This window comes from Thalassotalea coralli, assembly GCF_055786205.1.
The window spans coordinates 173015-288357 of the sequence record NZ_JBVVBK010000006.1 but is presented as its reverse complement, the minus strand read 5'-3'; the positions used below and the strand labels follow the sequence as shown (position 1 = coordinate 288357).

General features: G+C 40.3%; 98 protein-coding genes and 1 other RNA gene (2 of these 99 running past the window's edge). 47 read left to right on the top strand and 52 right to left on the bottom strand.

The window, feature by feature from the left end:
- From ACOB80_RS16180 to fadA, 3 genes are all read left to right on the top strand, one after another.
- Window positions 1-237, top strand: the 3' end of a protein-coding gene (locus tag ACOB80_RS16180; protein ID WP_473166893.1) for a lysoplasmalogenase. Its footprint begins 444 nt before the window's first position; only the last 237 of its 681 coding nucleotides appear in the window; its start codon lies off the left edge, out of view; the stop codon is at window positions 235-237.
- 358 nt (window positions 238-595) lie between these two features.
- A complete protein-coding gene (gene fadB, locus ACOB80_RS16175; protein WP_473166892.1) occupies window positions 596-2767 on the top strand; it encodes a fatty acid oxidation complex subunit alpha FadB in 2172 nt (723 codons plus the stop codon).
- Between the two features lie 9 nt (window positions 2768-2776).
- Complete coding sequence (gene fadA / locus ACOB80_RS16170) at window positions 2777-3943, top strand: acetyl-CoA C-acyltransferase FadA (RefSeq protein WP_473166891.1); 1167 nt, start codon at window positions 2777-2779, stop codon at window positions 3941-3943.
- A 77-nt stretch (window positions 3944-4020) separates the two neighbouring features.
- Here fadA and ACOB80_RS16165 read toward each other — a convergent pair whose 3' ends face one another.
- Window positions 4021-4503, bottom strand: a complete 483-nt coding sequence (locus tag ACOB80_RS16165) for a hypothetical protein (protein WP_473166890.1) — start codon at window positions 4501-4503, stop codon at window positions 4021-4023.
- Between the two features lie 170 nt (window positions 4504-4673).
- Here ACOB80_RS16165 and ACOB80_RS16160 point away from each other — a divergent pair, with 170 nt between their 5' ends.
- On the top strand, window positions 4674-6758 hold the full coding sequence (locus tag ACOB80_RS16160; RefSeq protein ID WP_473166889.1) for a S9 family peptidase: 2085 nt from the start codon (window positions 4674-4676) through the stop codon (window positions 6756-6758).
- An 80-nt stretch (window positions 6759-6838) separates the two neighbouring features.
- Here the strand turns inward: ACOB80_RS16160 and ACOB80_RS16155 are convergent, their stop codons facing one another.
- From ACOB80_RS16155 to ACOB80_RS16125, 7 genes are all read right to left on the bottom strand, one after another.
- The gene (locus ACOB80_RS16155) at window positions 6839-8044 is read right to left on the bottom strand and encodes an ABC transporter permease (RefSeq protein WP_473166888.1); all 1206 of its coding nucleotides are present in this window, start codon (window positions 8042-8044) and stop codon (window positions 6839-6841) included.
- A complete protein-coding gene (locus ACOB80_RS16150; protein ID WP_473166887.1) occupies window positions 8031-8963 on the bottom strand; it encodes an ABC transporter ATP-binding protein in 933 nt (310 codons plus the stop codon). The genes ACOB80_RS16155 and ACOB80_RS16150 overlap by 14 nt, the downstream gene beginning before the upstream one ends.
- Window positions 8964-9047: 84 nt before the next feature.
- Window positions 9048-9596 (bottom strand): GNAT family N-acetyltransferase, encoded by a 549-nt coding sequence (locus ACOB80_RS16145; RefSeq protein WP_473166886.1) that lies wholly within the window; start codon window positions 9594-9596, stop codon window positions 9048-9050.
- Window positions 9597-9687: 91 nt separating this feature from the next.
- The gene (locus ACOB80_RS16140; RefSeq protein ID WP_473166885.1) at window positions 9688-10608 is read right to left on the bottom strand and encodes a manganese-dependent inorganic pyrophosphatase; all 921 of its coding nucleotides are present in this window, start codon (window positions 10606-10608) and stop codon (window positions 9688-9690) included.
- A gap of 118 nt (window positions 10609-10726) precedes the next feature.
- Complete coding sequence (locus ACOB80_RS16135) at window positions 10727-12520, bottom strand: hypothetical protein (RefSeq protein ID WP_473166884.1); 1794 nt, start codon at window positions 12518-12520, stop codon at window positions 10727-10729.
- A gap of 139 nt (window positions 12521-12659) precedes the next feature.
- The gene (locus tag ACOB80_RS16130; RefSeq protein WP_473166883.1) at window positions 12660-13394 is read right to left on the bottom strand and encodes a DUF1194 domain-containing protein; all 735 of its coding nucleotides are present in this window, start codon (window positions 13392-13394) and stop codon (window positions 12660-12662) included.
- A gap of 241 nt (window positions 13395-13635) precedes the next feature.
- Window positions 13636-14604: a class 1 fructose-bisphosphatase gene (locus tag ACOB80_RS16125; protein ID WP_473166882.1), complete on the bottom strand. Its 969-nt coding sequence runs from the start codon at window positions 14602-14604 to the stop codon at window positions 13636-13638.
- A 245-nt stretch (window positions 14605-14849) separates the two neighbouring features.
- Here ACOB80_RS16125 and ACOB80_RS16120 point away from each other — a divergent pair, with 245 nt between their 5' ends.
- Entirely contained in the window at window positions 14850-17264 is a 2415-nt protein-coding gene (locus ACOB80_RS16120; protein ID WP_473166881.1) for a zinc-dependent metalloprotease, read from the top strand.
- A gap of 121 nt (window positions 17265-17385) precedes the next feature.
- On the opposite strand, the gene ACOB80_RS16115 is transcribed toward ACOB80_RS16120, so the two are convergent.
- A complete protein-coding gene (locus ACOB80_RS16115) occupies window positions 17386-18345 on the bottom strand; it encodes a DMT family transporter (protein ID WP_473166880.1) in 960 nt (319 codons plus the stop codon).
- A 109-nt stretch (window positions 18346-18454) separates the two neighbouring features.
- Between ACOB80_RS16115 and ACOB80_RS16110 the strand changes: the two genes are divergently transcribed.
- From ACOB80_RS16110 to elbB, 3 genes are read left to right on the top strand one after another with little or no spacing between them, the layout of a single operon-like run.
- Window positions 18455-19909, top strand: coding sequence for an aminotransferase-like domain-containing protein (locus ACOB80_RS16110; RefSeq protein WP_473166879.1), 1455 nt, complete (start codon window positions 18455-18457; stop codon window positions 19907-19909).
- Complete coding sequence (locus ACOB80_RS16105; protein WP_473166878.1) at window positions 19909-21102, top strand: multidrug effflux MFS transporter; 1194 nt, start codon at window positions 19909-19911, stop codon at window positions 21100-21102. The genes ACOB80_RS16110 and ACOB80_RS16105 overlap by 1 nt, the downstream gene beginning before the upstream one ends.
- Window positions 21099-21746, top strand: a complete 648-nt coding sequence (gene elbB, locus ACOB80_RS16100) for an isoprenoid biosynthesis glyoxalase ElbB (protein WP_473166877.1) — start codon at window positions 21099-21101, stop codon at window positions 21744-21746. The genes ACOB80_RS16105 and elbB overlap by 4 nt, the downstream gene beginning before the upstream one ends.
- Before the next feature lies 1 nt (window position 21747).
- On the opposite strand, the gene ACOB80_RS16095 is transcribed toward elbB, so the two are convergent.
- Window positions 21748-21909, bottom strand: a complete 162-nt coding sequence (locus ACOB80_RS16095) for a hypothetical protein (protein ID WP_473166876.1) — start codon at window positions 21907-21909, stop codon at window positions 21748-21750.
- Window positions 21910-22054: 145 nt separating this feature from the next.
- Window positions 22055-22948 (bottom strand): hydrogen peroxide-inducible genes activator, encoded by an 894-nt coding sequence (locus ACOB80_RS16090; protein WP_473166875.1) that lies wholly within the window; start codon window positions 22946-22948, stop codon window positions 22055-22057.
- A 237-nt stretch (window positions 22949-23185) separates the two neighbouring features.
- Here ACOB80_RS16090 and ahpC point away from each other — a divergent pair, with 237 nt between their 5' ends.
- The 3 genes from ahpC (at window position 23186) to ACOB80_RS16075 (ending at window position 28242) form a co-directional block, all read left to right on the top strand.
- Window positions 23186-23749: an alkyl hydroperoxide reductase subunit C gene (ahpC, locus tag ACOB80_RS16085; protein WP_473166874.1), complete on the top strand. Its 564-nt coding sequence runs from the start codon at window positions 23186-23188 to the stop codon at window positions 23747-23749.
- Between the two features lie 109 nt (window positions 23750-23858).
- Window positions 23859-25406, top strand: a complete 1548-nt coding sequence (gene ahpF, locus ACOB80_RS16080; protein ID WP_473166873.1) for an alkyl hydroperoxide reductase subunit F — start codon at window positions 23859-23861, stop codon at window positions 25404-25406.
- A 163-nt stretch (window positions 25407-25569) separates the two neighbouring features.
- Window positions 25570-28242: a DUF748 domain-containing protein gene (locus ACOB80_RS16075; protein ID WP_473166872.1), complete on the top strand. Its 2673-nt coding sequence runs from the start codon at window positions 25570-25572 to the stop codon at window positions 28240-28242.
- Window positions 28243-28268: 26 nt separating this feature from the next.
- Here ACOB80_RS16075 and ACOB80_RS16070 read toward each other — a convergent pair whose 3' ends face one another.
- On the bottom strand, window positions 28269-28466 hold the full coding sequence (locus tag ACOB80_RS16070) for an oxidoreductase-like domain-containing protein (protein WP_473166871.1): 198 nt from the start codon (window positions 28464-28466) through the stop codon (window positions 28269-28271).
- A 136-nt stretch (window positions 28467-28602) separates the two neighbouring features.
- Between ACOB80_RS16070 and ACOB80_RS16065 the strand changes: the two genes are divergently transcribed.
- Complete coding sequence (locus tag ACOB80_RS16065) at window positions 28603-29406, top strand: hypothetical protein (RefSeq protein ID WP_473166870.1); 804 nt, start codon at window positions 28603-28605, stop codon at window positions 29404-29406.
- A gap of 73 nt (window positions 29407-29479) precedes the next feature.
- On the opposite strand, the gene accC is transcribed toward ACOB80_RS16065, so the two are convergent.
- From accC to aroQ, 3 genes are read right to left on the bottom strand one after another with little or no spacing between them, the layout of a single operon-like run.
- The gene (accC, locus tag ACOB80_RS16060; protein ID WP_473166869.1) at window positions 29480-30826 is read right to left on the bottom strand and encodes an acetyl-CoA carboxylase biotin carboxylase subunit; all 1347 of its coding nucleotides are present in this window, start codon (window positions 30824-30826) and stop codon (window positions 29480-29482) included.
- 21 nt (window positions 30827-30847) lie between these two features.
- Complete coding sequence (gene accB / locus ACOB80_RS16055; RefSeq protein WP_473166868.1) at window positions 30848-31306, bottom strand: acetyl-CoA carboxylase biotin carboxyl carrier protein; 459 nt, start codon at window positions 31304-31306, stop codon at window positions 30848-30850.
- Between the two features lie 48 nt (window positions 31307-31354).
- Window positions 31355-31804 carry a type II 3-dehydroquinate dehydratase gene (gene aroQ, locus ACOB80_RS16050; protein WP_473166867.1) on the bottom strand — a complete coding sequence of 150 codons (450 nt, stop codon included), beginning with the start codon at window positions 31802-31804 and terminating at the stop codon, window positions 31355-31357.
- Between the two features lie 347 nt (window positions 31805-32151).
- Here aroQ and ACOB80_RS16045 point away from each other — a divergent pair, with 347 nt between their 5' ends.
- From ACOB80_RS16045 to ung, 4 genes are read left to right on the top strand one after another with little or no spacing between them, the layout of a single operon-like run.
- Entirely contained in the window at window positions 32152-32541 is a 390-nt protein-coding gene (locus ACOB80_RS16045) for a substrate-binding domain-containing protein (protein WP_473166866.1), read from the top strand.
- Window positions 32516-33739, top strand: coding sequence for a hypothetical protein (locus tag ACOB80_RS16040; protein WP_473166865.1), 1224 nt, complete (start codon window positions 32516-32518; stop codon window positions 33737-33739). The genes ACOB80_RS16045 and ACOB80_RS16040 overlap by 26 nt, the downstream gene beginning before the upstream one ends.
- Window positions 33740-33741: 2 nt before the next feature.
- A complete protein-coding gene (locus tag ACOB80_RS16035) occupies window positions 33742-36171 on the top strand; it encodes a bifunctional diguanylate cyclase/phosphodiesterase (protein ID WP_473166864.1) in 2430 nt (809 codons plus the stop codon).
- Window positions 36172-36206: 35 nt separating this feature from the next.
- Entirely contained in the window at window positions 36207-36866 is a 660-nt protein-coding gene (gene ung / locus ACOB80_RS16030; RefSeq protein ID WP_473166863.1) for a uracil-DNA glycosylase, read from the top strand.
- An 84-nt stretch (window positions 36867-36950) separates the two neighbouring features.
- Here the strand turns inward: ung and ACOB80_RS16025 are convergent, their stop codons facing one another.
- From ACOB80_RS16025 to cutA, 3 genes are all read right to left on the bottom strand, one after another.
- Complete coding sequence (locus ACOB80_RS16025) at window positions 36951-37766, bottom strand: hypothetical protein (RefSeq protein WP_473166862.1); 816 nt, start codon at window positions 37764-37766, stop codon at window positions 36951-36953.
- 200 nt (window positions 37767-37966) lie between these two features.
- Window positions 37967-39784 (bottom strand): protein-disulfide reductase DsbD, encoded by a 1818-nt coding sequence (locus ACOB80_RS16020; protein WP_473166979.1) that lies wholly within the window; start codon window positions 39782-39784, stop codon window positions 37967-37969.
- Window positions 39784-40098: a divalent-cation tolerance protein CutA gene (cutA, locus tag ACOB80_RS16015; RefSeq protein ID WP_473166861.1), complete on the bottom strand. Its 315-nt coding sequence runs from the start codon at window positions 40096-40098 to the stop codon at window positions 39784-39786. Before cutA ends, ACOB80_RS16020 begins: the two co-directional genes overlap by 1 nt.
- A 127-nt stretch (window positions 40099-40225) precedes the next feature.
- Here cutA and ACOB80_RS16010 point away from each other — a divergent pair, with 127 nt between their 5' ends.
- The 3 genes from ACOB80_RS16010 (at window position 40226) to groL (ending at window position 43047) form a co-directional block, all read left to right on the top strand.
- Window positions 40226-40735: an FxsA family protein gene (locus tag ACOB80_RS16010; protein WP_473166860.1), complete on the top strand. Its 510-nt coding sequence runs from the start codon at window positions 40226-40228 to the stop codon at window positions 40733-40735.
- Window positions 40736-40832: 97 nt separating this feature from the next.
- Window positions 40833-41123 (top strand): co-chaperone GroES, encoded by a 291-nt coding sequence (locus ACOB80_RS16005; protein WP_473166859.1) that lies wholly within the window; start codon window positions 40833-40835, stop codon window positions 41121-41123.
- Between the two features lie 274 nt (window positions 41124-41397).
- Window positions 41398-43047, top strand: a complete 1650-nt coding sequence (gene groL / locus ACOB80_RS16000) for a chaperonin GroEL (protein WP_473166858.1) — start codon at window positions 41398-41400, stop codon at window positions 43045-43047.
- A gap of 566 nt (window positions 43048-43613) precedes the next feature.
- On the opposite strand, the gene ACOB80_RS15995 is transcribed toward groL, so the two are convergent.
- Window positions 43614-44507, bottom strand: a complete 894-nt coding sequence (locus ACOB80_RS15995; protein WP_473166857.1) for a GGDEF domain-containing protein — start codon at window positions 44505-44507, stop codon at window positions 43614-43616.
- A gap of 547 nt (window positions 44508-45054) precedes the next feature.
- On the opposite strand from ACOB80_RS15995, the gene ACOB80_RS15990 reads away from it, so the two are divergent.
- The 4 genes from ACOB80_RS15990 (at window position 45055) to ACOB80_RS15975 (ending at window position 48578) form a co-directional block, all read left to right on the top strand.
- Window positions 45055-45615 carry a DUF4136 domain-containing protein gene (locus ACOB80_RS15990; RefSeq protein WP_473166856.1) on the top strand — a complete coding sequence of 187 codons (561 nt, stop codon included), beginning with the start codon at window positions 45055-45057 and terminating at the stop codon, window positions 45613-45615.
- 73 nt (window positions 45616-45688) lie between these two features.
- Window positions 45689-46165 carry a DUF3016 domain-containing protein gene (locus ACOB80_RS15985; protein ID WP_473166855.1) on the top strand — a complete coding sequence of 159 codons (477 nt, stop codon included), beginning with the start codon at window positions 45689-45691 and terminating at the stop codon, window positions 46163-46165.
- A 237-nt stretch (window positions 46166-46402) separates the two neighbouring features.
- Window positions 46403-47596 carry an alginate export family protein gene (locus ACOB80_RS15980; protein WP_473166854.1) on the top strand — a complete coding sequence of 398 codons (1194 nt, stop codon included), beginning with the start codon at window positions 46403-46405 and terminating at the stop codon, window positions 47594-47596.
- 262 nt (window positions 47597-47858) lie between these two features.
- Window positions 47859-48578, top strand: a complete 720-nt coding sequence (locus ACOB80_RS15975; RefSeq protein ID WP_473166853.1) for a hypothetical protein — start codon at window positions 47859-47861, stop codon at window positions 48576-48578.
- A 61-nt stretch (window positions 48579-48639) separates the two neighbouring features.
- Here the strand turns inward: ACOB80_RS15975 and ACOB80_RS15970 are convergent, their stop codons facing one another.
- Window positions 48640-48945: a hypothetical protein gene (locus ACOB80_RS15970; protein ID WP_473166852.1), complete on the bottom strand. Its 306-nt coding sequence runs from the start codon at window positions 48943-48945 to the stop codon at window positions 48640-48642.
- A gap of 169 nt (window positions 48946-49114) precedes the next feature.
- Between ACOB80_RS15970 and ACOB80_RS15965 the strand changes: the two genes are divergently transcribed.
- On the top strand, window positions 49115-50761 hold the full coding sequence (locus tag ACOB80_RS15965) for a mechanosensitive ion channel family protein (RefSeq protein WP_473166851.1): 1647 nt from the start codon (window positions 49115-49117) through the stop codon (window positions 50759-50761).
- Between the two features lie 6 nt (window positions 50762-50767).
- Here ACOB80_RS15965 and epmB read toward each other — a convergent pair whose 3' ends face one another.
- Window positions 50768-51787, bottom strand: a complete 1020-nt coding sequence (epmB, locus tag ACOB80_RS15960; RefSeq protein WP_473166850.1) for an EF-P beta-lysylation protein EpmB — start codon at window positions 51785-51787, stop codon at window positions 50768-50770.
- Window positions 51788-51826: 39 nt separating this feature from the next.
- On the opposite strand from epmB, the gene efp reads away from it, so the two are divergent.
- Window positions 51827-52396, top strand: a complete 570-nt coding sequence (efp, locus tag ACOB80_RS15955; protein WP_473166849.1) for an elongation factor P — start codon at window positions 51827-51829, stop codon at window positions 52394-52396.
- Between the two features lie 70 nt (window positions 52397-52466).
- Here efp and ACOB80_RS15950 read toward each other — a convergent pair whose 3' ends face one another.
- On the bottom strand, window positions 52467-52778 hold the full coding sequence (locus ACOB80_RS15950; protein WP_473166848.1) for a DUF4389 domain-containing protein: 312 nt from the start codon (window positions 52776-52778) through the stop codon (window positions 52467-52469).
- Window positions 52779-52984: 206 nt separating this feature from the next.
- Window positions 52985-55318, bottom strand: coding sequence for a S9 family peptidase (locus ACOB80_RS15945; protein WP_473166847.1), 2334 nt, complete (start codon window positions 55316-55318; stop codon window positions 52985-52987).
- Between the two features lie 168 nt (window positions 55319-55486).
- Here ACOB80_RS15945 and ACOB80_RS15940 point away from each other — a divergent pair, with 168 nt between their 5' ends.
- The 5 genes from ACOB80_RS15940 to ACOB80_RS15920 all read left to right on the top strand — a co-directional run bounded on the left by ACOB80_RS15940 (window position 55487) and on the right by ACOB80_RS15920 (window position 60257).
- Window positions 55487-56404 (top strand): ABC transporter ATP-binding protein, encoded by a 918-nt coding sequence (locus ACOB80_RS15940; RefSeq protein WP_473166846.1) that lies wholly within the window; start codon window positions 55487-55489, stop codon window positions 56402-56404.
- Between the two features lie 18 nt (window positions 56405-56422).
- On the top strand, window positions 56423-57199 hold the full coding sequence (locus tag ACOB80_RS15935) for an ABC transporter permease (protein ID WP_473166978.1): 777 nt from the start codon (window positions 56423-56425) through the stop codon (window positions 57197-57199).
- Entirely contained in the window at window positions 57199-57882 is a 684-nt protein-coding gene (gene trmB / locus ACOB80_RS15930; protein WP_473166845.1) for a tRNA (guanine(46)-N(7))-methyltransferase TrmB, read from the top strand. The genes ACOB80_RS15935 and trmB overlap by 1 nt, the downstream gene beginning before the upstream one ends.
- A gap of 433 nt (window positions 57883-58315) precedes the next feature.
- The gene (gene panP, locus ACOB80_RS15925; protein WP_473166844.1) at window positions 58316-59953 is read left to right on the top strand and encodes a pyridoxal-dependent aspartate 1-decarboxylase PanP; all 1638 of its coding nucleotides are present in this window, start codon (window positions 58316-58318) and stop codon (window positions 59951-59953) included.
- A 178-nt stretch (window positions 59954-60131) separates the two neighbouring features.
- Window positions 60132-60257, top strand: a complete 126-nt coding sequence (locus ACOB80_RS15920; protein ID WP_473166843.1) for a hypothetical protein — start codon at window positions 60132-60134, stop codon at window positions 60255-60257.
- 84 nt (window positions 60258-60341) lie between these two features.
- Here the strand turns inward: ACOB80_RS15920 and panC are convergent, their stop codons facing one another.
- The 7 genes from panC to sfsA form a co-directional block, all read right to left on the bottom strand.
- Window positions 60342-61190 (bottom strand): pantoate--beta-alanine ligase, encoded by an 849-nt coding sequence (gene panC / locus ACOB80_RS15915; RefSeq protein WP_473166842.1) that lies wholly within the window; start codon window positions 61188-61190, stop codon window positions 60342-60344.
- An 8-nt stretch (window positions 61191-61198) separates the two neighbouring features.
- Entirely contained in the window at window positions 61199-61993 is a 795-nt protein-coding gene (panB, locus tag ACOB80_RS15910; RefSeq protein WP_473166841.1) for a 3-methyl-2-oxobutanoate hydroxymethyltransferase, read from the bottom strand.
- 44 nt (window positions 61994-62037) lie between these two features.
- On the bottom strand, window positions 62038-62538 hold the full coding sequence (gene folK / locus ACOB80_RS15905) for a 2-amino-4-hydroxy-6-hydroxymethyldihydropteridine diphosphokinase (RefSeq protein ID WP_473166977.1): 501 nt from the start codon (window positions 62536-62538) through the stop codon (window positions 62038-62040).
- A gap of 5 nt (window positions 62539-62543) precedes the next feature.
- Complete coding sequence (gene pcnB / locus ACOB80_RS15900; protein WP_473166976.1) at window positions 62544-63866, bottom strand: polynucleotide adenylyltransferase PcnB; 1323 nt, start codon at window positions 63864-63866, stop codon at window positions 62544-62546.
- 224 nt (window positions 63867-64090) lie between these two features.
- Complete coding sequence (gene gluQRS / locus ACOB80_RS15895; RefSeq protein ID WP_473166840.1) at window positions 64091-64990, bottom strand: tRNA glutamyl-Q(34) synthetase GluQRS; 900 nt, start codon at window positions 64988-64990, stop codon at window positions 64091-64093.
- Window positions 64990-65430, bottom strand: coding sequence for an RNA polymerase-binding protein DksA (gene dksA, locus ACOB80_RS15890; RefSeq protein ID WP_473166839.1), 441 nt, complete (start codon window positions 65428-65430; stop codon window positions 64990-64992). Before dksA ends, gluQRS begins: the two co-directional genes overlap by 1 nt.
- A 290-nt stretch (window positions 65431-65720) precedes the next feature.
- Window positions 65721-66407, bottom strand: a complete 687-nt coding sequence (sfsA, locus tag ACOB80_RS15885; RefSeq protein ID WP_473166838.1) for a DNA/RNA nuclease SfsA — start codon at window positions 66405-66407, stop codon at window positions 65721-65723.
- Window positions 66408-66702: 295 nt separating this feature from the next.
- Between sfsA and ACOB80_RS15880 the strand changes: the two genes are divergently transcribed.
- Entirely contained in the window at window positions 66703-67668 is a 966-nt protein-coding gene (locus ACOB80_RS15880) for a sensor domain-containing diguanylate cyclase (RefSeq protein ID WP_473166837.1), read from the top strand.
- Window positions 67669-67766: 98 nt separating this feature from the next.
- Window positions 67767-69065, top strand: coding sequence for an aminopeptidase PepB (pepB, locus tag ACOB80_RS15875; RefSeq protein ID WP_473166836.1), 1299 nt, complete (start codon window positions 67767-67769; stop codon window positions 69063-69065).
- 94 nt (window positions 69066-69159) lie between these two features.
- Here pepB and ACOB80_RS15870 read toward each other — a convergent pair whose 3' ends face one another.
- From ACOB80_RS15870 to ACOB80_RS15860, 3 genes are all read right to left on the bottom strand, one after another.
- Entirely contained in the window at window positions 69160-69588 is a 429-nt protein-coding gene (locus ACOB80_RS15870; protein ID WP_473166835.1) for a hypothetical protein, read from the bottom strand.
- A gap of 113 nt (window positions 69589-69701) precedes the next feature.
- Window positions 69702-70289: an RNA 2',3'-cyclic phosphodiesterase gene (gene thpR / locus ACOB80_RS15865; RefSeq protein WP_473166834.1), complete on the bottom strand. Its 588-nt coding sequence runs from the start codon at window positions 70287-70289 to the stop codon at window positions 69702-69704.
- A gap of 154 nt (window positions 70290-70443) precedes the next feature.
- Window positions 70444-72264, bottom strand: a complete 1821-nt coding sequence (locus ACOB80_RS15860) for a choice-of-anchor I family protein (RefSeq protein WP_473166833.1) — start codon at window positions 72262-72264, stop codon at window positions 70444-70446.
- A gap of 206 nt (window positions 72265-72470) precedes the next feature.
- Between ACOB80_RS15860 and hrpB the strand changes: the two genes are divergently transcribed.
- A complete protein-coding gene (hrpB, locus tag ACOB80_RS15855; RefSeq protein ID WP_473166832.1) occupies window positions 72471-74990 on the top strand; it encodes an ATP-dependent helicase HrpB in 2520 nt (839 codons plus the stop codon).
- A gap of 95 nt (window positions 74991-75085) precedes the next feature.
- Here hrpB and ACOB80_RS15850 read toward each other — a convergent pair whose 3' ends face one another.
- Window positions 75086-76267 (bottom strand): serine hydrolase domain-containing protein, encoded by a 1182-nt coding sequence (locus ACOB80_RS15850; RefSeq protein ID WP_473166831.1) that lies wholly within the window; start codon window positions 76265-76267, stop codon window positions 75086-75088.
- 290 nt (window positions 76268-76557) lie between these two features.
- On the opposite strand from ACOB80_RS15850, the gene ACOB80_RS15845 reads away from it, so the two are divergent.
- The 8 genes from ACOB80_RS15845 (at window position 76558) to ACOB80_RS15810 (ending at window position 86555) form a co-directional block, all read left to right on the top strand.
- The gene (locus ACOB80_RS15845; RefSeq protein WP_473166830.1) at window positions 76558-78846 is read left to right on the top strand and encodes a winged helix-turn-helix domain-containing protein; all 2289 of its coding nucleotides are present in this window, start codon (window positions 76558-76560) and stop codon (window positions 78844-78846) included.
- A gap of 243 nt (window positions 78847-79089) precedes the next feature.
- On the top strand, window positions 79090-80145 hold the full coding sequence (locus tag ACOB80_RS15840; protein ID WP_473166829.1) for a CNNM domain-containing protein: 1056 nt from the start codon (window positions 79090-79092) through the stop codon (window positions 80143-80145).
- Window positions 80146-80170: 25 nt separating this feature from the next.
- Complete coding sequence (gene mrcB / locus ACOB80_RS15835; protein WP_473166828.1) at window positions 80171-82513, top strand: penicillin-binding protein 1B; 2343 nt, start codon at window positions 80171-80173, stop codon at window positions 82511-82513.
- A 295-nt stretch (window positions 82514-82808) separates the two neighbouring features.
- Window positions 82809-83399 carry a ubiquinol-cytochrome c reductase iron-sulfur subunit gene (gene petA, locus ACOB80_RS15830; protein ID WP_473166827.1) on the top strand — a complete coding sequence of 197 codons (591 nt, stop codon included), beginning with the start codon at window positions 82809-82811 and terminating at the stop codon, window positions 83397-83399.
- The gene (locus ACOB80_RS15825) at window positions 83399-84661 is read left to right on the top strand and encodes a cytochrome b (RefSeq protein ID WP_473166826.1); all 1263 of its coding nucleotides are present in this window, start codon (window positions 83399-83401) and stop codon (window positions 84659-84661) included. Before petA ends, ACOB80_RS15825 begins: the two co-directional genes overlap by 1 nt.
- Window positions 84658-85359 carry a cytochrome c1 gene (locus ACOB80_RS15820; RefSeq protein WP_473166975.1) on the top strand — a complete coding sequence of 234 codons (702 nt, stop codon included), beginning with the start codon at window positions 84658-84660 and terminating at the stop codon, window positions 85357-85359. Before ACOB80_RS15825 ends, ACOB80_RS15820 begins: the two co-directional genes overlap by 4 nt.
- 87 nt (window positions 85360-85446) lie before the next feature.
- Entirely contained in the window at window positions 85447-86088 is a 642-nt protein-coding gene (gene sspA, locus ACOB80_RS15815; RefSeq protein ID WP_473166825.1) for a stringent starvation protein SspA, read from the top strand.
- A gap of 11 nt (window positions 86089-86099) precedes the next feature.
- Window positions 86100-86555: a ClpXP protease specificity-enhancing factor gene (locus tag ACOB80_RS15810; protein WP_473166824.1), complete on the top strand. Its 456-nt coding sequence runs from the start codon at window positions 86100-86102 to the stop codon at window positions 86553-86555.
- Between the two features lie 133 nt (window positions 86556-86688).
- On the opposite strand, the gene ACOB80_RS15805 is transcribed toward ACOB80_RS15810, so the two are convergent.
- The 5 genes from ACOB80_RS15805 to ACOB80_RS15785 form a co-directional block, all read right to left on the bottom strand.
- On the bottom strand, window positions 86689-87030 hold the full coding sequence (locus ACOB80_RS15805; RefSeq protein WP_473166823.1) for an ester cyclase: 342 nt from the start codon (window positions 87028-87030) through the stop codon (window positions 86689-86691).
- 168 nt (window positions 87031-87198) lie between these two features.
- The gene (gene dolP / locus ACOB80_RS15800) at window positions 87199-87771 is read right to left on the bottom strand and encodes a division/outer membrane stress-associated lipid-binding lipoprotein (protein WP_473166822.1); all 573 of its coding nucleotides are present in this window, start codon (window positions 87769-87771) and stop codon (window positions 87199-87201) included.
- A 3-nt stretch (window positions 87772-87774) separates the two neighbouring features.
- Entirely contained in the window at window positions 87775-88365 is a 591-nt protein-coding gene (locus tag ACOB80_RS15795; protein WP_473166974.1) for a phosphoheptose isomerase, read from the bottom strand.
- A 23-nt stretch (window positions 88366-88388) separates the two neighbouring features.
- On the bottom strand, window positions 88389-88736 hold the full coding sequence (locus ACOB80_RS15790; protein ID WP_473166821.1) for a YraN family protein: 348 nt from the start codon (window positions 88734-88736) through the stop codon (window positions 88389-88391).
- Window positions 88737-88775: 39 nt separating this feature from the next.
- Window positions 88776-90611 (bottom strand): penicillin-binding protein activator, encoded by a 1836-nt coding sequence (locus ACOB80_RS15785; RefSeq protein WP_473166820.1) that lies wholly within the window; start codon window positions 90609-90611, stop codon window positions 88776-88778.
- 94 nt (window positions 90612-90705) lie between these two features.
- Between ACOB80_RS15785 and rsmI the strand changes: the two genes are divergently transcribed.
- The 3 genes from rsmI (at window position 90706) to ACOB80_RS15770 (ending at window position 93435) form a co-directional block, all read left to right on the top strand.
- Complete coding sequence (gene rsmI, locus ACOB80_RS15780; protein ID WP_473166819.1) at window positions 90706-91551, top strand: 16S rRNA (cytidine(1402)-2'-O)-methyltransferase; 846 nt, start codon at window positions 90706-90708, stop codon at window positions 91549-91551.
- 90 nt (window positions 91552-91641) lie between these two features.
- Window positions 91642-92775: a DUF481 domain-containing protein gene (locus tag ACOB80_RS15775; RefSeq protein ID WP_473166818.1), complete on the top strand. Its 1134-nt coding sequence runs from the start codon at window positions 91642-91644 to the stop codon at window positions 92773-92775.
- Between the two features lie 120 nt (window positions 92776-92895).
- The gene (locus ACOB80_RS15770) at window positions 92896-93435 is read left to right on the top strand and encodes a type II secretion system protein (protein ID WP_473166817.1); all 540 of its coding nucleotides are present in this window, start codon (window positions 92896-92898) and stop codon (window positions 93433-93435) included.
- Between the two features lie 94 nt (window positions 93436-93529).
- Here the strand turns inward: ACOB80_RS15770 and ACOB80_RS15765 are convergent, their stop codons facing one another.
- The 4 genes from ACOB80_RS15765 to ACOB80_RS15750 all read right to left on the bottom strand — a co-directional run bounded on the left by ACOB80_RS15765 (window position 93530) and on the right by ACOB80_RS15750 (window position 102230).
- Window positions 93530-96625, bottom strand: coding sequence for an efflux RND transporter permease subunit (locus tag ACOB80_RS15765; RefSeq protein WP_473166816.1), 3096 nt, complete (start codon window positions 96623-96625; stop codon window positions 93530-93532).
- Window positions 96626-96627: 2 nt separating this feature from the next.
- Window positions 96628-97749 (bottom strand): efflux RND transporter periplasmic adaptor subunit, encoded by a 1122-nt coding sequence (locus ACOB80_RS15760; protein ID WP_473166815.1) that lies wholly within the window; start codon window positions 97747-97749, stop codon window positions 96628-96630.
- Between the two features lie 51 nt (window positions 97750-97800).
- The gene (locus ACOB80_RS15755) at window positions 97801-98529 is read right to left on the bottom strand and encodes a TetR/AcrR family transcriptional regulator (RefSeq protein WP_473166814.1); all 729 of its coding nucleotides are present in this window, start codon (window positions 98527-98529) and stop codon (window positions 97801-97803) included.
- Window positions 98530-99053: 524 nt separating this feature from the next.
- Window positions 99054-102230 (bottom strand): diguanylate cyclase, encoded by a 3177-nt coding sequence (locus ACOB80_RS15750; RefSeq protein ID WP_473166813.1) that lies wholly within the window; start codon window positions 102228-102230, stop codon window positions 99054-99056.
- Between the two features lie 214 nt (window positions 102231-102444).
- On the opposite strand from ACOB80_RS15750, the gene rnpB reads away from it, so the two are divergent.
- Window positions 102445-102850: RNase P RNA component class A (gene rnpB / locus ACOB80_RS15745), an RNA gene on the top strand.
- 864 nt (window positions 102851-103714) lie between these two features.
- On the opposite strand, the gene ACOB80_RS15740 is transcribed toward rnpB, so the two are convergent.
- From ACOB80_RS15740 to ACOB80_RS15720, 5 genes are all read right to left on the bottom strand, one after another.
- Window positions 103715-104341 carry a peptidoglycan recognition protein family protein gene (locus ACOB80_RS15740; protein ID WP_473166812.1) on the bottom strand — a complete coding sequence of 209 codons (627 nt, stop codon included), beginning with the start codon at window positions 104339-104341 and terminating at the stop codon, window positions 103715-103717.
- A gap of 95 nt (window positions 104342-104436) precedes the next feature.
- Window positions 104437-104871: a hypothetical protein gene (locus ACOB80_RS15735; RefSeq protein ID WP_473166811.1), complete on the bottom strand. Its 435-nt coding sequence runs from the start codon at window positions 104869-104871 to the stop codon at window positions 104437-104439.
- A 29-nt stretch (window positions 104872-104900) separates the two neighbouring features.
- Window positions 104901-105944: a hypothetical protein gene (locus ACOB80_RS15730; protein WP_473166810.1), complete on the bottom strand. Its 1044-nt coding sequence runs from the start codon at window positions 105942-105944 to the stop codon at window positions 104901-104903.
- A gap of 14 nt (window positions 105945-105958) precedes the next feature.
- Window positions 105959-107233 (bottom strand): hypothetical protein, encoded by a 1275-nt coding sequence (locus ACOB80_RS15725; RefSeq protein WP_473166809.1) that lies wholly within the window; start codon window positions 107231-107233, stop codon window positions 105959-105961.
- A gap of 145 nt (window positions 107234-107378) precedes the next feature.
- A complete protein-coding gene (locus ACOB80_RS15720; RefSeq protein WP_473166808.1) occupies window positions 107379-108005 on the bottom strand; it encodes a PEP-CTERM sorting domain-containing protein in 627 nt (208 codons plus the stop codon).
- Window positions 108006-108201: 196 nt separating this feature from the next.
- On the opposite strand from ACOB80_RS15720, the gene ACOB80_RS15715 reads away from it, so the two are divergent.
- Window positions 108202-110067, top strand: a complete 1866-nt coding sequence (locus ACOB80_RS15715; protein WP_473166807.1) for an SLC13 family permease — start codon at window positions 108202-108204, stop codon at window positions 110065-110067.
- A gap of 77 nt (window positions 110068-110144) precedes the next feature.
- Window positions 110145-110561 (top strand): hypothetical protein, encoded by a 417-nt coding sequence (locus ACOB80_RS15710; protein WP_473166806.1) that lies wholly within the window; start codon window positions 110145-110147, stop codon window positions 110559-110561.
- 42 nt (window positions 110562-110603) lie between these two features.
- Here ACOB80_RS15710 and ACOB80_RS15705 read toward each other — a convergent pair whose 3' ends face one another.
- The 4 genes from ACOB80_RS15705 to ACOB80_RS15690 form a co-directional block, all read right to left on the bottom strand.
- Window positions 110604-111323, bottom strand: a complete 720-nt coding sequence (locus ACOB80_RS15705) for a pseudouridine synthase (protein ID WP_473166805.1) — start codon at window positions 111321-111323, stop codon at window positions 110604-110606.
- Window positions 111324-111373: 50 nt separating this feature from the next.
- Window positions 111374-112759: an ATP-dependent RNA helicase DbpA gene (dbpA, locus tag ACOB80_RS15700; RefSeq protein ID WP_473166804.1), complete on the bottom strand. Its 1386-nt coding sequence runs from the start codon at window positions 112757-112759 to the stop codon at window positions 111374-111376.
- 176 nt (window positions 112760-112935) lie between these two features.
- Window positions 112936-114414, bottom strand: coding sequence for an efflux transporter outer membrane subunit (locus ACOB80_RS15695; protein WP_473166803.1), 1479 nt, complete (start codon window positions 114412-114414; stop codon window positions 112936-112938).
- A protein-coding gene (locus ACOB80_RS15690; protein WP_473166802.1) for an efflux RND transporter permease subunit crosses the window boundary here: on the bottom strand, window positions 114414-115343 show its 3' portion. The gene runs 2211 nt beyond the window's last position; only the last 930 of its 3141 coding nucleotides appear in the window; its start codon lies beyond the right edge, outside the window — the gene reads right to left on this strand; the stop codon is at window positions 114414-114416. Before ACOB80_RS15690 ends, ACOB80_RS15695 begins: the two co-directional genes overlap by 1 nt.

The following is a 115343-nucleotide window of genomic DNA, read 5'->3' as shown; positions in this document are numbered from 1 at the left end:
GTCGTTTTCTATTTTGTCGTGTTAACAACAATGGGCATTTTTGCTTTTAGTTCATCTAATTTTTTTATCAGATTAGGTGCTCTTAGCTTTGTGGTATCTGACACGATATTGGCGTTCGAAACCTTCCTTCAGCCACCAGCGTATTCCGAATATTTAATAATGACTAGCTATTACACAGCTCAATTATTGCTATCACTAGGCATAATTAGTCACTGCACAAAGTCTGAAACAGGTTAACCACTTTCGTTTGTTTAGCTGAGGTAAATAGCAGGCTCACTGCGGATTCTATTAGCTTTGTTCAAAAGCGAAAGTGTCTATTTATTAGAATTTATACGCTCAATTAAAACAGGCGTTTAAAAAATTTGCTTTTCAATTTCTTTCAAGGCACACTCAATCAACTATTATTAGAAAAGATGTGTTCGCGCACTTAGGGGCTAATAAACTTTTCAGCTTACTTTTGTAGTAATTTCTTAGTATTTAGAAGGGAATATTCCTACATAAATACGTATTTAAGTGTCGTTTAACCTAACAAAAGTAAAGAAAATAAGCATATTAATCCCTTGTAACTACTTAACTATACGTGAGGAGATCAGGCATGTTATTTCAAGGCAAAAGCCTTTCTGCCGAACTGCTGGATAAAGGCATCGTCGAATTCAAATTTGATGCTGAAGGTTCAGTGAATAAGTTTGATCAGGAAACTTTTAAAGAGTTTATTGCTGTTATCGATGCAATAAACAATTGTGCTGAAGCTAAAGGGGTATTGGTAACTTCAGGCAAATCAAATTTTATCGTTGGTGCAGATATTACCGAGTTTTTAGAGACGTTTAAAAAGCCGGTTGATGAACTTATTCCTTGGATCAAAAATGGCTCAGACGTTTTTGATGCTTTTGAAGATTTAGACATGCCAACTGTTGTAGCGCTTAATGGCTTTGCTTTAGGTGGTGGTTGTGAAATGTCGCTAGCTTGTGATTACCGTGTAGCTGATACCACGGTATCTATTGGCCTTCCTGAAGTAAAATTAGGATTAATGCCTGGCTTTGGTGGTACGGTAAGACTTCCACGTGTTATCGGTGCAGATAATGCAATCGAATGGATGGCGACAGGTAAAGCTCACAAGCCAGATCAAGCATTAGCTGTTGGTGTATTAGATGCCGTCGTTGCACCTGAACATTTACGTGAAGCGGCTATGAGCACGTTAGAGCAGGCTATTAATGGTGATTTAGATTGGCGTGCTAAACGTCAGCCTAAGCTAGAAGCATTGAAGCTTTCGCCTACTGAAAATGTAATGACCTTTAATACCTGCAAGGGCATGGTAGGCGCTAAGGCTGGTAAACACTACCCAGCACCTATGGCAACTATTAATGTTATTGAAGCAGCTGCTGGATTAGATCGTACTGGCGCGATGGCGCTTGAGAACGAAGGTTTTGCAAAACTTGCTAAAACTGAAGCGGCAACTGCACAAATAGGTTTGTTCTTGGCTGACCAAGTTGTTAAAGGTAAAGCGAAGAAAGCAGGCAAAATGGCTACTAAGCAAGTAGAGCGTGCTGCTGTATTAGGTGCAGGCATTATGGGTGGTGGTATCGCATATCAATCAGCCTATAAAGGCACGCCAATTGTGATGAAAGACATTAACAATGAAGCGCTTGATTTAGGCCTAACAACTGCGGCGGGTATTTTGTCAAAGCTTGCCGATCGTGGTCGAATCAACGCGAAGAAAATGGCAGGTGTGCTAAACAATATCACGCCAACATTGTCATACGACGCCGTTAAAGACGCAGATGTTATTGTTGAAGCTGTGGTAGAGAATCCAAAAGTTAAAGGAATTGTGTTAGCGGAAGTGGAAAAAGCAGTGGCAGAAGATGCTATTGTCACTTCGAATACATCAACTATTTCTATTGATTTACTAGCACAAAGCGTTGAACGTAAAGATAAATTCTGTGGTATGCATTTCTTCAACCCTGTGCATAAAATGCCATTAGTAGAAGTTATTCGCGGTAAAGAAACGTCGGATGAAACTATTGCCGCAGTTGTCGCTTACGCCGCTAAGATGGGTAAATCACCTATCGTTGTGAATGATTGCCCGGGCTTTTACATCAACCGTGTATTGTTCCCATACTTTGCAGGTTTTAGTCAGTTAGTACTTGAAGGTGCTGATTTTACTCAAGTCGATAAAGTGATGGAGAAAGAGTTTGGCTGGCCTATGGGTCCTGCTTACTTGCTTGACGTTGTAGGCATCGATACTGCCGATCACTGTACAGGTGTGATGTCTGAAGGATTCCCTACTCGTATGGCGAAGATTGAAAACGATCCTGTGAGCAAGCTTTACCACGATAATCGTTTAGGTCAGAAAAACGGGGGGGGTTTCTACGATTACGGTAAAGATAAGCGTGGAAGGCCAACGAAAGAAGCGTCAGCAAAAGCTTACGAACTATTTAGTGTTGAAAACAAAGCTTTCGAAAAAGACGAAATTATTGCTCGCTTGATGATCCCTATGGTGAATGAAGTCGTGCGCTGTCTTGAAGAAGGTGTTGTTGATTCGGCTGCAGAAGCTGATATGGGCTTAATTTACGGTCTTGGCTTCCCTCCATTTAGAGGTGGCCCTATTCGTTACCTAGAAACTCTTGGATTAGATAACTTTATTGCTATGGCTGATAAATACGCTCATTTAGGTGAAATTTACCAAGTGACTGATGGTATGAGAACGATGGCCGCTGAAGGTAAATCTTATTTCTTTACTGACGTTAAAACTGCCTCAAGCGCACAATAGGAGAAGACCATGAAAGAAGTCGTAATTGTCGATTGTATTCGCACGCCTATGGGTCGCTCCAAGGCTGGCGTATTTAGAAACGTTAGAGCAGAAGCGTTATCTGCTCATTTGATGCAACAGCTACTTGTTCGCAACCCTAACTTAGATCCAAATGAAATCGAAGATATTATTTGGGGTAACGTTAAACAAACCAAAGAGCAGGGCTTTAATATTGCGCGCAATGCTCAACTATTAACAGACATTCCAAAACATGTTGGTGCGGTAACAGTTAACCGTTTATGTGGCTCTTCGATGCAAGCATTACACGATGCAGCTACTAGCATTATGGCTGATCAAGGTGATGTTTTCATTATTGGTGGTGTTGAGCATATGGGTCATGTGCCTATGATGTACGATGTTGATTTTGACCCTGCACTAAGTAAATACATTTCTCGTGCAGCAGGTAATATGGGCCTTACGGCTGAATTACTTGGTCGCCAACACGGTGTTACACGCGAACAGCAAGATGCATTTGGTGCTCGCTCTCATCAACGTGCACACGAAGCAACGTTGGCTGGTCGTTGGAATAATGAAATTGTTGCGACACAAGGCCATGATTCAGTAACTGGTGCGTTAACCATGATTAAGCATGATGAAGTTATTCGCCCTGAAACAACGGTGGATACTTTATCTGGTTTACGTCCAGTATTTGACCCTGCCAACGGTACAGTCACCGCAGGTACTTCATCTGCGTTATCTGATGGTGCGTCAGCGATGCTAGTAATGTCTGCTGAAAAAGCGGCTGCAATGGGCTTAACACCACGTGTTAAAATTCGCGGTATGGGTGTTGCTGGCTGCGATCCTTCTACTATGGGATATGGACCAGTGCCTGCTACGAAAAAAGCGCTTAAGCGCGCTGGCTTGTCTCTAGACGATATTCAGTTGGCAGAATTTAATGAAGCGTTTGCTGCTCAAGCGTTATCTTGTGTTCGTGCTCTTGGCCTAGAAGACAAGATGGATGACATGATCAACTTAAACGGTGGTGCTATTGCTTTAGGTCACCCACTAGGTTGTTCTGGTGCGCGTATTTCAACGACGTTAATTAACTTGATGGAAGGCAATGACGTTGACCTTGGTTTAGCTACTATGTGTATTGGTTTAGGCCAAGGTATTGCAACGGTATTTGAACGCGTTTAATCGAAAGCTTACACACGTTAAAAGCTCACAAATGTAGGTGTTTGTGAGCTTTTTTTTACTTAGAAAGAGTGTGATTTTTAAAATGATTTAGACAGGGTAATACCTGCTACTGTTGCCATTTCATCACCTATTTTTTCAAATGCTATCGTTGGCACCACTTTAAAATGTGTAAATTCAATGTCATAAGCTGCTGAAACACGATACAAGTGCTCTGTATAGCCATGTTCACCTAACACTTCTTCGCGGCCATAACCAACGCCAAGCCAAATTTTTTCTACTGGGCTATATAACAAATTTGCTGTGCGAGTTCTCGTTCCTGCGCCATGATGTGCGCCATCTGTATCCTCAATTATCGCGCTAACCGCCCAATTATGATCAAATTCAAACATGTATTCCAAACCATAGCTAAAGTCGGAACTACCACCTAAGTGGGTATAACCGGTAAATACGCCAATAGAGTGTTTGTTCTCTTCGTGATGTTGAGCATGGGATACGTCTTCAGCAAAAGTAGCATGAGAGAACAATAGAGAGGAAAGTAATAGTAATAAAGCTCTTTTCAAACCAAAAATCTCTTTTTAAAAAGCGGATGAGAATGATAAAAATAGGCAAGGTTAAAAAGTAGCCTAGTTATGTTTCTTGTTGTGAATCAATTTGCTTTGAAGAACAGTTGTATTTAGTGCTCGATGACCTACAATGTCAGACGATTAAACTACAAAAATAAGAGTAAACTATGCGTAAATTACTTACTTCTCTAACGGCGGTTTCTACGTTGTTAGCTTCAAGTGGTTTTGCTTCTGCTGCAGATAATGGCGGCATTACCATTGAAGACATCCCCAAGATTAAATCTGTTATTCAAACGGCTGTAAGTCCAAGTGGAGACTTTGTAGCGTTTACCCGCTCTATTCCTCGTACCCTGTATGTTGATAAAGATGGCCGTAATTATTCAAATTTATTTATTGTTGACGCAAAAGGAAATGAGCGTCCGTTTATTTCAGGCAAAGTCAATGTTGGCAGTATTCAGTGGTCAGCAGACGGTAAATTTATTTATTTTACAGCTAAATTTAAAGGCGATAAGTTCACTAAGCTTTACCGTATCCCTACCGATGGTGGTGAGCGCCAAGAAGTGATGTCGTTAAAAGACACATCAATTGCACGTTACCAACTAAGCCCATCAGGAACAAAGGTAGCGCTTTTAGCAAACCCAGCTAAAGATAAGTCTGAGAAAAAGCTGAAAGAACTTGGTTTTAAAGCTGAAGTGTATGAAATGGGTTTAAAGAATCGTCAGTTATTTATCACTGATTTAGCGGTTAGCTCTAAGCCGCTTAAGTTAGATGCTGTAGAAATTGACGCTTATGTAAGCCAAATGAACTGGTCAGAAGATGATGATCAACTCCTTGTGAAAACGCAACCAACCGCGCTGATAGACGATAGTTATACGAAGTCTCAATGGCATTTACTTGACGTGAAAAGCGGTGATGTGAAACTTTCATTTGCGACCGAGGGCAAGCTTGGTACCGCAGAGTTTTCTCCAAATGGTAAACATATCGCTATTATTGGTGCAGAAGACAAGCATGATCCTGCTACAGGTCGTTTATTCTTAGCCGATGCTAAATCTGGCAAGATTGAAGAGTGGCTGCCTAATTTTAAAGGCCATGTGTCTGATATCGAATGGTCTAATAAATCAAACGTGCTTAACTTCACTGCTAACATTGGTACAGAAACCGTTGTTGCAACGATTAAGCCTGGCTCTAACAAGTACAAGACTACGGTTAAAGCGGGTAAGTTTATCGCAGGTAACCTATCAATCTCTGATTCAGACAAAACCATTGCCTTAAGAGCGAATACTGCGAAACATCCAAATGAGGTATACATTGTTCGCGGTAAGAATAAAACGACACGTCTTACTGATTCAAACCCTTGGTTAGCGGATAAGAAGTTTGCTAAACAAGAAACCATTTCTTTCAACGCGCCAGATGGTACTGAGCTAGACGGTGTATTAATTTATCCGCTAGATTACAAAAAAGGAAAACGTTACCCACTTATTATGTCGGTACATGGTGGTCCTGAAAGTCATGACAAAAATGGTTGGTTAACTAACTACTCTCGTCCAGGTCAAATGGGTGCTGCGCGTGGTTATGCGGTATTTTATCCAAACTACCGTGGCTCAACAGGTAAAGGTGTTGATTACTCTAAACTTGGTCAAAATGATTACGCGGGTAAAGAGTTCGATGACTTAGTGACCTTCAAGAAACACTTAGTGGATATGGGCTTAGTTGATACTAACCGTGTTGGTATGACAGGTGGCTCTTACGGTGGTTATGCTTCAGCTTGGGCGGCGACTAAACTAACAGAGCATTTTGCAACAAGTGTTATGTTTGTTGGTATTTCTAACCAACTGTCAAAATTTGGTACTACAGATATTTCCAATGAAATGCACTTAGTACATGCGCGTTCATACCCGTGGGAAAAGTGGCAGTATTACTTAGAGCGCAGCCCAATTTACTGGGTAGGTCAATCTAAAACACCATTACTTATCATGCACGGTAAGAGTGACCCTCGCGTACACCCTGCGCAATCAATGGAAATGTACCGTTACATGAAAGTGCAAGGCAAAGATGTCCGCTTAGTATATTACCCAGGTGAAGGTCATGGTAACCGCAAAGTTGCTGCACAATATGACTACAGCTTACGCTTAATGCGTTGGATGGATAACTACTTAATTGACGGTAACAAAGAAATGCCTGATTACGAGTTAAACCACAAAGACAAGCTAAAAAAAGCCAAAGCAAAAACTAAAGAAAAAGCAGAAAAGTAAGTCTTTTTCTTTAGATAGATACGTACAAAAAGACCAGCATTTGCTGGTCTTTTTCATTTAATCGTTTCGATTACTAATATTTATCGATGCTTTGGCTCAGTGATCATCCATGCCATCATAGTGGCAAAGTCAGGCTCTTTTCCATACATCACCATGCCCATCTTAAACATGCGCGCAGCGCCTTGTCGTAACCATAAAGCAAACACCAAACACGAAGTAAATGCGATAAGTACTTGCCACCAAGGAACGTCCACTAATGACATTTTAACTGGCATGGCAATAAACGCAGTAAAAGGAAGGTAGCTTAATAACGTCATCGCCCAGCCACTTGGTTCGCTAATCGTCATAAAGGTTAACACTAGCGGTAGCATTGGGATAAGTGTCATACCGGTTTTACCACTGTGATTCGGATCGTCAATCGCGGCAGCAATTGCGGCAATAAACGCTGTACTAATGTAAATACCGACTAATGAGAAGATTAATAGCGGAGGAACAAAACTCCAGTCGACTTGTGACAAATCAATAGAGCCGCCATCAATAATAACGACGATAAAAGCATAGCCAATAAAGCCACTAATAGCCGTGGTAAACATGGCTTTTACTGCGTGAAGCATTTGACCGAAGATCTTGCCATCAATCCAGGTTTGAGCGCTAATACAAGAATAAAGCTGCTCTGTAACCCTTTGTTGCTTTTCGCCTGTGATACTGGCAAATAGCTGACCAAAAGACGTAAAGATTCCCATGGCCATAATAAAGACTGTGATAAAGGCAAGCATTTCACTCGACTCATCTTCCGACTTGATGGCTTCATTTAAATAGCTTTGCCCAAGTTCTATAGGATCTTGAAGCAATGCTAACTGGTTTTTTTCTAGGTTAAATTGTTCAGCAACTTGCAGCCGATACTGCTCATTTAACTCGGTAAATAGCGCTAACTGCCACTCTTGCTTGTCAAACGAAGTCAGCTCAAGTTCAATTTTATCATCACTGGTTTTTTTATGTTCCAGCACGGCGTCAAATTCACTCTCTTCACCAACCAATAGACTTTTGTCTTGGATATCCATTGGAACAAAAGTAAATTTACTGGTGCTTTTAAGTTGAATTTCTTGACCGAAAACCGCCACTTTATAGACATCGATACTGTCGGTTTTAAAGTGTTGCCACGCAAAAATCACCCCGATAATACCGAACATGATTAATTTCGAAATGATTTCTTGCTTCCATTTAAAGAAGTGCATGAATTCCCATTTAGTGACTAGCCAAACTTGCTGTTTGTTATGCTGCTTCATCAACACTTCCTCCATGGCCTTCGATTGCTTGAATATAAATTTGATGCAGATCTAACTGTTCTGATTGTAAGGAAGCTAATTGCCCTAACTGGGTGAGCTTCTGAGATAACGCATTTAAATCACTAGCGCCTTCGCCGACGATCTTGACCGTTGTCTCATTAACTAAGCTAAACTCTAGGTCTGTTAAGCTTATGCTCAATGCTTCTGGTGAAATCGCCGAGTGATAACTTGCCACCACTTGTTGAGCATTACTTTGCGCCTTTATCTCACTTAATGTGCCGTAAAAGACTTGCTGTCCATGATTGAGTAAAAGTATGTGATCGGCAATTTTTTCTACCATTGCCATTTGGTGAGCACTGAGAATAACTGTCATGCCGAGTGCTTTTAATTCTTGAAGAAACTGCACTACTTTTTCTTGGTTAACAGGGTCTAATCCTGAAAATGGTTCATCTAAAATGACCCACTTTGGCGAGTGTATAACCGCGGTGATCAGTTGTACTTTTTGTTGATTACCTTTAGATAGCGATTTCAATAAGTCCGCTTCTCTATCCTGTAAATCAAACTTTTCTAACCAAACTTTTGCTTGCTCTGTAGCGTCTTTTTTTGACATACCGTTGAGTTGCGCAAAATAAACGATGTTATCAAGTATGGTTTTTTGTGGGTATAAACCGCGATCTTCTGGAAGGTAGCCAAGTGCCCAGCTAGGAATATGATTAAAGCACTCTTGTTCGATTGATACTTTAATAGCACCATCATCGGGCTCGGTAAATCCCGTGAGCATTTTTACTAAAGATGATTTACCTGCGCCATTAGGACCTAATAACGCAAATATTTCCCCGGTTTCAACGGTAAAAGACAGATTGTTCACTGCTTTTACTTTGGTATAACTTTTGGTTACCCCTTGAACCTCAAGTTCCATAGTCTTCCCTTAATCTGATAGTTGTCACTTTATTGTTAATTCAACTAGTCAGATTAAGGTCAGATTCATTACAAGAAATTTACATTACGCGCGATCTAATTCGATTTTATATAAATCAACATCGCAATCTAATACGGCATCCTTGTAGTGATAGCTTTTAACAAAAGCCATATCAAGCTTTTTCATAATGGCAATTGAGCCTAAATTATCGGTATCGGCAATAGCGCTGAACGCTTTGATACTGGTATCTTGTTGGCTAATTGTTTCAAGGATATGTTTTGCGGCTTCCGTTGCGTAGCCTTTTCCCCAGCTTTTTTGAAAGAAGCGCCAACCAATTTCTAAATTATCAAGCTCAGGTGCGTCGGTGAAAAACTCCATCGGGCGAATGAGAATCCAGCCGAGATATTCGTTAGCTTCTGTTGAGCTTACTTGCCATAACCCCCAGCCTTTGTCGGGGTTGCGATAGCTTTCCATTCTCGGTACAAAAACATCATCGATCGTTTCACGCGAGTTTGGCGTACCGCCGTTAATGTATTTCATCACCTCAGGATCTTGGTCTAATGCGAACAATAAATCTGCATCGTTACTGTCCATTAAGCGAAAACTTAAGCGATTACTGTTTGATATATTCATTTTTTCTCCTTTTTAGTGATGTGATTGATAGTGTTGTATAGACAAAAAAAGCCCAGCGCGATGCTGAGCTTTTTTAATATAAAATAATGGGTTAGCTAAATGATTCTTGTAATGGCGGTACAACTTGTTTCTTACGAGATAATACGCCGTCTAACCAAACGCGACCATTTTCTGATGCTTTACCGTAAGCGCGCTCAGTTAAGTCATCGCTATCGCTTACCACTAATACTTCTGAGCCTTCTTTCATAATATCAGTTAATAGTAACATCACTGAATGACGGTTACCTTCGGCTTTTAATGCCGCGATATCTGCTTCAAGTTCTTCTTTGATATTATCGAAAATAGCTAAGTCGATAACTTCTAATTGACCGATACCGACTAAATTACCGTTCATATCAAAGTCTTTAAAGTCACGTAACACTAAGTCGCGAATTGGTGTGCCTTCAACCGCTGATTTAACTTTGAACATTTCCATGCCAAGCGCTTGAGGATCTTCAATACCAGCAATTTCAGCTAAGGCTTCAACGCACTTAATATCAGCTGTTGTACACGTTGGTGATTTAAAGATAACAGTATCAGATAAGATAGCGCACATCATAGCGCCAGCAATATTCTTTGGAATTTCGACATTGTGGAAGTCATACATCATTTTGATGATAGTATTTGTACAACCAACTGGACGGATCCAACACTCAAGTGGTGTAGACGTTGTAATATCACCAAGTTTGTGGTGATCGATAATGCCTAGAATTGTTGCATCATCGATGTCGTCAGGACCTTGGGTGCGCTCTGAGTGGTCAACGATATATAAACTTTCACCAGCATAGCTCATCTTAAGCTCAGGTTGTTCGAAACCGAATTTATCTAAGATGAACATAGTTTCAGGTGACAACTCACCTAAACGTGCCGGAACGGTTTCTTCCCCTAACGTGGTTTTTAGGTACGATAATGCAATAGCTGAACAGATAGAATCTGAATCTGGGATCTTGTGACCCACTACATAATTAGGCATAAAAAATCTCTATCGAGTGTGATTGATTTGAAAACTGGCGCTATTTTAACAAAAAGATCAGCACAAAAAAAAGCCGCTTATGGTGATAAGCGACTTTAATTAGTTATATAAGTAAAAACTAATCAATGTAAAGGCGCCAACTGTTTGAATTTGAGGACTTAACTGGGTGTTCATACCCAGGGTACACGGCATACATTGTGGAACCACTTACCTTAATTTTATTGGTGATTGAATAATTTAAACTACTATTTACTTGTAAATAAGCAGCTTCTTTTAGGTCGTTAGGAAGAGCACTATATCCGCGAGCCATCATAAAAGTCAGATCAGATTGTGAAGTGGATAACAGCCCTACCGGATTAAACAGTCTCACTTTGTCGTATTGGGTAAGTTTCCAGTCGCTCGAATAAGAAGTAATGCTAAATGCTGGATCAAAAGCATCATCAAATGAAATTTCAGAGCGACCTACGTAACACACATCGTTTTCATCCATTTCAAGTATAGGGAAAGTATAGGATAGCTCAGCTGTCAGGCTCCTACGTTGAACATCACCTTGCTGAACAGGTGAACCAAAGGTAAACGCAAGTTGTTCGCCATCGTATTGCTCGCTGATTACTTCATCGTCACACGAAGGGTCGGTCAGGGTAAAATTAAAAGAGTTTGCTTCTAATGTTAACGTTATTGCACTAGGTGAAGAGTAAACCGGCTCTTCCAAGTAAAACGTTTTTTGCTCGCCACTCCAAGTTATGTCGTCTCCGCTAACAAATATAGGTGTGAATGTGTTTACTGCGTTATTGTCAAATAGGCTGTTCGGTGACGACGATAGAAGGCTTAAAGGTAAATAAACATACGCTTGGTTACTCTCATCAATATAAGAAACGGCAAATTTAACTTGCTCATACAACTCTTGGTCATTTTGGTGCATGATGAATTCGTATTTTTGGTTCAAGTAAACACGAAAATCATCTTGATTTGTTGTTATGGAGAAGCCAAAGAGTTGGCCATTATTGTATAGCGTTTCCATCGTTGATCTGAATTGAAACAACATCACTAACGTCGGATCATCTGCACCAACGCCTTCGACAAATGCTTTTACAAACTCTACATCGCCATTGGCGCTTTCATAAATCGGGTCAATACCTAAATAAATTTCATGATTAGCTGGTTGATTGATTTCTACGTCACCGACTGGATTGGGGCGATATATCTGCTTTTCAACATAACTACTTGAATCAGCTACTTGATAAAGTTGTACTTTTTCTTTTCGTTCTTGTCTTTCATAGTTGTAGTTCACTGTTGCATTAAAACCGATAACAGGTGCTGGAGCGCTGATGGCGTCAAGGGAACCTTTAAGGTGGCTAATAGCGCTCTCAGCCGAAACTAGCGTTCGGTTTAATTGAGAGAGTATGCCCGCTGCTGATGGGTCAGTTTCAAAATCCTCAATTGATAATGCAAAACTAAGGTCGTCTTTGAAGCTAGAAATAATATTAATTGTGTCTTCAGAGAGGGTAATGCCGTTATTGACGTCCTGGTCTTCATCTACTGACTGAACAAATCGCGCGAAATTAATGACGCTATGTGAGTGAATGTTTGAGATATCCATTAAATCCATCGGCGTGATGAATGCTTTGCCTTCGACTTTAGCTAGTTCGAATTCGCCAATAGAAAAAGTAATCGTTTCACCAGTTCGGTAACTAAATTCTCCGTTAGCGTCAGTGACGCCACTAAAGCTGTTAGCCGTATAGGATATTCCCTCGATAGGACTATCAATAACAACACCTTTAGACTCAGTTACAGTCGGTGTTGTAGGTGAGGAATTTCCGCCAGAAGGAGAGCTAGAGCTACTGCTACTTCCTCCTCCTCCACAGCCAAATAACACGAGTGATATTAAACTACCTAATATATATGGTTTCATTTTAATTCCTTTTATTAAGGCAAAGAGGAGTCTGCGATTACTCTACAAAGCATAGATTTGATTTTATATTTGTCCAATAAAAAGCCGCTTATCGAAATAAACGGCTTGATGATTAGCATTGATTTACTTGGGGTTATTCTTAGCTGCGCTTTCTTAATGATAAAGCGGCTAGTGCAAGACCAAATAAAGCGATAGTTGCTGGTGTAGGTACTGAGCGGATTTCTTTAATTAGCTTTCTTTCAATACCTGCTTCAAAATCAGCAAATGTATCAGCATGTAGGTGGAATGCACCGACTCCGCCGATTACATTGTTTTGATAAAATGCCTGTAAACCTGATGCGGTTCCTATAGTGATGCCATTAATGGTATCGATACCGTTTGCTAACGCGTTGTCTCTTGCTACTGATGTAGCAATGCCTCTATTTGACTCACCGTCTCCAGAAATATCCATTACTTGGCGAGTTGATTCGAAACCATTATTGGCAAATTGGGCTGCACCAAATTCTATAGCGGCGCCAATACCTGTCCAACCTTCAAATGCTCTTGAAAGGTTAGTTAGTGTGTCTGCAAAATCTAAAGCAGCTTGTGCGCTATCAATCAGAGTCCAATTAATTTGAATCTCCTGCTGATATTCATATGCCCACTCAATATATTGCACCGCAATCTGTCCATTGTTTCCTGCTAAGATCGTATTAATTACGTCTTGTGAACGAAATGCATTTGCATAGCCTTCTAACTGTAAAGCATATTCACTATCATCTACACTTCCTGAAACATCAGCAAGTAACTGTAGTTCTACATCAACGATAATATTAGCTTTTGCCGTGATAGAAGCAGTTGCAAGAACTGCAACCATAAGAAGTTTTTTCAACATTTCCATATATTCCTTGTTAGTAAAATTAGCGCTTTTTATAGCAAATCGCTATTAGCAAGTTTTTTGCCAATCTAAAAAATTCATTAAAAACAAAAGGTAGTAAGGCTTATGAACAGAAAGAATTAATAAGTGTAAAAATCGCTGACACTTATACATAAGATGAATAAGTAGTAGCACCAGTTACTTAGATATCCGCTGCACGAAGCAGGAAAGTAACTGATGCGAAATAACAAAGGGTGAGCTATTTGTAATAACTCAAGCAGGCTTCTACTTCGTTTTTAGAGCCCATTATAACTTCAACGCGTTGATGAATATCATTTGGTTCAATATCCATAATGCGACCTTGAGAAGTCATGGCTAAGCCACCCGCTTGCTCAATAAGGAAACTCATTGGGTTTGCTTCATACATTAAGCGAAGCTTGTACGGCTTTTCTGGATTTTTGTTATCTGCAGGGTAGGTGAAAATCCCCCCTCGAGTTAGTACACGGTGAATATCGCCTACCATAGCTGCAATCCAACGCATATTAAAGTTCTTGCCGCGAGGGCCAGTTTCACCAGCAACTAAATCAGCAATGTAATTTTGCATTGGCTCTTGCCAAAAGCGCTGGTTTGACATATTAATCGCAAACTCTTTAGTGTCAACAGGCACTTGTACGTTTCGTTCAACTAACAAATAACCACCGTGGGTACGATCTAATACATAAAAGTGAGTACCTTGACCTGTGGTCATCACTAACATTGTTGATGGACCATAAAGCACATAGCCTGCACACACTTGTTTATGACCTGGTTGTTGGAACTGCGCTGGGTCTTCAGCATCCATGCCTGGAATAGCTTCATGGATAGAGAAAATAGTACCGATTAATGAGTTGATATCGATGTTTGAGCTGCCATCTAATGGATCAAAAGACACAACAAACTTGCCATCAGGATCACCTGCTACTGAGCTTTCTTCTTCTTCAGAAGAAATTGCTTTTACAAACCCCGATTCTAATAAGATATCTTTAATGAGCTCATTGGCGACAACATCAAGTTTCTTTTGAATCTCGCCTTGGATATTTTCGTCTAAAGTTGAACCCATTAATCCGCCAAGGTGTGCTTGGCTAACACGAAATGAAATTTCCTTTGTCGCCGCTAAAATGGTTTTTATTAGGGAAATTAAATCTAAAGGAACATTATCTTCACGTAAAGCTGGGGCGAGTCGTTGCATTGTCGTACCTAATTTTTTAGAGTATGGCTGTTAGTTTTGTTTATATATCGTACTTAGTCTTAAAAAATGAAAACTAAGCACGGGTGCGTAAATTATTGAGCTAGCAAGGTTTTAATGAATTACCTGATAAAAGGTAAAAATTAAAACGTTTCAGCATAACTTTCAGCTGAATTATAACAATAATTCATCAAGCTTTAGTAGTTATAAAGCTATTAATTTCACAGCCTTGGTGTTATTTAGAAGGAATGAGAATGAAATTCTTAACGCGAGTATCCTTACTCATATTTTGTAGTATTTTTTCACTTAGTGCTCTGGCAGACTATCAATCGTTTATTAAAGATAAGCAGCATCAAGCTGGTTTTTATAGCTTTTATTTTGATCAAGAAACAGGCAAGGTTTATTTAGAAATAGATAAATTTGATCAAGAGTTTATTTTTCTAAGCTCCATGCCTAAAGGCGTCGGCTCTAATGACATTGGCTTAGACCGAGGCCAACTGGGCAACACCCGTGTGGTAAAGTTCGAGCGTGTAGGTAAAAAGGTGTTGTTGCGTCAGTTAAATACTTATTACCGTGCCGATAGTGACAACGAATTAGAAAAACAAGCAATGGATGAAGCGTTTGCCAGCTCTATCATCTGGGGTTTTACCGTTGTTGAAGACGGCGGAAATAAGGTACTTGTCGATTACACTAACTTCTTACTTTCAGATATTCATGGTCTTGCTTCGACGTTAAAAAGAACCAAGCAGGGTAACTTTTCCGTTGATAAATCCAGAAGTGCTGTGTATTTAAAGCGCACTAAAGCGTTTCCTAAAAATACTGAATTAGAAGCAACGGTGACTTTTAAAGGTTCTGGTGCCGGTCGTTACTTACGCTCGGTAACCCCAGATAGTTCAGCGGTTACCGTTAATTTCCATCATTCACTAATCGAGTTACCTGACGATAACTACACGCCACGCAAATTCCACCCATATAGTGGCTTTATGGTATCAAGTTATGCCGATTATGCGACGGAAATTGATGAGCAATTAGTTCAGCGAGTTATTCCTCGTCACCGTTTAGCAAAAAAAGACCCTAGTGCTAAGGTAAGTGAAGCAGTGGAGCCTATTGTCTATTACTTAGATGCTGGCGTTCCGGAGCCTGTTAAAAGTGCGTTATTAGAAGGCGCTCGTTGGTGGGAGCAAGCATTCGAAGCTATTGGCTATAAAAATGCGTATCAAGTAAAAATGTTGCCTGCAGACGCTGATCCTATGGATGTTAGGTACAATGTTATCCAGTGGGTTCATCGTGCAACTCGCGGTTGGTCTTATGGCTCTTCTGTAGTGGATCCGCGTACCGGTGAGATCATTAAAGGTCATGTAACACTCGGTTCTTTGCGTGTTCGCCAAGACTACTTAATCGCATTAGGCCTAACTTCACCGTTTAAAACGCCTGAAACTGATACGTCTAAAATGAAGGAAATGGCATTAGCGCGTATTCGCCAGTTGTCTGCTCATGAAGTGGGCCATACCTTAGGTATCGCTCATAACTTCTCTGCTAGTGTTAACAATCGTGCATCTGTAATGGACTATCCTCACCCATATATTGAACTGAAAGACGGCGAAGTCGATTTATCAAATGCATACGACGATAAAATCGGCGAGTGGGATAAACATGTAGTCGCTTACGGCTATCAAGATGTTACTGAAAATGAAGAAGCCTATTTAGCATCTGTCATTAAGGCAGGCCAAGCGAAAGGTTTGCTGTATATGTCGGATCCGGATGCCCGCCCACAATCGGGTGCAGATAACCATGGTCATTTATGGGATAACGGAAGCGATGCCAGCCAAGAGCTGTTACGTGTTCTAAAAGTACGTGAAAAAGCATTAAGCGATTTTGGTATCAACAGCATTCCTCATGGCACACCAATGTCTGAAATCGAAAAGGTACTAGTGCCTATTTATAACTTCCATCGTTATCAAGTAGAAGCGGCAGCTAAAGCGATATCGGGTATTGAATATACCTATCAAATAAAAGGTGAGGGTGAAGAAAACTACACAGTTGTTTCTGCTAAAGAGCAAAAATCTGCATTAAATGCATTGCTAAAAACATTATCAACAGATGTTCTGACTCTACCGCAAGATATTATTCGCTTAATTCCACCCAAAGCATATGGTTACTATCGAGATCGTGAAAGTTCACCAAGCAAAACGGGTTTAACTTTTGATCCAGTTACTGCAGCTGAAGCGAGTGCAAAACACACCATTAAACTGTTGTTAAATAGTGGTCGCTTGTCGCGTTTAGCGCAGCAGTCTGTGATAAATGGTGATATTCCTTCGGTAAATACCGTGATTGACAATTTGCTCAAGGCGACCATTTATCATCAGCCAGAAAAGGGGCTGGCGTTATTGGTACAACAAAGAGTAAATCAGCAAGTTGTTGAGCATTTACTCGCGCTATGGCATCAAAAAGGATTGGCTAGTGAAGTAAGAGCCGAGGTGTTTGTCGCCTTAAAAGACTTAAGTGACTGGTTGGAAGATAAGGCTGATAGTAAAAAGTATCGCCAACTTGCAGCCCATTACTCGCTTCTTGAAAGCCAAATTGAGTTTAGCCTAGAACAGGGTAAACAAGTGACTCCTGTGTCAGAAGTGAAACTTCCACCGGGTTCACCAATTGGTAGCTAGGCTAACCGTTGAGTTAAGTGTTTTCTAATAACACAAGAAAAAACGATCTGCGGGGAAGGAACCGCAGATCGTAACCCCTACCTAGACTTCAACAGGTAGAGAAAAGGTTTGCGCGAGCAAATTATTCTGTCACCAACTCCCTTGTTTGTTTTTCTGTTTCTTTCTTCGTTTCTTTCTTCTTTTCTTCTACAAGAAGTTTATCTTTGACTTTTTTAGGTTTAATGAGCAGAACCATATTGCCAAGCATAATGGCGGTAAATCCGAGAATTGTGTAGGTTGTCCATTCAAATCCTTCAAAAAATGTTGAAATGACCACAGCAACTGCAGGAAACAAAATATTGCTATAGGACGCTTTATGGGCGCCAATTTGGGTAAGTAAGCTCAAGTAACAAGCAAACGCGATCACTGAGCCAAACACCGATAAATAAAACAATGATGCTAGGTAATCAAAGCTCCAATCAAAGTTAAAGGTCTTGCCTTGAATGAATAGCAGTATCGTCATAAACAACGAGCCATAACCCATAGCCCAAGCGTTTGCAGGCATGATAGCGAAACCATCTTGTTGGTTTTTTATAGAAAGCATATTGCCAAACGAAGCCGACAAGGTACCCAGTAAGCATAATACAAAGCCAAACACTGTTGCATCTGACAGCGATAGACTTGTCGCTTGAGGCCAGAACAAGGTGATAATGCCTATGAGTCCCAATGCGCCACCTACATAGACCGCAGGTAATACCTTAGTGCCAAAGAAAAGACGCGCGTTGACAATATTCATAATAAGTAAGGTTGAAAAAGCGATACAAGATAGCGCCGAATTAATATGAGATTGCGCGTTGTACAGTAAAAAATAGTTAGTACCAAACAAACAAATACCAAATAACGCCAGTTGTCCGTGCTGCTTAAGTGAAAAGCGTAAAGATTGTTTTCGCGCTAAACAATAAATAAACACAATGAGAGAAGCTAATACGAATCGATAAACCACAGAGGCTTCTGGTGCAACAGTACCTAATTGAAAATTAATAGCAAACCAGGTTGAGCCCCAGATTAATACGGTAGCGGCATATAAGCCTATTACTCTCATCAATTTTTCCTATTTGTTTATCGGTTGTTGTTGATCCTTTGATAGACAGTGTAGCGATTCTTTGTTTTAATAACATATACAAAAAAATGAAAATGGAACTTATACAGTTTTGCGCTTACTTGATAAATCTGCTCCTGAATTTTTGTATCAACAAGTTATCGACTATGTGGAAAAGCAGGCAAAAAGCGGTGCTTTAAAGCCCGGAGATAAATTGCCTAGCCTTCGTAAGCTTAGCAGCCAATTTGGTATTAGTGTGCCAACGGTAAAACAGGCTTATGTTGAACTTGAGCGACAAGGCAGTGTCTCTGCTCGCCCGCAATCGGGTTATTACTTAAAAGCGCAAAATGCCAGAACTCTGCTGCCGATGAAGGCAAAGTGGGCTAGGTGTCAGCCGGTAGAAGTTTCATGTAGAAGTTTGATTGAACAGGTTTACGATGCGCTACACATTCCTGATACCGTTGCCTTAGGTATTTCTAATCCGGTTAATGCTCATCCACCCGATAAAACTCTGGCGAGGCTAATGCGCTCGGTAATCAGCCGGGTTTCTGAGAAAGCGGTCAGTTATGGTCCTGTAAATGGCGACGCTAAGTTAAGACTTACTATTGCGCTGAGATACCAAGAAATGGGAGTTGATGTCAATCATCATGACATGGTGATCACCAATGGCGCCCAAGAAGCAATTGCGATTGCGCTGCAATGTGTTGCCAAGCGTGGCGATGTTATTGCGGTAGAATCACCATGCTATTTTGGCTTGATCGAACTTATTGAAAGCTTGGGGATGAAGGCACTTGAAGTGTACACCTGTACTGAAGATGGCATTTGCTTAACTGAACTTGAGAATATGTTAGAGCAACATCAGGTGACAGCCTGCTTATTCTCAACTGCGGTAAACAATCCACTAGGTTCGGTTATGCCAAATGAAAAGCGTCAGGCGTTAGTGAAGCTGCTAGAGTCTAGAGATATCCCTTTAATAGAAGATGACGTTTATAGTGATCTGTATTTTACCGAATCTAGACCCATTCCTGCTCAGCTTTATTCGGAAAAAGGCTTGGTGATGACCTGTTCGTCTTTTTCGAAAACTGCCGCGCCAGGTTATCGATTGGGTTGGCTAATTCCTGGGAAATTTGAAGAAGCAGCAAAACGCATTAAACGAGCGCAATCGTGCTCTACGGCAATGTTACAGCAATGGACTTTAACCGATTACTTACTTTCAGGAGATTACGATCGCCACTTAAGCGTGTTACGCAAAACCTTACGCTATAATAGAGAGCGAATGATCGGCCTAATTGCAAAACACTTTCCTGAAGACGTATGTGTCTCTAGGCCACAAGGAGGCAGTGTGCTTTGGGTTAGATGCCGTTCTTATATCAATACCAGTGATATTTTTCATCAAGCGATTGAGCAAGGCGTGAGCTTTGCACCAGGACAAATTTTTTCACCGTCGGGTAAATACAAGAACTATATGCGAATAAGTTTTGGCGTGAAATGGCATGATGGTGTTGATCAGGCAGTAGAAACCTTGGGCAAGTTAGTTCACCAATACCCTAAACCACAAGGACGGTAATGAGTATTCAACCACTTCACGCGAATAAAACGATTCCTTTAAAGTTTTTATTGCCTTTGTTAGCGTCAATTATTGCGGTTTCGCCTTTGGCTATCGACATGTACTTACCTGCGATGCCAATACTGGTAACCGATTTCGACACCACAATGCCGACGGTGCAAAATACGCTTAGTATTTATTTAATCGGGTTTTCACTTGGCCTATTTTTTAGCGGACCTCTGTCAGATAAATTTGCCCGTCGCACCATGGTCATGGTGGGATTATCTGGCTTTACCTTGTTTAGCTGTTTGTTGGCGTTTACGACCAGTGTCGAAGAGTTTCTGGCGTTAAGATTTTGTCAGGCATTTATTAGTAGTGCCGCAACAGTGACAGTACCGGCAACCATTCGTGAGCGTTATCAACAAGACACGGCCAAGGGGTTTTCTTATGTGTCGATGATCATGATGTTGGCACCTATGGTCGCACCTGCCATAGGTAGTGTTATTTTGCTACATAGCTGGCAAGCGATTTTTCTGTCGTTAGCGGGTTATAGCTTGTTAATTTTATTGCTCACTTGGCGGTTTTTACCGAGTGAAATGATTGAAAAAGAAACGACTTCACTAGAATTCCTTAAACGTTATAAAGTCGTGTTAGGGCATAAAGCAGCGCGCTTAGATTTACTTAGCTCGATGCTGGTTTCTTTGGCGTTTTTTGCTTTTATTACGGCTATCCCGTTCGTATACATGACTGTGTATCAGGTGTCGGAATTTACTTTTAGTTTGTTGTTTGGCTTAACGGTTTTTGGTTTGATGACGGCGCATTTTACTAATACGCGCTGGGTAACTAAGCTAGGCTCAAGGCGCATGTTATCTATTGGTTTACTGGTAGGCACTTTATGCAGTAGTGGCCTATTGTTGGTGAATGCTTTTTCCTTGCCTCTGATATTTACGGTAATATTTTTGTTACCCCTGATGGGTAGTATTTCAATCATGGCGGTTAACGCCGATGCGTTAGTATTACTGGAATTTTCTAAAGAAGTTGGTACCGCAACAGCCGTTATTGGCATGCTTAGGTTTGGTATAGGATCTTTTGCAGGGCCAATTCTCGCGTATTTCTATGACGGTACAAGTGTGCCTTTTGCCGCGCTAATGTGGTCGTCGATAATGTTAGTTTTATTAATACAATTAAGTCATTTAGTTAGGAAGAAATCATGAAAAAAGTAGCGGTTATTTTATCTGGCTGCGGCGTCTTTGATGGCGCGGAAATAAACGAAGCAGTATTAACCTTGTTACATATCACAAAAGCGGGTGCTAGCTATCAGTGTTTCGCACCAAATATACAGCAAATGCACACCTTAAATCATCTAACTGGTGAAGAAGTGGCAACACCGCGCAATGTCTTAGAAGAGTCCGCTCGTATTGCTCGCGGTGAAGTAAAAGCGCTTGAAGAGCTAGAAGTTGAAGATTTCGATGCACTTATTCTTCCTGGTGGTTTTGGTGCCGCTAAAAACTTGTCTGACTTTGCGGTAAAAGGCGCTGAGGCAAGTGTTCAATCACAGGTATTAACCGCTTGTCAGGCATTTGCTCAAGCAGGTAAAGCGGCAGGATATATGTGTATTGCCCCTGCTATGATGCCAGCGGTATACGGCAAAGGTGTTAAGGTCACTATTGGTAATGACACTGATACAGCCGAAGCTATCTCTGCATTAGGCGGTGAGCATGTCGAATGTGCAGTAGATGATATTGTCGTTGATGATGAACGCAAGGTGGTAAGTACACCAGCTTACATGCTTGCCACTAACTTAGTGGAAGCAGAAGCTGGAATTAGTAAGCTAGTGGCTAAAGTGCTAGCCCTTTAAATTACTTGGCCTTATCAGACTGACACACTTGATCGCCGTAGTAATTGTTGGCGTAATTACAGTGACTTTGATGACTATCTATTAGGTTGCTGTTTTTAGTGTTTACGTCAGTCTGACGCTTGTCTTGATTAGCATTTACGATTTGTTGGAACCAATTTAACATTTCTTCTCTCCTCATTTGTTGTGCCTTTATACTCTTGCTTATCTAGCGACAGGAATACATTCCAAAAAATAGAAGATAGCTATCAGGTAATTAGAAGATAGCTTTTTGTTTGGGTGATGGTTACGTTGATTTCTTATTGATAAGCTTAGTTGGCTAGCTGCTTTTTCATTATCTTCATTAAAATATCTATGTCGTTAGTTCGCACATAGTTTGGTCGAATAATGAAAGCGATAGAGCGGTGCGGTCCTGGTTCGTTTAAGTGCAATGCACTCAGCTCGCTGTTGTGGTTAACGAGTTGCTCCAATGCCATTTCAGGCACTAGTGTCGTTCCTAGTTTTCCGGCAACCATTTGGATCAATGTATATAAACTGGTTGAATCGACATCTGTGGTGGTATCTTTTGTTGTTAAGTGACAGGCTGCTAAAGCGTGATCTTTTAAACAATGACCATCTTTTAACAGCATTAGGTTATCTGTCGCCATTTCTTTGGTGGTAATTTCCGTTAAGCTCGAAGGACATTGGTCTTTGTGCGCAATCCAGTAAAAGTCCTCTTGCCAAAACGGAAAACTGATCAAGTTTTCTAGCGGGTAGGGTAATGCCAAAATGGCGGCGTCAATTTCACCTTCTCTGACTTTTTCTACTAGCACGTGTGATTGATCTTCGACAATTCTCAGCGAAAAATCAGGGTAGGCTTGCCTCACGCTAGGTAGTACTTTCGGGAGCAAGTATGGGCCTATGGTGGGAATAACACCTATGGACATGGGTGCAGAAAGCGGTGCTTTTGACAACTGCGCTATTTGGTAAATATCATCAATGGCGACACTAATGTCTTTCGCTTTAGCAAGAAACAGCTCGCCTTCTCTTGTGATCAGCACTTGCTTATTGTTTCGTTCAAACAGAGTAACCCCTAAATGTTTTTCCAATTCGCTTATGGCTGTACTTAAAGCAGATTGCGACACGTGACACATATCGGCTGCCTTTTTGAAGTGAAGCGTTTTGGCAACAGCGGTGGCATATTTGATCTGTTTAATAGAAATCATGACTGAACCTGCATTCTTTGATTTAGGTCGGGTTTATGTTTGCTTCAACGCTTGGCTAAAGCTTACGTTCAATTTTATAGAACATAATAATCGATTTGTTTAAATTTTCTAGAACTAATTTTATCTCTACTATAGGTTCCAAGTTGAGCGGGACACTGTTTGTAAGGCAAGTACTTATAAGTAATTGCGCAGTCCTACTTTCAAATTTAAAAAACCTAAAATATGAGGATAGTTAAAATGGCTTTAATCGGTAAATCAATTCCAGAATTTTCAGCAACGGCTTTTCACAATGGTGAATTCACAGAAGTTACGTCTGAATCAGTAAAAGGTAAGTGGTCAATTTTCTTATTCTACCCTGCGGACTTCACGTTCGTATGTCCAACAGAATTAGAAGATATGGCGAATCAATACGAAGAGTTACAACAGTTAGGTGTTGAAGTATATGCCGTATCAACTGACACGCATTTCTCTCACAAAGCTTGGCACGACTCAAGTGACGCGATTGGTAAAATTAAATTCCCAATGCTAGGTGACCAAACTGGTCACATTACTCGCGGCTTTGACGTGATGATTGAAGAAGACCACATGGCACATCGCGGTACATTCCTAGCAGACCCTGATGGCGTAATCCAAGTCGCTGAAATTCACGCTGGTGGTATTGGCCGAAGTGCAAAAGACATGGTTCGCAAAGTAAAAGCAGCACAATATGTGCGTGAAAACGACGGCGAAGTTTGTCCAGCGGCATGGGAACAAGGTGAAGAAACGTTAACGCCTAGCTTAGACCTAGTAGGCAAAATCTAAGTCTCTGCCTACGTAAACTCGTAAAAGCAAAGCAAGTAAAAGAGGGAGCTAGCTCCCTCTTATTTTCCAGGCAATAGCCATTCATTCAAATTTTTCAAAAGGTTACGTCATGTTAAACAAAGACATTCTTTCTGCAATTTCCGAATATACCCGTAAGATGACTTCTGATGTCACCTTAGTGCTTCAACCGGGTGAGCACGCCAAACGCCAAGAACTGGTAGATTTTCTTACGCAATTAGTGTCAGCTTCCGATAGACTTTCATTCGTAGAAGCAGATCGCCAACTAGCCAGCGGTATTTCGTTTACGCTAGAAAGCAATAACGAACCTACAGGTGTTATTTTTTCCGGTATTCCAGGTGGTCACGAGTTTAATTCTCTCATCTTGGCGGTGTTACAAGCTGGTGGCACAGGAAACAAGTTAGACGCAGGCATTACTCAATTAATTGCTAGCGTTAAAGACAAACTGCATTTTGAGGTGTTTGTTTCTCTTAGTTGTCACAATTGTCCAGATGTGGTGCAAGCGTTAAATCAATTTGCGCTAATTAACTCTAATATTTCTTCGGAAATGATCGATGGTGGTTTATTTCCTGAACTAATTGAAGAGCGCAGCATTCAAGGTGTACCAAGTGTTTACTTAAACGGTGAGCTTTTCGCAAATGGTAAAATCGATGCCGCGCAATTGTTAGCTAAATTACAAGATTCTTATCAGTTAAAGGCTGATGCAAGTAATGTTGAAAAACTTCCACAACAGGATGTTACTGTTATCGGCGGCGGCCCAGCTGGTGTTGCTGCAGCGATATATAGCGCTCGTAAAGGTTTAAAAGTAACTATGGTTGCCGACAGACTTGGTGGTCAGGTAAAAGATACCGTGGGAATTGAAAACTTGATTTCGGTTAGCCAAACAACGGGTAGTCAATTAACGGGTAATATGCAGCAGCACTTAAGTGATTATGATATTACTATCAAGGAGCATGTATCTGTTGCCAATATTGAAAAAGGTGATACTAAGCACATTACTTTATCTTCGGGTGAAGAGATAGATTCTCGTACGGTCATTGTTGCCACTGGTGCCAAGTGGAGAGAATTAGGCGTACCGGGTGAAAAAGAAAACATTGGTAATGGTGTGGCTTACTGTCCGCATTGTGATGGCCCATTCTTTAAAGGTAAAGATGTTGCTGTTATTGGTGGTGGTAACTCAGGCATTGAAGCTGCCCTTGATTTGGCGGGTATGGTCAATCACGTCACTGTGTTTGAATTTTTAACCGAACTTAAAGCGGATCAGCTGCTAGTTGAAAAAGCACAAGCCAATGACAAAATTACCATTATTACCAATGCGCAAACCAAAGAGATTATTGCTGACAATGGTAAGGTGGTAGCGATTGATTATATCGATAGAGACACGCAAGAAGTTCACCGTAAACACTTAGCTGGTGTGTTTGTACAAATAGGCTTAGTGCCAAATAGTGAATTTGTTCGCGGTGTAGTTGAACAAACACCTTACGGCGAAATTGTTATCGACGAAAAAGGGCAAACGTCGGAGCCAGGCATCTTTGCTTGTGGAGATGTTACTACCGTTCCTTATAAACAAATTGTTATTGCGATGGGAGAAGGGGCAAAAGCATCGTTAGCAGCTTTTGATTACTTAATTCGTCAGTAAATTAATCAAATATTATTGATATTAAATAAAATGTTCGCTGTTCAGTCCGCTTAAAATTGCCTACACTTTTGGTGATGTTAAGTGGACTTTTTCTTTTTAAGAGAAATTGTTTCTTTTAAGTGAACTATTTCCTTTTAAATGAACAATGGTAGAGGATGTTTTTGTGTTTAAAGGTTTAAAATCAATAAAATTAAAAGTCGTCGGTTATTGGTTTGGTGTTCTTTTACTTATCGCCTTAACTTACTTATCTTTAGGCACAGCGGGCTTAGTGAGTCATTTAGCCAACAAGTCGTTATTACATGAAAATCTCTCTGTCGAAATTGATTCTATTCGCTATAACCCCTTTGTATCCACGATTCATGTCCGAGACGTTCAGTTAAAGCATAAGCAACAAGAAGCTGTTAATTTAAAAGATTTGTATCTAGAGCTTTCGTTAGTCTCTTTGTTATTTAAAGAAACCAAGTTGGTTGAGCTTGTACAAGTGGAAGGCTTAAAAGTTGCTGCTCAAGTTGATCAAGGGCAATGGTCGCTCGCCGGTTGGCAAGGGCCTTCATCAGATGAAAGTAAGCCACCACAACTTGAGCAAGAGGAAAGTACACTTCCAAGTATTCATGTCGATAAAATTCTTTTTAATGATTTACAAGTTAAGCTTTCAGGCGATAGTAATAATCAACTAGAGATTAATAAATGGTTAATCGAGCAGATTGACTTTAATCCACAAGCTATTGATGGTCGATTTGATTTACAAAGCACAGTTGACCAACAGCCGTTTTTCCTTAGTTTAAATTGGCAATGGCAGCACGCTAATAAGCGTATTGATGCCGATGTTGATTTAACGGAGTTTAATTTAGATTCGGTGGCTAGTTTCTTGCCTGAAAGTATCGAAAAACTCACGGGTAAAGTGTCTTTTAAAGGGAAGCTTTCTGCACTTAATAACAAACAAGCGTGGCAGATTACCAGCGAAACACTGACGCTACAATTAGCTGAAATTGAAACGTTATCAGTAGGAAGCGCTCAAGAAACTTCAGCTAAACTTCCTGAGTTCAATGCAGAACTTACCGCGATTGATGTATTACTCAATAATGATTGGCAATTGCAAGAAGCCGGCGTAAATGCGAAGTTCAATTCGGCTGGCATCGACGCCGCTATAGGAGCTTTGTCAGTGTTGGGCTCTGAGAAAGCTACACAACTAAGTCATGCAATAAAAGGCAACTTAGCTTACTCGAGTCAACTATTGGTTAAACCTGAAGGCGACAGTTTAACGATAAGTCAGACTGGGCTGAACCTAGATTTATCTCAAATCACAGCGCAAACCAATATTAATGGCGTTGTGAATATGATTTCATTCGAACAATTCGAAACCCTAGGTGCCAACGTATCATTATCTCTAAATGACGTTGCCAACCAATCTTCGTTATCGTTAACGTCGTCTTTCTATGTTGATGCGTTTAATTGGGTAGATGATGCTGGTGATATCTATGGGCGCTTTGATCGTTTAGAAACTAACGATCTTTCGGTTAATAGTGATGCTGCGCTAGCAGTGGCAGTTGCGAAGCTATCTGTTGATAACATCACGGGCTCACAAGTGCAAAAACTCGTTGGTCTTGATGTGAAAGAGCAAACGATAGCGCCATTAGCTAAAGTGTCATCTATTGTTATTGACGATATTAAGTGGCGTGATAACTTTGCTCAAATAGGCAACATTGAATTAGGCACTACCCAGGTTAATGTTTACCGCAGCAGTACGGAAGGTATTGAAAACATAGCTTTTAATAAACTGGTCGCTTCTGAGAATTCAGAAGAGAACGCAGACACTGAAAATAGTCAAACTGCTCAAGATTCTTCTGCTGCCGTTAAAGTAAAACTCGATAAGTTTTCTCTTAAAGACTCTCTTGATATTCGACTAACTGATAGCGTGGCAGGAAATTTGGTTAATCATAAAGTTGTCTTTGATACTCTCTCAGTTGCAAACTTGAACACGCAAGATGTCAATCAAGCACTCAAGCTAGAGGCGATAGGTCGAGTGAGTAAACGTGCCGGCTTTCATTTAACGGGAGATTTAATACCGTTTTCTGAGATACCCAAATATACGGTAAAAGGTGACATTAACGATATCGACTTAATTGCTTACTCGCAATATGTTGAAGATGCGATTGGTTACAATATCAAACGAGGCTCCATGTCTGCGAAAGTTGACTTTAATCTAGTCGGTGATGATGTTAAGGGTGAAGTTGATACCTTTTTCAGGGCATTAGAGTTAGTTGAATCGAAAAAGCCCCATGCAGATTCAGGAGGCATTCCTTTGGGAGCTGCAGTCGACCAGCTCACTGATAGTCAGGGGAATATGGAAGTTGATATTCCAATATCAGGCAGCTTTAGCGAACTTAATATTGGCTTTGGCGGTTTTATTTCACTGATAACGACAAAAGCGCTAAAAGAGGGGGCTAAAAATTACTTATTACAAACCTTTGTTCCTTACGCTAATGTGGTCACTATTGCTATGTTAGCAGGAGGCTCTTTATTCGAATTAGATGTCAATGACTTGCCATTTGACCCTGCACAAGAAGCTTTGAATCAGCAACAAGCCGACTTTGCTAAAGAGTTAAGTGAGATTTTGAACAAGAATGAAGATTTACAATTAAGTGTCTGCGCTGTCGTGGCAAAAAATGAAATGCCAGAACAAGAATTAATAGCGATAGGCGATCGTTTTCATGAGTTATTTGTCGATAATGTCATTGAGCAACAAGGGATCGCTCATCAACGAGTTATAGCGTGCCGCACAGATATAGATGCAACCCCTAACGCGACTAATAGGTTCTCTTTCGAAGTAAAGTAGTGAGTTAACATTACTACTTTACTTATTCACGACTCTTTTTCTTCTTGAGTGGCGATTTCAGCTTGTTGTCTTCGCCAATCTTTCATTGCCTGATAATAGTGATCCCAAACACATGGGTCGCAGGCGTTATCGCAACACTCACCTTCTGCGGGTGGGGTCGGCTTTTCTAATAACTGCTCAGGTTTCATGGTAATACTCTCTTTGATCATTGCACCCATATACATTAGTTTGCTGATTTTACCAAATTTAACACGAAACACACAAAGCAAACGAAATACTCATGCTAATTCACGCTCTTTTACAGATTAACAATCGAACCTCCCATAAGCTTGATGCAATTTATTTGTAGAGGTAAAAGATATGAAATTCAGCAAAAAACTTTCGGTAGCAATGCTGATGGCACTAACCGGTTTTTCTGCCGTGGCAGAAGAAAAGTCGGACGAAGAGTTAGCCGATATGTCAGATCCTCTAGCCGTATTCACACAAGCGGGCGTAGGGGTTACTGACAAAGGGTTAAATTTCAAGATAGGACAAACCTATGATACGGGAAATCCTGTCACTATGGGGATGAATATCTTTGAAGTGAAAGGTATTTATGGTGAAGCGATTGGCTTTGCTAACGATGAGTTACGCGATAATTCGATTGACTCGTTTCGTTATCGTAACTTCGAAGTAGACTTAACCAAGGGTTTAGGCAAGCAAATAGACATGGAATATGATGTAGAGTCTGAACGTGCAAACCTATCTTACTCGTTAATGCAAGCGTTACCAAAATTTGGTGCAGTGCAATTGTATCCATTGGCTGGTTTGGGGATGAGTGTCCAAAACAACGCAGTTGATCATATTGATAAGGATGGTAATCAAATTATTGATCATGGCTATTCAATGACGGGCGTTTATGGTGTTGTCGGTATGTATTCAAAAATTACCATTACCGATAAAATTTGGCTGAACTATAACCCCATGTATCTAACGTCAATCTCTGGCTCAGATTTCTACACAACAAACACCTATGGGGAAGGGACGGACAGTATTCTCGCTCATGAGTTTGTCGCGAGTTATCAAATTAACAAGCGCGCAAATATTCGTTACTTCGCTAACTTTTCTAATGAAGTGAACTTTAGTGACGGCGATCATCGCATAGAGTTTAACTATCAATTTTAATGAATATGGTGACACATAAAAAAATACCCGCTGATGAAGGCGGGTATTTTAAAGAAATTTAGACGTATAGTAATTATTCGTCAGCAGCTAACTTTTTCTCTAAGTAGTGAATGTTAGCACCACCGTTTACGAAACCTTGGTCGTTTAAGATGTCTTGTTGTAAGGCAACGTTAGTCTTAATACCGTCGATGACCAATTCATTTAGTGCATTACGCATACGAGCAATAGCAACGTCACGATTGTCACCGTATGTAATCAGCTTACCTACCATAGAGTCGTAGTGTGGCGGTACTGTGTAATCAGCGTAAATATGAGAGTCCCAACGAACACCCATGCCACCTGGCGGGTGGAAGCGTGTAATTTTACCCGGTGAAGGAATAAAAGTACGTGGATCTTCAGCGTTAATACGACACTCAATTGCATGGCCAGCGATTTTAATATCGTCTTGTGTGTAAGACAAAGGTTGACCAGCAGCTACACGAAGTTGCTCTTTAATTAAATCAACACCTGTGATCATTTCTGTTACTGGGTGTTCAACTTGAATACGAGTATTCATCTCAATGAAATAGAACTCACCGTTTTCGTACAAGAACTCGAATGTACCTGCACCGCGGTAGTCAATTTCAATACAAGCGTTGCAACAGCGCTCACCAATTTTTGCACGCATTTCTGGTGTAATGCCTGGTGCTGGCGCTTCTTCAACAACTTTTTGATGGCGACGCTGCATTGAACAATCACGCTCACCTAAATGAATAGCGCCACCTTGGCCGTCAGCGATTACTTGGATTTCAACGTGACGAGGGTTTTCAAGGAATTTCTCCATGTAAACCATATCATTGTTAAATGCTGCGCGAGCCTCTGCTTTGGTCAATTGAATTGCTTCGATCAACTCAGCTTCTTCACGCACAACACGCATACCACGACCACCGCCGCCTCCAGAAGCTTTAATGATTACAGGGTAACCAATACGCTTACCGTGAGCTAAGTTGGCTTCTTCGTCGTCGGTTAATGGGCCATCTGAACCAGGAACACAAGGAACGCCAGCAGCTTTCATAGCACGGATAGCTTCAACTTTGTCACCCATGATGCGAATGCTTTCAGCTTTAGGACCAATAAAGGTGAAACCCGAATTTTCTACTTGCTCAGCAAAGTCAGCGTTTTCTGCTAGGAAACCGTAACCAGGGTGAATAGCAACAGCATCGGTAATTTCGGCAGCAGTGATAATCTTAGGAATATCTAAGTAACTTTCCGTTGCTGGCGGCTTACCAATACAAATTGTTTCGTCCGCTAATAATACGTGCTTTAAGTTTTTGTCTGCAGTTGAGTGAACCGCTACGGTTTTAATGCCAAGCTCTTTACAAGCTCGCAAAATTCTCAACGCGATTTCGCCTCGGTTGGCGATAACGACTTTATCTAACATAGAATTACCCTCAACTTGGGCTTATTCAATTACGAATAGCGGTTGATCGAATTCAATAGCGTCTTCGTTTTGCGCCAAAATTTCTTTGATAACGCCTGACTTGTCAGCTTCGATTTGGTTCATCATTTTCATTGCTTCAACGATACAAAGTGTATCGCCAGCATTAACGTGTTGGCCAACTTCAACAAATACCGGAGCATCTGGAGATGGAGATGCGTAGAAAGTACCAACCATAGGTGATCTTACAACGTGGCCAGAAATAGCTGGTGCGCTATCGGCTGCCGGAGCCGCTGCAGGAGCCGCCGCTGGTGCTGCTGGAGCAACTGGCGCTGCAGCAGGTGCCGCTTGCATCATAGGTGCTTGAACAATTGTGCCGCCCTTATTGATACGGATAGATTCTTCACCTTCTGAAATCTCGATTTCATTAATGCCAGATTCTTCAACTAGTTCGATGAGTTTTTTAATTTTGCGAATATCCATCTGATTACCTTTTTCGTTTAAAGCTGATGCGCTTAAATGTGCATCAAGCTATTTACTGATTAATTTTTTATGAGCCGCTTGTAATGCAAACTCATAACCTTGCGAACCAAAACCACAAATAACACCTTGAGCTACGTCACTGACGTAGGAATGATGTCTAAATGCTTCTCTGGCGTGAATATTTGATAAGTGCACTTCAACAAAAGGGATATCTACCGCAAGCAGCGCATCTCGAATAGCAACACTGGTATGTGTAAAAGCGGCTGGGTTGATAATAATAAAGTCAATTGTTTGGTGAGCACTGTGGATAGCTTCGATCAGTTCATATTCTCTATTCGATTGAACATGTTCTATTGCTATGTCTAAATTTTGAGCGATTGAGCGCAGGTCAGCAATTATATCGTCTAGGGATTGGTGACCATAAACTTCAGGTTCACGCTTACCAAGCATGTTTAAGTTGGGGCCATTTAACACTAAAATCTTATACTTTGCGGTCATTTGCATCTAACTTGCGTCTAATTCCTGTCTGTTGCCCATCCTTGCACAAAACTTCCTTGAAATACAATGTAAATTACATTTTTCTACAATATATTTCTTAATTGCCGAATATTATAGTGATTTCGCCGAAAATCGCAGCAAAATACTGGTCTAATCTCTTTTGCGCAATAAATTGGTAAGTAAATTGGCGAAAAATAAGTAATTAACTAAACTAGAGGGTAGCGAGAAGGTTATCTAATTGTTCTAAGGTTCAAAAGTAGTGTTTTTGAATCGCTAATCAACTTACTGGAACTCGTTATAAGGACATTGTTATCTGCCGTTTAGTTTTTTCGTGTCTAATATTTTTCATGCTCTTGGCTTCTTTTGAAGTAAAGGCTGTTCAAGTTATTAGTCATAAAAACGTATCGCAAAAAGTTATCACCAACGCTCAATTGAGACGAATTTATGCAGTTAGGCAAATTAAGTGGGATGATAACTCGCCTATTACTGTCTTCGTTTTACCGAATACTCACAACGTTCATAAAAAATTTGCTCAAGAAAACCTCAATATTCTTCCTTATAAGCTTGAGCGCATTTGGAATAAATTAACGTTTTCCGGTTTAGGAGTAGCGCCTACTGTTGTTGCTACTGAAGCTGAATTAGTTGCAGCTGTGGCTAGTACCCCAGGCGCTATCGGCTATTTAGAACACTTTTCAGAGGAATATCAGGTCAATGTTATTCAAATTAAGCCCAACTAAAATCGGAGCTATCCTTCGAGCACTAGTGGTAATTGGGTTACTGATAAATTGCCATTTAGTTAATGCAACAGTGCCTAGAAGTGACGCTTGGCAGGTACATGGTTTTCTTGCACAAGGAATAATTGATGTTGATGGCAGCAACTATGTAAATGATTCAGGTGAACCAAGTGCAGAATTAACAGAGGTTGGTATTAATGCATCGTACCAAATGTCAGATAGTATTCGCTTTGCTGGGCAGGCTGTTTACCTAGATGGGGGTAATCGTTATGCGAAGGGGTTCCATTTAGACTATTTGTTAATGGATTGGTCATTATATACTGACGCTCAATGGCAAGTGAATTTGTATTTAGGCCGAATTAAGAATTATCATTGGCTTTATTCCAGCATTCGTGACGTTCCTATGTCGCGCCCCAGTATTTTGTTACCTCAATCGGTTTATTTCGATGCAACAAGAAACATGTCTGTTGGTGGAGACGGTGTAGCACTAACTGCTAAGTACTTCAGTGAAACGAACGGTGACTTTGATTTTAATCTAAGCTCTTCTCGCTCAAAACTTAGTGATGAACAAACATCTATTATTTTAGGGCAATTTTCTGACGGCGAGTTGTCCCATGATACTGATTTACAAGCTAGTGTATATTGGCAGCCTGATATGTCATCTTGGCGATTTGGCATTGCACTCACTGATGCCGACTTTAGCTATGAACCTAAAGAAGCTAGTGTTTATATTGATGGTGATCTCGGCCTTACTCGCCATTATGCAAATGCAGAATACCAAGGCGAGAAATGGACCTTTAGCATGGAGCTTCTCCAGGAAAATATGCGAATTGAAGGCTTAGTGTTTCCAAAATTTATGCGCGATACCACGGGGCGTGGCGGTTTTGCTCAATTTGAATATCTCGTTAACAACGACGTTAAGTTACTGTCGCGAGCAGAAATCTACTATGCTGATAAAAATGACAAAGACGGGAAGAAATTAGAAGCTTCAACTGGCGGGTTAGTGCCAAGGTATTTTGGTTATCAACATGAGCTTGTAGTGGGGGCTTCATATAAGATTTCACATAACATGCAAATTCAAATAGAGCAGCACTGGGTGCAAGGAACTGCACGATTAACACCTGTAGTTTTGCCCGATCCAACGCTAAATAATCAAGAATATTGGCAAATTAGTGCCCTTCAATTTGTTTACTGGTTCTAGGCATGAAAAAAGTATTTGTAAGTATTCCAACAAAATTACTGCTGTTAATTATCGGTGCCTTATTGATTTTGGTGGTCGGCGTCTCTTCAATGTCGTGGAATCGTTTAAACCAAGAATTTAAAAAGTTCCAAGCAGAAAAAATAGCGCAAGGCCAAAGTCAGTTGGCTATGCAGATGCAAATAGAAAGGGAAAAGTTAAGTTTATGGATAGAGTCTTTTTCAGATGTTATCGATTCAAACACAGATGAAAAACTCTCTTTATCAACCGCACTTGAGAGACAATATGATGCTCTACAAATGAATCATAACGTTGAACATATTTGGCTTTTTGGTGCAAACAGCGAACTACTTTATAGTACCGAAATCGTTTCACCCTCTTTGCAAAGTTCAGTTAACAAAGTACTCAGTGAACAAGCACCGAACTATCGGCTGGAATGCAGTATTACCTGTGAACAGCTTGTACTTGTTCCTATTTTGAATAAGTCGGGTGAACTTAACGTTATCGCAATGTCTATGTCGCTAATTGATGTTATTTATTCCTTACATCAAGCATTAGGGAGTGAAGTCGCGATTGTTAGCGTAATAAATACAAATACCCGTGATACAGTTAAGTTTTTATCCGCTTCTAATCAAGACTTAGTGAGTCACGTATTTGCTAACTTGCGCGACGACGTGTCGTTTGTTGACGTAAAAGCTACTGGTCTGCAAATCGATATCAACAATAATAGTTATTTAGTGAATTTAATGGCGCTCGCGGACAGTGGTGCAAAGCAGTTTTATTTAGCGCTTGTTAATGACGTAACGTCAATTAAAGAAGAGTACGTAAAATATGCCATGCAGTTTTTACTTTCTGGTTTAGCTATATTTTGTGTGCTTGCTATTTTGATGTATGTCATTGTCAGCCCTTTTGCTAACCGCATCTTGACGTTATCGAGCGCACTACCCTTACTAGCTAGAAAAGAATTCGAGCAATTTCGACATATTAGGTTGAAGAAAAAGCGCATATTAGCTGATGAGCTCGATATTGTTGCCAATGCGGCAACTGAACTGAGTTTTGAGTTAGAGCAACTTAATATTGAAGTCGAGCAGAAAACTAAAGAACTAGAAAATATTGCCATGTATGATTTGCTCACTGGCTTGCCCAATCGCAACATGCTCAATTATCAGCTTCGCAAAGCTGTCGCCAATATTCGTAGAAACTTTACCGGTGTTGCTGTTCTTTTTCTTGATTTAGATGATTTCAAAAAAGTTAACGATAGTCACGGCCATGGTGAAGGTGACAAACTACTTATAGAGGCGGCCAATCGCATTCGATTAGCGGTAAAAAATACAGACTTGGCTTGTCGTTTTGGCGGCGATGAATTTGTGGTTGTTATCAGCCACGCTGATTCGGAAAGTGATGCGATCCCCATTGCTGAAGATATTCTCGAACGGTTTAAAGCGCCGATTCGCATTGGCTCCAGTATTTTCTATGTATCAACGAGTATCGGCATTGCATATACCAAAGACGAAATAGCCAAGCCTGAGCAACTTGTTAGCCAAGCTGACATCGCGATGTATGAAGCGAAAGATCAAGGGGGCGCACAGTACCATATTTACCACGCTGAAATGTATCAAAGGGTCGCTCATCGGGTAATGATGGAGGCAGAAGTAAGGCAAGCTTTAGTGAAAGGGCAGTTTAGTTTGAGCTTACAGCCACAATTGGAAACTCATTCTAAAAAGCTCTATGGTTTTGAAGCCTTGTTAAGGTGGCAGCACCCAGAAAAGGGTATGATTTCACCTGATGACTTTATCCCGATTCTAGAAAACTCAGAGCATATGGTAGAACTGGGCTACTGGGTGATCAGACGTTGTTTTGAACTGAGTGAGTTTTTTACCAAAATGGGCTTAACAGAAGTCCGTGTCGCAATTAATCTATCCGCTGATCAATTTATGGACCCTGAATTACCTCGTTACTTGAAAGGGCTTTTGACAGAATTTGATACATCGGCGTCACGTTTTGAGTTAGAGCTTACTGAACAAACCTTAGTGAAGGATATAGAGCGCGCCATTGTCACCATGGATGCACTTAAAGAAATCGGCTTTAGTTTTGCTATTGATGACTTTGGTACTGGCTACTCATCTCTTGCTTATATTAAAAAAATGCCTGTTGATGTGATCAAAATCGATAAAAGTTTTATTTTTGGTATGTTGGAAAACCATGCCGATTATCAAATTATTATGTCGACCATTGCTATGGTTAAAAACTTAGGGTTAACGGTGGTGGCTGAAGGTGTAGAAAGTAGTGCGCAACTGAGAAGTTTGACGGAAAATGCATGTGACATCATTCAAGGATATTATTTTTCTAAGCCAATTCCTGAAGCTGAATTAAAAGAATTTATTGAAACCAGAATTTCCAATGGTTATTGGAAAACGCAAGCAACTGTTTGTTAAAATTGTGCCAAGCTAAATAACATTAAAGTAATTTTATGGCCACTTGGACTAATTTGTTAGCAGACGAAAAAAAGCAAAACTACTTTCAAGATACCCTAACATATGTCGCTCAGCGCCGAGACGAAGGTGTTGTCATTTATCCCCCTGAAGATAAGGTTTTTGAAGCTTTTAAAATAACAAAATTTACTGACGTAAAGGTGGTTATTTTGGGTCAAGACCCCTACCACGGCCCTAATCAAGCCCATGGCTTGTGTTTTTCTGTATTGCCAGGCATCAAGCCGCCGCCATCACTTGCTAATATCTACAAAGAGTTGGCGACAGATATTGACGGCTTTTCAATACCGCAACACGGCTTCTTAGAGTCTTGGGCCAAGCAAGGAGTGTTATTACTCAATACCGTGTTAACAGTTGAGCAGGGCCAAGCCCACTCTCATAAACATCTAGGTTGGGAAAAATATACCGACAAAGTGGTTGAAGTGCTTAATAAACATGGAGAAGGCATTGTTTTTCTGTTGTGGGGCTCTCATGCTCAAAAGAAGGGGAAAGCGATTGACGAAAGCAAGCATCACATCTTAAAAGCGCCACACCCTTCACCTTTGTCAGCACATCGAGGCTTTTTCGGCTGTCGCCATTTTTCTAAAGTAAATAGTCTTTTAGCAGCGCAAGGAAAGCAGGCGATAAACTGGCAAGTTTAAGTTTGTCAATGTTTTAATGTTAAGCAGTAATGGTTTAGCCTTAATTACTGCTGATTGAAAGAAAGCCTAGCAATTACTTTGGAGTTATTCATTTAAACCTTTCATACGATAAGCGCGAAACGTCCCTTTTTGCAGCGTGTGACCTTTGTGAGTGGAGTATAGGTAACCTTCTAATACAGATTGGCTTTTATGTAAGGTTATTTTGTTGGCAAAGGTTGGATGTGAGGTGTCAATAGTTAGCATGTCACCTGAATCATTTACATCTTCTGGTTGGAACGAAGTACTATTTGTTATGCCTAACCCATTTAAGAACACAGTAAAGTGAGACGTTTTATTCGGGTGAGACTCTAAAACAAAAAAGTTTGGTTCATTATCTAGCATTAGTACACCTAGCCAAAAACCGAAATAATCTTTTCTATCAACAGAAACAAGTGATGAAAACTGACTTTTATATTTTTCTAAAAACTGGGTAAACGTTAGTTTTTCAAGTTTTTGAGGTGATATCTCATAGGTTTCAACGTGAATTGTCTCCCCTTTATTGTTTGTTGCAATCTCAAATACCTTAAAATATTCATCTAGGTAAGGTGTCAAAATCAGTCGTCTATTTTTATTTGGTCTTCTTTCGTCTTTAATGTTGATAATACATTCCGACAAACTGCACTTTATATCGTTATCGGTAAATTTCAGTGCGCTTCCTGATTTAAAGCCACTGGTAATTTTTGTTGAGATTAGCTGGTGTGGGCCTTCTTCTTGAAATAGTAAAACTTTATATTCGAATGAAGAGGTTTCGATCCCTTCAAACGCAACCTTGGGAATAGATAAGTTTTTTATATCTTGAGCGATACTAATATTGGCAAAGGCTACATGTAAAAAAACTAAGATAACTAAACGCTGTATCATAAGAGTGAGTAATTCCTTATTGAAAGCTATGCTCAAATTCCTGTAAACCGAAGACCTGTATGTCCATGAAAAGCTTAACGAAAGCGGTTACCTATTCGAGGTCTGCAACGATTATATATGGGATACCTAACAAAAGAAAAGCGCGCAATGAGTTGTTGTCTTATTGCGCGCTTTTTTTGAACGGAGTCATTGCGTTGTAACTAGTTGAAAGTTTTGTTTACATGCTCTGCAAACTCTGGCGCTGCCATAAAACCTGTTACGCGACGGGTATCGAGCTCTTGCCCATTCAAGTCGAAAAACAGAATAGACGGTAGGCCAAATACGTCAAAATGCCCCATTAATTCTATGCTGGTATCTGTACCAGTGTCAGTTAAGTCTATTTGAATAAGCACTGAATTTTTCAATGCTTCTCTTACTTCTGGTTTTGGGAAGGTTTTGTGCTCAAATTCTTTACAGGCAACACACCAATCGGCATATAAATCTACCATAACTGTTTTGCCTTCTGCGTTGGCTGAAGCAACCGCGTTTTCAAGTTCAGCTAAGTTATTTACATAGATAAAGCTGTGTTCACTCGCATGACCACTAGATGCTGTTGGAGTGGTAATGGTGGTAGGTTGTATATAGAAAATAGAACCAACAGCTAAACCGGCAATGATAAGCGAACGCAAGTGTTTCATTAACGATGATTTGCTTGCTAGGTTTACGTGCATAAAGTAATAGAAGGTAGCCAAAATAAGCAATAACCAAAGTACTAAACTCACCGTTGCTGGTAAAAAGCGCTCTAGTAAGAATACAGGTACCATCAATAACATTAAGCCAAAGATGTTTTTAATGACGTCCATCCAAGGACCTGCTTTTGGCAATAACTTACCGCCAGAGCTTCCTAGCACTAATAAAGGTAACCCCATACCGAGACTTAACGCATATAACGCCGCAGCACCTAAGGCTACATCGCCTGTTTGAGAAATATAAATCAGTGCACCCGTTAGTGGCGCCGTTGTGCAAGGAGAGGCAACTAACCCTGAAATTGCACCCATTGCCAATACACCCCAATAAGAGCCTGACTTTTGTTCATTGCTTAATTGGTTCAGTTTATTTTGCCAGCTAGAAGGCAACGCTAAGTTAAATACGCCAAACATTGATAAGGCTAAAAAGACGAACAAAATGCTTAATGCAACTAACACGGCTGGGTGTTGGAACATAGCTTGAAATTGAGCACCAGCTAAAGCAACAACTACGCCCAGAATAGTGTAGGTAATTGCCATGCCTTGCACGTAAAAGAAAGATAAACTAAACGCACGCTTTGTTGTTAATGTATCTTTTTGACCAACAATGATACCCGATAAGATTGGGTACATTGGAAAAACACAAGGAGTAAAAGATAACAATAGACCACCGGCAAAAAACGCTAATAAGGTTATCCATAAGGTTTCACCTTTTAGCATATCAGCTAATTCAAATTGCTCACTTTGGCTACTTGTTGAGGCGCTTGTTGTCGTGCTTGGCTCGTTACTCGCACTTGCCATAGCACTCAAAATGTCGGTATTTGCCGCACTTGCTTGCGTCAGCGATATCGTTTTTATTTCAGGTGGAAAGCATAAACCTTTCTTGGCACAGCCCTGAAAGCGAATGCTTAGCGATGCGTTATCCTTTATGGCATCTACCGGAACAATAAAAGAAATAGGCGAATCATAAATCTGCTGTTTGCCAAAGAATTCATCTTCGTGATCAACCCCTTGTGGCAATACAACTTCTCCGAGCGTTGCCCCTTCAGCTGAAAAACTAAACTTTTGTTTATAAAGGTAATAACCATCAACAATATCAAAAGAAATTGAGACGTGCCTACCTTCTTGAATAAAGTTAAAGGGGAATGCTTGGTCGGGTTTTAAAAATTCACTTTCGTTGTTAAATAATGACGAAGCAGAGGTATCGAAAATCGATTGTTGTGCTTCAACATCGCGCAGAAAAGTCGTGGTTAAAACAATTAAGCTTAAACTTAATAACAGCAGTTTTTTCATCATGACGTTAAATTGTCTTCTATCCAATGTAAATAGTCGCCATTGCCGTTTTTAATTTCTAAGGCAATGATCTCTGGTACATCATAAGGGTGCAGTGATGAAATTCTATCACTAACCACATTAAAGAGCTGTTGTTTGCTCTTAATCAATAATTGTACCTCGGTTTCGGTTTCGATAGCACCTTGCCATTGGTAAATTGAAGTTATACCTGGTGTTATATTTACGCATGCCGCTAACTTTTCGTTCACTAACGTGCGGGCAATTTGCTTCGCTACCTCTTGGTTGGGGCAATTACACAAAATTACTTGGTACATATCTTTCCGCTGAAATAAGTATCAGCGGTTAATCTACTGCAATTGTTTGGTGCTGTAAAACGTCCAACCGTTGAAAAAGACCAGAGATGCCCCATATTTGTTTCATGGTCTTTTAAATTGGTGCCTTATGTTTCGCGTTTTATTCTTTTTATTTATCGTTGTTCCTATTATTGAGATTGCTGTTTTGATGCAAGTTGGTGCTTTACTTGGCGCTTGGCCAACAGTTGCAATTGTTATTATTACCGCTTGGTTGGGCGCAAAAAATGTCCGTCAGCAGGGGATTGCGACAATTCAATCTGTACAAACTAAAATGGCTCAAGGTGAGGCTCCGTCTGATGAAATAGTTGCTGGATTACTATTATTAGTTGCAGGTGTACTTCTTGTGACCCCTGGTTTCGTGACAGACTTTTTTGGCTTATCTCTGTTGATTCCACAAGTAAGAGCTAAGTTAATTAAATCAGTGCAGCAACATTTGGTGCAAAACCCTGGTGCAGGCGGCGCACAATTTCACTTTTATCAAGAATCGAGCGAAAATTTCCAGCAAAAAGATCCATTTGCTAAACAAGATCCTTTAGATGGGCATAAATCTGTGCACCATGGTCAAACGATTGAAGGCGATTTTGAGCGTAAAGACTAAAAAAATTCATCATAGGGTTGTATTGATAAAATGCGACCCTATTTAACATTGCAATACCAAATATTTTTTAAAATTAACATTCTCAGGAGAGAAATACATGAGCATTCGTCCATTACACGATCGCGTTATCATCAAGCGTAAAGAAGTAGAGTCAAAATCTGCTGGCGGTATCGTTTTAACGGGTAGCGCTGCTGAGAAATCTACTCGCGGTGAAGTAATCGCTGTAGGTAACGGCCGTATCTTAGAAAACGGTGAAGTTCGCGCATTAGACGTAAAAGTTGGCGACCAAGTTATCTTTAATGAAGGTTACGGCGTGAAAACTGAAAAGATTGACGGTGAAGAAGTGCTAATTTTGTCAGAGACTGACATTTTAGCGATCGTAGAATAATTTTTTGATTGGTTTGCTGCTATTTCAACTTAATAGCGGCATCAGAAGTGCTCACATACATTTGTATGCTTCGCGCTTCTTCTTTGCTCTTAAGCGAACTAGCTTAAAGTAAAGCAAAAAATGTAATTAACAAATTAATGGGAAGATATTAGATACTGAAAATTAGCTTTTGAACAATATTACATGGAATTTACCAATGTAAACATGTGTAGTGAAACAGTTTTAAAAGTAATTAGTAAGTCTTCCTAATGTGAAAGTTTAAGGAATTATAAAGATGGCAAAAGACGTATTATTCGGTAACGACGCACGCGTAAAAATGCTAAACGGTGTAAATGTTTTAGCTGACGCGGTAAAAGTAACGTTAGGCCCTAAAGGTCGTAACGTTGTATTAGACAAATCATTTGGTGGCCCAACTATCACTAAAGATGGTGTTTCAGTAGCTAAAGAAATCGAACTAGAAGACAAGTTCGAGAACATGGGCGCGCAAATGGTTAAAGAAGTAGCGTCTAAAGCTAACGACGAAGCGGGTGACGGTACTACTACTGCAACTGTTTTAGCACAATCAATCGTTAACGAAGGCTTAAAGTCTATTGCTGCGGGCATGAACCCAATGGATCTTAAGCGCGGTATCGACAAAGCGGTAGTTGCAGCTGTAGAAGAGTTAAAAGCGATTTCTACGCCATGTGCTGACAACAAGGCAATTGAGCAAGTTGGTACTATTTCAGCAAATGCTGATAAAACAGTTGGTGAAATCATCGCGACAGCAATGGAAAAAGTAGGTACTGAAGGCGTTATCACTGTTGAAGAAGGTCAATCATTAGAAAACGAATTAGACGTTGTTGAAGGTATGCAGTTTGATCGTGGTTACCTTTCTCCTTACTTCATCAACAACCAGGAAAGTGGTGCAGTTGAATTAGAAAACCCATTCATTCTTCTTGTTGACAAAAAAGTGTCAAACATCCGTGAATTGTTAACGACTTTAGAAGCGGTTGCTAAAGCTGGCAAGCCGTTACTAATCATCGCTGAAGATGTTGAAGGTGAAGCCTTAGCGACATTAGTTGTGAATAACATGCGCGGTATCGTTAAAGTTGCCGCTGTTAAGGCACCTGGTTTTGGTGACCGTCGTAAAGCTATGCTTCAAGACATTGCTATTCTAACTGCGGGTACTGTGATTTCTGAAGAAATCGGCATGGAGCTTGAAAAAGCAACATTAGAAGATTTAGGTCAAGCTAAGCGTGTTGTTATCTCTAAAGACAACACAACTATCATCGATGGTATCGGTGAAGAAGCTGACATCCAAGCACGTGTAGCACAAATTCGTGGTCAAATTGAAGATACGTCTTCAGATTACGACAAAGAAAAACTTCAAGAGCGTTTAGCTAAGTTAGCTGGCGGTGTTGCAGTAATTAAAGTAGGTGCTGCTACTGAAGTTGAAATGAAAGAGAAAAAAGATCGTGTTGACGATGCATTACACGCAACTCGCGCAGCAGTTGAAGAAGGTGTAGTAGCTGGTGGTGGTGTTGCACTAGTTCGCGTTGCTGACAAGATTAAAGAACTTAAGGGTGACAACGAAGACCAAAACCACGGTATTAACGTTGCTATCCGCGCAATGGAGTCTCCATTACGTCAAATCGTTGCAAACTGTGGTGATGAAGCATCTGTAGTACTTAACGAAGTGCGCAATGGCGAAGGTAACTTTGGTTACAATGCTGGTAGCGGCGAGTACGGCGACATGTTAGAAATGGGTATCTTAGATCCTGCTAAAGTAACACGCTCTGCATTACAATTTGCTGCATCAGTTGCTGGCTTAATGTTAACTACTGAAGCTATGGTGACAGACGCACCACAGAAAGACGCTGGCGCACCTGCAATGCCTGATATGGGTGGTATGGGTGGTATGGGCGGAATGCCTGGCATGATGTAATTTTTGCTGGTCTAAAACGTTAATTACTGCGTTGTTACTCGCTTGCATACACATACGTATGCGCGCTCTTAACGCCTTGAACTAAACGTTTTATCCTGCGCAAAAATGTGCTACTCAGAATATAGAGAAACCCGCTACGGCGGGTTTTTTGTTGCTTGTTGAAAACATTGTAAGCATAAAAAGGATTACTGCGTTGTTACTCGCTTGCATACACATACGTATGCGCGCTCTTAACGCCTTGTACTAAACGTTTTATCCTGCGCAAAAATGCACTACTCAAAGTATTTAGAAACCCGCTTCGGCGTGTTTTTTGTTGGATAAATAGAGCTTTAAAGGAATAAATAGCGCTACTGATTTGCTGTTTTCTGAAAATGTGATGAATATAAAAAGTAACGCGTTGTTATTCGCTTGCATACACATACGTATACGCGCTCTTAACGCCTTGTACTAAACGTTTTATCCTGCGAAAAAATGCACTACTCAAAGTATTTAGAAACCCGCTTCGGCGGGTTTATTTGTTGTCTGTTGGAAGGAGCATTTGAACAATAAGGGGTCTGTGCAAATTGCTAATTCGATTTAACTTCTGAAAATAAAGTTACACGGTTTCGGCCGTTCCTTTTCGCTTGATATAAAGCGCTATCTGCTTGAGAGATTAGTCCTTTCAATTCTAAGGACTCGTTAGACAACTGAGATGCTCCGATACTCACTGTACAGTTAATTTCGTTATTACTGCCTTCTTGCTGGATTTGAAGTTCTGCAACGCGCTTTCTAATCCATTCCAACGTTATTTCTGCTTCTTTAATATCGGTATTTGGCATCAAGATAATGAATTCCTCTCCGCCATAGCGTGCGAAGACATTTTTATTTGGTAAGCTTTTTTCTATGAGTTTAGCAACCTCAATTAGACATAAGTCGCCAAACTGATGGCCATAGGTGTCGTTAATGTCTTTGAAATGGTCTAGATCAATTAAGGCAACAGTTAGAGGAGCCTGTATAGCGATAGATGTTTTGTGAAGTTGCTTACCCAGTGTGAAAAACAGGTGTCTATTGGCAATGCCAGTCAGTGAGTCTGTTGTAGCGAGTCGATTCAGTTGGTTCTCGTTGTTCTCTATCTGTTTAACAAATAGTGTCATTACAATCATTACTTCAATCATGTTGACGAAAATAACTGATTGATAAACTAAATGATTCATTTCATCTGAAAGCTTGATAAGCGGCTCTAAATTTAACGTGTTTTCACATACGTAGAGTAAAATTAGTGCCAATATACTTAGTAGTATCTTAGTGTTTACTTCTCTTGTTTCATACAATAAAAATGCGCCGGTTGGCACTAAAAAATAATATAAATGAAAGCCTGTAGCATTAGTGACATAAAGATTTGTACAAACAAATAAGTGCACCATTAAAATGGAAAAAAATACTGTTTTGGCAAAATAGCTTTTGTGCCATTTATTCAGCACTAAGGGGAGACCGTACAAAAGGGTAAAAATCAGATTGATTTTGCCTACTAAAGGTTCGTTTAATACAAACAAATAATTGAGCGTATACAAGCCTGAAATTGCTATGGTAATAAGACTTACAATATTTGTTAATCTTATTTTAAGGCTATTGATGAGCGTGCTGTTTCTAGTCCCTAAATTAGCCAAATCATTGAAGGTCATTTTTACATCTTTTTGTCTTTTACCGAGGTTATTATAGTGAAAGCTTAAAGTATTAGCGATACGTCTCCTAGCTTTATTCGTAGTTGCTTTAAGTTATGTGTGGTGTGACGTATGTTGAGATTTTTTAGTGTTCAGTCATATTTAAACGCAACGCTATAAGTTCATTAACAAGCTTATACTTATTGCAGCTGTTAGTTGTTGGCTCGCTTAAATACTTCAACTCGCGAAATTAACCTGCTTGTATACAAATTGTTGCACAATTTTTTCCATAATATCTTATAGTTGTTATGTTTTACTCTATTACTTTATTTATAGCAGTATACTTAAAATGGGATAAGGAATAACAATGACAGTGAGTAGATGGTTAGTTGCAATTGTATTGATAGTTACGTTAGGTGGCTGCGTTCAGGTTGTTGAACAGCAGCCTGAGCATTCAAAGGTGAACTTGGCTATATCAAGTGTTTGGGATATGCCATCAACCTTTCCAAGCAATAGCAAATTTTTTATCCATCCTAGGTATTTGAAAAAATCCTCGTTAGCTTCAGCTAACCAGCAAGATGTTTATCGTCACTTTCAACAGGCGATAGAAAAAAGTATGACGGCACATGGTTTTATTGAGTCAGGGGGTGGGGCCGATTTTATTATCACATTCGCAGTAGCACTTGAAACCGATTTGAGTGATCAAGAGATCAGTAAAAAGTTTGGCGTTACGCCGGGGCTAAAGACGGAAGACGGAGCCGATAAAGCGAGTCTTCTAATTTACATTGAAAATGGTGAAACCAATGAAAGTGTCTGGAGAGGAACTGTACAAGGAATAGTTTACAAAAATATTGACGAAGAGCAGAGACAACAAAGAATTCAACTTGTTGTTAACGATGTGTTATCACAATTTTATAAAGAGAATTAACATTTAAATACACTTTTTTGTTGAGAAGTACGGTCTAATATAAGTGTAAGAAGAGGCAAGAGAGGAAAATACGATGAAAAAAGTTAGCCTATTAACAACAGTATTAATGTTTTGTGTACTAGTACCTTCTGCTTTCGCTGGAACGAGTGAGGTCACTTGGACAAATCCTGAGAAATATCGCGACATCCACCCAGGGGAAGACCATAGACAAAAGTTTAAAGAAAGAGTATTTAAAGGCTTTGAGGAACATTTCGCTAAGTTATCTAGTTCTTTACCAGAAGGGCAAACCCTTAAAGTTGAAGTAACAGATATAGACCTTGCGGGTGATGTGCACTTAACTAATCGTCAGGTACGAATCGTAAAAGATATTTACTTTCCGCGTATGAAGTTTAACTACCAGTTAGTTGACAAAAATGGCGCTGAATTGAAAAAGGGTAGTGAAAACCTAAAAGACATGAATTTTATGATGGGCAATACTCTTCGCTATAGAAATGACTTTCTACGTTATGAAAAAAACTTGCTGGACGATTGGTTTAAAGAAACCTTTTAGTTTAGTCATGTAAACAATATTAAAAGCGAGGTTCGACCTCGCTTTTTTTTGCCCGCTTTTTACTGGTAAAAGATCTGTATTTTGTTGATCTTGGTCATCTAACGATGGAATAAAAGAGGTTCTCACTACGCAAATTTGTTGGTCCCAGCTATTATTAACGACAATAAAAAACGTACAGCAATATCTATCTGCTTTTACCTACGCAGAAGGTATTATAATAAATTCAAGGGATACCACATGAAACACAGAACCAACCATTGGCGAAAATTGCCTTTTGCATTGGCGACTTTGGCTGTGGCTTTGCCAACAATTGCAGATGACAATAAAGCGAAAGCAAGTATTGATTTAAGGCTCAGATATGAAGCCGTTGATCAAAAAAACGCATCAAAAGATGCTGATGCCTTAACGTTGAGGACATTAGTAAACTTTAAAACAGCGACTTACAATAACTTTTCTGGTTTTGTTGAGTTTGAGGATTCTCGAGCCGTTGGCATCGATGACTACAACGATACCAATGGTAACAACCCAGACTATTCAGTTATTGCTGATCCGGAAACGACAGAGCTAGATCAAGCCTACATTCAATACAAGGTAGATGGCTCGGGTGCTAAAATCGGAAGGCAAGTAATCACTTTTGATAACCATAGATTTGTGGGCCATGTTGGCTGGCGACAAGATAAGCAAACTTTTGATGCCGCAAAGATATTCTTTAACAATAAAGAAATGGGCAACTTCCAATATGCATATGTTACGAAGCGAAACAGAATCTTTGGTGAAGAGAAAGACATCGATTCTAAAGACCATCTAATTAACTATAGTTTTAAAACCGATGGTGGAACTTTTAGCGCTTATGGTTATTTACTCGAGATAGATAACCACACCGATAACGGTAACGATACCTATGGTTTAAGGTATGCAGGTAGCCGCAAAGCAGGTAAGAATAAATGGGCGTATACCATTGAATATGCAATGCAAGACTCAGATTCAAGCGGTGCATCTTATGAAGCAACATACTGGTTAGCTGAATTGGGATATACATTTAGCGGTATTACGGTAAAAGGTGGCTACGAATCATTGGGAAGTGATGATGGCAATTATGGCTTTTCGACACCATTAGCGACCTTACATGCTTTTAATGGTTGGTCAGATCAGTTTTTAACTACGCCAAAAGAAGGTTTAAACGATTTGTACGTTAATGTTTCTGGTAAAGCGTGGCAAGGCAAATGGACCGTAATCTACCATGATTTTTCAGCTGATGAAGCCAGTGCGACGGTAGATGATTTGGGTTCGGAACTCAACATCTCTTACGGTAGAAAGCTCATGAAAAATATTACTGGCGGTATTAAGTTTGCGTCTTATGATGTTGGTGATAGCGGTGCAGGTAAAGTTGATACAGATAAACTTTGGGTTTGGGCACAAGCTAAATTCTAATATTTATTTAAATTTCTTATCTATTAAACGGAGCGCAAATGTGTGCTCCGTTTTTATTTCTGTTTACGAACTTGATATTAACTGTGTTGAGTGTCAGAAAATTTTACAAATATCCAATTATATGAAATTACAAAAGGCAAAAATACAGCAAAATCAGAGGGTTGTTTTTAAGGAATAAAGGTTGCTTATTTTTTGTCCGTAGTGTCCTAGTTATAGGTCTAAAAACAAAATTTGGAATACTAATAACTTAAGGAGAACAACTTTGAAACGTCGATTATTTACTATATTCGTATTGTTATTGGTCGGCTCTGCGCACGCAAGTTTGATAACTTCTGAAATAATATTTGGCAGTGGTAATACTAACCGTGGCTTTACTGTCGAGACTTTTGGTGATCTAGAGCTAGCGTTGAGAGCAAAACAACGATACACGCCTAATGATGTTTTAGGGGTAGGAATTGTTCAAGATATTGATGGTAACTACCTTTTTGATAGCACTGGTGCCTCAGTACCTGCTAATCGCTCATTTTGGAATTTCGATTGGTCTATAAACAGTGATATTACTGACAGTAGTACCTTCTTGTCAGAGTTTCAGTTTTTGATGCGAGTAGATTTTGATCCCAGCGCTGGGGTTAGCTTTTTTGATTATAACCCTTTAGGTCCAGCGCCCGCTAACTATTATCTAGGAAATAACTCAACTCCCAATGGTGGAGGCGTTTTTACCAGTGATACGCTGTTACTTGGTGCTAATAACGTTGCTCAAAACTCGGTAAATATGGGATTCATACCCGGTGCTCCTATTGGGGCTGGTCAGTTTCGCATAGAGTTGCAAGCAATGGATGCTAATGGTGGGATGATTGGCAGTACAGCAATCGATGTGTTTGTTGATACAACACCTGTTTCTGAGCCAACAATGTTAGGGGTTTTTGTGATATCTATAAGCCTTTTGAGCTTTAGAACTTCACGTAGAAAAAAAGCTCGATAATGCGCTTTGAATCACAATTAACTTGCGGAGTATGCAATAGTACTCCGCTCTTTAAGCATGTTTATTCTTGGTAGCTTTTCTCGAATTGGCTCAAAACAGTAAACAATTGCTCAATCTTCTTCACTAAATTAATTAAAAGCTGCTGATCTTTATTGCGTTGCCAAACTAAAAGCTCGTCGGCAACTTCTTCTACATACGGTTGAAATGTGTTGGCTTCCGCTTTAAAACCAGCATCTTTAGTGAATATGTTGTCAAATTTTGCCATTTTCTTTTCACGTAAATCAGCAAGGGTTGCGTCTGCTGAAAGTGATTTTTTTAGAATAATAGAAATATTATCAATCAGTTGTTGATTTACTGCGTCGCTCATTGTGTATATACCTTAAAAATAATCGCGCTATTATGCCAAAAATAGCATGGTCAGATAAAGTATTTAGCTGAACAAGGCCAATTCTTTGCATACGCTATTATTGTGCTAGTCTTAAATTATTCTCGACATTCAAAACAATAATTAGCTCTTATCGCTCGTTACAATAATTATGCTTCGAAATGTAATCTCATTATCTTTATTAATCTGTCTATTTTTGTCTTTCTCCAGTAAATCCTTTACCCACGCGCAAGCTGAAGAAGTGTCAGTTAAAAACATTTTGGAACAAGGAGAGAAAAATAAAGAAGAACAAAGTCACGATAGATTATTACCAACAGAAGCTATTCCTTTAGATCAATTTGAACGAGGTCAGCCAAGAAGTACAATCGCCGGCTTTCTTGAAGCGGTAGAGAATTATGATTATGCCTTAGCCGTTCATTATATGGATTTTAGAAATCTATCAAAATCGACTAAGCGTGTAGGTGAGGAAGCATTAGCGAAACAGCTGCAACTAGTCATTAGGCGAACTATGTGGGTTGACCTTCACGCGATAAGTGATAACCCTTTGGGACACTTACAAGATGGTCTTCCTGCCTATCGCGAGTTGATAGGTACAGTTGATACACCTAAAGGGCAAATTCATCTGCTACTGCAAAGAGTACCTCGTGAAGGCGATCGCGTGATGATCTGGAAAATTTCAAACGCGACAGTCGAAAAAGTGCCATATCTCAGTCAAATCTATGCTTACTCAGAGTTCGGCGAGTGGCTGTCTCAACAGTTACCTTCTTACGATATCTTAGGTGTCGAGCTATGGCAGTGGCTTTACTTTTTAGTGTTGCTTGTTGGATATTTTGTGTTGGCCAATATAGTGACCTATTTTATTAGCGCGATGTTGCGCAAGTTTAAGCCGCAACTTATCAGAGAAGTTCATTCCTTTATTAGGGGCCCGGTAACCTTATTAATAGCCGTAATATTTGCTAGATCTTTTGTCGTTGAGTCAAATATCACCTTAGCCGCTAGAGCGATAATGGATGGTGCGACAATACTCATCTTGGCTTGGATTTGGTTTTTCGTTCGCCTTACAGACCTCTTGAAACAATACTTGGCGTTGTATTTAGCATCTAAAGATAATCAGTTTGCTGTTTATTTATTAAGGCCAATTTCGACGGTGTTAAAGCTATTGTTCATCTTTGTAGGTGTATTGGTTTGGTTTGAAAATTTAGGTTTTAGTGCCACAACCTTGTTAACTGGTTTAGGTATTGGTGGGTTGGCAATCGCATTGGCGGCACAAAAATCAGTAGAAAACATCATAGGTGCAATTACTTTATACGTTTCAGCACCTGTAAAGATAGGTAATGTCTGTAAGTTTAACGACATATTTGGTGTGGTAGAAGAAATCGGCTTAAGAGCGACAAGAATAAGAACGCTAGACAGAACGGTGGTCTATATCGCTAACGCTAAGTTTATTGATATGCAGCTAGAAAACATTTCCGAGCGTGAAACCATCATGTATCGCCCTGAGTTATTACTGAAATCAGACAGTGACCCTGATGCCATCGAGCAAATACTTAGTGAAATACACGCGTTGCTAAGTGTTAATGAAAAAATCGCGGAAGCGCCTCTTCGAACAACACTAAAAGGTTTTACGCGTTTTGGTTTAAAGCTTGAGGTGTTGGCGTATATAACGACAACCGATTATCAAGAGTTTTTGACTGTCAGCCATCGTCTAAATATGGATATTCTGCGAATCATTAAAAGGAATCAGTGTCAGCTTACAGAGTTTTTTAAACATGAATTACCTGTGTCAGACATTCAGTAGTTAGCATTAATCTTCTAAGGGTAAAGGCGTTTTACTCGGTTCTCCCGCGATTTCTCTAACAACCTTAGGCATTAGGAATCCAGGCAGTGTCGCCATCATAGTTTTTACGATGTTCTGTACGTGGTCTGCTGCTAAGTCAAAATGAGCAACGTTTTGCACTTTATCGAATAAGTGCAGGTAATAAGGCTGAATGCCGTTATCAAATAAACGTTCACTTAATTCACAAAGTGTTGTCGATTCATCGTTAATTCCTGCCAGTAAAACGCTCTGGTTAAAAAGCGGGATCCTAGCGTCAAGCAAAGGCTGAATCGCACGTATAAAGTGGCTATCTATTTCATTTTTATGATTAATATGAAAAACAATGGTCGCCTTTAAGCGCGTATTTTTTAACAAACTGACTAATTCTTGGGTTACTCTTTGCGGGATAACCACGGGTAATCGAGAGTGAATGCGTAAGCGTTTCACATGTGAAATATCACTGATTTTATTAACTAACCAAGTGAGGTGTTGATCGTTAGCCATTAACGGATCGCCGCCACTGAAAATCACTTCGGTAATCTCATGATTTGAAGATATATAATCAAGGGCTTGTTGCCAACGAGCTTTGTTTGGGCTGTTGTCTTCATATGGGAAATGACGGCGAAAACAATAGCGGCAGTTGACTGCACAGCCCGATTTTACAATCATGAGTACGCGGTGTTTATATTTGTGTAGCAGGCCTTCAGCGACAGTGTCGTGTTCAATTAAAGGATCTAAAAGATATCCTTCCGTATCAATAAATTCCTGATTTAAAGGCATTACCTGTTTTAACAATGGGTCGTTAAAGTTACCTTTTTCCATCTTGGCGATAAAAGGGCGAGGTACTCGTACCGGAAATAACTTTCTCGCAGTAAAGTGATGCAGATAATCGTCAGGAGCAATATCTAAAAGATTTAGCAGCTCCTTTGGATCGGTAACCACATTTGCTAACTCTTTTTGCCAAGAAGTGTGCAATTGTGGCTCAATTTGGGTTATTATCTGCGACATTAAAATTTAGCTCTTTATATTGGGTAAACGAGAATATCTATGGCGAACTATAGTACAAACCAATTTAAAGCTGGCCTAAAACTTATGATTGATGGCGAGCCTTGTAACATTCTAGAAAACGAAATTGTTAAACCAGGTAAAGGCCAAGCCTTTAACCGCGTTAAAATCCGTAAACTTATTTCAGGCAAAGTTCTTGAGAAAACCTTTAAATCAGGTGAATCTGTAGAAGGTGCTGATGTTATGGATTCTGAGTTAGCTTACTTGTATGCTGACGGCGAATTTTGGCATTTTATGAATAATGAGACTTTCGAGCAAGTTGCCGCAGATGAAAAAGCAGTTGGCGACATGGAAAAGTGGTTAGTTGAAGGTGACCTTTGTACTATTACTTTCTGGAACGGTAACCCGATTTCAGTGACTCCACCAAACTTCGTTGAGTTAGAGATCACTGAAACAGATCCAGGCCTAAAAGGTGATACTGCCGGCACTGGTGGTAAGCCAGCAACATTAACAACGGGCGCTGTTGTTCGTGTGCCTTTATTCGTTCAAATTGGTGAAGTAGTTAAAGTAGATACACGCTCAGGTGAATACGTATCTCGTGCAGGTAAGTAATTAACTTTATTGCTTAAGCCGTTAAATTGAAAAACCTCGTGTTAATACGAGGTTTTTTTATGGCTGTGTTTTAGTCTCTCGGACTATATCGGTAATGGGGCTTTTCAGGCCAGCCACTTAACGGAAATGGGTACTTTTCCGTATTTGCCGTTAAAAATTGGTTAATTTGGTAAATATAGTTATTGAGACTTTGGCCAAAGCTTTTAAGCGCTGGATTTGCTTTACCTGTAAAGAGTAAACAGAAAAACTGGAATACTGCGATCAGGGTAATAAGAAAGCGAACAAAGCCGGCAACCATGCCAAATAACAGCATAAATGCACCACGAATTAGGTTGTTTGCCGTAAAGCCATGCTTCTTTTCTACTGAATTTATATCTCGCATTAGTAACTTCTCCTTTTAGTTACGTAATACAAAGCAAAATGCTGACCAATTATAAAGTTTATATATAACAGGTGGTTAGCGTTTTTTCTTTTGGGGTGCTAAGTAAAATAACTAACAAGTTAGCAAAATTGACGATAAAGTCGTGAGCTTAGTCAGATATAAAAAAACCTGCCTAGGGCAGGTTTTTTAACTAAAGACTGTTTGGTTTACTTTTTACGATTCATTAAATGACGGTCAAAGTAATCCGTTTTCATTGTCTGTAAGTGAAGAGTCGTACCTTCACCTCGCCACAAACCGTGTGCACGGTTAGGGTAAGACATAAATTGGAATTGCTTGTTGTGCTTAACTAACTCATTAATTAAACGCTCTGCGCCTTGGTAATGTACGTTGTCATCGCCCGTACCGTGAACGAGTAACAAGTTACCTTGAAGGTTTTTAGCGTGAGTAATAGGTGAACCTTGCTTATAGCCTTCTTCATACTCTGAAAGTAAGCCTGAGTATCTTTCTTGGTAGATAGTGTCGTATAAACGCTGATCTGGTACTGGCGCAAGAGAGATACCTACATGGTATTGCTCTGGGTAGCGGAACAGCATGTTAAGTGTCATAGAACCACCACCTGAGTGACCCCAAATACCAACACGGTCAGTATCAATGTAATCCCAACGCTTCGCCATTTCTTTTAACGCATCGGATTGATCGCGTGAAGATAGTACGCCAATTGCGCCATACACTTCTTTACGCCACATTCTGCCTTTAGGTGCGCGTGTACCACGGTTATCAATTGAAGCGACAAGGTAGCCCTTTTCCGTCAACATTTGATCCCAAAGGTAAGAATTACCGCGCCATCTGTCTTGAACTGTTTGTCCCCACGCTTCACCGTAAACGTAGAAAATAATCGGGTATTTCTTGTTAGGATCAAAATCTGCTGGACGCATAATGTAACCGTCAAGAACAACACCGTCTTGTGCTTTTACTTGGAAAAACTCATGGGTAGGCTGGCGTAATGTCGCTAGCTTCTCTTTAAGCTTTTTGTTGTCCATTAACAAGTGCTTAGTTTCGTGATTTTCTAAACGAACTAAGCGTTTGGTTGATGGCTGGTTAAAGCTTGAATGGGTGTGAATTGCCCACTTACCATCAGCTGACATTTGGTAACTATTGCTACCAGCAAAACTATCTGGTGTGACTTGCTGATTGACAACACTGCCATCTAATTTACTGCGGAATAAGTAACGTTGACCAACGTCTTTCGGCGAAGCGATGTAGTACAACCAACCACTGTCTTCATCAACAGTTTGAATACTAACGATATCAAACTCACCAGGTGTTAAGTCACGTTTGTCTTTGCCGTCACGAGAAATGCTATAGAAGTGTCTCCAGCCAGCAGCTTCACTTGTCCACAAGAAACGCTTGCCACCGTCAATCCACTGAGCGTCGGTAATACCGTCAAGGTAAGCTTCGTCTCGTTCAGTGTAAATCGCATTCGTTTTACCTGATTCAGCATTAGCTAAATAAAGGATATTGGTATTTTGCTTACGATTTAAGTGCTGGACCAACACTTCTTTGCTATTACCTGACCAATTCATGCGTGGAATGTACATATCACGTGAGTTGTTAGGTAATTTTGCCCAAGTTGTTTTTTGGGTTGCTAAATCAACAATACCCACATTGGCTAAAGCGTTTGTTTCACCGACTTTAGGGTAAGGGAATTTGGTAATTGTTGGGTAAAGTGCATCGGTGTTATTGATCATGATGAAATCTTTACTGCCCGATGTGTCTAGCTGCCAGTAAGCGATTTTTGTTCCGTCTGGGCTCCAGCGGAAGCCATCACGAATAGTAAATTCTTCTTCGTAAACCCAATCAAACAAACCGTTGATAATACCATTGCCAGCATCATTGGTTAATTGGGTGATTTTGTTTGAGGCTAAATCTTCGACGTAAATGTTATCAGCGGTAACGTATGCAACACGAGTTCCATCTGGAGAGAACTTAGCGAACATTAAGCTGCTTTCTTTAACGCTTTTCCCACCTAGACGCTGTAATTTGTCACTCTCTAGGTTTAATACCCAGTAGTCGCCTCGGCTATTTGAACGCCATACACGTTTACTGTTTGTGTAAATAAGTAACTGTTTTCTGTCTTCAGACCAAATATAGTCGTGAATTTCTAACGGCTTATCAGCGCCTTTAGGTGTAAGTTGTTCTGCACTTACTAAGGTTTTGCCTTTTAAGGTTTCTGGATCGTAAAAAACAATGTCTTTGCCAATCGATTTTTCTTTTCCGTCTTTGTCAGCTTTTTTGGTTTTAGACGCTTCTACTGCAGTGTAACCTGAACCATCTGCTAACCAACGAATGCGACCAATGTAATCTGAGCGAAACTCATGGTCTTGATAAATGCGAGCAAGCGTTAGGTCATTATCGCGTTTAACTTCCGCTTGTGGAGCAGCGTCAGTTGTTGATTTTTTCTCGTCTGTTGCTTGGCATGCCATTAAACTGGCTGAAATTGCCGCGCTAACAGCAAGCAGTTTTATTTTTGAGAGTTGCATAATGTTTCCTTCTAAGTAACTGCTGTACTTTAGAATGGAATACAATATAAGACAACCAGCACAAACAAATTAGCAACAGAATTGCCGGGTTTTTATTCGTTATAAAGGTTGAAAAATCGCGAAGATGTCCATATTTAAACCTCATCTTTATCAAGAACCGTATTCTGCATGACTCAAGCGCTAGAAATCTCGAATCTTCGAAAAACCTATAAAGGGGGCTTTGAAGCATTAAAAGGTATTGATTTAACCGTTGAACAAGGTGATTTTTTTGCTTTGTTAGGACCAAATGGCGCGGGTAAGTCGACTACCATAGGTATCATCACCTCTCTTGTGAATAAAACACAGGGGCAAGTTAAAATTTTTGGTCACGACATCGACAAAGAGCTGGAGACTGCGAAAAGTTATATTGGCCTAGTGCCTCAAGAGTTTAACTTTAACCAGTTTGAATCTCTGATGAAGATTCTTGTCAATCAAGCGGGATATTATGGTGTTGATCGCGACACGGCCCGTCAGCGTGCAGAAAAATACCTAAAGCAACTCGACTTGTGGGACAAGCGAGATAACGCTGCTCGTATGTTATCAGGTGGAATGAAACGTCGCCTCATGATTGCCCGTGCATTAATGCATGAACCTAAGGTGCTTATTCTTGACGAGCCTACTGCTGGCGTTGATATCGAGCTTCGTCGTTCAATGTGGGATTTCTTACGAGAAATTAATCAGCAAGGCATTACTATTATTTTAACGACACACTATCTCGAAGAAGCCGAAATGCTATGTCGTAACATCGCTATTATTAATAGTGGTGAAATTGTCGAAAATACCGATATGAAGTCTTTGTTAGCAAAACTTGATGTGGAAACTTTTATTCTTGACTTAAAATTAGGTAGCCCTGAGCCTAACATCGAAGGGTTTTGTTCTCGATTAACTGATGATCACACATTAGAAGTGGATGTTAAAAAGTCTCAACGAATCAACGACGTATTCGCTCAGTTAAGTGAACAAGCCATTGATGTGCAAAGTATGCGCAATAAAAGTAATCGTTTAGAAGAGCTTTTCGTAAGCTTAGTTAATTCGCAAGCATCGTAAGGAAAAGCCGTGAGTTCTATAAATCCTGCCACTAGAAATTTAGTTGCGTTAAAAAGTATTTTGCATAAAGAAACACATCGCTTTATGCGTATTTGGGTGCAAACCTTAGTGCCACCAGCGATTACCATTAGCTTATATTTTGTTATTTTTGGCTCGTTAATTGGTAGTCGTATCGGTGAAATGGGCGGTTTTGATTATATGTCGTTCATCGTTCCTGGTTTAATTATGATGAGTGTTATTACCAACTCTTATTCCAACGTAGCCTCTTCTTTTTTCAGCGCTAAATGGCAACGAAATGTTGAAGAAATGCTGGTAGCGCCTGTACCTAATTGGGTTATTGTTGCTGGCTATGTCGGTGGTGGTATGGCTCGTGGTATTCTCGTTGGCTTAATCGTTACGTTAATTGCGCTATTGTTTGTTGATATTCAGATTCACAACATTTGGGTGATTATCGCTACTGTCAGTTTAACCTCCGCAACGTTTGCCTTAGGCGGTTTGATTAACGCAGTATTTGCCGGAAGCTTCGATGACATCTCTATTATTCCTACTTTTGTGTTAACACCGCTTACTTATTTAGGTGGTGTTTTTTACTCAATTAGTTTGCTGCCTGAGTTTTGGCAGGGCGTATCGCAAGCTAACCCAATCGTTTACATGGTAAATGCCTTTAGATATGGCTTTTTAGGTATTTCTGACGTCAGTCTTACCGTTGCTTTTTCTATGATGGGCGTGTTTATTTTGGGTCTATACGCGGTGGCGATGTACTTAATAACTAAAGGTATTGGGTTAAGAAGTTAATGACAGAAGCGGCATTTGGTAATTCAAAGGAAATTATTACCAATCAAGAAGGGATACATGAAAAGCTTACAGAAGTCGTTGAAAAGCATTTAGCAACGCCATCGAAAAAACCTTTTCAACAGCACACACTCGATGCCTTTGAGCAAGTTAAAAAGCGGCTAAAAGGCCATCAGGGAGATATTATTCTTGATGCCTGTTGTGGTGTCGGTCAAAGTACGCGTCTTATCGCTAAACGTCATCCTGAAGCTTTTGTTATCGGCGTAGATAAATCGGCGGCGCGAATTAACAAAGATGACCAATTTCTTATCGAAGATACAGATACATCTCAGGTTGATAATTTTATTTTAGTGCGTGCTGATCTTAATGATTTTTATCGTTTGTTGGCTAACGAAAAGTGGCAAATTAATAAACACTTTATTCTTTATCCAAACCCTTGGCCAAAATCAAAACATTTGCAACGCAGGTGGCATGGCAGTGCGGTGTTCCCACAGATTATCGCGTTAGGCCAAACAATTGAGCTACGCAGTAACTGGCGACTTTACCTAGAAGAATTTCTGCAGGCGGCAGAGATAGCTGGGCGTTCCGGCCATATATCTTTAGTTGAAGACGAGACTCCGTTAACGCCGTTTGAAGCAAAATATAAGGCTAGTGGTCAGCAATGTTGGAAGTTAAAAATTGACTAAAAGATCGGTTAATATCGCTATATTTTGGTTTGATTAACAAATGGATAAATAAGGTTTTTATTAGGTTTTAAATTAAAAACCTAATAAAAACAATGAAATAACAAATTGGTACAAATGTTGGTTAGTAAGGTCATAGTATTGATAATGGAGAAAGACTATGACACACAAAATTAAAAAAAATGTACTAATGATGGCTTTTAGTAGTTTAGCGATTATTGAATTAGGTTTTGTTTATCTAGCTACGCTTGTTGCTTAAGGTAGATTTTCCAAACAAGCGTTAGGGTTTACACGCGTAACTGGTCGCGAAAGGTAAACAACTTGTCTTTAACAAGAATAAAAAAACAAGACATTTGCCCGAATTTTTATTAAAGTGCCGCTCTTGAAACTACTATTAGTTGATAAGTTTAATTAGTTAGCATTTTCCTGGCATTTTATGGCGGCAAGTAAACGCGCAGCGAGCGCAACCGAAGAATCGTTACATCGAATATTTACTATTCCTGAAGCACCTGATTCAACGTTAGGTCGAATAGAGCAAGAGATCTCGCAAAATTTGGCGGGCTTTCTAGGCGATCATATTGCTGCAAAAGAAATCAAACTCACCGAAATTGAAAAAGATTTCGCAAGTTCTGCCATTCCAGAGCAACCAGCCTTTGTTTCTGATCACATGCACCATTTATTAGATAAATTGGTGGCGCAGTCTGTTCATACTTCAAGTCCAAGTTTTATTGGCCATATGACGTCAGCATTGCCGTATTTTATCTTACCGCTTTCTAAACTTATGGTTGGCCTCAACCAAAACCTAGTCAAAATCGAAACGTCAAAAGCATTTACTCCGCTAGAGCGTCAAGTTTTAGGTATGATGCATCGATTGGTTTATCAAGATGATGATCAGTTTTATCAAGCCTGGATGCATAGTGCTGAACACTCTTTAGGCGCATTTTGTTCTGGTGGAACGGTAGCCAACATTACCGCTTTGTGGGTAGCCAGAAATAACCTATTAAAAGCTGATGGCGATTTTAAAGGGGTTGCTCGCGAAGGACTTTACCGCGCCCTGACTCATTATCAATACGACGGATTGGCAGTGTTGGTGTCTAATCGTGGTCACTATTCATTGAAAAAATCAGCGGATGTTCTTGGTTTAGGACGCGATAGCGTTGTTTCAATACCTACCGACGAATACAACAAAATCGATATCGCTAAACTTAGAGAAAAGTGCCAAGAATTAACGGACAAAAATATACGTATTCTCGGTATTATCGGCGTTGCTGGGACAACCGAAACAGGTAATATCGATCCATTAAGTGAAATGGCAGACATTGCACAAGAATACCAATGTCATTTTCATGTAGACGCTGCATGGGGCGGGGCGACGTTACTCTCTAATAAGCATCGTCATTTACTATCAGGAATCGAAAAGGCTGATTCAGTGACCATTGATGCCCATAAGCAAATGTATGTGCCTATGGGGGCTGGTTTAGTGGTATTTAAAAATCCGGCATCGGTTTCTTCTATTGAACATCACGCCGAGTATATCTTACGTAAAGGCTCAAAAGACTTAGGCTCTCATACTCTAGAGGGCTCACGTCCTGGAATGGCGATGCTTGTTTATGCAAGTTTGCATATTATTAGCCGTCCAGGCTATGAATTGTTAATCAATCAAGGGATTGAAAAGGCACAATATTTCGCTGATATTATTTCAGCACATCCAGATTTTGAGCTAGTCACAGCACCAGAATTATGTTTGCTTACTTATCGCTATAATCCACAACAAGTTCAGAGCTACCTTGCGCAGGCGAGTGAAGATGAACAACTTGAAATTAATGTGTTGCTAGATAAGTTGACTAAATTTATTCAAAAACGACAACGTGAAAATGGAAAGTCGTTTGTTTCTCGTACCCGTATCGAGGTGCAAAAATACCAAAGCAGGAAAACGCTAGTATTTCGTGTTGTTTTGGCTAATCCTCTGACCTCTAAAGAGATTCTACAAGACGTGCTTACTGAGCAAGTGGAGTTGGCGCAAGAAAGTCAGCGTTTCTTGCCTAAGCTTTTGCGACTCAGTAGCCAAATTTAATCGGTTTGAACGTTTATTAAGTAAGCATTTAATCTAGCTTATATCAGATTGATAAGTTTCTTTTCGAAATTTTTTTCTTTCGATTGCTTACAAAATGAAAGTTATTGTGTAATAATTCAACTGTACTTTCATTTTTTAAACGGTGAGGGGATAGACGATGTACACTGAGGATAACAAAATGTCTGAAATGATCGACGAGAAAAGCATTGACGATAAGTCAGTAGAGCAGCAACTTCTTGAAGCTAAACAAGAGATTGAAGATCTTAAAAGCCAAATTATGTGGCTTGAACGCTCATACGAATAAGATAGTTATTTATAGAAAAAGCCGAACTCCTGTTAAAGAAGTTCGGCTTTTTTGTATCTAGCAGGTAAAAGTTTTTAACTGTAATTACGAAAGTGACACTTGTAAGTTGTCTATTAGTCTTGCTTTGCCACAATGTGCAGCAGCTAGAATAACCAACTCTTTGTCATCTTCACTTGCAGGTTGTAATGTACGCGCGTGAACAATATGAATGTAGTCGGTTTTCATGCCTGCATTGTCAATAAACTCTGCTGCCTTTTTTGCTAACCCGATAAAATCGGTATCTCTTTTGATTTGCTCTGCTAACCATTGGATATTTTGAGCAAGTGCTGGCGCAATTTTGAGTTCTTCTTCACTTAAATAACCGTTGCGTGAACTCATTGCTAAGCCACTTGTTTCACGCTTAGTTGGCACAGGTATAATGTCAATGGGCATGGACAAATCTTCAACCATAGTCTGAATAACTTGCACTTGCTGGTAGTCTTTTAAACCAAAACAAGCAACATCTGGTTGAACTAAGTTAAATAGCTTACAAACAACGGTAGCAACACCTCTAAAGTGACCTGGGCGGCTTTCACCACAATACCCTTCAGATACTTGAGGAACTTCAACAAAACTCTGCTTATCAAGTCCTTTCGGGTAAATAATCGCTGGCGTAGGTGTGAACAATAGGTCAGTGGCTGCATCAACAAGCTTTTGTTGATCTTGCTCCAATGTTCTTGGGTAACTGTCTATATCCTCATTAGCGCCAAATTGCATTGGATTCACAAAAATACTAGCGACGACTTTATCGGCGTGTTTATGTGCTTCTTCGACGAGTGAGATATGGCCTGCGTGCAGATTTCCCATAGTGGGTACAAAGGCAATTTTTAACCCTTGTTGACGCCATGCTTTAACTTGTTCGCGCAGCTCTGCAATATCTTGTACTGTTTTCATTACTGTCTCTAACTGAAAATGTGCTCAGGGCCAGGGAAGTTTCCGTTTTGTACTTCGTCGATATAAAGCTCTATCGCTTTTTTAATGTCACCAGTATCGATTAAGAAGTTGCGAGAAAACTTAGGCATGTAACTGCAAGAAATGCCTAATGCGTCATGCATTACTAGTATTTGACCGTCTGTGTCTTTTCCGGCACCTATACCAATTGTCGGAATGTCGATGGCTTCAGAAATCGCTTTGCCTAAGCCTGCTGGAATACACTCGAGTACCAGTAATTGAGCACCTGCAGCCTGTAATGCTTTTGCATGTTCAATCATTTCTTGCGCTTTATCTTCATCTCTGCCTTGTACTTTGAAGCCGCCAAAAACATTAACAGATTGTGGTGTAAGGCCTAAGTGCGCACAAACGGGAATGCCACGTTCTACTAGCCCTTTGATAGTGTCAGCTAGCCAAAGTCCACCTTCAAGCTTAACCATACTAGCGCCTGCTTGCATTAGCTTGGCTGCGTTCTCAAACGCCTGCTCTTTAGTGGCATAGCTCATAAAAGGCATATCGCTGATGATAAGCGTTTCTTCGACACCACGTTTAACACATGATGTGTGGTAAGCCATGTCGTTGATGCTTACAGGTAGAGTATCGTCTTGCCCTTGCAATACCATACCTAGAGAGTCACCGATTAAAATAGCATGCACGCCAGCTTGATCAAAAAGTTTAGCGAAGCTTGCATCGTAAGCTGTGATAGTGGCAATTTTTTCACCTTGCTCTTTCATTTTACGCAAAGTGGCTGTGGTAATTTTTCCCATGTTTGTTTCCGAAAAGTGGAGGCGCTATGTAGCTACTTTGTATTTTACTGATTCAAACTGAGTTGGCTATGAATTTTTAAACCATTTTTTGGAATGTTAGTGGCAAGCTCTTGAACAGTGGCGCCACAAGGTAAGTTCAGTTTCGGGGCTAGTTCAGCAAGAGGCAGTAACACAAACTCTCGCTCTTTGATACCATAATGGGGAACGATAAGGTCTTGAGTATTTATTTGCAGTTGGTCGAATAACAGAATATCGACATCCAGTATGCGTGCTCCCCAACGATCGCCTTTGCGGACTCGACCAGCATCTAACTCAATTTTCTGCGTTTGATTTAAGACTTGCTCTGGCTCAAGCTCAGTGGTGATATGCATAACAGCATTCATGTAATCTGGCTGATCTTGCGGCCCCATAGGGCGGCTGAAATACAAAGAAGAAACAGATATAGCAGTAAATGCCTCTACTTGCGATATGGTTGTTACAGCCTGTTGAATTTGTTGTGCAGGGTTCTCTAGATTGCTGCCAAGACCCAGATATACAGAGTGCATCATGGCTAATCTTGTGAATTTGGTTTTCTAGGGCGGCGACGCTTTCTAGGATTGCGTCTAGCGCTTTGTCTTGGCTTAGTTACCGCTTTTACCATTTGGCTCTGCGTTTCTGGTGCTTTGTCTTGGAAGTCAGTCCACCACTTAACTAATTCGGCTAACTCATTGTTGCCGTGTGCAGATTCTACTTGATGTCTTAGTAACAAGAAGTCATAACCGGCTCTAAACTTAGGATGCTCTAAAGTTTTAAATGCACGTTTACCATCGCGACGTACTAGCTTTTCTTGCAGTATCCAAATGTCTTTAATGACAGTTTGGAATCGACGTGGAATTGCGACACAGCGTTGTTGTAACGCCATGACATCACCATACGCGGCAAAAAACGCATCTTGTGGTGTTAATTGCGACTCTACCTTGTACTGCTGAATTTCTTTTTGTAGTGGATACCAAAGAAGTGCTGCAAACAAAAAGGCAGGTGTTACACGTTTGTCGTTGTTAATTCTGTCATCGGTATTTGTTAATGCTGTCTCAATAAAGTCAGCTAAATACCCGTACTCTTGATCTTCAAGTGCATCATCAACCACAGGAAAAAAGTATTTAAAGAGTTGGTAATGTCTTAAGTCATGGTAGTTAGCGACCGCTTTTCCTGAGATAAACAGTTTTAAAAACTCTTCAAACATGCGGGCAGGTGGGATATTCGCTAACAAAGGTGCTAACCGAATGATTGGCTCTTCCGTCGCCTGTTCAATTTCCATATCGAGCTTAGTACTGAATCTAATTGCTCTTAGCATGCGAACCGGATCTTCGCGGTAACGCGTTTCAGGATCGCCAATTAATCGAACTTGCCGTGCATCAATGTCTTGCATGCCGTTCGCAAAATCATAAACTTGGTAGTCGGCGATGTTGTAATAAAGTGCATTGATAGTGAAATCACGGCGCTCGGCATCTTCATCAATCGAGCCATAAATGTTGTCTCGTAACAACATGCCATGTTCGCTTTGTTTCGATATTTTTTGGTCTTTTGCCTTGTCTTTTGATACGTCGTGGTGACCCCTAAAGGTTGCCACTTCAATAATATCTCGACCGAAAACAATATGGGCTAAACGAAAACGTCTGCCTATCAGTCGGCAATTGCGAAATAAGCCTTTAATTTGCTCGGGAGTCGCGTTGGTTGCAATATCAAAGTCTTTTGGTTCTAAACCTAAAAGAATATCTCTTACACCTCCGCCTACAAGGTAAGCGTCATATCCACCTTTGTTTAGTCGGTATAAAACCTTTAATGCATTACTGCTAAGCAAGTTACGAGAAACCGGATGAGAATCTCGTGCAATAACTGTAGGAGATGTACTTGTTGAGACGTGCTTTCCTGGCACCGCTTTGCCTTCCTTTTTTTTGCTAAACACTTTGCGACACAAATCAATGACGTTTTTAATGGTACTAAACCTCATACCCAATAGATAACCGCGCGATCATATAACACCCAAGGTAAAAAGAGAATGAAAAATCAGCGAAACTTGCTTTATCTGCGTTTAGTGTCTGATGATTTCAGGAAAGGTTAACCTATTTCTATTTCTCGTACTTGAGGAACTTTCGATAGTTGCCAACTACTTATTGCTTGGCTAATGATTTCATCAACACTTGCTTGCTTTAGCTCTGGGTCTATTGCCTGCCCTAAAAACCTGAGGGCATCAAATAAAATCTGTTGTGGTCGATCGACGTCAATTGCAGGTGCTTTGTTCTGTTTACTTAGTTTATACCCTTGTTCAGTAACAGCTAACGGAATATGCCCATATAAAGGTGCTTGATGATCAAAACACTGGAAAAAGCTTAATTGTCTTGCGGTAGGCTCGAGTAAATCGGCTCCGCGAATAATATGGGTAATACCTTGCTCAATTTCATCTGCAACTACTGCTAACTGATAGGCATACAAACCGTCTTTTCTGAAAATAATAAAGTCTTCTTCCGACAAGCCTTTATTGCACTGCACATTACCTTGAACTAAGTCGACAAATCCTGAGATTTTCCAATTGTTGATAACTCTAATCGCACTATTATCTTTATCTCTATTGAGGGTTCGACAATGACCTTGATAAATGCCTCCTGCTGCTTTTATCTGAGCACGTGTACATTGACAGAAATACGCGAGATTTTTTTCAAATAAATGTGCAATGATGTCATCGTAGCGATTTGATTGTTGGCTTTGATACACGACAGATTCGTCCCAATATAGGCCGAATTTTTCAAGGGTGCGGAGAATAGCATCAGCTGCGCCTTCTTGTTCGCGAGGCGGGTCTATATCTTCAATGCGAACTAACCATGTACCGTTGTTAGCTTTAGCATCTAAATAACTTGCGAGGGCGGTAACAAGTGAACCGAAGTGGAGTAAACCTGACGGAGAAGGAGCAAAGCGACCACGATAAGAATCACGTGGTCTCTTTACAGTATTAAAGGGCATTAACCTGCTAGCTGACGTTCTTTAATTTCAGCTAAGGTCTTACATTCGATACATAAGTCTGCTGTAGGGCGAGCCTCTAAGCGACGGATACCGATTTCTATGCCACAAGATTTACAGAAGCCAAACTCGTCTTCTTCAATTAGTTGTAGTGTTTTTTCAATTTTCTTAATTAGCTTACGCTCACGGTCACGTGTTCTAAGCTCTAAACTGAATTCTTCTTCCTGCGCTGCGCGATCGACTGGATCAGGGAAGTTTGCTGCTTCATCTTGCATATGTGAAACGGTGCGATCTACTTCTTCACGCAATTGTGTACGCCAAGCTTCGAGAATTTTTTTAAAATGCTCTAATTGCTCGTCGTTCATGTATTCTTCGCCGGCTTTTTCTACATAAGGCTCAACGCCAGCTAATGCTAAAATACCTAAAGCTTTTTTATTTGGCATGCTGTTTCTCCTAATGCTAACTCTTTAGTTGTCAATGTATGCAACTAAATGCATGTGCCAATTATTATTAGACCTGAATTATCAGGACTATATTGTGCTGCTGCGAAACAAATTCAAGGAAAAATTGCTGAAAAATTAACTTTTATATAAATATTAGTTACTTATGTTGCTAATTGAATTTGAATTTTTCGCTCTCGCATATACAAGCTATCTCTTTTAGCAAGAAGCATGTACCTGCGTCAATGATTTTTGACTCTCTACCTTAAGCTTTTGGTATTTTAGTACCAAATTTACTCGATGAATTTAAAGTGCTGGTCTAATTTTATTCTGTGAAAAATAATCTCAACACCTTTTTCTTGTGCTAGGTTAAATAGTTCACTGTATAAGCTATCAATGTGTGAGGCTGGTTTAACGTGGTGAATACCTGTGTGCATAATAGCAAAGACTAAAGTTGCTTGATGTCCTTGTTCAACCATTTCCATTAATTCTCTTAAGTGTTTTTGACCACGTGTTGTTTTTGCATCGGGAAAAAAGCCTTGGCCTGGTTCTTCTCCTTTTAAGGTGACACTTTTCACCTCAACGTATTTGTCAGCCAAATTATCACCGCTCAGTAAAATGTCGATTTTACTGTTTTCTTGACCGTATTTAGCTTCACGCTTCAAGCCTTGATAACAAGATAATGTCTCTACTTCATTTTGCTTGATAGCATATTCAATAAAATCATTAGCTCTGTGGGTATTCACACAAATAAGCTCGCCACTAGTTAGCTCAGTTAATTCCCAGCTAAAGGGGTATTTTCGTTTTGGGTTATCGGATTTGCTATACCAGATTTTGTCGCCGGGGCTTCCACAACCAGTCATAGCGCCTGTATTGGCGATATGCATAGTAGTTTCAGTGCCGTCAGCAAGAATAACGTCTGCAAGAAAACGCTTATAACGTTTGATTAGCGTTGCAGGAAAAACTTCTGTTTTAATCATAAATTCCACATGAAAAAGCGCTTAAAAGGCGATAGCGGTAGGTTACCGCAAAAGAGCATTTGATAATAATGTATAAAGGCATTTGGACAAACCAGAAAATCTCCTAGCTTAATTAAATGGAATTTTCTTGTTGTTTGGGTATATCTGTCATTAGCATTTATCTAGCCTGATACCTCAATCACTCTTTAGAAAGGGATCAGTTTAAGTGTGAATTTTAATCTCAGAACTAGCATAAATGTCATAAAACTGTAAACTGGATGATAGAAAGTTTCTCAAGTGTTTTTCGGGGAATACTATGTTGAAAACTCAGCAGTGGATTTCAGAGCAAGACAAGGAAGAGTTACTGTTACCTGCCTGGCAAAGGCTGGTTGATTTGATGGCAGAATTGTGCGGTACACCTGCTGGCTTTATTGTACAAGCTGGGAATGATAGATATAAGGTGATAATCGCAAATGAATCAGTAGAAAACCCTTATAGTGCAGGGGTTACAATAGATTCAGATGTCAATCTCTTTTGTCGTGAAGTGGTTAGGCAAGATGCTTGGTTATATGTTGGAAATGCATCAGAGAGAAAAGAGTGGCTAAGTAACCCAGAAGTGAGTGAAGACGGGTTTAATACTTACTTAGGGTACCCTTTACATTGGCCCGATGGCTCAGTGTTTGGCACTATCTGCGTCATGGATTTTGAAAAAACTGAGTACGATGATAGATACCAAAAACTCATGCAGCATTTTCGCGAAATGGCAGAACGCGAGCTAGAACTCCTCAACAAAAACCTACAATTACAAAATTCTGCACTGACTGATGATTTAACTAACTTGTTTAATCGTAAAGGATTTTTCTTTGCAGCAGAACGATTGCTAGCCAGTGCAAAAAGAAGTAAAACCAATATCAGCGTTTATTACTTTGATATAGATGACTTAAAACCTATTAACGACAACCTTGGTCATCATATTGGTGATAAAGTGATAAAACGCTTTGCTCAACATTTACAGAAAACGTTTAGAGAAGTTGATGTTTTGGCGAGAGTAGGTGGAGATGAGTTTATCGTGATGTGCGAAAAAAGCACCAGCTTTGAGCTTAGCAAAGCGATTTCTCGTCTTGAGCAAAATGTTAATAGCGATAACGACGAGCCTAGAATTAGATTTAGCTTTGGACAAGCAACTATCAGCGCAAACGCTGACGAAGCACATGTTATAGAGCTATTGATCAAAGAAGCTGACAATAAAATGTATAAGCAGAAAGCGAGCAAAAAACCGTAAATGAAAACAGCACTTTGATTTTTCTTTACTAGAGGTAAAGGCGATTAAACTTGTGTACACTTATAGGCCAATTTTATTCATCACCTCAAGGAAATCTCGTGGAAAGAGTTGCTTCTATTTATTTAACAAACGAAAACCAAGCTAGCGATTGGCAAAAAGACGCCACTATCCAACATAAAAATGGCGATATTTTTATTTATATTTCGACGTTTGATAAATATTCCGACCGTCAGATCCAGCAGGCCGCTCGTAAAATTGAATCTATGGGGGTCGAGCATGCGAAGCTTCAAGGTGATCTATGGCAAGAAGATTTTCAGTGGGCTTTCGCACTTGGCTTTACTTGTGTGAACAAGTTATCGAATGTTGAATTTGCAGGTAGTGATGCACTAATCAACCGCTTGAACGATAAGCTAGCCGTTTACGCTTGGTCAAGAGACTTAACTAATAAACCTTCTACAGAAGTCACCCCACTAGCGCTAGCTGAAAAGGCAAGCAGCTATATCGCTTCACATGCGCCTGCATATGTTTCAACTCGTACAATAAGTGGCGATGAATTATTAGAGCAGGGTTGGGTTGGTGTTTATAACGTCGGTAAAGCAAGTGTTAATCCACCGTGTTTAGTTGAGATTGATTATAACCCAACACAAGATGAAAATGCTGAGGTGGATACCTGCTTAATCGGTAAAGGCATTACATTTGATACTGGTGGCTATAGTATTAAAGCCAATGAAGGCATGTTTGATATGAAAGCTGATATGGGTGGTTCTGCAGTTGTTGCCGGCGCGCTAGCCTTAGCGATTCGTCAAGGCTTGAATAAACGTGTCAAACTTATTTTATGCTGTGCTGAGAATATGATCAGTGGCCTAGCGTATAAAAATAGCGATATTTTAACGTATAAAAATGGTGTTACTTGTGAAGTGGCAAATACCGATGCAGAGGGGCGCATTGTTCTAGCCGATGGCTTGTTACTTGCGGCTGAATCTAACCCAAAGATGACTATAGATGCTGCGACCCTAACTGGAGCAGCAGTGCTTGCAACTGGAGGTGATTATACTGCGCTATTTAGTTTAGATGACCAAGCCGCACTACGAGCGCAAGCTGCAGCAACTGAAGTAAATGAGCCAATGTGGCGCCTTCCATTAGAGCCTTGGCATAAAGACAAATGTCCTTCTGCATTTGCTGATACTGCCAATAGCCGTACTCAAAAAGGTGGCGGTGCTGGCGGTGCAAGTAACGCGGCAGGCTTTTTAGCGCGCTTTGCGCCAAATAACGGTGAAGGTTGGCTACATTTCGATTTAGCCGCAGCGTACAATGGTAAGAGTGACGGCCTGTGGGCTGCTGGCGCTACTGGTATATCTATTGCGACAATTGCTCAACTGATGTTAACCAATCACTAGGACAGGCAAACATTGAGTATAACAAGGGGTGTTTGTTCACCCTTTGTTTAGCTTAGTTTTGACTCAGTGTTTAAATTCAGTGCATGAAATCACTTTAGATGGCTTTTGGCTGATCTGCTTCTGATTGCTGTGCGACAAACTCTGTTAACCACGATTTAGCACTATTAACATCACTAAAAACATGAAAGATCAGGTTGCAGCTTTGATAAACACGTCTAAGTTGCATTTGCTGAAGGTCTGCTGAGTTACTTTCCAAAATAACGCTGGCGTTAGCGATCATGCCATGCTTCATTCTATATCGGGTAACATCTATAAGCGCTTTTTCTGCTTCTGGGGTAAAGACGCTGTTGCCATAAAAAGTCACTAATAAGCCCCATGGCTTGCCTGCAAACTCCTCACATGCCTCATACATTTCTTCAACGTATTTTGCTGCGGTAACATCATTAAAAGGACCATGTGCATCGACAAGTAAAACATCACCTTCTTTTTTGATTTTATACGTACCGTGCGCAGCCAAATCCATTGTAATCACCTATGTTGTTAAATAAGCACTATTGATAACAGGCCAGAAAGCCTTTGCCAAGTAAGCAGGTTTTCTTGAATATGCAAGTTTTAAAAGTGAATAATATCAGTTGTTTAGCTTTGTGCTAATGGCCAGGTTTTAATAGGTTGATAGTGGACGCCGCTGTTGGTTGAGATTGAGTGATACAAACTAATGGACTTAACGGGCATGGCTATATGCGGGGAGCTCCATAAAGGGAGAGCTTTGCTTTTTCTTAGTATAGTGACGTGGGGTGTATAGTGATTTTCATTGCTGTCGACAGAGAATGGTTGCAGTGCTTCTTTTAACCTATTCACAATTATGCGAAGTGCAGCAGGTAGTTGCTTAATGGCTAGATAGGTTACTTTTGGTTTCTTAAAATGCCCTAAAGATTCACTCAACAGCTCGTAGGAGGTTGAATCACCGACAGAGTTGCTAGAGTTTTCATTAATGTATTGGCCAACTGCCGGCGGATTTAATACCGACTGACACAACGCGATAACTTCCTTTTCTTGAGCAAGTGTTAACTGACCTAAAAATGTTATCGTGACATGAAAGTTCTTTGCTTTAACTTCTTTTACATTTTCTTGTTTTTCATTGAGGCGATTTTGCTCAATACGCCAGCTTGCTATTTTCGCTTTGGTTTCCGGTAATAGGTCAAAGGCAATAAAAAGACGTTTCATAAAGGTGATAGTGCAAAATGGCAAAGATACTAGGTTAATTGTAATTTACCCATATCGATAAACAAGCCCCAGCAGAATTAACGGCTGAGGCTTTTTAAAGCACTCTATATGTGAATTAGCTCACATAGTTGGTGTAAATGTAATACTAAAATCACTATTTTTCAGTGATTTGCCATACGGCAACTGAGCCTGATACTTCGTTGCCAATAACTAACATCGCTTCGCTTGTGTCAGTGGCAGGAATGAATGCCATACCTTCAGGTGCTAGATCACCTGTCAAGTCTGCACCTTCTTCAACGCCGCGGTTAATGAAGTAATCAATAAAGTGTACGTCGAATGGGTTAGTAATATCGTACACTAATACGCCAGACATGCGCTCTAAACCAACAAATGCGTAGGTTCTGTCATTGATTTCACCAATCGCAAGTGCTTCTGGCTCGGCACCTTTTGCGTCTGAGCGTGTATCGCCTTCGTTTTCGTCGCCGTCATTGTTAAATGCTTGGCCGTGAATCGCCGCAGTAATTTTGCCAACGTCATCACCTGAGTCGAACACTAGATTGCCATTGGCATCCCAAATAGAGAAAGAGCGAGCGCCGTATGTGTAAAGTCGGTCATAATCGCCATCGCCGTCTATGTCACCTTTTTCAACAGACACTTTCAAGCGGCCAATATCGTAGTCATCGTTGTTTACGTCGGCAAACGCGATAGGATCTAGGTTTAAGTCCTCGACACGACTTTCGTCAGTGTAAGCTAAACAGCCATCATCTTCGTCGTAGTCTGCGCCACCTGCTGCAGTACATGCTGCTTCGTCTGCGACATCAAAGAAATATTCACGACCATCGCCTTCGTTGGCACTAACAACAAAATTTGCATCTTTCCAAGTAAAAGTGGCAATGGTGTCAGGTTGGTACATACCGTATAGGTTTTTGTATTGTTTAAAGTTAATGCCATCATCTTTGTCGGAAGCGTCTAATGAAAGCGTTGACCAGTCTTTCATGCCTAAACCTTTAATGGTCATTAAGCTATTGTCAGCTAAGTCAACAATAGCTAGAGCATTATTCTCTTGAATAGCTACATATGCATAGCGATTATCAGCACTAATTGCTACGTACTCTGGCTCTAAATCCATGGCAACTGAAGTATTAATGGTTTGACTTTTAATGGTGCGGCCTGATGGATTCGGGAACATAACTCCCTGTGCTGCCAACATGTCTTTTTTATCGTTGTATGCTTCGAAAGTGATATTTGTTGCTGTGTCTGCGATAGTGCCATTAGTAACATCGATAACTGAGATACTGCCTTCTGGGTCAACGGTGTAATCTTTACTTGGCTCACCCTCATTAGCGACGACTACTTTACTACCATCTGGTGAGAAAGCCACCATGTCAGGTAGATAGCCTACTTCTACGTTTTTAATGAATGCAGGTGTAGCGCCTGAAATGTCGTAAAAAGCAATATGACCTTTTACACCTGTGTCATCTGCTTCCATAGCAATAGCCATAATATTTAATGCATTTGAAATGCTAATACTGTTGGCATTGCCCGGAGTGTTGGCGCTTAGATCTAGTCGATGGGCAATTTCCATGTTGGTGTTAGTAATGACACCTTCTGCATCCGCTGTTAACGCTGATGAATCTGCGTTAGGTAGGTCAAGAATATCGACAGTCGCTAAATCTGCTGAACTATTGATCGCGTATATCCAGCCAGTAGATGCTTGATACTGTACGATCTCTGCCGCGCCTTCTGGTGAGTCTTCGTTCAGTACCGCACGTGCAACTAATGTTGCTTCAAGAGAGCGAATCGCATCTTGTCCATCTGTACCATTTGTACCATCAGAGCCATCAGTTCCGTTCGTTCCATTTGTGCCAGCTACGCCTTGAATACCTTGAGCGCCATCTTTTCCATCGTCACCATCACAAGCGGCTAAACCTGCAAGTAATAAGCTTGCAACTGTTAATTTTTTTAAAGTTTTCATTGTTATACCGTTACCAAGTAGTTTTTAGGTTGTTGTTATTAAACCCAAATACTTTATGGCAGCTTTGTGACAAATATTGGTCAGCTGGTTGACGAGTCAGTGACATATCGATGAAAGCTTGATGACGAATAGATGACAGTTCTACAACTTGGCAAGTGGGTTTGTTACACTAGCGGCAAAATGAAAACCAGCGTTTTTTCCAATTTATGTCTGCTCAATTTCCTATCGAACAAGTAAAAGAAGACCTTGTTGCATCTATTGCTACAAATAGCATAACCGTGCTTAGCGCTGAGCCTGGTGCAGGGAAGTCGACTCGATTACCTTTATGGTTGCTGGAAGAAGACTCGCCGATAGCAGGCACTATTTATTTACTGCAACCACGAAGAGTTGCTGTTAAAAGTGTCGCGAGTTTTTTAGCTAAGCAAATTGACGAACCGCTAGGCCAGCGAATCGGCTATCAAATGCGACATGACAGTAAAGTGACAAAATCAACCAAGTTAGTGGTTGTAACTGAAGGGGTGATGATCAAAAGGTTACAGCAAGATCCATTTATGGAAGGTGTTGGATTAGTTATTTTTGACGAGTTTCATGAGCGCTCGTTACAAGCTGATTTTGCTTTTGCGCTAGCACGAGACATACAACAAAGTGTTAGAGATGACCTACCTTTACTGATTATGTCGGCAACCCTGGCGACTGAATCGTTAGCGAAAGCGTTACATGATGCCCACTTTATCGAAAGTAGTGGTAGACAATTTCCTGTCGATGTTTCTTATTTTCCGCCAAACAATATTCGACAGTGGCGTGAATATGCCAAGTCGATTATTCAAAAAGAAATAAATGAAGGAAGGTCAACAACCTTAGTCTTTTTGCCCAGTAGTGGTGATATTCGCTACTTATTTGATGCGTTATCGGTTGATGACGATACCGAATTATTACCTTTGTACGGTGATCTACCTCTAGCAGAGCAACAAAAAGCCATTCAACCTAGCGATAAACGGCGGGTTATTTTGGCGACGAATATCGCCGAAACAAGTTTAACGATTGAAGGCGTTGAATTGGTGATTGATACAGGGCTAGAAAAAATAGCAGTTTATAGTGAACAGGTTCTTGCCAATAAATTGGTGCAACGGCAAATTGCGAAATCTTCAGCGATTCAACGTGCGGGGCGTGCTGGTCGTGTAAAAGCTGGCAGGTGTTATCGGTTATACAGTAAAGATAGCTTTGAGCGAGCACCAATGCAGTTAAGTTTGCCAATTCAGCAGGCTGATATTTCCCCATTAACTATAGAGTGTGCACATTGGGGAGTTACTGATTTTGCCAGCTTACCTTTATTAGATTTGCCCATCGCCTCTCAAGAACAGCAAGCTTGGCAAGCCATGCAGCAAATTGGCGTATTGGATGATAAACGCAAGTTAACCATGTTAGGTGAGCAAGTGGTTGAACTACCTTGTCATTCTCGCCTTGGTAAAATGCTGGTTATTGCTCAGCAATTAGAAAATGAACATAACATTAAAGGCTTATTGTGGTTAGCGTGTTTATTGGTGGCTATTTTGGAAGGCAAAGAGCTACTAAAAGTAGAGCAAGCTCGAGAAAACGCAGATATTGCTGTTCGAGTTCAAACACTAATTCAACATGCCAAAGCGCCTTTTTGTGCGCATCATATGAAACAAGCGCATCAGTTTTTTGATCGTCTGACTAAGGTACAATCAAATAGTTCAGAGGCACAGCAATTAGCTGTTAGTAAAGTGGCGGCAAGCAATGACTATTTGGGCATACTACTTTATTTAGCCTTTCCTGAACGTTTAGCTAAACAAAGACACCAAGCACATAGCTACTTGATGGCCAATGGCAAAGGTGTTTCATTAAATGAAAGTGATAGTTTAGTGTCGTCAAAGTGGTTGGTAGCGGCACATTTAACGCAACATCAAAGCGAGTCGGCCATTCGCTTGGCATCTCAAGTAGATATAGAGCAACTTGAAGCTTTTCAATTAGTGCAGCCTGAACAACTGCAAGTGTTAAAGTATGATCAGCGACAAGACAAAATAATTGCCGCAGAGCAGGTGAAAATAGGCCAGTTAGTGTTAAGTGAGCAAAAAGCAGAACACAGTGTTGATAACGAAAAGTTGGTTAACATGTGGTGCGAGCAAATTCGAAAAAATGGTTTGTCATGGCTAAACTGGCAAGCACAGGATTTAACATTGCTTTCGCGCTGGCGTTGGTTGTTGGCAAACTACCAAGAAATTGAATTTTCTGATGTCGAGGAAGTTTCTTTATTAGCTGAACTTGAGCAGTGGCTAGCTCCATTTTTAACAGGTGTGATGACTAAAAAAGCACTCGACAAAGTTGACTTAAGTGCGGCGTTATTGTCATTACTAGATTACCAACAGCGACAAGACCTGGATAAACTTGCTCCGGAATTTTTTAGAGGCCCTACAGGACGCCGTTGTCCTATTCGTTATGCTCAAGAAAAACACCCTATAGTCTCTTTGCCTATGCAAGAGGTTTATGGCTTAGCGCAAGGTCCTAGTGTCGGATTAAGTAACGCCCCGATCATGCTAACCTTGGAATTATTGTCGCCAGCGCAACGTCCTATTCAGGTGACCTCTGATTTAGTCGGTTTTTGGCAAGGTAGCTACGCACAAGTACAAAAAGAGATGAAAGCTAGATACCCAAAGCACAGGTGGCCAGATGACCCTATGTCAGCAAAGCCAGGATATAAAAAGTGATTAACATTCTTACTTTAAATGCTTATGAACCTTGAATGCTTTTCTTAGCCTTTAAGGCTCATAAGACTGGATGAATATTTACCTAACTTATCGGCCTATAGGAACGCGGGTAAAAGCTGTTTTTCAATTTGTTCAAAAATAATGTCCTCTCTGTCATGACCAGTAATGACAACGACTAAATCTAAATCGCTCACGAGAATTATTCGGTTTCCACCAGCTCCCCACGCAAAATTAACCTTGTAGTTTATGTTATTTAAAGCGATGTCCGATTGGTACCATAAATAGCCATAATTAAAACTCGCCGGGATCCAGCTTTCGGTTGGTTTTGTTATTGGGCCAAAAGCGGTTAGTAAATACTCTTGTGAAAGAAAGGTCTCATTATTTAAGCTCCCCTTGTCGGCAAGCATATTACCAACTTTAACCATGTCACGAGAAGTCAAATCAATACCACTTTCTGCCGTTGGCATTTGTTGATGATCTAATTGCCATTTGTAGTCGGTTATCCCCATCTTTTTAAAGAATTCATTTTCAATAAACTGTTGAGCTGTACCAGGAACAACTGCATTTATTAGGTGCATAGCTAAAATAGGATCAGGTGCTTGATACTTGTATACCTGAGTTTGTTTTTTTATCGGTTGAGTTTTTTCGAAAAAAGCTTGGATTTGAGTTGTTCCTGAATACTTTTCACTATTTTCTCTAAAATCTTTTAAATGCTCATCGCTAAATCGAAGACCTGAACGCATGGACAATACATGGTGCAGAGTAATGAGCTCCGCACCATCAGCTAGTTTATTGGTATCTAGATCTTTAAAAAAGCTCACCAAAGGTTTATGCAAATCCGCCATAGTCAAATAGCCTAGCTGCATCGCTCTAGCCACTATTAAACTGGTGTAGCCTTTGGTCGCAGAAAATTGAAAATGCGGTAAGTCTATTCGCCCTTTATTGAAATAAGACTCAAATAATAACTTACCTTTATGACTAATAAGTAAACTATCGTATTTTCCATGTTTGTTTTCGGCTAGCTCTTTAGCGAACGATAAAATAGTGGCTTTATTACCACCATCAACACCAAGTTTTCCTACCTTAACATTGTCCGCTAGTTTTTCTGGGGTAATGTTAATAAAAGCCTTTTCTAATGGAGCCATGTCCCAAAAGTCCATTGTCACTTCTTGTGCTGAGGCCCTTGGAGCCTTAAGCTTTGTTTCATTTGCAAATCCCTCAAATGAAACAAATAGGACAAATGCTGTTAGTAATTTGGCTCGATAATTTGCGAACATGTTAACTCCTATAAAATCGAAAATTGCTGTGCGTTTTAAAAGCGATATTTGAATTCAAAAAACTTGTGACCAAAACGCAACTAAACTACACACAAGGTATATTTGAACGGCTCCTTGCCCAACTTAAATGATATTAAATGTTCTTAAATATACGTTTAGGTGCATGAATTTATGGGTTTTTATTGCTTTGTAGTGAAATACGATAAGGCGTTGTTCGCATAAGATAAAAAGTAAATGTGAATCCGTTTTGTTCCGTTATAATGCATGACAGAAGCAATTACTTTTCGGATATGTCTTTGCAAAACAGTCAGAAATACCAATTAGGACGATGGGTTGTCTGTCCAATAACGAACACCTTCCAAGGCGCTGGCGAGCAAAAGTCAATTGACAATAAAAGTATGCAAGTGCTGTTGTTTCTCATACAAAACGCAGGGCAAAATGTAACCAAAGAGCAAATTATTGCGCAGGTGTGGAATGAGAGTGTTGTTAATGAAGAGATATTGTCTGTAGCAATCAGTAAAATTAGAAAAGCATTAGGGGATAATGCTCGTCAGCCAACGTTTATTAAAACCATACCCAATGTCGGTTATTGTTTGGTTGCTTCCGTAGAGCCGCTAGAGGAAAACACACAACCACTGGAGTTACATTCAAATACGCTAAATGTGGAAACTAATAAGCGTAATCCATACTTTTTAGCTGGTACACTGGTAATACTTACCCTCATTTTTGTCGTAACTTTCTATAGTATTCATCAAGAACCCGAGAATGATCTTCATATAGCTATTAACTCAATTGCAGTATTACCTTTTGAAGATTTGAGTGAGAATAAAGACAATATATATTTCTCGGAAGGGCTCTCTGACGCGATCATCAACCAATTATCTCAGTCGAAATCGTTAAAGGTTATTTCTCGGGATTCTTCTTTTAATTTTAGAGGAAATAGAGACCCATCCATCATTGGTAATGCGCTTAAAGTAGAAGCATTGTTAGATGGAAGTGTCCAAGAATCAGCAGGACAAGTAAGAGTCAACGTTCGAATAGTTAGCACTTTCGATGGCCGTTTGCTTTGGGCTAAAAGCTTTGACAGTCAAAATTCCAATGTATTTAACTTACAAGATAAGATTAGCCGAGATGTTAGATACGCTATTCAGCCAAATTCACAACCTCGCCTTGCAGCGGTTAAGAAAGTCGACAGCCAAGCTTATGAATGGTTTTTAATGGCTCAATATCATTGGCGACAAAGAACACCAAAATCATTATCCAAAGCAGAAACTTATTTTAAACATAGCCTCGAATTAGAGCCCAATTATGTTAACGCATACATAGGGCTAGCCATTACTTACGGCCAGTTGCATTATTACGCGAACTGGAGCGCAAAAGAATCCGCAGATAAAGGGCTTCCTTATGTAGAGCAAGCATTGGCATTAGAGCCCAACTCGCCTAAAGCACTGGCGGCTAAAGGCATGTTATTAACTCTCAAAGCAAGCTATGCTCAAGCCGCTTTATCTATCATGAATGAAGCGCAAGATTTGTTTATTCATTCTTTAGCAATAGAAGATAATGCAACGACACATCATTGGTATAGTTCATTACTAAACCTGATGGGGCAAGAAGCGTTAGTTGCTAAGCATATGGAGCATGCTATTGCTTTAAACCCGCTCTCGGCGTCATTAAAAACAATATATAGCGAATATTTAGCGATTAGAGGGAAACTAGATACAGCACAAAAACTATATAGTAGAGCCCAAATTTTGGAGCCTGACCAATATTCAAATATTGTTCAATCAACCCATGTATTTCGCAATACAACGAGCTCCATTAATGCTTTAGCAGAATGGCACCTAAATAATAGAGAGCTATTTGAATATTGCGCTAGTGACGAATATTGCGAGCAGGTTGTATTTTCATATTTAAGTATTGGGTTGGATAAAGAAGCTAACAAAATATTGGCTCGCATGACATCAAAACATCAGCACTTTAAGCATTCCCTAAAGTTAATAGATTACGGTTTACAAGGTGAGCAAGTTAACGCTGTGTCTTTCTTAAAAAAGCTCAGTGAAAATCGTCCACACAATTATAAGTACAAATATAGTCTGGCGATTGCACAATATAGGGCGGGTCTATATGAGCAGGCAAAAACTTCATTGCTAGACCTTTATCCAGATTGGCGTGACTCCAAAGCTATTGAAGTGACAATGGACAATTACTTAGCCTTGACACTTTATGGCACATCCTTGTTGAAGTTGAATGAACGGGAATATGCCAATGTGGTGTTAAATAATATCGAGCAATTTCTGCTTTTAGACAAGATTCATGACAAAGCACAGGCAGAAATGGTGCTATCTCAAGTAAACGCTCAGTTAGGTCGCTCAAATAAAGCGACAAAGCATTTGCGTAATGCGTTGCACCAAGGCTGGCTCGAAACCTTTGACCGAGAATGGTGGACTTTACAGGACGATCACTTATTGGAACCTTTACAGAACAAGCGAGAATTTAAAGCGTTAATACAAGAGCATCAAGAAAATGTGAATAATTTAGCGCAAGAAATTAGGGTAAAATTAAACGACTTAAAGCGCTAACGTACTATTTCTTAGTTACATTTTTCTCATTGTTACTTGCTCTGTAGCCAGAATAACTGTGCGTATCACTAATGCCGCGATAAAAACGCATTTAATTCGAACGAAATTTAACCCTGAAAGGTCAACACGCCCTGGCTAATCCTCTGAATTTATTGAAAGTAACATCTTCAATGAGAAAACCATACCATTACTAGAAAAGCTGGTTTACAATCGGAATCTAGTTTTTAATTAATTTAAATATACATGACTTTACTTATCACCTATCTGGCCGTTGCCATTGGCGTGTCTTTTCTTTGTTCAATCCTTGAAGCTGTTTTGCTATCGGTTACACCTAGCTTTGTCGAGCAAATACAAAAAACAAAGCCAATGGGCGGAAAAGTTTTAGAGCAAGTAAAAGAAAATATAGATAAGTCAATTTCTAGTATTCTAATTTTAAATACATTTGCTCATACGATGGGAGCAGCAGGTGTAGGTGCACAAGCAATTAGAGTGTTTGGCGAAGAAAAAGAGACCTTAATTGCCTTTTTGTTAACACTCGCTATTTTGTATTTTTCTGAAATTATTCCTAAAACGATAGGGGCTAAATTTTGGCGCTCATTGGCGGTTCCTTCTGCCTATGTTATTAGTTTCTTAGTCAAATTGGTGTATCCATTAGTGTGGTTCTCCTCATTGTTGACTCGCTTATTCGATAAAAACAAAACTGATGTTGTAAGTCGTGATGAAATTAAGGCGTTTGCCGCGTTAGGGCATAAAGATGGCTCGCTATACCACCAAGAAAATCAATTGGTTGAGAATATTTTAACCTTGCGTGAAGTGAAGGTAGAAGACATTTTAACGCCACGTAGTGTGGTACATGCTTTACCCGAAACACTTACCGTTACCGAAGCATTAGCGGCAGAGCAAACAGCAAACTTCACCAGAATACCTGTTTACGTTGATACTATTGATAACATCACAGGTGTCGTTATCAAGGGCGCCTTGTATGAATTAGAGCGTCAAGGTAAAGGTGAGCAAACCATTGCTGAGGTAAAGCAAAGTATTCATCGTATTTCCGAAAATTTACCGGTTTTACCGTTACTTGATGTCTTTATTAAACGTCATGATCATATCTTTTTAGTGGAAGATAATTTTGGCCAAACTGCGGGTATTGTCACGTTAGAAGATGCAATTGAAACCTTCCTTGGGCGAGAAATTGTTGATGAAAGTGACGAAGTTGAAGACATGCAAAAACTTGCAAAAGCCAAGTTTAGACAACGTTTAAAGTCAACTCACAATAAAGTGTCTGACGATAACAGTTAGGCTTTTCAGTTAGCAGAGAAGGTTTGTGGCTAGTAAAGAAAAGCAAAGTAAGACAAAGCAAGAAGACAATCAAACACAAGTAAAGCCAAGTAGGTTGCGTCGATTTACTTGGTTTTTAGTTAAATTGTGCTTTGTCGGCATAATCGCGTTAGCGGGCTACACCTTGTATTTAGATGCCAAAGTTGTCGATAAGTTCGAAGGGCAACGATGGCAAGTTCCTGTGCAAGTCTTCGGTAAAGTTCAGCGCTTTACTATTGGCGATTCGATACATTTATCTCAGCTCAAATCTGAGCTCAGCCTGATGAATTATACCCGTGTAAATCGTGTTGCTAATCCCGGACAATTCGCGCTTTCTAACTCTAGAATTATTATATTTCGCCGCGCATTCGATTTTGGTGAAGGGGTAGAGTACCCTGAAAAAATTCAAATAGATGTCATCACAAAAGGTGACGTTCAACAAGTGACAAAGCTCTATCGAGACAATGTTGCTGTAGAAGAAGTCGCACTCGAACCCTATTTGATCGACCGGATTGTCCCCGAGAACAAAGAAGATAGGGTGTTAGTACCACTACAATCTGTTCCTGAACGACTATTAGATACCTTGCTATTGGTGGAAGATAGAGACTTTTATCATCACGCAGGGATCTCACCTCTTGGTATAGCACGAGCGTTGTTCGCCAACATAAAAGCAGGGCGCACAGTTCAAGGGGGCAGCACGCTAACTCAACAGTTAGTTAAAAATATGTATTTAACGCGAGATAAAACCATATGGCGCAAAGCCAATGAAGCGATTATCGCGCTGTTGCTTGAATATAGATACAGCAAAGACCAACTGTTAGAGGCCTACATTAATGAAGTTTATCTAGGTCAACATTACGCTAATGGTATTTATGGCTTTGGCTTGGCGGCAGAATTCTATTTCGGCAAAAATGTTAGCCAGTTAACTGATGAGCAAATGGCAACTTTAGTAGGCGTCATCAAAGGGCCGAGCTATTACGATCCATGGCGTTACCCAGAACGCGTTAAAAAGCGTCGAGATTTAGTGCTCAAGTTGATGTTTGACCATGAGCAACTAAGTAAAAGTGAGTACTTATTATCGCTAGATGCTCCATTATCTGTAAGGCAGTCGCGTAGACTACCGAAAAATAAGTATAGATTTCCTGCGTATCTACAATTAGTAAAACGCGAGCTTAGTCAGTTACTCTCGCCTGAACTACAAGGGGCAGGTATTCGCGTGTTTACCGAATTTTCACTGCATGCCCAAGTAACTGCCGAGACAAGTATTGAAAAAACCATGAACGCGCTTGCTAAGTCTCATGGTAAAGAATTAGAAGTAGGTATGGTTGTTAGCGACAAACATACTGGTGCGGTAAAAGCATTAATTGGCGGTAAGAAAAAGGGCTATGCTGGCTTTAATCGTGCATTAAATGCGAACAGACCTATCGGCTCGTTAACCAAACCAGCGATTTATTTATTGGCGCTAGAAAGGTATCAGGAGTATCAATTAGCGACACTGCTTTCAGATAAAAAGATTACCTTCACTTCTGACTCAGGCAACACTTGGCAACCTAAAAACTATGATGGTAAGTATTTGGGGCAGGTGTCGTTACTAGACGCTTTATCTGGTTCAAGAAATATTCCCACGGTTAATTTAGGCATGGCGTTAGGGTTAGAGCACATCGCCGATGTTTTCCACTTACTTGGCTATCAAGAAGATATTACGTTAAGGCCGTCTCTGCTGTTGGGTGCCATTAACATGTCGCCTTACCAAGTGAATCAGTTTTATTTGCCTATGGTTAATAGCGGTTATGCGACTGAAAATCACGCGGTAGCGAGTATATTGACTGCTCAAGGTGAAGTCTTGTACGAGCAAGTAAATGAGCACAACGCTTACTTCTCTCAACAAGCTTCGTATTTACTTGATTATGGTTTAACGCAAGTCACTAAAACAGGTACGGCAAAATCCTTGTCTTGGCGATTAAAAGGAAAAACTGTTGCGGGTAAAACTGGCACGACTAATGACCAAAGAGATAGTTGGTTTGTTGGTTATGATCAGGAGCATTTGGTGACTACTTGGGTTGGTCGCGATGACAACAAAGCGACAGAAGTCACAGGCAGTTCAGGCGCTTTAGTTGTTTTTGCTGACTTTATGCGTGATTTTGGTGTGGTTAATAAACATCTTTCCCAACCTGAAAACGTCGAAGAAATAGCGTTTGAATTATCCACAGGAAAGCCAGTGGCAAAAAATTGCAAAGATAACATCAAGTTACCAGCAGTGAACCAAGGGCTTTCATGGCAATACGAGTGTAACCAACCTGTTGAGCCAGAAAAGAAAAAATCTTGGTTAGAACGCTTGTTTAGCGATTAACCCATATCACCTTAGCATCGAGTACAACTCACTCTTTGACAATTTTATTCGGTTAACAATTCACCTTTCGAAAGCATTTAATGATCTCGTTTGAAATATTTTGAAATATTTTTCGTATTTCCCGCTTTCAGCCGTTAATTTCCTTGTAAAAAACAGGGCTTTTCTTTATGATCGAAAAAATTTTTTTATCGCTAAGTTTATTTGTTTAAAAAAGAATCACCGCTTTGGCTATGCTGTATTAAGCGAGAAGAATTCGAACGTTAAACAACATAAATAACATTTTTGGAGATGTTGGATGAGCAATGCGCCTGTAAATAACGGCCGCCGTCGCTTCCTTACTGCTGCAACGTCAGTAGTTGGTGGTGTTGGTGCTGTCGGTGTGGCTGTACCTTTCCTTGGCTCCTGGAACCCGAGTGAGCGTGCGAAAGCCGCTGGTGCCCCAGTAGAAGTCAACGTAGGTAAAATTGAGCCCGGTCAATTAATTAGAGCAGAGTGGCGAGGCAAGCCTGTTTATGTGGTTCGCCGTACACAAGAAATGGTAGACGGTTTATCGCAAATCGACGACCAACTTCGTGACCCTAACTCACAAGAGCCGCAGCAACCAGAATACGCAGTAAATACTCACCGCTCTATTAAGCCTGAGTACATGGTTGCATTAGGTGTTTGTACACACTTAGGTTGTGCACCAACTTACCACAAAGGTGACTTTGAAGAGAAAGTGGAAGGCGTTAAAAACGGTTTCTTCTGTCCTTGTCACGGTTCAAAATTTGATATGGCAGGCCGTGTATTCCAAGGTGTACCTGCTCCATTAAACTTAGTGGTTCCTGAGCATTCATTCCCAACTGACGACACCTTATTAATTGGTGTTGGACAAGGAGCAGCGTAATGGATAACTTCTTAGCTTGGATCGAAAAGCGCATCCCTATGATGGATGCGATCAATAAGCATGCTGTTCAATACCCTGCACCTAAAAACGGTAATTTCTGGTATGTATTCGGTGCTTTATCTTTACTTGTATTAGTTAACCAAATCTTAACGGGTATCTGGTTAACCATGAACTACGAACCATCTGGCGATGGCGCGTTTGCTTCAATTGAATACATCATGCGTGACGTAGATTACGGTTGGTTATTAAGATATATGCATTCAACAGGTGCTTCTGCATTCTTCGTTGTTGTTTATCTTCACATGTTCCGTGGCCTTATGTACGGTTCTTACCAAAAGCCGCGTGAATTACTATGGATCTTCGGTATGCTTATCTTCTTAGTGTTGATGGCAGAAGCATTCATGGGTTACTTATTACCATGGGGTAACATGTCTTATTGGGGGGCGCAGGTAATCATATCCCTGTTTGGGGCCATTCCGATAGTGGGTGAAGAATTAACGATTTGGATCAAAGGTGACTACGTTATCTCTGGTGCAACTCTTAACCGCTTCTTCGCATTGCATGTAATTGCCTTACCACTTGTATTATGTGTATTAGTATTCTTACATATTATTGCACTTCACGAAGTTGGTTCTAACAACCCTGACGGTACAGATATCAAGAAGCCAAAAGGTAGCGTACCAGAAGAAGAGCAAAGCAAGTTTACTTTCCATAAACAGTACACAAGCAAATACGACATTGTTGACGCGGTACCTTTCCACCCTTACTACACGGTGAAAGATATTGTCGCGGTGGTTATCTTCTTGATTGGCTTTAGCTATATTATGTTCTTCGCACCTGAAGGTGGTGGTTACTTTATTGAAGCGCCAAACTTTGAACCTGCAAATGGCTTGAAAACGCCTGAGCATATTGCTCCTGTATGGTACTTTGGTCCTTTCTATACCATCTTGCGTGTTGTTCCTGATAAATTATTCGGTGCAATTCTAATGTTCGCGGCGATTGGTGTATTATTTGCCTTACCATGGTTTGACCGCAGCACAGTGCGTTCTATGCGCTACCGTAGCAAGTTGCACACATTTAACTTAATTCAGTTCGCTATCTGTTTTATTATTCTAGGTATTCTAGGTACTAAACCAGCAACTGACTTAAACAACTTAATCGGTGTTATAGCCACCTTTGGTTACTTCGGATTCTTCCTTCTCCTTTGGGTTTACAGTAAGAATGAAAAAACTAAACCAGTTCCAGAGAGGGTGACAGGATAATGAAAAAGTTAATTTTAACGATTTTAGCGTGTATCCCTTTTGTAGTGTTAGCTGCAGGACCTAAAGTTCCAGTTGATAAAGCTAATAATGACTTAAGCGATAAAGAATCATTAAAGCGTGGTTTTGAAGCATACTTAAACTACTGTTTAGGTTGTCATCAGTTACAGTACCAACGTTACAATCGTACGTTCCGTGACTTAGGAATCGACGAAAAATACGGTGCTGCTAATTTAATGCCTACTGGTGAAAAAGTCGGTGACCACATTACTAATACTATGCCTGCAAAAGATGCAGCAAAATGGTTTGGTACTGCGCCACCTGATCTTACATTAGAAGCTCGTTTGAAAAGCCCTGATTGGATTTACACATACTTGCGCTCTTTCTACGTAGATCCAAGTCGTCCATTCGGTGTTAACAACACAGTATTTAAAGATGTTGGTATGCCGCATGTACTTCAAGACTTGCAAGGTGTTCAAACCTTAGACGAGAATGGCAATTTAACACCTGCTCAAGGTGGTACTATGTCACCTGAAGAGTATGACGAATTTGTTCGCGACTTAACTAACTTCTTAGAGTATGTTGGTGAGCCGAACAAACTTGAGCGTCAACAGTTAGGTTACTATGTAATTGGTTTCCTACTTATCTTGTTGATATTCTCTTACTTATTGAAGAAAGAATATTGGCGAGATGTACACTAGATTCTAGTGTACCGATAGCAATATAGATTTTGGGGGCCTATGCCCCCTTTGTTAGTTTTTAACGTTTAGATAATTTTTGGAGGCAAAATGGCCGTTGCTGCAAACAAACGCTCTGTCATGAACTTATATTCACATGCGGATGACATGTATAGCCATCAAACACGCATTGTTCTGGCTGAAAAAGGCGTTGGAGTAGATATCCATTTAGTTGATATGGCGAATTTGCCAGAGGATTTACTTGATTTAAATCCTTATGGAACTGTACCTACGTTAATTGACCGTGAATTAGCTTTATACGAAGCAAAAATCATTATCGAATACTTAGATGAGCGTTTTCCTCATCCACCATTAATGCCGGTTTACCCTGTGTCTCGTGGTCGTAGTCGTTTAATGATGCACCGTGTTGAGCAAGACTGGTATAGCTTAGCTAAGACTATTCAAACAGGCTCAGCAGACGAAGCTGAAAAAGCGCGTAAAGAACTTGCTGAAAGCTTATTGAGCATTGCACCAGTGTTAAACGAAGCGCCTTACTTCATGAGCGAAGAATTTAGCTTAGTTGATTGCTACTTAGCACCACTATTATGGCGCTTACCTGTGTTAGGTGTAGAGCTTAACGGCACAGGTGCTAAGGAGCTTAAAACTTACATGCTTCGCTTGTTTGAACGTGAGTCTTTCCAAGCGTCATTAACTGAGGCAGAGCGCGAATTGCGTTACGGTGCATCTGTTTAATGAGTTCTGAAATGACTTCTACAAAGCCCTACATTGTTAGGGCTTTTTACGAATGGATCTGTGATAATGGGCTTACCCCTTACATTGCTGTAGATGCCAACGTATATGGTGTTTTAGTGCCTCAGGCATATGTTAATGATGGTCAAATCGTTCTGAATATTTCACCTTCAGCGGTTGGCGCAATATCGCTAGCAGGTGATGAAATAGAATTTTCGGCTCGTTTTGGCGGTAAATTAGAACATTTGGTTATTCCTTTTGGGGCGATAGGTGCTATTTACGCTAAAGAGAACGGTGCGGGTACATCGCTAGCCATTGAACACCCTCCTGAGCCTACAGAACAGAGCACTGAGGAAGAAAAGCCTAAATCGCTAAGTAGTGTGCCAAAAACCGAAAGCGAAGCCGCTACAGAGCCTTCTGACAAGAAAAGTAAATCAAAAGGTCGCGCATCTCTAAAAGTTGTTAAATAGCATCCGTTTTTATTTGCCAATAGCGCAGATATAGTGGGTTGTTTAACAACTTTCATTATTTCTAGAAAATTTATAATCAAGGCTCTTCAGAGCCTAAATATTCTCATCACAAAAAGATTTTTTAGTTAGCTAATTAATTAGTTGGAAAAGGCAAATTGTGCGCTCTCAAGAAGCTAAGCTTGTCCCAGTAACCTCGTTGAAAAACGATTAAATCGTCTACGATATTAAAAAAGCCACACCCCCTGAGTCCAACAGGATCCTTCCACTCTAAAATAGCCCAATCGCCGTCCTGAAATATGTTTTCTACCAGGCAGACCATGTCTGCGGTAGCAAATTCCTGCGCGAACATGTTGTGAATATTGTCCTTACCCACGATAGGCTCGTTTGCGACTTGGTGGTTTATAGCATCTGGCGCATAAAAGTTAGCGGAGCCTATCGGCATCACCGCTATTAAAGGCCTCAACCCACTGTTCAATTAACTCTTTTGGTTCCATGTTAACCCTTCAGGATTTTTACGTGTTACTGATTTATAGCTGATTAATGTCGATTTGAATACTGGAAATAGTCACTGATATCGGGTGGTGGTGCACAAAAAAGCCAACCGAAGAAGGTTGGCTTTTTATATGAAAGAATAGTTTAGATGTTATTCGATAATTTCAAACATCTTAAAAACGCGATTTACGCCGCCGACATGCCTGGCAATTTCAACGGCTGCTTTAGCTTCGCTTTCATAAACTAAGCCAAGCAAAAACACCTCGCCGTTTTCGGTCACTACTTTAACATTCATGGCGTCTAATTTTTCGCTACGGAATAATGCTGTTTTTACTTTAGAAGTAAGCCAAACATCATTGGTACGAGTAGAAATAGATGTTTTGTTTGAGACGCGAATTTGGTCATACACAAACTTTACTTCTTCTACTTGGTTAATAATTTTTATTGCCTCGTCCCTTAAAAAGGTATTAGGCGCCTGACCAACCACCAATGCTTTACCGTTCATACTAACCACCTGCAAATTAGTATTATCGGCAATTCCTTTGTGTTTAGACAAAGCGGCGTGGGCATTAAACTCAATTTTTTGATCATCTACTTGCTTGCCTACGCTTCTATTATCAGAAGCAATTGCAGCTCCACCCGCAACGGCGACAACCGCCGCAGCCGTGCATCCTTGTAGAAAAGCAGTTGTAATCAATAATGATGCAATTGTTTTTTTATTCATTGTTTACTCTTCGTTCTGCGGGAACAAGGTTGAATCGATAATGTCGCAAAGGCAGTGAATAACCACTAAATGCACTTCTTGAATACGCGCAGTTCTGGCAGATGGAACTCGGATTTCAACGTCATTTTCACCAAGTAAACCCGCTATATCGCCACCATCTTTTCCCGTTAACGCGATGATAGGCATATCTCTAGCAACAGCTGCTTCAATTGCTTTAATCACGTTAGAAGAGTTACCACTGGTCGATATAGCTAATAATACATCGCCACCATTTCCTAAAGCCCTAACTTGCTTGGAAAAAACCTCGTCATAGTGATAGTCGTTAGCAATAGAAGTGATTGTTGAACTGTCAGTTGTTAAAGCGATCGCGGGTAAGCTAGGTCGCTCTGTTTCATATCTATTGAGTAATTCTGCTGAGAAGTGCTGAGCATCACCAGCAGAGCCACCGTTTCCGCACGACAATATTTTGTTTCCACCTAACAGGGCTTGAACCATGATTAATGAGGCTTGTTCGATTGGGCCTGCAAGTGCTTCACTTGCGGCAATTTTAGTTTGAATACTTTCAGTAAAGTTACTTTTTATTCGTTCTAACATGGTGTTCATTGGCTCCGTTAGGGTCAAAAGGCATTCTTTAGCCAGGTAATCTCAGGATTTGCACTACCGTTAATTGCGATAACATCAAATCGACAGGCGGTATTATAGGCATTTAGTCCCTTTTGTTGCAGAAAAATTGCAGCAGAACGACGAATTTTTTCTTGTTTTGTGTAACTAACTGCTTCTAATGCGCCGCCAAAGGCTTTAGATTGCCGAAATTTTACCTCAACAAAAACATAAGTGCTGCCGTCTTTCATCACCAAATCAAGTTCACCGCCCTTAACTAGGTAGTTTTTAGCCGATAATGTTAGGCCGCTATCTTCCAGGTGCCTTTGGGCTACTTGTTCCCATAACTCTCCTTGTTTTCGCACCAATATTCTCCCTGTTTCCTATGAGGTAACCTATAGCAATTACTCCATTGCTATTTCACTAACTTTATCTTTTTCATACTTACCCCAGAGTAAGCTACGCGTAAGTGTTTGATCGTTGTTTAACTTGATAATCCCTGTTTGGCCATAGTGTCTAATATAGGGGTGTTTGCTAAACATTTTAAATTTGTTAACCAGTGAGAAACTGTCATAGCCCATAGCAAAAATACGCTCTAAGCTATCGCTTCTTTGTGGCCAAATAAGATTATTGATTTGTTTAAGCTGAGCATTTTGTTGCTTACTAGATAACAGCCATGGCATCTCGGTAAAGCTCAACCCTTCGAGGTCTCTGCTGTCACTCGCATCTGCGTTATTGCTGTGGCTACGGGAACTTGCAAAAACAGATATCGACTGAGCAAAAGGGGAAATATTAACGTCGATATACGGCTTTAATAGTCGTGTTTCGTTGGGTGAAGCGACGATATAGATCATGTCGATATCCCGTCGGTTACGCGCTTCAGTTTTCAAGCTCTGCCTGATACGGTTGTCTATATCGTTAATGCGCTTTTTACTTAAATCTAACTCTAAGCTGCTTTCTAATTTTTCTTGAACCTTACTTGCGTCGGTAAATTCGATAACCTCTGGTGTTGAGTCTGCGTACTTATTCCACTGAGAAATAAATTGCTGTGCGATACGTTGACTAACACTGTCCTCTTGCACGAATACGATAGGGCTTTGATAGTTCATTCTACTTAAGGTTGTAGCGGCTTGAATTGCTTCCTCAGCAGGGTTCATGGAAAAAGCAAAATGATGGGCCTTAAGCGTCTGCTCTATGGGTAAGTTCAATAGAACAGTTGGTGTTTCGCTAGTAACACTTGATATATAGGCATCGACATTATCTTTTAACAAAGGGCCAATTACTGCATCTATGTTGTTATTGATGAGTTGCTCATCTAGCGTAGTAAAGTCAATTAAATTGGTATCGAAAAAATGCAGGTTTGTATCTTCGTTGTCGTTGAACGCTGCTAAAATACCTTGTTGGGCAGCCTCTCCAGCTTTTTTACGTTGCCCTGAAAGCGGTAATAGAATCGCTATATTTTTTTCTTGGTCGTAGCTAGTTAATTCTGTCGACATCAATACTGAAATAAGAGCATTAGCTGGGTGGCCAGTATAATTTCTTTGCCATTGTGTTAAATAGCGTTGGAACTTACTAGGTTGAAAACCAAATCGGTGAGCAAAGTTTAATAGTTGTTGCCAACCATCGATGTTAGGCGGGTTTAATAAAGTGAGCTGCTCTATTTGCCATTGGGCTAAACCATTTAATGCTAACCAAGTTTGGTTTATGTCTTCTTCGTTTGGTGGGGTGAGCGCTTGATAACGAAGCAGTGCATTTAAGTAGTTAATTGGTCGTTGTAACTGTTGCTCCACTTTTGCCAGAGTTTGAAAATAAATGCCTCTTTTGCTAGTTTCAACCTGCTCTATTGGCAAGGCTTTTTTTGCATTTGATAGGCTAGTACTTGCTTCATCGTAGCGCTCAATTAAAGCTAGGGCTTGTGCTTTTGCTAGATGTAAGTCGAACTGCGTTCGGCTATTTGTCGTTAATGCCGTTGCTTGCGAGGCTAGAAAAACAGCTTTGTTATACTGTTGCTCGTCAATATAGGTATTAATTGCAAGAATTAGGTTATCAAGGGTTTGTTGCTCATTCTTGGGATTAATTTGTTGTAGGTAGTCTTGTGCAGTTTTGGCTGTCTTCTTAACCTCTACAGTTTTACTCGTTGTAGGCGTTTTAGTCACAGGTTTAGGGGCCTTGGAAGAGCAACTAACTAATAGCGCTGCTAAGGCGATGATAAAAAATTGGGAAAAGTGTCGAAATTTCACTGCAAAAACCTATATTTATTTAGATCAATCGATCTGAGATTGTTTTATAATAAACGCCATTTTTAATGGTCACAACTAAAGTAACAGTATTCTTATGGAACAAATTGACAAAGGCACACTTTTTATCGTTTCAACGCCAATTGGCAATTTATCAGATATGACCCCAAGAGCAATAGAAGTCTTGTCTCAAGTAGAAACAATTGGCTGTGAAGACACTCGTCATACGAAAAAGTTACTGTCAGCGTTTTCTATTAGTAATAAAACGTTTGCCTTGCATGATCATAACGAGCGACAAAAACAAGAATACATCGCGAGCATACTCGAACAAGGGTTAGATGTGGCGATTGTGTCTGATGCTGGCACGCCACTTATCAGTGATCCGGGTTTTCATATTGTTAGATACTGTCGCGAGTTAGGATATAAAATCTCACCCATACCTGGTGCTTGCGCGGCGATAGCAGCGTTAAGTGTAGCTGGTTTACCCACAGACAAATTTTCTTTTGAAGGCTTTTTACCAAGTAAATCAGGCGCAAGACAAACAGCACTTTCACTCGTCGCGCAGCAACCTCATACCATGATTTTTTATGATGCCCCTCGTCGCGCAATTGATACTTTGCAAGATATTGCACAAGTACTTGGCGAGCAAAGAAAAATAGTAATTGCGCGTGAAATTACTAAGACCTTTGAAACTATCGCCGCTGGCACGGTAAGAGAATTACTCGATTGGTTAGAAGGTGATGCTAATCAGTTAAAAGGCGAAATGGTACTCATAGTGTCAGGTGCGCCAGAGAAAGAATCTATTATTTCTCAAGAGGTAGAAGCTGCACTTAAACGATTATTACAAGATTTGCCGCCGAAAAAAGCATGTGCAGCTATTGCTGATATCTATTCCGTTAACAAAAAAGATCTTTACCAACTGTCATTAACAATGAAAGATTAAGTTTGTTTGTTGTAATAAATACACTATATTTTTCAGTATTGTGTGAAAAATATAGTGCGCTAGCAACTAGATAAAAAGAATGTGATGTTAATGACTTATTCTGAGCGATATTTTCATAAAGCGAAGTGCATTATTGCATCTCACTTAACGTTTATCAGTTTGCTACTGTACTTTTTACTCAGCTTTAGTGCTAATGCAGAAGAGCTTTTAGAGGAAGAGCGTGGCATTATTGCTCTAGCGAAAGTCGATGTTGAATTTGATTGGGTTCGCTTGAAATCTGGTGAATGGGTAAAAGGCGAGTTAAAAGGCTTTTACGAAGACAAACTTGAGTTTGACAGTGACGTTTTAGATTTGCTGTCGATAGATGAAGAAGATATCCATTCTATTATCTCTTCTAGGCCGCACAGCATTAAATTGCGTGATGGCAGCATAATTAGAGCGCCGATAGAAATAATCGATCGTCGCGGCAGTATTTTAGGAAAACCAGACGCATATACCTTTTTTGAGGTGTTAACTATTGCCGGTGAAAAAGAAACTGGTATCGATATATGGGACATTAAAGTCGATCTCGGTGTTAGTTTAAGTAAAGGTAATACTGATCAAACCGAGTGGAATGGGCGCGTTAACGCTAAGAGACGAACCGTAAGTAGCCGCCTTATCGTCGACTTTTTTGCGACTCGCTCCACTGCAGACGGCGAAGAAGTTGAAAATAATGGTTCGCTTTCTTCAACCTATGACATTTTTTACACAGAAAAAATATTCTTTCGCCCCGCGTTAGTTACTATTTCAAAAGACCCCTTTAAAAACATAGAGACAGAATATACTTACGGTGCGGGTATTGGTTATTACTTTATCGATACAAACAAAACAGAGTGGGATGCGTCGATAGGTCCTAGTTATCGGAAAACAAACTTTGTTTCTAATACAGAACTCGGTCATAGCTCTGAAGAATCCTTGGGTGGTTTTTTTGAAACCAATTTTGAAACTGAATTAACGAAAACTGTTGATTTTGAGGCGTCTTACACACTTAACATTGCTGAAAAGGCGAGTGGTGGAATGCGTCATGAACTGTTTACCACGTTAGAGTTTGACCTTTTTGAAGATGTTGATTTAGACGTTTCTTTTATTTGGGATAGAACCTCAGATCCGCAAGCCAATGAAAATGGTATCGTTCCGAAAAAAGACGATTACAAAATGTATATATCGGTGGGTATAGAGCTATAAAGTAGTGCTAACTACTGAGCTAGTATCATCAACTTAGTAACATTTCTACGCTTAATACATTGCTTTGATTATGTTATCGTTTGAATACATTATGTAAAATGAGCAATGAAGGCCTAGATAGTGAAGTGCGCTATAAACCTTGGTAAGCCCTCTTCAGCAGGTTTTACGCTAATAGAATTAATAGTTGTTATTGTAATTTTAGGCATTTTAGCGATGACGGCTTTGCCAAAAGTCGTTGATTTAAAGTCAGATGCCATTATTGCGAAAGTTCAACAAAACGCGGCTGCCTTGCAGGCAGGTGTGAATTTAAGCAATCTAAAATGGCGAGCACTTGGTTCTCCATCTGACGTTAATGAGCGAAACGATATTCAGCTCTATGGCGCAGGTGCAGCAGGGCAGGTAGATATTTCGGTTAACGGTTGGCCGGTACAAAGTTATGCTGGCCCTGATACCGTGCTAACGACTGATAATGACGATGACTGTTTGTCACTTTGGGTCGTGTTAATTGAAAACGGTGTTGACAAAGGGGCTACCGATAACAGTGCTGAGTTTATTGTTAATTATGAAGGTGCTGGTGTTTGTTCTTATACTTCTACTGATGACGGCCGCTTTAGTTTTCTTTACGATTCCACTACCGGTAAAGTTACCGTATCCATATAAAAAAACGCCTGTCCAGACAGGCGTTTTTGTTAGATTATTTCCAAAAATTACTATACCTATTACATTAAATATTTAATTAAATTGGTAATAGGTATTAGGCCGCTACAGCTAAACTTGGCGTTTCCTTTTTCACCTCTTTAGGTTGATGATTTGACGCTAAAGCTGTGTAAATGATTGGCAATAAAATTAAAGTAAATAAGGTACCAATTATCATACCTGCTACAAGAATAATACCGATACTATTACGAGCCTCAGCACCTGCTCCAGTCACTAATACTAGCGGGAAGTGACCAAGAACTGTTGCTGCCGTTGTCATCAGGATAGGACGTAATCGCGTTGCCGCCGCTTCTTTTACTGCAGCTAGCTTATCCAAGCCTTGTTCTTGCATGTGGTTGGCAAACTCAACAATTAGGATACCGTTTTTCGCAATTAAGCCGATTAAAGTAATTAAACCTATTTGTGAGTAGATATTAATCGAGGTTAGCCCTAAGAATGGCAGGCTTAACGCGCCAGCTAACGCTAAAGGAGCACAGCCAAGTAATACCACTAGTGGGTCACGGAAACTGTTAAATTGTATGGTTAGTACAAAGAATACCACAATCAAAGATACCAGTAATACACTAACCATAGTATTACCTTCTTTACGTAACTGGCGTGATTCTCCTGCGTAATCAATAGAGTAATTCTGAGGTAATAAGCCAGCAGCAATTTGCTCAAGACTTGATAACGCTTGCTCTTTAGTTACGTGAGGTAAAATACCACCGTAAATACGGAACGAACTCTGCTGATTAAAAGAGCCTAATACTCTTGGGCCTGTTACTGGCACTAATTTAGCAAAACTAGAGACTTTAATAAGTTCACCTGCCGGTGTGCTTATTTGCATATCAAGAATGTGCTCAGGGTTATACTTCTGCGCTTTGTCGACAACAGGGATAACGCGGTAAGCTTTGCCATTGTCATTGTAATGATTGACGTAGTTGTTAGACATCAACACGCTAAGCTGGTCGTTAATTTGTGCTAAGCTCAAACCTAAGTCGGCAACTAATGTTCTATCGATAATCAGCTCTGCTTGTGGTAAATCAATTTTCAAATCAGTATCAACAAACATAAAGTTACCGGTTTGATAGGCTTGACCAATTATTTGTTCAGCGAATTCACGCATTTTATTAACGTCATCATTGGTTCTAACTACCATTTCAACATCGAATTGACCTGCCGTAGGTAAAGCTGCTGGTAAAATTGGTAGTAACGTTAATTCATTTACACTGCCCAGTTTGCCATATAGCTCTGGAAGTAATTCGTGAACCGTGCGCTCGCGTTCTTCAGGTGGAGCAAGCTCTACACCACCGAAACCTGCAGCCGCATTAATAATTTGCCATACAAACTTACTGCCTTCGGTAGTTTTTAATACGTCTACCGCGTTATTCATGCTTGCAGATGTGTAGTTAAGAGAAGACTCTGGCGGTGCTTCTACTACCACTTGAATGCTACTTTGATCTTCTACAGGCGCTAGCTCTTTTTGTGAGAACATATAGAAAGGCACGACAAGTAAGCTGAAAATTACTGCAACGGTAATAACCTGGTAGCGCCACTCGAACATTTTTTCCAATACCTTCATGTACTTCAATTGAAGATTAGAAAAACCGCCATTAATTTTCTTCGTTAATTTTCCTTCTTGGCCACCTTCAGGAGAAACAAAAGCACTCATAATTGGCGACAATGTAATAGCAACCACACCGGAAATTAATACTGCTACTGCTAAGGTGAAGGCGAATTCTCTAAACAAGAATCCTGTAAGTCCTGACAAAAAGCCGATTGGTGCATATACCGCAGCTAAGGTTAGTGTCATCGCGATGACAGGAACAAGTAACTGTCTTGAACTTAATAAGGCGGCTTCAATACGACCTTTTCCTTCTCGCATATGACGAGCAACATTCTCAACAACAACGATGGCGTCATCAACGACCAGGCCAACTGATAATACGATAGCTAGGATGGTTAACAGGTTTAATGAAAAGCCCATCAGCGACATTACACCAATTGCACCTAAAATAGAGATTGGAATAGTAATAAGAGGTACTAAAGCTGTTCTAAATGACCCCATCATGGCGACAACGACGATGCCCACCAATAATACCGTTTCAATTAAAGTAGTGAATATCTCTTTAATAGCATCACGCATATAAAGCGTACCGTCATAACCTATGTTAATTTTCATATCATTAGGTAAGTTGGCATTAATGTTATCTAGCTTTTTATACAGCGCATCACCAATTTCAATTTCATTTGAACCCGGTAGTGGCCATACTGCCAAAAATATGGTGGTATCGTGGTCAAGGCGTGCGTCTACATAACCTTCTTCTTCACCTACCTCTACTTTAGCTATGTCTGCTAAGCGGATTTGCGCACCGTCGATGTCAGCGACAACAAGTTGCTCAAAATCAGCAGCAGTTTTGAGGGTGGTGTTTGCCATAATATCAACACGCTGGCGATTACTTTCGCTATAACCTAATGTCGCGATAGTATTATTTGCTCGCAATGCTGCAAATACCTGTTGAGGGCTTAAGTTAAATACGGCTAATTTATCTTGATCTAACCAAATACGCATCGCAGGGTTTCTGCCACCTTCTAGCGTAACTTTTTGAACACCAGGAATATCGCCAATGATAGGGGTGATATTACGCGATAAGTAATCAGTAACTTCACTTCTAGCTTGGTTAGGTGCAAAAACATCAAGGTAAAATATAGCGTACGGGCTGTCTGTTCTAACAACCGATACCGAAGGATCTTCCGCGCCTTGTGGTAATTCAAAAGCAATTTGGCTTAAGCGCGTACTTAACTCGGTTAAAGCGTCGTTAGTATTGTGGTTTAGGTTTAGCCACGCTGTGACTTTACTATTACCAGAAGTGGTATGAGAGTCTACGTAATCTACACCAGGTACCGTTGATGCAACTCGTTCAATAGGTTCTGTCACGAATCCCTTTACCACATCAGCGGAAGCGCCAGTGTAAGTAGTTGTTATAACAAGTGAAGCACTTTCAATTTTTGGGTATTGCTGAACGGATATACCTGAAGAGGCATATATACCGGCCAGTACAATTAACAATGAAAGCACTATAGCTAATACAGGCTTTTTGATGAAAATATCCATCAAGGCCTTTTGACTGTAAGGTTTATTAGACGAAGACATGATTATTCTCCTTTACCTAATGCACCTGCAAGCGTGTACGTTTCAGGTTGCTCGGTTTGTGGGTACACTAATAGGCCTTCACGTAACTTAAATGCACCTTCAGTCGCAATAAGTTGGCCTGAGCTTATACCTGATAAAACAACGTGTTGGTTGGCATCACGTTGCCCTAATTCTACAGGTACACGTTTGGCGCGGAAATTACCTTGCTCATCTTTATTCAATGTATATAGGTAAGTTCCTTGATGAGTACGAGTCACCGCAGAGTTTGGTACTAACACCACTGAATTGTCGATTTGATAAATGTGCACCTGAACAATTTCATTGTGTTTAAAATACTTAGCGCCATTGTCAATTGCTGCACGATATTTTAAATGACGAGAGTTTGCCTTAATCTCACTATTCACTGCGATAATGGTTGCTTCTAAGCTATCTAGGTTGTTGTTGCCAATAGCTTGTACTACCACTTTTTCACCCACAATTAAGTGTTTTTGTGTTTGCGCTACTTGAAAGTCAACCCACAGCGTGGATTCTTGACCAATTAAGGTCGTTACCGAACTGTTCATAGGTAAATACTGACCTACTTGATAAGTTTCTAAGCCAACTTGACCAGCAAATGGTGCTCTAATTTGCTTCTTATTGATGATCGATTTTAAGTTTTCTACGTCAGATTGAGCGATTGCACGTTGTGCAGTGGCATTGTCATATTCTTGCTCACTCACTTTTTTCTGCTTAAGTAACTTAGTAATACGAGATAGTGTAGAAGTTGCTAATGACAAATTTGCTTTAGCGGCTTTTAATTGTGCTTGCTCTTGAGAAACGTCAAGGCTTAGCAACAATTGGCCTTTTTGAACTAAGTCACCCGCTTGAAAATTAACGGAAGTAATTTTTCCTGCTAACTCAGTTTGCAAGTTAACCACTTGAGTGGCTTGAGTTTGTCCGGTGACTTGATAGAAATTTTGATGATCAGTAATTTCAGTCACAGTTGCTTTTACTGCAGCCGAAGGTTCAGGAAAAGCTTCCGCCATAGCGATAGCTGCCTGAATTTGTTGGAATTTAACGAAGCCTAGACTTGTTACGGTGAGTGCGACGACGAATAACGCCACGAACCAGCGATGCAATTTCATGAAAACTCTCCAAAAATATTATAAAAAACTGTTATAGGTGACCTGTTTGCGCTAACGAAGGCCACACTCGGTAAGTACATGGGCAACTTTTTCAATCCCCGCTTCATCTAGCGGTTGTTGCCATTCAAATGAGTTAAGTAAACGGTGCATATTACGAATAACGGGCGCATCTGTTTTTGCAGGCTCTGCTAGCAATTCAGTATTACCTTCAGATATGTTTCGAATCTGAGTCATACGATCAACATACTGGAAGCCAACTGCCATTGCCCAACAGCCATAATTAATTTCACTGATTGAACGTTGCGTATCGCCGTTAAGTTTTAATTCACCTGAAAAAGCTGCTTGGTTCATACATTTATTAAAAATTTGCTCACATTTTTCGTGAGCCTTTACCATGCGATCTGTCCACAGTGACGATACTCGAGTAATGATTAACTCATTACCGGCAAAAGATTCTAAATGGCTGTCGAAAGGGTACACCTGCATTTTCTTTGGGCTTAGCATCAAGATTGCGATGATTCGCTCTGGGGTAGTCAAATCTAAGGTTAAAATACGATCGAAGATTTCACGATGAAATTGAAACACTCGAGTCGCTAACGCGAAGATAATGTCTTCCTTACATTGCACATGCTTGTAAATACTCCCCATAGAAAGGCCTGCTTTTTTTGAAACGGCAGACATAGTGAAATCCAGCAGCGACGTTTCAGCAATGCATTCGGCGGCAGCATTTAGGATTAACTCTTCTTGTTCTTCAGGGCTATATTTAGGCGCAGGAGCCATAATTTACTCACTTTTTAACTATTGTTTAACTCATAAATCATACTTTAGAACGCTATTCGTATTTCATTCGAATAGCGTTCGAATGTGGTTATTGTTATCGAATGTAACTAGTTTGTCAACAAATTAAGATCCTTTGATCGTTAAATTTTGGGGTGATTGGTAGGTAAAATAAGGAGGGGTTATAAGAAAAATTAAGAAAACTAAACGGTTAGTAATTAGGGCGTGTTGATCTTTCAGGGTTAAATTTTGTTCGGATTAAATGCGTTTTTATCGCGGCACTTGTGATACGCATAGTTATTCTACGCACAGAGCAAGTAACAATGAGAAAAATGCATGTAAACGAATCCAAAGGACAGCATTTATCATGCCTTTCTACTGCGTTATCGCTTATTTATGTGGAATAACCACACGGCATAAGCTCTGTCTTGTATAAAAACATGATAAATTGCTGCAAAAATAGCCTTGAAAGATCAACACGCCCTAGTCGTTATAATTTCCTTTTTATCTTTTGCAGGTTCTCGTTATTAACCATTAAGCTCTTGCCAAGTAATTTCCACTAATAAGGAATCAAGATTACTGCTGAGCTGTAGCTGACTATGATTGTTTTCGGACGGAATATTTTCCGATGTAGACAGTTGTGGGCTGCATATAAATTCAGCACCCACCCATGCATTTCTTCCCGCGTTTTTAGCGGTATATAGGGCTTTGTCGGCGAAATCTACACATTCTAACCAGCTCATTTCTTTACCCTGCGCTTTACCTAATGGACAAGGTACGTAACCAATAGAGCAAGTGACCTTTAAGGTTAGTTGTTCATTCGGGTTAAATGGTTCATTTGCGATAGCGTGACAAATTCGCTGTGCTAAGGTAGAAGCTAGCTCTCTCGATGTTTCGCGAACAACTAGCAAAAACTCTTCGCCGCCCCACCTTACTAGGTAGTCACTTTCTCTTGCGATGGTTTTCAGTCGATTACTAAACTCGATGAGAACTTGGTCGCCAACTTGATGACCATGTTGATCGTTGACTTCTTTAAAGTGATCTATGTCTATTAGAAAAAACACCATATCTGCACCAGCGATGGGCTTAGATAGCGGAAGGTGACCATGGTATTTTCTTGCCACTAGAGCCATTTCAGTTGGCATGTTCTTCTCTAAGAAACGTCTATTGTTTAGCTTAGTCAGAGGGTCTGTCACGCTGGCTTTGGCTAAGGCTTCGGACTTTTCCTTTAACTCTTTTGTGGTTTTTTCTAGGCTAAGGGTTCTCAGTCTTACTTGTTCTTCCAGAAAACGTCGTCTTTCATTTAAAGCAAGGGTTCGTATACGGACTATGCCAAAAACAAAAGCACCAGCGAGTAATACGAAACAGATTTTTGCCAATAGGGTTTGATACCAAAGGGGCTGAACTTTAATATAAATTGATTGTGTTTGAGGGCTCCATTGGCCAATACGATTAGTGTGTTGAATTTCTAATGAGTAATCGCCAGGCGGAAGGGTGGTATAGGTTGCGATGCGGTGTTCAGCATCTGCTTCTAACCATTTATCACTTAACCCTAATAACCGATAGCGATACTTTACAGTATCTGCATTTTCAAAATCTAAAGTGGTAAATTCTATCGAGAGTTTATTACTTTGTGGGGGGATTAAGAGTGGTTGTTCAACGCTTGAATGCAAGTGAGGAGCGTAATAATGCTTATCTCCTATTGTTGATGTAGTTAACACTAAGGGAGCAAAGCGATTTTGACTTTGCCAGTGTCTGCCATCGATTATATTTATTCCACCATTTCCGCCAAAAAGAACTTCTCCACTAGATGTTAAAATAGCGGCGTTTCGATAATAAGGGGAAAATAACCCGCTATAATGGGGCGCGAGTTGCTCTATTTGCAAAGTTTCGACGTTTATTACATCAATACCGGCAGACGTTCCTACCCATACATTTCCATATTGGTCAGGCTGCATTGCTTTCACTACATTGCTAGACAATCCTTTGTTCTTGTTAAGTTGAGTAAAATGTTTAGGATAAGGCGCCGCCTCAGATACATAAATTCCGGAGCCTTCTGTGGCTATCCATAGGCGACTATTATCATCATAAAAAAAGGTAGATATATATTTACTTTCAAACGGGAAGCCTGCGAGCTCTTCATTTGGTAATCGATAGGTGAGAGTACCATTTGCATCAACCCAGTTTAGACCACTCCAGGTACCAGCAAGGACTTCTCCTTTTTTCATGGTCGGTTTGATAATAGAGACACGCTGATCGGTAAAACTAGGGTTATCTATAGAAATATGTTTTGCAGTGCTCAATTGACCTTGACTGTGGTTAAAGCGCCAAAGACCATCAGTGCCGCCCGCCCATAGATGTTGTTGGCTTGCAAATAGAGCGCCGGTATATTTCTCACTGTGTCTGGTAGGTGTATTTATTCGTTGCAAGGTTGGCGAATCAAAATAATACATGCCCCAGTTACTGCCGATAATCGCTTGGCCGTCAGGTAACAATTGTAGCGTTTCTACCGCACCGCCAGGTAAGTTGGTTTCTGGCTTATCAGGGTTTGTTGTAAAGTGGTTGATTAAGCCTGACTGAGGAGAAACAATATCTAGTCCTTTGCCTCTAAGACCAAGCCATATGTTGCCACTTTTATCTTCCGCTAGCGCATTAATATTCTGATCAGATAGCCCTTTTACGTTTCCGGTATCGCCGTAAATGGATTTAATAAAACCGCGCGCAGGGTTGTGTAAGCTAATACCCTTGCTGCTAATTACCCATACCAAGTTATTGCTCGATTTAAATATTTTCCAAATTTCATTACTGGGCAAGCTAGACGCGATCAAGCGGTTATGTTGAATTCTACGAGAATTGTCTGCGGTTAAATTTAACTCTATGATCCCTTGACCATGTATGCCAAGCCAAATGTTATCAGGAGAGACCTGTGCGAGAGAGTATATCCATTCTTGTTTAAAATCTGGGATTTCAGGCTTCGATGCCTTAAAGCTTGCATCGATAATGACAATACCGGCTCTTGGTGTGCCTACCCAAATATTACCATCGCTAGTTTGAATGATTGCCGAAATTCGCTGGCTAGTTGGCAACCAATTGGAAAGATCAAAGAAGGAAAATTGAGAATCTTGTGCTTTCTTATAAAATAGGCCGTGACTTGTTCCCAGCCAAATCGTATTTTCTTTACTGGCGACTAAGCTAAAAATTCGTAAATTTTCAGGTGTTGTAGCTAAAGGCAAATCAAACGATTCAACTGCAAAAGGTTGACGGCTTATTTTTAGCACTTTTTTCGTTGTTGCAGCCCAAATCGTGGGTGAATTTGGTGAGCCAATGGCAATTGCTTTAATGTTGGCTGGAACAATGTTGTTAAGGGAGACTTTGTCTAATGTTCTTGTCTCGGTATCAAAACGAAATAAGCCTTGCTTGGTGTTTAACCATAGCGACTTAGTGTCGAAGATAAAGCGATTAATGTTTAATTCTTGTTGTTGAAAAGTGGTCGATACTTTTTCAAACTTAGTGCCATCGAATCGAACTAAGCCTTCTGCGGTTAGTAACCAAATAAAGCCAAAATGATCTTCGGCGATTGATCCAATGTATCCCTGAGGTAATCCACTTTTAGCAGTGAAGTTTTTAAAAATAGTGTCGTGCCATTGCCAATTTTCAGGCTCTTGAGCTTGGCTTGACATTAAACCAATGTTTAATGTCAACACAATACTTAAGGCGAATTTGAGAACAGTACGCAACATATTTAATGCAAAACTCAGATAATGAACACATAAACAATAACATAGTCTATCGCGATGTCGAATAAACCACCAATTGCTTAACTAGGCAAGGTAATAGTATTTATCTATAAGCTTGTTCAAGTAGTTATAATTGCCAATTGGCATAGCAAGAGCCATTGCATTAGGTTACAATGCGCCGCGAGTTAGCTAGACAATCGCTGCTTGTTCGTTGTACCAAACGCTTTGCTGATGGTAGACAGGACAAGGGGAGGAAAGTCCGGGCTCCATAGAGCAGAGTGCCAGATAACGTCTGGGCGGCGTAAGCCGACGACAAGTGCAGCAGAGAGAAGACCGCCTAAGCACATTTGTGCCGGTAAGGGTGAAAGGGTGCGGTAAGAGCGCACCGGGCCACTGGTAACAGTTGGCAGCAGGGTAAACTCCACTCGGAGCAAGACCAAATAGGGTTTCTTTACTTTTTATAGTAAGTGCGTGGCTCGCGTTGAAACCGGGTAGGTTGCTTGAGCCTTAGAGCGATTTAAGGCCTAGACGAATGATTGTCACCTCTTTTGAGGATACAGAACCCGGCTTATGTGCTAACTCATTAATTTCTTAGAAAAGCCTCGGTAGCAATATCGAGGCTTTTTTTATTTAACCACTGGTAACAGTTGGCAGCAGGGGTGCCAAAACCACAGGCCACTCGGAGCAAGACCAAACAGGGTTTCTTTACTTTTTACAGTAAGTGCGTGGCTCGCGTTGAAATCGGGTAGGTTGCTTGAGCCTTAGAGCGATTTAAGGCCTAGACGAATGATTGTCACCTCTTTTTATTTAGGTAATAAGGGGATACAGAGCCCGGCTTATGTGCTAACTCATCAAATTCTTAGAAAAGCCTCGGTAGCAATATCGAGGCTTTTTTATATTGCCATTGGTAACAGTTGGCAGCAGGGGTGCCAAAACCACAGGCCACTCGGAGCAAGACCAAATAGGGTTTCTTTACTTTTTATAGTAAGTGCGTGGCTCGCGTTGAAACCGGGTAGGTTGCTTGAGCCTTAGAGCGATTTAAGGCCTAGACGAATGATTGTCACCTCTTTTTATCTTGGTATTAAGAGGGTACAGAACCCGGCTTATGTGCTAACTCATTAATTTCTTAGAAAAGCCTCGGTAGCAATATCGAGGCTTTTTTTATTTAACCACTGGTAACAGTTGGCAGCAGGGGTGCTAATACCACTGGCCACTCGGAGCAAGACCAAATAGGTTTTCGTTACTTTTTATAGTAAGTGCGTGGCTCGCGTTGAAACCGGGTAGGTTGCTTGAGCCTTAGAGCGATTTAAGGCCTAGACGAATGATTGTCACCTCTTTTTATTTAGGTAATAAGGGGATACAGAACCCGGCTTATGTGCTAACTCATTAATTTCTTAGAAAAGCCTCGATAGCAATATCGAGGCTTTTTTGTGGAAAAAGCCATTTGAACATTACTTTTCTAACAACGACATAACTTCTGGGTGCGTAGCAAACTCAGTAAGTTCATCGATAGCATTTGGATATAAGTGCTTTTTATTTTGTAAGATTTGTAATGCGTCGGCAACTTCTTTGTCGAAACTAGACGGTTGAGCAGCTTTTTCGTCATGGCCGTAATTTCTTATTAACTGGCGAATATTGTCCATATTAACTAATGTGCCTGGACACGTTTTAGAGGTGCGGTAACGTGATGACACTCTTCCCTTATCGACAAGGGTATTAATTTCTCTGTGGCCAATGACATTTTCTACTGGGATATGGTGCTTTGCCATTAAATCACGACAAAGGCCAATTAAGGTAATGTATTGTTTTTCGGTAAAGTCTTCTTTGTCTCCATGGCCAATACAACAAATACCTAACGATTTATCGTTTAATCCGAGGCAATGTGCGCCAGGAGTTGTATCTCTTCGCCCTTTTTCTAATTCTCCATCAGGCTTGTTGTCATGGCGATTATTTAAAATGACGTAGTGATAGCCAATACCTTGCCAGCCTCTTTGTTTGTGCCAACTATCAATTACGTTTGCATCGCAATTTCGTCCGGAATAAGCGGCGGTGTGAAGGACTAAATATTGAGGTTCCATGACTGGCTCTCCTTTCAAAAATTGGTTGCAGTTGTATTTTCTGTCAATCATCTACGGTAATTCTTGGCTTATGTTTCAATTTCGCGTCTATTGTATTAGAAGCTACCGAGCCCACCTGTTACCACGCGTTTCACTGTAGCGCCGACAAACTTGCCGACATTTGAGCCAAAGTTAACTGCTTTATCTTCAATGCTACTAAGCTTTTTATCCAAAGCGACATTGGCTTTTTTAAGTTCAACTAGCTTAGCTTGTAAGTTTGTTGTTCCTTGCTCAATTTCAGCGATGATACTGTCTATTTTTTCCACTTCCGCTTGCGCTGATTTAGCTTGTTCAATTACAGCGTCGCTTTCAGCAGTGAATTCTGCTGTAAAGTTTTTCTGCTCTACTTCTTTGACCACATCGTTTAAATTAGTACGAAACTCGCTAATGTATTCGTTGATTTTCATATCTACATCTTTTCGTGTTTGTTCCGCTGTTTTACGAAACTCTTCACTGACATAGGCGTTAAATAGTTTTTCATTGGGTTTCATAATCTTCTCCTAAAAGTGATGACGCTAAACTAAACGAGCTTTTCTACAATTTCTAATTTGAATGAATTGAGATAGTCTTTCGCTTTTTCTTTAAGGGTTTTTTGAACACCTTTAGCATCTTCTTTTAACTCCTTTACTTTTTTGTCGAATTCTTTTTTGGTGTCGGCAGTCACACCTTCAAGCAGCTCTTTTCCTGAGCCTAGTATTTGTTCTTTACTAGGAACGTCGTTACTTTTGCCAAGTAAGGTCTTTACAATGCCGTCTTTAAAACCATTGGCGATGTTACTTAAAATCCCTTGGTCGGATAATGGGTTGTTGATGTCTGCATAAGACTGAATATATTGAAACGCATCGTCCTGGTCTTTTGTCCACTCTTCTAGTGCTTCAAAGGTCTTTGTAGAAAGTGGGGCAACAGATAGTGAAATTTGTTTTGCCGCTTTAATTTTTTTTGATTTTTCGCTATCCAGTTCACTTAGTTTTTCGTCAAACAATTTTTTTAGGTTAGCTCTCGCTAGCGTTATTTCTTGTTCTAATGAAGCTGTCAAAGCTTTTTTTGAAGACAGTTCAATGTCGTTTCTTTCTGCCAGTCGACCGAAATAATCGGCAGCTGCTAACGCAGCTTGCTGTTTCAATTCTTTATCATCAGGAAATTTTTTACTTTCATCATAAAGCGACTCTGCTATTCTCTCTGCGGAACTCACCGATGCATTTAACCCAATCATTTTCTCATTTATGTATGATTGTGCTTCTTCTAGCGCTCTCTCTTTAAAGCCAATAAGCTTGCTTTCCTGCTCTAAGCGAAATTCCAATATTTCTACTTTTTTTTCACGATGGAGCTTTTCGATGGAAGTAATCGTATTTTGTCTTTGAGTTTCCGTCAGCGTTTTATTGCGTGCCGAGAGAAGTTCGTCTTTTGTTTTTAGTTTTGATATTAAATTACTTGCAGCCTCATTTGCTTCATTCATCTGTTTAACAGCATCACTTAATTCTTGATTAGCGACACAACCAGTGAGAAAGCCAATTAGGCAGATTATGCTCAGTCTCAAACTTAGCTTTTTGAGGTAAGTGTTCATCTTACTGTCCTTGTCTATAGTGTCTTTTTATCTAGTCGTGCATTCTCGACCAACTTGTTTTGAATGCTGTTTTTGCTAAGGGTAGCCTCAGCCGTTTGCCTCATATTGGTTTCTAAAGCCGCCAAAGAATCATTTTTCAATGGTGAGTAGCTTGCTACCGGCTCTATTTGCGCCAAACTTAGTGTCGGTTGCTTTTGGTAGGAAATAGAATCTAATAGTTTGTTAAATAGCTGGCGCATTCTTATCGTGACAGACTCGGACATGAAGCCTAGGAAAAATGCGGCAACTAAAAATGCTGGCAGGTTATTAAGGTTGGTAATATCAAAATCAGCGATGCCAGCAGACACCATGGCTAAAAATGTAATGCTAATAAACGGGGCGATCACAATCCTAGGGTAAAGGGTTAAATACACACATGGTGAGTATTCAAGATCGTCATTATCTTGCCTATTTTTTACCAGGCGACTTAACCAAACAATGTTGTTAATGAGAACCCCAAACCATGTCCAGAAAAGCAAGTGTGTTAGCCAATTAATTGTCGTTAACCAGCTAAAGGATAAATAAGACTCCATCCCTTTGATATATTCTTCTACGCTAGTGATAAAGGTATTTTCTCTTTCATATTGTTGAGAGAGTAAAGCCCACAGCCTGTCAAAGTCCTGTTGACCAGAGTTTTCGCCCGTAAAGCTTTGAGCCGTAAACTTAGGGAGCTCGTTATCATCCTTCTTTGTTTTTAGCTTTTTGTAGAGTTCTGTCGTCGGAAACTCTGCGATTGTGCCTTTTGCGTTAGTTTTACTTAAGTAAATATCTACTTGTCCCGATAATTCAGGTAGGAATGTTAACCCTTGGCGTTCTGATAATACGGTTTTAGCAGCTTCCGCGACATTTTTTCTACTTGCGACTATTGAGAGTCTTTGCTTTTCGTATTTGGTTTTAAGGGTTTCTTTGATTTTCTCAATTTTATTTGGGGTGAGTTCAGTATTGAGCTGATGTTCTAAGTAAATGATTTCGAGTGTAGATGGCTCGACTTTTATGCCTTTACTGAGAAAGTTTTCTGAAGTATTAGCGCCGCAGTTGGCGGGACAATCTTCTTCGCCTGAATTTACTAAAACTACATAAATTAAGGTAAAAATTAATAAGACAGCGACAGTAAGGTATTGTGCTTTTAATGGGCATTTTAAGGCGCGAATTATAAAAGATTGCTGCGACGCTACGTAGTCTTCAGCGAGCAAGTTTAAGGTTTCCGCGTGGTTGCTTTCAGTTGAAGGATGGTTGGCGTTTTCTGTCATGACCAATTCCCTTTGGTTACTGTTGACCTTTAAGAATAGTCGTTATTTCACTATTGTAAAGTTAGCGCCTCTGCTTGTCTGGCTACTTAAAACTAGAATGTATCGGTAGATAAGTTTCCTATATAACTATCGCTAGAGCGGCGTCTTATTGACTCCGCTTTCTCAGTTTTGTACTCGCTAAGCCAAGTAAGCTCAGAATGAGTAGCGCTAATGATGTAGGCTCTGGCACCGAGGTGCTTTGCCCGTTGATAAAAGGCACTCGGCCGTTGAATCCACCAAAAGTGTTCCATATAGACCAATTTGCGCTAAAAGCGTCGATTGGTGCGAGCTGATTAGACGTCGCTGAAGAGTCTAATAGCCTGTAATCAATACTGAATTTGTCGACGAAATCGACGTTTCGTACGCTCAGGCTGTAAGGCCCGCCTCGGTAATCATCGAGTGTAGTGTAAAAATAACTCTCGTTAATTAATGAATCTTCAAAATAGAAGCGATACATGCCATCGATGCCACGGTAATTCGATTCAGAAAACGCTAGATCAAAGCCATCAAAGCTACGGGTTCTATGTCCACTAAAGTCCCAGTAAGAGCCTTCACCGTTTGCCGATATAGTAAGTCTTAAGGTATCACCTTCTTGGTAATCCATATTAAAAACGTCTTGGCCGCTTTCTAGGGTAAACTCGGTTCCATTAAAAGTGTAATTAGCTTCAATTAATGTGGCGTTTGCTGTACTGAAAATTAACGACAAAACAAAAGCTTGGATTAGCGATTTCATACCATTTCCTTGACTGAATGACGTGATTGAGATACCAGGTAAAGAACACTGTTCTTCTATTTCTATACTTCTAACGGTGATAGTAACAAGCAAATAAGGAAACAATATGGATCAATTAAGCAAGCCCACCTGAAAATTTGAATGAATAGCAAATTCGCTTTCGCTTTTTTAACAAGCACCTGCTAATGTTATTTTATTGTTTTTATCCATATATTTAGCGGATATTGCCGTGCCAATTCCTGACATACCCAATAACCATGCTTTGATAATGCTGGTGATCACCGCAATCGCACTTTACTTTTTTAGACGAGATGATATTCCGCTAGAAACATCCTCCCTTGCAGTACTCGTAATACTTTGCTTAGTGTTTACTATTTTTCCGTTCGAAATAAATGGGGAGCACTTAGAGCCTTCTTCGTTATTTTTCGGTTTTGGACATGAAGCTTTAGTAACCGTTTGTGCTTTGATGATCATTGGTCATGCTCTTGTGCGCACGGGCGCATTAGTACCTGTTGGTCGGAATTTGGCTAAATTTTGGAAAATAAGTCCAACACTTTCTTTATTGGTCACTTTGATAGTTGCAGGCGCCTTGAGCGCTTTTGTAAACAATACGCCTATTGTTGTATTACTGTTACCGATACTCACTAGTGTTGCCCTTAGAACTCAGACAGATACCTCGCCCATGCTTTTGCCTATGGGGCTCGCAACTATCGTCGGCGGTATGACAACCACAATAGGTACTTCTACTAATTTACTTGTGGTAAGTGTAGCCAGTGATATGGGGTTACCAAGAATGGGCATGTTTCACTTTAGCGCCCCCGCATTAGTTGCTGGGAGTATCGCGATTCTGTATTTGTGGTTAATCGCGCCTAAACTTTTACCGCCAAGAAAAGCCTCTCTGGCTGATACATCGCCACGACTGTTCAGCGCTTATTTAAACATTGATGAAGAAAGTGCCTCAGTTGGTAAAACCGTTGCTGAAATATTAAAGCTAACGGGCGATCAAATGGCGATTGAATCTATCCAGCGAAAGCCTGACTATCGTAATATCAGACCATTTCCAGATACGATTTTACAAGAGGGCGACCGTTTACAAGTAAAAGACACCCCTGATCAACTAAAAGAATATGAAGCAGTTTTGAAAGCGACTTTGTTCAGCGGTAGCCACAAAGTAGATGATGATCATCCACTGAAAGCTGAAAAGCAGGTTTTAGCGGAAATTGTCGTTATTCAAGCGTCTGAATTAGTGGGAAGAACACTAAAAGACATTCAGTTTGCTAAACGGTATGGTGTTTCAGTTATAGCACTGCATCGCGATGGTAAAGCTATGGATATCGGTCGTCGCAGTATCGGCAATGTTGTTATTCACACAGGCGACATTTTGTTGGTTCAAGGCAACGCAGAACAACTATCAGAACTTAGGGAAACCCAAGGTTATCTGATTATTGATGGTGCGTCTGAATTACCTTATTCACAAAAAGCTCCTATGGCTTTGTCAGTTTTATTTCTAGTAATAGGTGTTGCTGCTATAGGCTTGTTACCTATAGCGATTAGCTCACTACTTGGCATACTGATTTTATTAGCCACCAAATGTCTTGACTGGAAAGAAGCTTCTGCCGCTTTAAATAGCCAAGTGGTGATGATAGTTGTTGCCTCGTTAGCACTTGGCTCTGCCATGATGCAAACAGGAGGAGCTGAATATATCGCTCAGCTTTTTGTCGCGCTCGCCTTTGATTTACCTCCAGCAGGTGTGCTTGCGTCCTTAATGTTAATGCTCGCGGTGTTAACCAATATTGTTTCCAATAATGCCGCTGCGGTTATTGGAACTCCCATTGCTATCTCTGTGGCACAACAACTTAATTTGCCAGTAGAGCCTTTTATTTTAGCAGTTCTTTTTGGTGCCAATCTAAGTTACGCCACCCCAATGGCATATAAAACCAATATTCTAGTAATGAACGCTGGCGGCTATCAATTTTCCGACTTTATGCGTGTAGGTATTCCGTTAATTATTTTGATGTGGGTTACCTTGTCTATTTTGTTGAGTTGGATGTATTTGTGGTAGCTAGGCCTACAGTTTTCTAAAAATGGACTCTTAATCTATATTGATAATATGAGCATATATCGCGTTTAAGGTTGTTTATGCCATTCAAACAACATGGTGAATATAAAATTTGGGTGAAAGGCAAGGTGCTTTACGCTACCTTGCATGGTAGCTGGAACGAACAAGCTGCTGAAAACTATGCTCGCGATTTCAAACATCACGCAAAATCACTTTCTAAGCATTGGGGGCATATTGTTTACTTAAACGATTGGGAACTGTGCACTCCTGAAATGTTTCCCATTATTACTGAACTAGTTGAATGGTGCATTGCAAACGGCTTAGAAAGAGCTGCTAATGTCTTTGAACGTTCAAGAACAAAAGAAGGCTTTGTCAACAAAATGGTCGCTCAACAAGAGGGGGCATTTGTAAGAGCCGTGTTTGATAACGAAGAAGATGCTGTTAACTGGCTGGCTGCGGAAGGGTTTCATGCGGAAGTGTTTGAAAGGAGATTGTGAGCGAAGAGAAGTCGTTGTTTTTTGAATTTCTTCCTATTCAACTTAGCGAGAAGTAAATAGAGGCATCTCAACTTCCTCTGGCGTTAACAATCGGAATTGCCCAGCTTCCAAATCTTTATCTAACACCAAGTCGCCAATTTGGCTTCGATGTAACGCGATGACTGGATTTCTGAATCGGCCAAACATGCGCTTAATTTGATGGTATTTACCTTCAGTGAGTTTAACTTCAGCCTCATTTTTACCCAAAATACTCAGCTGCGCAGGTTGAGTGGTAATACCCTCAAAGTCAAAATACATGCCTTGAGCAAACGCCTCGATATAACTTTCATCTATGGGATTTGCTAAGGTAACTTGGTATACCTTGGCGACTTTCTTTTGTGGCTGTGTGATAGCTTCAGACCATCGGCTGTCATTGGTTAATAACACTAAGCCTGAAGTGTTTAAATCTAATCGACCAACGATATGCAATTGGTCTTTAAAATCAACATCGAGTAAATCAATAACCGTTTGGTGCTGCGCATCTTTTGTCGCACAAACAACACCAACAGGTTTGTGCAACATGACATAGTAGGTAGGGTTATTTTGTAATATAGCGCCGTCTAACGTGATGTTACTGAACTTGTTGATGCGTTGTTCAATGTTCTGCGCGATTGTGCCGTCCACTGTAACTCGCTTTTGCGCGAGCATAAGCCTTACATCACCTTTACTTATCTTGCACTTTTGGGACAAAAATTTATCGAGGCGTTGGGTTGTTAGCGTCACTTGTTATCTATCGCTCAGGGCAAACATTAATCTTAAAGCCTTGGTGAATTCTAGCGCGTGATCTTGCGTACGCGGAAAATACGTCCTTTCATTTTTCCTTCGCTAATGGTTTTTAAGGCACGCTTGGCAATTGATTTTTGAACAGCAACATAAGCTGAAGTTGCTTGCACTTTAATTTTGCCAATTTGGTCACCTGAAATCTCAGGATTTGAGGTTAGGCCACCTAAAATATCACCCGGACGAAGTTTATTTTTCTTACCACCGTCTATTTGCAAGGTCACCATAGGCGCTTGTATCAACTTGTTATTGAAAACTTCGTCACTAGGTAGTGGCGTTGGGCTTATCGATTGTTCTATATACTCTTCTAAACGAATGATTTTATGCGCTTCTTTGTGACTGATGAATGAACAGGCTGTGCCGGATTGGCCTGCGCGTCCTGTTCTACCGACTCGGTGAACGTGAACCTCTGGATCGTGAGCAATATGATAATTAACCACTAAATCGACATCGTTAACATCTATGCCTCTTGCTGCAACGTCGGTAGCAATTAATACCGTTAAGCTTTTGTTGGCAAACCTAACTAAGGTTCTGTCTCTATCCCTTTGTTCTAAGTCGCCATGTAAAGCGGCGCAATCGAAGCCTTCACTTGCTAGGTTATCAGACAAGGTTTGGCATTCTGCTTTGGTGTTGCAAAAGACAATGGCTGAATGAGGCTGAAAGTTATATAACACCCGTCTTACTGCATCAATTCGCTCGTCATTCCCTGCAACTTCATAAAAATACTGCTTTATCGAAGTTTCAGTGTGGGTACTGGTCACCTCAACTTTAATCGGAGCATGCATGATATGCCCAACTAATTGTTCTATTTTTTTAGGGTATGTGGCGCTAAATAATAGATTCTGTCTTTGCTGCGGACACGCTGCGACAATGCGTTCAAGAGGTTCTTCAAAGCCCATTTCTAACATTCTATCGGCTTCATCTAAAACTAACGTATTGAGTTCATCTAAAGACAAACGGCCTTTGCGTAAATGCTCTTCTACTCTACCAGGTGTGCCAACAATTATATGTGCGCCGTGCTCGAGTGAACCAATTTGAGGCCCCATTGGCGAGCCACCACATAAGGTTAGTACTTTTATATTGTGGATCGCGCGCGCTAGCTTTCGAATCTCAATGGCAACTTGATCGGCAAGCTCTCGCGTTGGGCATAAAACAAGGGCTTGCACACGAAAACGTTTCACATTGAGGTTATTCAACAAGCCTAAACCAAAGGCGACAGTTTTTCCTGAGCCAGTTTTACCTTGTCCAATCACATCTTTGCCTTCAAGCATTAGGGGAAGTGACTGGGCTTGAATATCGGTCATTTCTTTGAAGCCCAAACTAGAAAGGTTATCAAGTAAAGCTGGAGAAAGTGTCGTAGAAGAAAAGGTATGTGACATGAATTGCTCTTTGTTTAGTGGTAAGCCTGCACCGAAATTCTGGTAGCTCTTAAAGGCGTAAGTATATCAGCATTTGTTTAACTGACGTTAGCTAGAAATATGCTGACAAGCGTTACCTTCAATATCCTACTCAGTACCACACCATATAGTTGTATGTGATGTAGTACTGTCGACAGCTATTGTGTGAGTGAAAGAGGCGCTAATTGCTTCTCGTCACTTTTTGCTCCGTCATTCTTATTTGGTGCTGTGCGTTGTTGGTATCCTTCAGCATCCCAGCCACCTCCTAGCACTCTGTATAACCGAATCAAAGCTTTCTGGTGAGTATTTATCGCAGAAGAAAAGTCTTGTTGTGCACTGGCTAAACTGCGCTGTGCATCCAATACGTTTAGGTAGCCGACACTACCATTGTCGTAACGCAGTTGAGAGATGCGCATATTTTCAAGAGTGGCACTAAGTAGCTCTTCTTTTAGTTCGTACTCTATTCGACTTTGTTCAAAAGATTCGAGGGCTTCAGCTGATTCTTTAAACGCGTTTAACACAGTTTTTCTATAACTCAATAACGCTTCACGATATTGAGACTCTATATCTGTGATCTCCGCGCTCGTTTTGCCCCAATCAAATAAAGGCATACCAACATCTACACCAAATAACCAGGTATCAGCGTTGTCGAGTAAGTTATTTAATTCGCTACTTTTTCCACCAACATATCCTGATAATGTGATATCAGGGAAGTATTTTGTGCGAGCCACACCGATATTGGCAGTAGCGGCTTGTAACTTTCTTTCTTGTGAGATGATATCGGGGCGACGCTTTAATAAGTCTGCAGGTAAACCAATGGGCAAGTTATTGCGATATATGTCTAATTCGATCGCTCTGGTTTTTATGTTGAGGGCCTTTGGCAATTCCCCCGTTAAAATTGATAACTTATATTGCTGGCTTTTCAACTGATTATTAAGGGCTGGAAGTTTTAAGCGTTCCCGAACTAATTCTACGTGCGTTTGACTTACATCTTGGCCGGAGATTACCCCTTGTTTTCTGCGAAGCTCGGCAATGTGTTTTGACTTTTCTCTGGCGATTACATTTGCCTCGGTTAAGGCAATTTGATCCATGGTGTTTTGGATATCAAAGTAAGTCTCTGCAACGTCAGATATCAAGCTAATTCGAGTCCCGTAATAATCGGCCTCTGTGGCCTGATAATTGGCTAATGATGCTTCGGATTGTCGACGCAACTTACCCCATAAGTCTAACTCCCAAGAAACTCGGCCTAATAATCTAAATTCATTGATAATGTCTTCATCGCCACTAAAGGCGAAGCTACGTTGTTCGCGGTCGTGAAAAAATTCAGCTTCTACAATCGGAAGTTGTGAAGAGCCTTGAATTGTTACCGCATTTCTCGCCCTAAATAAGTTCTCGAATGAAATTTTTAAATCTAGGTTGTTAGCTAGCGCTTTTTCAATAAGAGCTTGTAATTCAGGTTCTACATATAGCGTTTTCCAACCCCGACTTGCTACAGATTGCCCCGATTCCAAAATATCGAAATTTGATTGCCATGATTCTTGTTCTATTGATTCAGGTGGTTTTTCATAGTCTGGTCCCATGGTACAACCAAACAGTGTACTTGCCGCTATCGCAATAAAAAGAGGAGCATATTTCATTACTTATTCTCCTCAATAGCATCGCCAATCGCAGATGTTTCTTCTTTTGCATCTTTTGATTGTTTGGTCATGGAAACAATTAATACAAAAAAGGCAGGCACTAAAATAATACCTATGGTTGTTGCGGCTAACATGCCCCCGAGCGTGCCTGTTGATATAGAGTTTCGGGCAGCAGCTCCTGGGCCATCAGACAGTACTAATGGCATGATGCCTAAAATAAAAGAGAACGATGTCATTAAAATAGGACGAAACCGCTGTTTTGCTGATTCTAAGGCTGCATCTGCTGGACTCATTCCTTGCTGAAGTAAGCTACTTGCAAACTCCACGATTAAAATAGAGTTTTTAGCGGCTAGGCCGATGAGAGTAACAGCTGAAATTTGCACAAATAAGTTATTATCAAAGCCACTGGCAAAAACAAAAAGCCAAGCGCCGGTTAAGGCGATGGGGACAATGATTAACACAGGGATCGGAATCGTCCAGCTTTCGTAAAGGGCGGCCAAAAACAAGTACACAAAAATAATAGCGAGTAACATGGCAACGCTAGTATCTGCATTCGACTTTATTTCTTGAAATGACATGCCTGTCCATTCGTAGCCGTAGCCTTGTGGTAGTAATTCATCGGCTAACTTGGCTATCGCTGCCATTGCTTGACCTGAGCTGTATCCAGTTGCGGGTATACCGCTGACACTAGCGCTGGTAAAAAGGTTGTGTCGGCTAATGTTACCTTCACCTGCGCCGTATTCAATTTTCGCTAACATTGAAAGTGGAATTAGTGCGCCGCTGCTGGATTTAATATAAAAATTAGCTAAGTCTTCAGGGCGTTTACGAAACTCAGCTTCAGCTTGTATTTTTACTCTATACGTGCGACCAAACATATTGAAGTCGCTCGCAGACGCCGACCCTGTTAGCTGTTTAATCATGGTATTTAA

Coding starts and splice junctions, on each gene's coding strand:
- fadB (WP_473166892.1), top strand. CDS start 596: ATGTTATTTCAAGGCAAAAGCCTTTCTGCCGAACTGCTGGATAAAGGC.
- fadA (WP_473166891.1), top strand. CDS start 2,777: ATGAAAGAAGTCGTAATTGTCGATTGTATTCGCACGCCTATGGGTCGC.
- ACOB80_RS16160 (WP_473166889.1), top strand. CDS start 4,674: ATGCGTAAATTACTTACTTCTCTAACGGCGGTTTCTACGTTGTTAGCT.
- ACOB80_RS16155 (WP_473166888.1), bottom strand. CDS start 8,044: ATGAAGCAGCATAACAAACAGCAAGTTTGGCTAGTCACTAAATGGGAA.
- ACOB80_RS16150 (WP_473166887.1), bottom strand. CDS start 8,963: ATGGAACTTGAGGTTCAAGGGGTAACCAAAAGTTATACCAAAGTAAAA.
- ACOB80_RS16145 (WP_473166886.1), bottom strand. CDS start 9,596: ATGAATATATCAAACAGTAATCGCTTAAGTTTTCGCTTAATGGACAGT.
- ACOB80_RS16140 (WP_473166885.1), bottom strand. CDS start 10,608: ATGCCTAATTATGTAGTGGGTCACAAGATCCCAGATTCAGATTCTATC.
- ACOB80_RS16135 (WP_473166884.1), bottom strand. CDS start 12,520: ATGAAACCATATATATTAGGTAGTTTAATATCACTCGTGTTATTTGGC.
- ACOB80_RS16130 (WP_473166883.1), bottom strand. CDS start 13,394: ATGTTGAAAAAACTTCTTATGGTTGCAGTTCTTGCAACTGCTTCTATC.
- ACOB80_RS16125 (WP_473166882.1), bottom strand. CDS start 14,604: ATGCAACGACTCGCCCCAGCTTTACGTGAAGATAATGTTCCTTTAGAT.
- ACOB80_RS16120 (WP_473166881.1), top strand. CDS start 14,850: ATGAGAATGAAATTCTTAACGCGAGTATCCTTACTCATATTTTGTAGT.
- ACOB80_RS16115 (WP_473166880.1), bottom strand. CDS start 18,345: ATGAGAGTAATAGGCTTATATGCCGCTACCGTATTAATCTGGGGCTCA.
- ACOB80_RS16105 (WP_473166878.1), top strand. CDS start 19,909: ATGAGTATTCAACCACTTCACGCGAATAAAACGATTCCTTTAAAGTTT.
- elbB (WP_473166877.1), top strand. CDS start 21,099: ATGAAAAAAGTAGCGGTTATTTTATCTGGCTGCGGCGTCTTTGATGGC.
- ACOB80_RS16095 (WP_473166876.1), bottom strand. CDS start 21,909: ATGTTAAATTGGTTCCAACAAATCGTAAATGCTAATCAAGACAAGCGT.
- ACOB80_RS16090 (WP_473166875.1), bottom strand. CDS start 22,948: ATGATTTCTATTAAACAGATCAAATATGCCACCGCTGTTGCCAAAACG.
- ahpC (WP_473166874.1), top strand. CDS start 23,186: ATGGCTTTAATCGGTAAATCAATTCCAGAATTTTCAGCAACGGCTTTT.
- ahpF (WP_473166873.1), top strand. CDS start 23,859: ATGTTAAACAAAGACATTCTTTCTGCAATTTCCGAATATACCCGTAAG.
- ACOB80_RS16070 (WP_473166871.1), bottom strand. CDS start 28,466: ATGTATATGGGTGCAATGATCAAAGAGAGTATTACCATGAAACCTGAG.
- ACOB80_RS16065 (WP_473166870.1), top strand. CDS start 28,603: ATGAAATTCAGCAAAAAACTTTCGGTAGCAATGCTGATGGCACTAACC.
- accC (WP_473166869.1), bottom strand. CDS start 30,826: ATGTTAGATAAAGTCGTTATCGCCAACCGAGGCGAAATCGCGTTGAGA.
- accB (WP_473166868.1), bottom strand. CDS start 31,306: ATGGATATTCGCAAAATTAAAAAACTCATCGAACTAGTTGAAGAATCT.
- aroQ (WP_473166867.1), bottom strand. CDS start 31,804: ATGACCGCAAAGTATAAGATTTTAGTGTTAAATGGCCCCAACTTAAAC.
- ACOB80_RS16045 (WP_473166866.1), top strand. CDS start 32,152: ATGCTCTTGGCTTCTTTTGAAGTAAAGGCTGTTCAAGTTATTAGTCAT.
- ACOB80_RS16040 (WP_473166865.1), top strand. CDS start 32,516: ATGTTATTCAAATTAAGCCCAACTAAAATCGGAGCTATCCTTCGAGCA.
- ACOB80_RS16035 (WP_473166864.1), top strand. CDS start 33,742: ATGAAAAAAGTATTTGTAAGTATTCCAACAAAATTACTGCTGTTAATT.
- ung (WP_473166863.1), top strand. CDS start 36,207: ATGGCCACTTGGACTAATTTGTTAGCAGACGAAAAAAAGCAAAACTAC.
- ACOB80_RS16025 (WP_473166862.1), bottom strand. CDS start 37,766: ATGATACAGCGTTTAGTTATCTTAGTTTTTTTACATGTAGCCTTTGCC.
- ACOB80_RS16020 (WP_473166979.1), bottom strand. CDS start 39,784: ATGAAAAAACTGCTGTTATTAAGTTTAAGCTTAATTGTTTTAACCACG.
- cutA (WP_473166861.1), bottom strand. CDS start 40,098: ATGTACCAAGTAATTTTGTGTAATTGCCCCAACCAAGAGGTAGCGAAG.
- ACOB80_RS16010 (WP_473166860.1), top strand. CDS start 40,226: ATGTTTCGCGTTTTATTCTTTTTATTTATCGTTGTTCCTATTATTGAG.
- ACOB80_RS16005 (WP_473166859.1), top strand. CDS start 40,833: ATGAGCATTCGTCCATTACACGATCGCGTTATCATCAAGCGTAAAGAA.
- groL (WP_473166858.1), top strand. CDS start 41,398: ATGGCAAAAGACGTATTATTCGGTAACGACGCACGCGTAAAAATGCTA.
- ACOB80_RS15990 (WP_473166856.1), top strand. CDS start 45,055: ATGACAGTGAGTAGATGGTTAGTTGCAATTGTATTGATAGTTACGTTA.
- ACOB80_RS15985 (WP_473166855.1), top strand. CDS start 45,689: ATGAAAAAAGTTAGCCTATTAACAACAGTATTAATGTTTTGTGTACTA.
- ACOB80_RS15980 (WP_473166854.1), top strand. CDS start 46,403: ATGAAACACAGAACCAACCATTGGCGAAAATTGCCTTTTGCATTGGCG.
- ACOB80_RS15970 (WP_473166852.1), bottom strand. CDS start 48,945: ATGAGCGACGCAGTAAATCAACAACTGATTGATAATATTTCTATTATT.
- ACOB80_RS15965 (WP_473166851.1), top strand. CDS start 49,115: ATGCTTCGAAATGTAATCTCATTATCTTTATTAATCTGTCTATTTTTG.
- epmB (WP_473166850.1), bottom strand. CDS start 51,787: ATGTCGCAGATAATAACCCAAATTGAGCCACAATTGCACACTTCTTGG.
- efp (WP_473166849.1), top strand. CDS start 51,827: ATGGCGAACTATAGTACAAACCAATTTAAAGCTGGCCTAAAACTTATG.
- ACOB80_RS15950 (WP_473166848.1), bottom strand. CDS start 52,778: ATGCGAGATATAAATTCAGTAGAAAAGAAGCATGGCTTTACGGCAAAC.
- ACOB80_RS15945 (WP_473166847.1), bottom strand. CDS start 55,318: ATGCAACTCTCAAAAATAAAACTGCTTGCTGTTAGCGCGGCAATTTCA.
- ACOB80_RS15940 (WP_473166846.1), top strand. CDS start 55,487: ATGACTCAAGCGCTAGAAATCTCGAATCTTCGAAAAACCTATAAAGGG.
- trmB (WP_473166845.1), top strand. CDS start 57,199: ATGACAGAAGCGGCATTTGGTAATTCAAAGGAAATTATTACCAATCAA.
- panP (WP_473166844.1), top strand. CDS start 58,316: ATGGCGGCAAGTAAACGCGCAGCGAGCGCAACCGAAGAATCGTTACAT.
- ACOB80_RS15920 (WP_473166843.1), top strand. CDS start 60,132: ATGTCTGAAATGATCGACGAGAAAAGCATTGACGATAAGTCAGTAGAG.
- panC (WP_473166842.1), bottom strand. CDS start 61,190: ATGAAAACAGTACAAGATATTGCAGAGCTGCGCGAACAAGTTAAAGCA.
- panB (WP_473166841.1), bottom strand. CDS start 61,993: ATGGGAAAAATTACCACAGCCACTTTGCGTAAAATGAAAGAGCAAGGT.
- folK (WP_473166977.1), bottom strand. CDS start 62,538: ATGCACTCTGTATATCTGGGTCTTGGCAGCAATCTAGAGAACCCTGCA.
- gluQRS (WP_473166840.1), bottom strand. CDS start 64,990: ATGCCCTTTAATACTGTAAAGAGACCACGTGATTCTTATCGTGGTCGC.
- dksA (WP_473166839.1), bottom strand. CDS start 65,430: ATGCCAAATAAAAAAGCTTTAGGTATTTTAGCATTAGCTGGCGTTGAG.
- sfsA (WP_473166838.1), bottom strand. CDS start 66,407: ATGATTAAAACAGAAGTTTTTCCTGCAACGCTAATCAAACGTTATAAG.
- ACOB80_RS15880 (WP_473166837.1), top strand. CDS start 66,703: ATGTTGAAAACTCAGCAGTGGATTTCAGAGCAAGACAAGGAAGAGTTA.
- ACOB80_RS15870 (WP_473166835.1), bottom strand. CDS start 69,588: ATGGATTTGGCTGCGCACGGTACGTATAAAATCAAAAAAGAAGGTGAT.
- thpR (WP_473166834.1), bottom strand. CDS start 70,289: ATGAAACGTCTTTTTATTGCCTTTGACCTATTACCGGAAACCAAAGCG.
- ACOB80_RS15860 (WP_473166833.1), bottom strand. CDS start 72,264: ATGAAAACTTTAAAAAAATTAACAGTTGCAAGCTTATTACTTGCAGGT.
- hrpB (WP_473166832.1), top strand. CDS start 72,471: ATGTCTGCTCAATTTCCTATCGAACAAGTAAAAGAAGACCTTGTTGCA.
- ACOB80_RS15850 (WP_473166831.1), bottom strand. CDS start 76,267: ATGTTCGCAAATTATCGAGCCAAATTACTAACAGCATTTGTCCTATTT.
- ACOB80_RS15845 (WP_473166830.1), top strand. CDS start 76,558: ATGTCTTTGCAAAACAGTCAGAAATACCAATTAGGACGATGGGTTGTC.
- ACOB80_RS15840 (WP_473166829.1), top strand. CDS start 79,090: ATGACTTTACTTATCACCTATCTGGCCGTTGCCATTGGCGTGTCTTTT.
- petA (WP_473166827.1), top strand. CDS start 82,809: ATGAGCAATGCGCCTGTAAATAACGGCCGCCGTCGCTTCCTTACTGCT.
- ACOB80_RS15825 (WP_473166826.1), top strand. CDS start 83,399: ATGGATAACTTCTTAGCTTGGATCGAAAAGCGCATCCCTATGATGGAT.
- sspA (WP_473166825.1), top strand. CDS start 85,447: ATGGCCGTTGCTGCAAACAAACGCTCTGTCATGAACTTATATTCACAT.
- ACOB80_RS15810 (WP_473166824.1), top strand. CDS start 86,100: ATGACTTCTACAAAGCCCTACATTGTTAGGGCTTTTTACGAATGGATC.
- dolP (WP_473166822.1), bottom strand. CDS start 87,771: ATGAATAAAAAAACAATTGCATCATTATTGATTACAACTGCTTTTCTA.
- ACOB80_RS15795 (WP_473166974.1), bottom strand. CDS start 88,365: ATGTTAGAACGAATAAAAAGTAACTTTACTGAAAGTATTCAAACTAAA.
- rsmI (WP_473166819.1), top strand. CDS start 90,706: ATGGAACAAATTGACAAAGGCACACTTTTTATCGTTTCAACGCCAATT.
- ACOB80_RS15775 (WP_473166818.1), top strand. CDS start 91,642: ATGACTTATTCTGAGCGATATTTTCATAAAGCGAAGTGCATTATTGCA.
- ACOB80_RS15765 (WP_473166816.1), bottom strand. CDS start 96,625: ATGTCTTCGTCTAATAAACCTTACAGTCAAAAGGCCTTGATGGATATT.
- ACOB80_RS15760 (WP_473166815.1), bottom strand. CDS start 97,749: ATGAAATTGCATCGCTGGTTCGTGGCGTTATTCGTCGTCGCACTCACC.
- ACOB80_RS15755 (WP_473166814.1), bottom strand. CDS start 98,529: ATGGCTCCTGCGCCTAAATATAGCCCTGAAGAACAAGAAGAGTTAATC.
- ACOB80_RS15740 (WP_473166812.1), bottom strand. CDS start 104,341: ATGGAACCTCAATATTTAGTCCTTCACACCGCCGCTTATTCCGGACGA.
- ACOB80_RS15735 (WP_473166811.1), bottom strand. CDS start 104,871: ATGAAACCCAATGAAAAACTATTTAACGCCTATGTCAGTGAAGAGTTT.
- ACOB80_RS15730 (WP_473166810.1), bottom strand. CDS start 105,944: ATGAACACTTACCTCAAAAAGCTAAGTTTGAGACTGAGCATAATCTGC.
- ACOB80_RS15725 (WP_473166809.1), bottom strand. CDS start 107,233: ATGACAGAAAACGCCAACCATCCTTCAACTGAAAGCAACCACGCGGAA.
- ACOB80_RS15720 (WP_473166808.1), bottom strand. CDS start 108,005: ATGAAATCGCTAATCCAAGCTTTTGTTTTGTCGTTAATTTTCAGTACA.
- ACOB80_RS15710 (WP_473166806.1), top strand. CDS start 110,145: ATGCCATTCAAACAACATGGTGAATATAAAATTTGGGTGAAAGGCAAG.
- dbpA (WP_473166804.1), bottom strand. CDS start 112,759: ATGTCACATACCTTTTCTTCTACGACACTTTCTCCAGCTTTACTTGAT.
- ACOB80_RS15695 (WP_473166803.1), bottom strand. CDS start 114,414: ATGAAATATGCTCCTCTTTTTATTGCGATAGCGGCAAGTACACTGTTT.